At 54.4% G+C, this 115,343-nt stretch carries 89 protein-coding genes and 4 tRNA genes (2 of these 93 only partly in view); 25 read left to right on the top strand and 68 right to left on the bottom strand.

Translation table 11 applies throughout. From position 1 onward, the window contains the following. Positions 1-548: the 3' portion of an HDOD domain-containing protein gene (locus QOY30_RS07695; RefSeq protein WP_283744045.1), read on the top strand. Its footprint begins 421 nt before the window's first position; the window shows 548 of its 969 coding nt (coding positions 422-969); its start codon lies off the left edge, out of view; the stop codon is at positions 546-548. A gap of 8 nt (positions 549-556) precedes the next feature. On the opposite strand, the gene QOY30_RS07690 is transcribed toward QOY30_RS07695, so the two are convergent. Further along, on the bottom strand, positions 557-3,802 hold the full coding sequence (locus tag QOY30_RS07690; RefSeq protein WP_283744044.1) for an AsmA-like C-terminal region-containing protein: 3,246 nt from the start codon (positions 3,800-3,802) through the stop codon (positions 557-559). Between the two features lie 142 nt (positions 3,803-3,944). On the opposite strand from QOY30_RS07690, the gene QOY30_RS07685 reads away from it, so the two are divergent. The 3 genes from QOY30_RS07685 to QOY30_RS07675 all read left to right on the top strand — a co-directional run bounded on the left by QOY30_RS07685 (position 3,945) and on the right by QOY30_RS07675 (position 6,459). Further along, positions 3,945-4,020, top strand: a tRNA-Asn gene (locus tag QOY30_RS07685). Between the two features lie 223 nt (positions 4,021-4,243). Then, positions 4,244-4,822, top strand: coding sequence for a hypothetical protein (locus QOY30_RS07680; RefSeq protein WP_283744043.1), 579 nt, complete (start codon positions 4,244-4,246; stop codon positions 4,820-4,822). Between the two features lie 329 nt (positions 4,823-5,151). Beyond that, a complete protein-coding gene (locus tag QOY30_RS07675) occupies positions 5,152-6,459 on the top strand; it encodes a GGDEF domain-containing protein (RefSeq protein ID WP_283744042.1) in 1,308 nt (435 codons plus the stop codon). A 68-nt stretch (positions 6,460-6,527) separates the two neighbouring features. On the opposite strand, the gene QOY30_RS07670 is transcribed toward QOY30_RS07675, so the two are convergent. After that, complete coding sequence (locus QOY30_RS07670; RefSeq protein WP_283744041.1) at positions 6,528-7,241, bottom strand: c-type cytochrome; 714 nt, start codon at positions 7,239-7,241, stop codon at positions 6,528-6,530. A 3-nt stretch (positions 7,242-7,244) separates the two neighbouring features. Next, positions 7,245-7,901: a c-type cytochrome gene (locus QOY30_RS07665; RefSeq protein ID WP_283744040.1), complete on the bottom strand. Its 657-nt coding sequence runs from the start codon at positions 7,899-7,901 to the stop codon at positions 7,245-7,247. 323 nt (positions 7,902-8,224) lie between these two features. On the opposite strand from QOY30_RS07665, the gene fabI reads away from it, so the two are divergent. Further along, positions 8,225-9,010, top strand: coding sequence for an enoyl-ACP reductase FabI (gene fabI, locus QOY30_RS07660; RefSeq protein WP_283744039.1), 786 nt, complete (start codon positions 8,225-8,227; stop codon positions 9,008-9,010). A gap of 55 nt (positions 9,011-9,065) precedes the next feature. Here the strand turns inward: fabI and QOY30_RS07655 are convergent, their stop codons facing one another. The 14 genes from QOY30_RS07655 to glgB all read right to left on the bottom strand — a co-directional run bounded on the left by QOY30_RS07655 (position 9,066) and on the right by glgB (position 28,770). Next, positions 9,066-10,952 carry a SurA N-terminal domain-containing protein gene (locus tag QOY30_RS07655; protein ID WP_283744038.1) on the bottom strand — a complete coding sequence of 629 codons (1,887 nt, stop codon included), beginning with the start codon at positions 10,950-10,952 and terminating at the stop codon, positions 9,066-9,068. 76 nt (positions 10,953-11,028) lie between these two features. Further along, positions 11,029-11,105: transfer RNA gene (locus QOY30_RS07650), tRNA-Asp, on the bottom strand. A gap of 18 nt (positions 11,106-11,123) precedes the next feature. Continuing rightward, positions 11,124-11,199, bottom strand: a tRNA-Val gene (locus tag QOY30_RS07645). 11 nt (positions 11,200-11,210) lie between these two features. Then, positions 11,211-11,486 carry an HU family DNA-binding protein gene (locus QOY30_RS07640; protein WP_283744037.1) on the bottom strand — a complete coding sequence of 92 codons (276 nt, stop codon included), beginning with the start codon at positions 11,484-11,486 and terminating at the stop codon, positions 11,211-11,213. Positions 11,487-11,612: 126 nt separating this feature from the next. Continuing rightward, entirely contained in the window at positions 11,613-14,030 is a 2,418-nt protein-coding gene (gene lon / locus QOY30_RS07635; protein ID WP_283744036.1) for an endopeptidase La, read from the bottom strand. A gap of 83 nt (positions 14,031-14,113) precedes the next feature. Continuing rightward, a complete protein-coding gene (gene clpX / locus QOY30_RS07630; RefSeq protein ID WP_283744035.1) occupies positions 14,114-15,370 on the bottom strand; it encodes an ATP-dependent Clp protease ATP-binding subunit ClpX in 1,257 nt (418 codons plus the stop codon). 42 nt (positions 15,371-15,412) lie between these two features. Continuing rightward, positions 15,413-16,039: an ATP-dependent Clp endopeptidase proteolytic subunit ClpP gene (clpP, locus tag QOY30_RS07625; RefSeq protein ID WP_283744034.1), complete on the bottom strand. Its 627-nt coding sequence runs from the start codon at positions 16,037-16,039 to the stop codon at positions 15,413-15,415. Between the two features lie 2 nt (positions 16,040-16,041). Continuing rightward, positions 16,042-17,346 (bottom strand): trigger factor, encoded by a 1,305-nt coding sequence (gene tig, locus QOY30_RS07620; RefSeq protein ID WP_283744033.1) that lies wholly within the window; start codon positions 17,344-17,346, stop codon positions 16,042-16,044. A 92-nt stretch (positions 17,347-17,438) separates the two neighbouring features. Beyond that, complete coding sequence (locus QOY30_RS07615; RefSeq protein ID WP_283744032.1) at positions 17,439-19,943, bottom strand: glycogen/starch/alpha-glucan phosphorylase; 2,505 nt, start codon at positions 19,941-19,943, stop codon at positions 17,439-17,441. A gap of 442 nt (positions 19,944-20,385) precedes the next feature. Next, positions 20,386-22,134: a glycoside hydrolase family 57 protein gene (locus QOY30_RS07610; RefSeq protein WP_283744031.1), complete on the bottom strand. Its 1,749-nt coding sequence runs from the start codon at positions 22,132-22,134 to the stop codon at positions 20,386-20,388. 36 nt (positions 22,135-22,170) lie between these two features. Next, on the bottom strand, positions 22,171-23,454 hold the full coding sequence (gene glgC / locus QOY30_RS07605) for a glucose-1-phosphate adenylyltransferase (protein ID WP_283744030.1): 1,284 nt from the start codon (positions 23,452-23,454) through the stop codon (positions 22,171-22,173). A gap of 52 nt (positions 23,455-23,506) precedes the next feature. Further along, positions 23,507-24,937, bottom strand: coding sequence for a glycogen synthase GlgA (gene glgA, locus QOY30_RS07600; RefSeq protein ID WP_283744029.1), 1,431 nt, complete (start codon positions 24,935-24,937; stop codon positions 23,507-23,509). Further along, entirely contained in the window at positions 24,934-26,580 is a 1,647-nt protein-coding gene (gene pgi / locus QOY30_RS07595) for a glucose-6-phosphate isomerase (protein WP_283744028.1), read from the bottom strand. Before pgi ends, glgA begins: the two co-directional genes overlap by 4 nt. A gap of 18 nt (positions 26,581-26,598) precedes the next feature. Continuing rightward, positions 26,599-28,770 carry a 1,4-alpha-glucan branching protein GlgB gene (gene glgB, locus QOY30_RS07590; protein WP_283744027.1) on the bottom strand — a complete coding sequence of 724 codons (2,172 nt, stop codon included), beginning with the start codon at positions 28,768-28,770 and terminating at the stop codon, positions 26,599-26,601. Between the two features lie 416 nt (positions 28,771-29,186). Between glgB and QOY30_RS07585 the strand changes: the two genes are divergently transcribed. After that, positions 29,187-29,714 carry a lytic transglycosylase domain-containing protein gene (locus QOY30_RS07585; RefSeq protein ID WP_283744026.1) on the top strand — a complete coding sequence of 176 codons (528 nt, stop codon included), beginning with the start codon at positions 29,187-29,189 and terminating at the stop codon, positions 29,712-29,714. Between the two features lie 56 nt (positions 29,715-29,770). On the opposite strand, the gene QOY30_RS07580 is transcribed toward QOY30_RS07585, so the two are convergent. The 25 genes from QOY30_RS07580 to QOY30_RS07460 all read right to left on the bottom strand — a co-directional run bounded on the left by QOY30_RS07580 (position 29,771) and on the right by QOY30_RS07460 (position 62,698). Further along, positions 29,771-30,094 (bottom strand): hypothetical protein, encoded by a 324-nt coding sequence (locus tag QOY30_RS07580; RefSeq protein WP_283744025.1) that lies wholly within the window; start codon positions 30,092-30,094, stop codon positions 29,771-29,773. A gap of 94 nt (positions 30,095-30,188) precedes the next feature. Continuing rightward, the gene (locus QOY30_RS07575; protein WP_283744024.1) at positions 30,189-31,808 is read right to left on the bottom strand and encodes a cytochrome c/ABC transporter substrate-binding protein; all 1,620 of its coding nucleotides are present in this window, start codon (positions 31,806-31,808) and stop codon (positions 30,189-30,191) included. 76 nt (positions 31,809-31,884) lie between these two features. After that, positions 31,885-32,781: a LolA-like protein gene (locus QOY30_RS07570; protein WP_283744023.1), complete on the bottom strand. Its 897-nt coding sequence runs from the start codon at positions 32,779-32,781 to the stop codon at positions 31,885-31,887. 5 nt (positions 32,782-32,786) lie between these two features. Then, entirely contained in the window at positions 32,787-33,584 is a 798-nt protein-coding gene (locus QOY30_RS07565) for a LolA-like protein (RefSeq protein WP_283744022.1), read from the bottom strand. Positions 33,585-33,655: 71 nt separating this feature from the next. Then, positions 33,656-34,135, bottom strand: a complete 480-nt coding sequence (locus tag QOY30_RS07560) for a hypothetical protein (protein ID WP_283744021.1) — start codon at positions 34,133-34,135, stop codon at positions 33,656-33,658. 111 nt (positions 34,136-34,246) lie between these two features. Beyond that, the gene (locus QOY30_RS07555; protein ID WP_283744020.1) at positions 34,247-34,693 is read right to left on the bottom strand and encodes a hypothetical protein; all 447 of its coding nucleotides are present in this window, start codon (positions 34,691-34,693) and stop codon (positions 34,247-34,249) included. Positions 34,694-34,718: 25 nt separating this feature from the next. Next, positions 34,719-43,361 (bottom strand): hypothetical protein, encoded by an 8,643-nt coding sequence (locus QOY30_RS07550; protein ID WP_283744019.1) that lies wholly within the window; start codon positions 43,359-43,361, stop codon positions 34,719-34,721. 17 nt (positions 43,362-43,378) lie between these two features. Beyond that, positions 43,379-44,977, bottom strand: a complete 1,599-nt coding sequence (locus tag QOY30_RS07545; protein ID WP_283744018.1) for a multicopper oxidase domain-containing protein — start codon at positions 44,975-44,977, stop codon at positions 43,379-43,381. Between the two features lie 10 nt (positions 44,978-44,987). Then, positions 44,988-46,892, bottom strand: a complete 1,905-nt coding sequence (locus tag QOY30_RS07540) for a multicopper oxidase domain-containing protein (RefSeq protein WP_283744017.1) — start codon at positions 46,890-46,892, stop codon at positions 44,988-44,990. 568 nt (positions 46,893-47,460) lie between these two features. Further along, positions 47,461-48,108 carry an SCO family protein gene (locus tag QOY30_RS07535; RefSeq protein ID WP_283744016.1) on the bottom strand — a complete coding sequence of 216 codons (648 nt, stop codon included), beginning with the start codon at positions 48,106-48,108 and terminating at the stop codon, positions 47,461-47,463. Between the two features lie 59 nt (positions 48,109-48,167). After that, positions 48,168-48,827, bottom strand: coding sequence for a response regulator (locus QOY30_RS07530; protein WP_283744015.1), 660 nt, complete (start codon positions 48,825-48,827; stop codon positions 48,168-48,170). 28 nt (positions 48,828-48,855) lie between these two features. Next, positions 48,856-49,407 carry a type II secretion system protein gene (locus QOY30_RS07525; RefSeq protein WP_283744014.1) on the bottom strand — a complete coding sequence of 184 codons (552 nt, stop codon included), beginning with the start codon at positions 49,405-49,407 and terminating at the stop codon, positions 48,856-48,858. Between the two features lie 32 nt (positions 49,408-49,439). Beyond that, the gene (locus tag QOY30_RS07520; protein WP_283744012.1) at positions 49,440-49,820 is read right to left on the bottom strand and encodes a type IV pilin protein; all 381 of its coding nucleotides are present in this window, start codon (positions 49,818-49,820) and stop codon (positions 49,440-49,442) included. Between the two features lie 16 nt (positions 49,821-49,836). Further along, positions 49,837-50,328 carry a type II secretion system protein gene (locus QOY30_RS07515; RefSeq protein ID WP_502958685.1) on the bottom strand — a complete coding sequence of 164 codons (492 nt, stop codon included), beginning with the start codon at positions 50,326-50,328 and terminating at the stop codon, positions 49,837-49,839. Then, entirely contained in the window at positions 50,325-52,622 is a 2,298-nt protein-coding gene (locus tag QOY30_RS07510) for a secretin GspD/PilQ domain-containing protein (protein WP_283744011.1), read from the bottom strand. Before QOY30_RS07510 ends, QOY30_RS07515 begins: the two co-directional genes overlap by 4 nt. A 31-nt stretch (positions 52,623-52,653) precedes the next feature. Further along, on the bottom strand, positions 52,654-53,208 hold the full coding sequence (locus QOY30_RS07505) for a hypothetical protein (protein WP_283744010.1): 555 nt from the start codon (positions 53,206-53,208) through the stop codon (positions 52,654-52,656). Next, the gene (locus QOY30_RS07500; protein WP_283744009.1) at positions 53,205-53,633 is read right to left on the bottom strand and encodes a GspMb/PilO family protein; all 429 of its coding nucleotides are present in this window, start codon (positions 53,631-53,633) and stop codon (positions 53,205-53,207) included. Before QOY30_RS07500 ends, QOY30_RS07505 begins: the two co-directional genes overlap by 4 nt. A gap of 227 nt (positions 53,634-53,860) precedes the next feature. After that, positions 53,861-54,388, bottom strand: a complete 528-nt coding sequence (locus QOY30_RS07495) for a PilN domain-containing protein (protein WP_283744008.1) — start codon at positions 54,386-54,388, stop codon at positions 53,861-53,863. After that, the gene (locus QOY30_RS07490; RefSeq protein ID WP_283744007.1) at positions 54,389-55,078 is read right to left on the bottom strand and encodes a hypothetical protein; all 690 of its coding nucleotides are present in this window, start codon (positions 55,076-55,078) and stop codon (positions 54,389-54,391) included. Between the two features lie 130 nt (positions 55,079-55,208). After that, positions 55,209-56,912: a GspE/PulE family protein gene (locus QOY30_RS07485; RefSeq protein ID WP_283744006.1), complete on the bottom strand. Its 1,704-nt coding sequence runs from the start codon at positions 56,910-56,912 to the stop codon at positions 55,209-55,211. Continuing rightward, on the bottom strand, positions 56,909-58,099 hold the full coding sequence (locus QOY30_RS07480; protein ID WP_283744005.1) for a type II secretion system F family protein: 1,191 nt from the start codon (positions 58,097-58,099) through the stop codon (positions 56,909-56,911). Before QOY30_RS07480 ends, QOY30_RS07485 begins: the two co-directional genes overlap by 4 nt. 48 nt (positions 58,100-58,147) lie before the next feature. Further along, on the bottom strand, positions 58,148-58,594 hold the full coding sequence (gspG, locus tag QOY30_RS07475) for a type II secretion system major pseudopilin GspG (protein ID WP_283744004.1): 447 nt from the start codon (positions 58,592-58,594) through the stop codon (positions 58,148-58,150). Positions 58,595-58,616: 22 nt separating this feature from the next. After that, positions 58,617-59,594, bottom strand: a complete 978-nt coding sequence (locus QOY30_RS07470; protein WP_283744003.1) for a sensor histidine kinase — start codon at positions 59,592-59,594, stop codon at positions 58,617-58,619. A 530-nt stretch (positions 59,595-60,124) separates the two neighbouring features. Further along, a complete protein-coding gene (locus QOY30_RS07465) occupies positions 60,125-60,769 on the bottom strand; it encodes a response regulator (protein ID WP_283744002.1) in 645 nt (214 codons plus the stop codon). Positions 60,770-60,928: 159 nt separating this feature from the next. Further along, the gene (locus QOY30_RS07460) at positions 60,929-62,698 is read right to left on the bottom strand and encodes an ATP-binding protein (RefSeq protein WP_283744001.1); all 1,770 of its coding nucleotides are present in this window, start codon (positions 62,696-62,698) and stop codon (positions 60,929-60,931) included. A 415-nt stretch (positions 62,699-63,113) separates the two neighbouring features. Here QOY30_RS07460 and QOY30_RS07455 point away from each other — a divergent pair, with 415 nt between their 5' ends. Further along, positions 63,114-63,638, top strand: a complete 525-nt coding sequence (locus QOY30_RS07455) for a TIGR02281 family clan AA aspartic protease (protein WP_283744000.1) — start codon at positions 63,114-63,116, stop codon at positions 63,636-63,638. A 223-nt stretch (positions 63,639-63,861) separates the two neighbouring features. On the opposite strand, the gene QOY30_RS07450 is transcribed toward QOY30_RS07455, so the two are convergent. Continuing rightward, positions 63,862-63,955, bottom strand: a tRNA-Ser gene (locus QOY30_RS07450). A gap of 45 nt (positions 63,956-64,000) precedes the next feature. Further along, positions 64,001-65,233 (bottom strand): aspartate kinase, encoded by a 1,233-nt coding sequence (locus QOY30_RS07445; protein WP_283743999.1) that lies wholly within the window; start codon positions 65,231-65,233, stop codon positions 64,001-64,003. A 103-nt stretch (positions 65,234-65,336) separates the two neighbouring features. Between QOY30_RS07445 and recJ the strand changes: the two genes are divergently transcribed. The 11 genes from recJ (at position 65,337) to QOY30_RS07390 (ending at position 78,278) form a co-directional block, all read left to right on the top strand. Next, positions 65,337-67,067, top strand: coding sequence for a single-stranded-DNA-specific exonuclease RecJ (recJ, locus tag QOY30_RS07440; protein WP_283743998.1), 1,731 nt, complete (start codon positions 65,337-65,339; stop codon positions 67,065-67,067). Between the two features lie 2 nt (positions 67,068-67,069). Next, positions 67,070-68,332, top strand: coding sequence for an MgtC/SapB family protein (locus tag QOY30_RS07435; RefSeq protein ID WP_283743997.1), 1,263 nt, complete (start codon positions 67,070-67,072; stop codon positions 68,330-68,332). Positions 68,333-68,415: 83 nt separating this feature from the next. Continuing rightward, positions 68,416-69,520, top strand: a protein-coding gene (prfB, locus tag QOY30_RS07430) for a peptide chain release factor 2 (RefSeq protein ID WP_283743996.1) whose coding sequence is annotated in 2 segments (ribosomal slippage) — positions 68,416-68,496 and positions 68,498-69,520 — 1,104 coding nt in all. Because the reading frame shifts where the segments join, the coding sequence is not laid out codon by codon here. 3 nt (positions 69,521-69,523) lie between these two features. Then, positions 69,524-70,783, top strand: a complete 1,260-nt coding sequence (locus tag QOY30_RS07425) for a hypothetical protein (RefSeq protein ID WP_283743995.1) — start codon at positions 69,524-69,526, stop codon at positions 70,781-70,783. Positions 70,784-70,973: 190 nt separating this feature from the next. Then, positions 70,974-71,699, top strand: coding sequence for a hypothetical protein (locus tag QOY30_RS07420; RefSeq protein WP_283743994.1), 726 nt, complete (start codon positions 70,974-70,976; stop codon positions 71,697-71,699). A gap of 90 nt (positions 71,700-71,789) precedes the next feature. After that, positions 71,790-74,555, top strand: coding sequence for an AAA family ATPase (locus tag QOY30_RS07415; RefSeq protein WP_283743993.1), 2,766 nt, complete (start codon positions 71,790-71,792; stop codon positions 74,553-74,555). A gap of 188 nt (positions 74,556-74,743) precedes the next feature. Then, entirely contained in the window at positions 74,744-76,246 is a 1,503-nt protein-coding gene (gene lysS / locus QOY30_RS07410; RefSeq protein ID WP_283743992.1) for a lysine--tRNA ligase, read from the top strand. Beyond that, positions 76,247-76,912 (top strand): Crp/Fnr family transcriptional regulator, encoded by a 666-nt coding sequence (locus tag QOY30_RS07405; protein WP_283743991.1) that lies wholly within the window; start codon positions 76,247-76,249, stop codon positions 76,910-76,912. A gap of 84 nt (positions 76,913-76,996) precedes the next feature. Continuing rightward, complete coding sequence (locus QOY30_RS07400) at positions 76,997-77,191, top strand: YgaP family membrane protein (protein WP_283743990.1); 195 nt, start codon at positions 76,997-76,999, stop codon at positions 77,189-77,191. A 260-nt stretch (positions 77,192-77,451) separates the two neighbouring features. Further along, positions 77,452-77,646 carry a YgaP family membrane protein gene (locus QOY30_RS07395; protein WP_283743989.1) on the top strand — a complete coding sequence of 65 codons (195 nt, stop codon included), beginning with the start codon at positions 77,452-77,454 and terminating at the stop codon, positions 77,644-77,646. 59 nt (positions 77,647-77,705) lie between these two features. Then, the gene (locus QOY30_RS07390) at positions 77,706-78,278 is read left to right on the top strand and encodes a Tll0287-like domain-containing protein (protein WP_283743988.1); all 573 of its coding nucleotides are present in this window, start codon (positions 77,706-77,708) and stop codon (positions 78,276-78,278) included. A gap of 52 nt (positions 78,279-78,330) precedes the next feature. Here the strand turns inward: QOY30_RS07390 and QOY30_RS07385 are convergent, their stop codons facing one another. The 4 genes from QOY30_RS07385 to QOY30_RS07370 all read right to left on the bottom strand — a co-directional run bounded on the left by QOY30_RS07385 (position 78,331) and on the right by QOY30_RS07370 (position 83,017). Beyond that, positions 78,331-80,274, bottom strand: coding sequence for an ATP-binding response regulator (locus tag QOY30_RS07385; protein ID WP_283743987.1), 1,944 nt, complete (start codon positions 80,272-80,274; stop codon positions 78,331-78,333). After that, positions 80,271-81,125: an ABC transporter substrate-binding protein gene (locus QOY30_RS07380; RefSeq protein ID WP_283743986.1), complete on the bottom strand. Its 855-nt coding sequence runs from the start codon at positions 81,123-81,125 to the stop codon at positions 80,271-80,273. The genes QOY30_RS07385 and QOY30_RS07380 overlap by 4 nt, the downstream gene beginning before the upstream one ends. Before the next feature lie 500 nt (positions 81,126-81,625). After that, positions 81,626-82,459 carry a DODA-type extradiol aromatic ring-opening family dioxygenase gene (locus tag QOY30_RS07375; RefSeq protein ID WP_283743985.1) on the bottom strand — a complete coding sequence of 278 codons (834 nt, stop codon included), beginning with the start codon at positions 82,457-82,459 and terminating at the stop codon, positions 81,626-81,628. 21 nt (positions 82,460-82,480) lie between these two features. Continuing rightward, positions 82,481-83,017 carry an NAD(P)H-dependent oxidoreductase gene (locus tag QOY30_RS07370; RefSeq protein ID WP_283743984.1) on the bottom strand — a complete coding sequence of 179 codons (537 nt, stop codon included), beginning with the start codon at positions 83,015-83,017 and terminating at the stop codon, positions 82,481-82,483. 134 nt (positions 83,018-83,151) lie between these two features. On the opposite strand from QOY30_RS07370, the gene QOY30_RS07365 reads away from it, so the two are divergent. The 4 genes from QOY30_RS07365 (at position 83,152) to QOY30_RS07350 (ending at position 86,117) form a co-directional block, all read left to right on the top strand. Continuing rightward, on the top strand, positions 83,152-83,535 hold the full coding sequence (locus QOY30_RS07365; protein ID WP_283743983.1) for a winged helix-turn-helix transcriptional regulator: 384 nt from the start codon (positions 83,152-83,154) through the stop codon (positions 83,533-83,535). Positions 83,536-84,221: 686 nt separating this feature from the next. Then, entirely contained in the window at positions 84,222-84,584 is a 363-nt protein-coding gene (locus QOY30_RS07360) for a DMT family transporter (protein ID WP_283743981.1), read from the top strand. A gap of 42 nt (positions 84,585-84,626) precedes the next feature. Next, entirely contained in the window at positions 84,627-85,253 is a 627-nt protein-coding gene (locus QOY30_RS07355; protein WP_283743980.1) for an HAD-IB family hydrolase, read from the top strand. Continuing rightward, positions 85,254-86,117, top strand: coding sequence for a decaprenyl-phosphate phosphoribosyltransferase (locus QOY30_RS07350; RefSeq protein ID WP_283743979.1), 864 nt, complete (start codon positions 85,254-85,256; stop codon positions 86,115-86,117). Positions 86,118-86,144: 27 nt separating this feature from the next. Here the strand turns inward: QOY30_RS07350 and QOY30_RS07345 are convergent, their stop codons facing one another. Beyond that, complete coding sequence (locus tag QOY30_RS07345) at positions 86,145-86,852, bottom strand: class I SAM-dependent methyltransferase (RefSeq protein ID WP_283743978.1); 708 nt, start codon at positions 86,850-86,852, stop codon at positions 86,145-86,147. 29 nt (positions 86,853-86,881) lie between these two features. Here QOY30_RS07345 and QOY30_RS07340 point away from each other — a divergent pair, with 29 nt between their 5' ends. Then, positions 86,882-88,858, top strand: a complete 1,977-nt coding sequence (locus tag QOY30_RS07340; protein WP_283743977.1) for a hypothetical protein — start codon at positions 86,882-86,884, stop codon at positions 88,856-88,858. A 585-nt stretch (positions 88,859-89,443) separates the two neighbouring features. Here QOY30_RS07340 and QOY30_RS18120 read toward each other — a convergent pair. From QOY30_RS18120 to QOY30_RS07275, 14 genes are all read right to left on the bottom strand, one after another. Further along, entirely contained in the window at positions 89,444-89,668 is a 225-nt protein-coding gene (locus tag QOY30_RS18120) for a DUF1289 domain-containing protein (RefSeq protein WP_502958684.1), read from the bottom strand. Positions 89,669-89,853: 185 nt separating this feature from the next. Next, the gene (ccmI, locus tag QOY30_RS07335) at positions 89,854-91,107 is read right to left on the bottom strand and encodes a c-type cytochrome biogenesis protein CcmI (RefSeq protein WP_283743976.1); all 1,254 of its coding nucleotides are present in this window, start codon (positions 91,105-91,107) and stop codon (positions 89,854-89,856) included. Further along, positions 91,108-91,569 (bottom strand): cytochrome c-type biogenesis protein, encoded by a 462-nt coding sequence (locus tag QOY30_RS07330; protein ID WP_283743975.1) that lies wholly within the window; start codon positions 91,567-91,569, stop codon positions 91,108-91,110. Continuing rightward, on the bottom strand, positions 91,566-92,093 hold the full coding sequence (locus tag QOY30_RS07325) for a DsbE family thiol:disulfide interchange protein (protein ID WP_283743974.1): 528 nt from the start codon (positions 92,091-92,093) through the stop codon (positions 91,566-91,568). The genes QOY30_RS07330 and QOY30_RS07325 overlap by 4 nt, the downstream gene beginning before the upstream one ends. Then, the gene (locus QOY30_RS07320; RefSeq protein ID WP_283743973.1) at positions 92,090-94,075 is read right to left on the bottom strand and encodes a heme lyase CcmF/NrfE family subunit; all 1,986 of its coding nucleotides are present in this window, start codon (positions 94,073-94,075) and stop codon (positions 92,090-92,092) included. The genes QOY30_RS07325 and QOY30_RS07320 overlap by 4 nt, the downstream gene beginning before the upstream one ends. Before the next feature lie 17 nt (positions 94,076-94,092). Continuing rightward, positions 94,093-94,578, bottom strand: coding sequence for a cytochrome c maturation protein CcmE (gene ccmE, locus QOY30_RS07315; RefSeq protein ID WP_283743972.1), 486 nt, complete (start codon positions 94,576-94,578; stop codon positions 94,093-94,095). Beyond that, the gene (gene ccmD / locus QOY30_RS07310) at positions 94,575-94,760 is read right to left on the bottom strand and encodes a heme exporter protein CcmD (RefSeq protein WP_283743971.1); all 186 of its coding nucleotides are present in this window, start codon (positions 94,758-94,760) and stop codon (positions 94,575-94,577) included. The genes ccmE and ccmD overlap by 4 nt, the downstream gene beginning before the upstream one ends. Before the next feature lie 346 nt (positions 94,761-95,106). After that, positions 95,107-95,844 (bottom strand): heme ABC transporter permease CcmC, encoded by a 738-nt coding sequence (gene ccmC, locus QOY30_RS07305; RefSeq protein ID WP_283743970.1) that lies wholly within the window; start codon positions 95,842-95,844, stop codon positions 95,107-95,109. Between the two features lie 4 nt (positions 95,845-95,848). Then, positions 95,849-96,532, bottom strand: a complete 684-nt coding sequence (gene ccmB, locus QOY30_RS07300) for a heme exporter protein CcmB (RefSeq protein ID WP_283743969.1) — start codon at positions 96,530-96,532, stop codon at positions 95,849-95,851. 148 nt (positions 96,533-96,680) lie between these two features. Beyond that, positions 96,681-97,295, bottom strand: coding sequence for a cytochrome c biogenesis heme-transporting ATPase CcmA (gene ccmA / locus QOY30_RS07295; RefSeq protein WP_283743968.1), 615 nt, complete (start codon positions 97,293-97,295; stop codon positions 96,681-96,683). Between the two features lie 160 nt (positions 97,296-97,455). Next, positions 97,456-97,869 (bottom strand): hypothetical protein, encoded by a 414-nt coding sequence (locus tag QOY30_RS07290; RefSeq protein WP_283743967.1) that lies wholly within the window; start codon positions 97,867-97,869, stop codon positions 97,456-97,458. A 111-nt stretch (positions 97,870-97,980) separates the two neighbouring features. Continuing rightward, complete coding sequence (locus tag QOY30_RS07285; protein WP_283743966.1) at positions 97,981-100,884, bottom strand: MtrB/PioB family outer membrane beta-barrel protein; 2,904 nt, start codon at positions 100,882-100,884, stop codon at positions 97,981-97,983. Positions 100,885-100,961: 77 nt separating this feature from the next. Then, a complete protein-coding gene (locus QOY30_RS07280) occupies positions 100,962-102,041 on the bottom strand; it encodes a DmsE family decaheme c-type cytochrome (RefSeq protein WP_283743965.1) in 1,080 nt (359 codons plus the stop codon). Positions 102,042-102,377: 336 nt separating this feature from the next. Then, positions 102,378-103,064, bottom strand: coding sequence for a response regulator transcription factor (locus QOY30_RS07275; protein WP_283743964.1), 687 nt, complete (start codon positions 103,062-103,064; stop codon positions 102,378-102,380). Between the two features lie 32 nt (positions 103,065-103,096). Here QOY30_RS07275 and QOY30_RS07270 point away from each other — a divergent pair, with 32 nt between their 5' ends. Then, on the top strand, positions 103,097-105,109 hold the full coding sequence (locus QOY30_RS07270) for a HAMP domain-containing sensor histidine kinase (protein WP_283743963.1): 2,013 nt from the start codon (positions 103,097-103,099) through the stop codon (positions 105,107-105,109). 63 nt (positions 105,110-105,172) lie between these two features. Here QOY30_RS07270 and QOY30_RS07265 read toward each other — a convergent pair whose 3' ends face one another. From QOY30_RS07265 to QOY30_RS07245, 5 genes are all read right to left on the bottom strand, one after another. Next, positions 105,173-107,776 (bottom strand): hypothetical protein, encoded by a 2,604-nt coding sequence (locus QOY30_RS07265; protein ID WP_283743962.1) that lies wholly within the window; start codon positions 107,774-107,776, stop codon positions 105,173-105,175. Positions 107,777-107,946: 170 nt separating this feature from the next. Next, positions 107,947-110,922 carry a bifunctional diguanylate cyclase/phosphodiesterase gene (locus QOY30_RS07260; protein WP_283743961.1) on the bottom strand — a complete coding sequence of 992 codons (2,976 nt, stop codon included), beginning with the start codon at positions 110,920-110,922 and terminating at the stop codon, positions 107,947-107,949. Between the two features lie 43 nt (positions 110,923-110,965). Beyond that, a complete protein-coding gene (guaA, locus tag QOY30_RS07255) occupies positions 110,966-112,546 on the bottom strand; it encodes a glutamine-hydrolyzing GMP synthase (protein ID WP_283743960.1) in 1,581 nt (526 codons plus the stop codon). An 85-nt stretch (positions 112,547-112,631) separates the two neighbouring features. Next, positions 112,632-114,092, bottom strand: a complete 1,461-nt coding sequence (gene guaB / locus QOY30_RS07250; protein ID WP_283743959.1) for an IMP dehydrogenase — start codon at positions 114,090-114,092, stop codon at positions 112,632-112,634. A gap of 60 nt (positions 114,093-114,152) precedes the next feature. Continuing rightward, positions 114,153-114,824 (bottom strand): hypothetical protein, encoded by a 672-nt coding sequence (locus tag QOY30_RS07245; protein ID WP_283743958.1) that lies wholly within the window; start codon positions 114,822-114,824, stop codon positions 114,153-114,155. A 138-nt stretch (positions 114,825-114,962) separates the two neighbouring features. Between QOY30_RS07245 and QOY30_RS07240 the strand changes: the two genes are divergently transcribed. Continuing rightward, positions 114,963-115,343 carry the 5' portion of a DUF4124 domain-containing protein gene (locus QOY30_RS07240; RefSeq protein WP_283743957.1) on the top strand. 72 nt of this gene lie beyond the right edge of the window, so the window shows 381 of its 453 coding nt (coding positions 1-381); the start codon lies at positions 114,963-114,965; the stop codon falls past the right edge of the window.

Genomic DNA, 115,343 nt, shown 5'->3' with positions numbered 1-115,343 from the left:
AGCCGGATCAGGCAATGCTGGCAGGCCTCGTGCATGATATCGGGGCATTACCGCTTTGCATTTATGCAGATCGCCATCACCCTCGCCTCGACAAAGTGACACTGGAGGGATTGGTCCGCCAATTTCATACCGAGGTCGGAGCCAGCTTGTTGGCAAACTGGCACTTTCCGTCCGAGCTTGTCGAGATCGTGTCCCAACACGAGAACCTGCAACGCACGACTGCGGACGGCTTGGCGGATTACATAGATGTGGTCGCGGTAGCCAACCTGATGATGCCGACGACAGCGAAATTCGTCGCATGGGAGAACGTGCACGCAACTAAAAGACTGGGCTATAGCACCACCCAGTGCCAGAATTTCCTGTCCACCCATGCCGAGCAAATCTCAGTAGTGCGTGAGATGCTGGGTTTCAGTGTGTCGCAAGCTCCAGCTTCACCCAGGGCGGCTCAAGAATCCATCAACACCGGAAGAACAGCCATCGCCATGCCCGAGGACAATCCGGACGGCACATCGAATATGCTGGCCGGTCTTTTCAAGTTATTCAAGTAAATCAGTACTCAACGCCCGGCACGCAGCTTCTGCTCGGCCAAATTACCATACAGGGTCAATTGATTGTTGCCCGAACGCAACTTGATCTCGGCGTTCAAGGTTCCGGAAAGCTGGTTGCTCGGTGACACGTCGAAAGAACCGTTTGCGCTCAGCATCCCCGAGATGATCTTCAATTGGCGGACATGGACAGTGTGCTTATCCAACTGAACCTGACCGATCATGTCGTCAAAATGGGTGCGCCCGCCAACCAGATTATCGCGACTCAACAAGCGCGCAGTCTCCACAATATCGACGTTGAGAATCCCCTTCTTCACGGTAAAAGTGCCATCCAGTTGCGGATCATCATCCATCTGTGAAACCTTTGCACCGGACATCGAGTACGTGGCGTCACCGTTCATCTCGCCCTCGATATGATATTTCGGGAACATCTTGTCCAGGTCGAATGTCTTGGCTTCAAGGCTGCCTTGCATGTGCCAGCCCTTGTTCCAGCTGAGCTTCCCGCTCCCAAGCAGAATGCCGTTGTATATGTGTGCATCCATTTCGGTGAAATTCACCTCGCCATCGCCAAGATCACCCTTGGCACTGAGGTCACTGAAAACAACATCCGGGAACACCGGCAGACTGCGCTCTTTAAGATTCACGCCCAGTTGCCAACGTCCTTGATTGGACTGCAAATCAATACCAATTTTGTCGTCTGCGCTATGCAGTGAAATCCGGTCCAAAACCCCTTGCGTATCAATCTCCGCAATACCGTCAAAGGTTGGCAACGCAACATCGTCAGAGATGATCTTCATGCGCCGCAATGTGAGGTGCCGTATCGGATAGTTCACATCGCTACCCAGCAGCTTGAAGTTTGCAGCCAGTTTGTCGAGCAGTCGTCCGTCAATGCTGACGTCATCCAGTTCGGCGTTACTGATCACCTTTACCTCAGCAGGCAGGGAAAGCAGATCAAAATTCAGCTCAACGGTTCCAATTTTTACTTCTTGTGCACTACCCAAAGTAACGTTCTGCAATTGCAGCTTGGGCGGTAACGAACTGGCACTCAATCCGCCAATATGGACAGGTTGCTTCAACTGGGCTGACAGGCGTTGCTCCAGGGGGGCGATGTATTCATTGAGCGGATAGACGTAGGGCAACACAATGATCGTCACTATTGCCAGAGTAACCAAGCCCAAAACGATCTTGCCCCACGGCAGTGGTTTTCTATGCTTTCGGCCAACAGTCGGCTTGGTCGCCTTGGCTTGCAGCAGCGCAACTTGCTGTACGGACTGTTCCAGTTCGAGTGCGGCTTGTGCTTTGGCACGTTGCTCGGCTTCAGCCCAAATCTTGGCCTGCTCTTCAGCCAGTGCCAGCTCTTCCGCTTGCCTCCGCGCATCCTCCTCTACCTTGCGACGTGCCGCCTCGGCTTCCTCTTTGAGGCGCGCCATCTCGGCAGCGGCGTTCTTCAATGAATCTTTTTCTGCCGACTCCTTCGTCTCGGCGGCAGCACTCTGGCCCGCATCAAGTGCGGCTTTCGTTTCGCTCTCGGTACTTGTTGGTGTTTCACGATGGGTTGCCAGCTTGACAACCTGATTTACCGGTTCGGATTCGGCAAGAAAGCTATCCAGATTGATCTCGAAAGCGGGAGCAATTGTTGATGTTCCTTCAGAACTTTTTGCTGGCACATCCTGTTCTGCGCTTATCGCAGCATATTTTGCATTTTCTTCCGCTTCGCGTTTTGCGGCGGCCTCGGCTTCCTGCTTCCTTGCCAGAAGGTCCGCTGCCGCTTCTGCTGCTGCTTTGGCTTCTGCTGCCGCTTTGACTTCCGCCGCTGCCTTAGCTTTAGCTTCTGCTGCTGCACGAGCTTTGTTTATAGCTTCTTGTTCCGTCTTGATGCGCGCGGCTTCTTCAGCTTTCAGTCTTGCGGCTTCAGCCTCACGCTGGGCCTTCTCCTCAGCTTCCTGCTTGATGCGAGCTTCGGCCAAAGCCTTTGCTTCTGCTTCGGCACGCGTCTTGGCTTCTGCCTCTGCACGAGCTTTGCTTATAGCTTCTTGTTCCGCCTTGATGCGCGCGGCTTCTTCAGCTTTCAGTCTTGCAGCTTCACGCTGGGCCTTTTCCTCAGCTTCCCGTTTGATGCGAGCTTCGGCCAAAGCTTTAGCTTCCGCTTCGGCACGAGCTTTGGCTGCTGCCAACTCTGCCTTTACACGAGCCGCTTCAGCCTCTGCTTTTAATCTTGCTGCTTCAGCCTCACGCCTTGCTTTTTCCTCGACTTCCTGTCTGATGCGAGCTTCGGCCAATGCCTTTGCTTCCGCTTCGGCACGAGCTTTGGCTGCTGCCAATTCTGCCTTTACACGAACCGCCTCAGCTTCTGCTTTCAACCTTGCAGCTTCAGCCTCAGCCTTGGCTTTTGCAGCCGCATCAAGTTCTGCCTTGACGCGCGCAGCCTCCTCTTCAATCTTCAAACGTGCTATATCAGCTTCACGCCTGATTTTATCTTCGCGCTCTTGTTGGGCACGTGCAGCTGCTTCAATTTCCGCACGTACTCGCGCCTCTGTTTCAGCTTTTGCTCGCGCAGCAGCTTCTTGTGCTGCCTTTACACGCGCAGCTTCATGCATGGCTTGCAATCTTTGTGCAGCTTCCTGTTTGGCTTTTGCCTCGGCTTCCGCCCGGATCAAAGCCTCTTGTTTGGCCTTGGCTTCAGCCTCCGCCCTGGCTCGTGCAGCGATCTCGGCCTCCAGTTTGGCTTTGGCCTGGGCTTTGGCTGCTGCTTCCGTGTTGGCCCGTTCTTTGGCTGCTGCAACGCTGGCTTCCAGTTCGGCACGGGCTACTGCCTGCGCCTTCTGTTTGGCCGCCAAGTCGGTACGTGCTTTTTCGGCCGCCTCTGCTTCCTGCTTAGCCGCAATTGCATCGGCATCTGGTGAACGCGCCGCGTTCATTCCGCTAAAGTCCAGATCTTCTGTTGCAGGTTGTGCTGCCGGCTTGGGAATGAACATTCCGGCAGGCTTCGGGCTGAACATTTTCAGCGGGTTGAATTTAGGCTTTGCAATTTTCGACTCTATATTGGGCCGATCTTTGTCAACAATATACCCACCCGCTAACAGCTCGCCCAGAATCTCATTCCAGCTCTCGCGCAAACTCGGAGGAGCGCGCTTGGCCAATTCATCGGCTTTGGATTTATTGTCGATGAGAGACAAGATTCGCTTGAGATCGCTCGAGAGATTGGTTGCTTCGTTCTCGCCCTTGTCAGTTTTAATATAGATTGTTTTCTTATCCATAATCCACGTAGATTTTGTTTTTATCGATCACCCATCTTTAAAATGTGTGACCAGGCGTGAAAAAAACGTTGTATTTCTCTCTCAAGACGTTTCTCATGTTGACCAAAACGCTCGCAGTCATTAGTATAGCGCCCTCATCAATTCCCTGATAGCTCAGTCGGTAGAGCGACGGACTGTTAATCCGCAGGTCCCTGGTTCGAGTCCAGGTCGGGGAGCCAGATAAATAAAGGCCTGCAGCGATGCAGGTCTTTTTTATTCACATTTTTTTGACGCAGCCTTGTACGGTATTAGTAGCTCCGAAATTGCGATGACTCTCGCTGGCACCACGAAAGCCACCCAATTCATACGCTGATTGGACTATATAATGATCCTCAGTGCGGCGACCTTGATTGGTTTCTCAGTGCAAGTATGCTAGCTTAAAAAATCAGGCGAGGAGGACTCATGCGAAAGAAACGATCATCCGTAATGCGAAGCCTGCGTTTGCTCATTTGCCTGCTTGTAACTGTACCCGCCTTCGCTATGGCGTGGGATATGCAAGGTACAAAGACTATCACCGCCAACACACGTGACAATCAACACATCACACTGGGCACGGTTCGCTTTGAGCCGCAAAGCAATGGAACAGTGTCTTTTCTCATCACTATGGATCGGACACGTTTTTCGGACCACTTTCTTTCCATGAAAGAGTTCAAATGTATTGATGGTCCGCTAGAACTCGTCTGCTATGTGCCGTACCCTTACCCGCAGCCCGGTACCGTTACCACCAAAGACATGGCCTGGCTGGAGCACAGCTTGCTCTTTATGTACAAACTACCGAACGAATTTAGCGCCAAGCTTTGGAATGGGCTGTATTTTCACTTGGAGCATACTGAACATGGCCTGATAGGAAGGCCGCAGGCGATCGACCTCAACCTCATCAGTGCGCCCCCGGACAACCCCGAGGTGCCACCATTCAGCTCAGCACTCCGCGACGACATCGCGCCGGGGATGCGTTGGATCGAATCTCTCACGATCGAATAGCGCTGAAACCAAGCGAAAAGTTACTTCTCAAACCAAAAACATCGACCATTGCATGTGCAAACATGCGCCCATAAGTCTTGTTAGGTATCCGCGTGAATTTAGCTTTGTTGCAGGTCTTCTCTAGCCCTCTATCAGCGATGGCATCCATGAATCTCCGTGATGCAGTATGTTCGCTGACGTACAGAATCGCTCCCCGCGCTTTCGTAAAATCAAATCATGCGCTATACAAGGGATTCCGGTACGCACCAAATGGCCACTATCTCCATCTTTTGCTGCGCTACTACTGCTCCAGCGGGCAAGTGTCACGAACTTTCATCTCTTAACTGCATATGAGTGAAAACAGAAATCCATCCAATAACACTGACGCGGCGATCCTTCCCGCACACGATTCGCGCAAGCTTGCCCAGACGACGGCAATCGAGTTGTCTGAAGAACCCGAAAATAATGACCTGCTCGGTCAAATGCGCCTCCTATTGCGGCTGTTACTGGAGAGCGCTCTCGTCACTCAACCGGAACTGGAAGACGAGGTGCGACTGCTCCTGGCGCAAGTCCGCGACACCAGCGACATCGAATTCCAAAATAATCTGCTCAAACGGCTACACCAGTTTTGGCTCAAGCTAACCACGCGCGGTGGCGACCAAGTCAAGACACAGGAAGGTCTGGTGCGCTTGTTGCGCGCACTGGTGGATAATGTCAGCGAGATGGTGGAAGACGATAAATGGCTGCATGGACAGATTGCTGTGTTAAGAACAATCGTCTCCAACCCTCTGAACAAACATTCCATTGCCGATGCCGAGCGCACCTTGCGCAATACGGTTATCAAACAGCAAACACTCAAGCAAAGCCTGACCGAAGCCAAGACATTGTTGAAAAGCATGATGGCCACCTTTATCGAGCGAATGGGCGAGCTGACTACCAGCACAGGTGAATATCACGGCAAGATAGCGGATTACAGTGACAGGATCGGCAAGACCGACAATATGGCAGAGCTCAGTCATATTCTGAAAAATGTGATGCACGACACGAGTGCCATACAAGCCAGCACCTTGCATACTCACGATGAATTGCTCAGCCACAAGAAACAAGCTGACGATGCCGATGCCCGCGTGAAGAAACTCGAGGTCGAACTGGAGCAGGTCAGCGAACTGGTGCGGGAAGACCAGCTCACCGGCGCGCTCAACCGGCGCGGACTGGACGAAACCGTGGACCGCGAGATCAAACGTGCCGAGCGCAGTAAAACGGCTCTTAGCTTAGCGATGCTCGATATTGACAACTTCAAGCAATTGAACGATATGCTCGGGCACCAGGCAGGCGACCACGCACTTGTCCACCTGATTCAGATTGTCAAAGAAACGCTGCGGCCTTCCGATTCAGTGGGGCGCTATGGCGGCGAAGAATTCATCATCATTATGCCGAATACTTACAGGGACGACGGGGTCGGTGTAATGCAGCGACTGCAACGTAATCTGACCAAGAATCTGTTCATGCACAACAACGACCGGGTATTGGTGACCTTCAGCGCCGGAGTCGCGCTGCACGGAGCGAACGAAGATGTGGATGAGATCATCGGTCGTGCGGATAAAGCCATGTACAAAGCCAAGAAAGGCGGAAAAAATCGCGTGGAAGCTGCCGATTGAAACAAGACCGCGAAGTGGAATTACTTAGATCACTCAGTAGTCTATACAACAGCCAGCCCCCTTCTGATCTATTTTCTGTCGCCTTGTACCTGTGGCTGATGACGATCAGGCAACCTGGAGAGATAGTCGGCGACGGCTTCCATGTCGTTGGTAGAGATATCACGCAGCGTTACAACCATATCAGGGTGAGAGTTACCTCGCGCACCGGTTCTGATAAGTTCCATTTCTCTCAACAGGTAGCTGTAATGTTGAGCAGCCAACGCAGGATATAGCTTTTCGCCGCTGCCTTCGCCGCGACTGCCATGACACTTGACGCACCCTCTTTGGTTATAAATTGACTCGCCCAGACCCACCTGATCTCCCGGTCCCTTGCCGTTTTCCTTTACGGTGGTCAGCGTAGACAGATAAGTGGCAATATTTGCGATATCATCAACTGAGACAGCATCAGGCGAAATGAACGGTTCCATCTTCGGATTGAGTCGCGTGCCTGCACGGATGTCGGTCAACTGCTTGATAATTACCGAAGCGTATTGCCCGGTCAGCCTTGGGTAAGAACCATCAACGCGGCCGAATGCGTCCTGCTTGTGGCAACCGCGGCAACCGCGGAATGCTTCCTTCCCGCGTTCAGCGTCTCCTGTCTTGCTCAGTATTTCAGCCCGTTCCGGAGTCAACTTGTTCCAAACGTAGCCTTTGGAACCAATTGTAGCCGGGGCGGAAATATCTGCAGCAAAAGCCTGGTATGCCGGCAAAAATACTAATGCGATTATCCAAAATGTCCTCATTGGTTATTCTCCCTTCAAACTGGTGATATATTCAGCCGCGGCTTTCATATCCTGCTCGGTCATGCGCATGGTTATGGCACGCATCACTTTACGGGGATCATTGTTGCGAACTGCGTTCTTGAAATTGTTCATCTGGGTAATCAGATAGACTGTGTGCTGGCCTGCCAAGCGTGGAAACTTATCCGTACCTTCGCCCTTTTCACCATGACAACCGGAGCAGGCTGGCACCGCGCTGCTCACGATACCATCGTCATATATCTGCTGGCCTTGCGCAGCAAGTTGCTGATCTGTGACAATTCCCACCGAGCGCTTCTGCTTGCTGAAGTATGACGCCAGCAATCCAATATCTTTGTCCGGAATTTGATTCGCCATCGGCCCCATGATTTCGCTGACACGCTTGTCATTCTTGAAGTCCTTTATTTGCTTTGCAATGTATACCGCATCAAGTCCTGCGAGCTTCGGAAACTCCGGGGTTACGCTGTTGCCGTCCTCATTGTGGCACCCGGTACATAACGCATTGGGTTCTCCCTCCGCCTGTACCGCAAGCGGCAATATTATGGATACCATAAACACAAGCATCACAGAGAAAAACGATTGTTTCTGATGCTCTGGACGGCGGTATCTGAAACTGCCCGCTTTGTTTTGTCCGTATTGAGTCATTTATTGCTCCCTTTTGATTATCGACTAATCACCACAACGGTCCGACGCTCTTCCGATTCCTCAGTCATCTTTTAAAGACCGCACTTGAACTTATTCTATACAGTGCATCTGTTTGTTAACTGACTTACGCCTACGAATTCTGACAAATGCTGACATCCTGAATTGATAAACAGGGCTTATTGATTTTTTGGATTTTCAATCAACAATATGCATGCCATTCAACTGCCACATTGTTTTGAAGCCAGATCAGTCACCCGTTAAGCGTTGAACCATTTGCAGATATAATCAGAAATCTTCATACCAAGCATTTGCGGGGAATCAGCATGGGATTTTTGGCTAATAAGCGCATCCTTGTCACAGGAATGATCAGCAACCGTTCAATTGCCTACGGTGTAGCTCAAGCCATGTATCGGCAAGGTGCGCAGCTTGCCTTTACCTATCAGGGTGAACGCTTTAAAGACCGCGTAATGGGATTAGCCAAAGAATTTGGAAGTGAATTGGTATTTCCCTGCGACGTTTCTTCAGATGCCGAAATCGAACAACTCTTCATTAATCTTGCAGGACACTGGCCTAAATTCGATGGCTTCGTCCATGCCATCGCATACGCACCGCGCGAGGCGCTGGACGGAGAATTTCTCGACGGATTCAGCCGCGAAGCTTTCCGCATTGCTCACGATATCAGCGCCTACAGCTTTCCAGCCATGGCCAAAGCGGCATTGCCCAATTTGAGCGACAAGGCCGCGTTACTAACCATGAGCTATCTCGGCGCCGTACGAACAATGCCGCACTACAACGTGATGGGCATGGCCAAGGCTAGTCTCGAGGCCAGTGTGCGTTATCTGGCCATGGAACTGGGACGCAAAGGCATTCGCGCCAACGGCATCTCTGCCGGCCCGATCAAGACTCTGGCTGCAGCCGGCATCGGCGACTTCAACAAATTACTTGCTTATAACGCGAAGCATGCACCGCTCAAACGCAACATCACTGTTGAGGAAGTCGGCAATGTGGCAGCTTTCTTGTGCAGCGATCTGGCCAGCGGTATTACTGGCGAAATCACTTATGTTGACGGCGGTTTCAATACAACGTCACTTGGCTCAACAGAGGCTTGATCATTGGCGCATAAAAAACGCCGCTCATTGAGCGGCGTTTTTTAGATTGATTCGTTTACTTCTTGTCTTCCTGTGCAAAGCCCTTGATTGAGATATTTGCACGCTTCTTGACGTCTGCCACATAGGCCATCAGCAAAGCCTCACCTGTGAGTTGGCGGATCTGTTGTTCATAGCGTGTCAGCTTGTTTTCATCAATTGACGCATCATCTTTCACTGCATCTATACGCGCCAACACATAGCCATTCGCATTGTATACTCCCACATAAGCAGGCAATTTACTGACGTCTGCACGGAACACGGCTTGCAATAACGCGGGATCGATCCCCGAGCGTTGATTACGCATTGTCACTTCTGCTGTCTTCCAGGCCACATTTGCTTTCTCACCGTGCTGCAATTGCTCCAGCAGTTTTTGGCCTTGCTGTGTTGCCAATTCCGATGCCTGCAAACGCTGCAACTGCTGCTGGATGCTAGCCGAGACTTCGGCTAATGGACGTTCGCTTGCAGGCTTGTATTCAATCACGCGTGCAGCCAACAGCGTGTTTGGAGCAACTTCCAGTGCCGCGGTGTTGCGCTTATTTTTCAATGCATCTTCCGAGAAGACCGCCTGTAATGCTTTCTCCGTCCATATCCCTGCGGGAACCTGTCCCTTGCTCAGCCACACGCCCTGCTGCACCGAAGTTTTTGCGAGTTCTGCAGCCGGCTTCAGGCTATCGCTTTGCTCATATACGGTGTTGTTGAATTTTTCCGCCAGTTCGGCGAATTTATCGCTTGCATGTTGCAATTTCAAGCGCTGCGCAATCATGCCCTTCACTTCGTTCAATGCCTGCATCTTCGCCGGCTTTATCGCTAGCAACTTGATGATGTGATAGCCGAAATCTGTCTGCACCAAACCGCTTACTTCCCCCACTTTAAGGCTGAACACACTGTCTTCGAAGGGCTTGACCATCGCACCCCTTCCGAACATACCCAGATCGCCCCCGTTGGCTGCCGACCCGGGGTCTTGGGAATACTGTTTAGCTAATGCTGCAAACTGGGATGGGGACTGCCTGACCAGTTGCAATACCTTCTCGGCCTTCGCCTGTGCTGCCTGCTTCTCAGCGTCGGTAGCCTGCTTCGCGACAGTAATCAGAATATGCGCAGCCTGGCGTTGTTCCTGCGTTCCGAATTCAGCCTGGTGATCCGTGTAATATTGTTTGATCTCATCGTCATTGGCTGTCATTTGCGATGACAACGAGTCGGCAGAAAGCACCACATACTCGACTTTGGCGCGTTCGGGCAACTGAAATTCTTGCGCGTTTTTGCTGTAATAGTCACTAACGGCGCTGTCAGACACTTTCACTTGTTTGGTGAATGTAGCCGCATCAAGATTCGCCACGGCCACAATACGTTTCTGCTCATTCAAACGAATCAAATTCTCGGCCACAACTTTGGCTGCATAGCCGTTTTGGGTATAAGCTTCACTCAATTGTTGTACAAGCACCGCTTGGCGAATTTCCGCATCAAAACTTGCCGGGGTCTTACCTTTTTCCTTCAATACTGTTTCATATACTTGCCTGTCAAATTTTCCATCTTTCTGAAAGGCACCGATATTCACAATTATTTGCCCGATCTGCTCATTAGTGAGACTTAGACCTGCCTTGTTCGCCTCCATACCCATCAGATGCTGCGAAATCAAGCTATCCAGTATGGAGAATTTAATTTCCGGCTTATCAAAAAATGCGGGGTCAAAGTTTGATCCTGCCATTTCACGGAATCGTTGCTCCTGTTGATTCAGCGCATTATCGAATTCCTGCTGTCCGATCTTTTCTCCGTTCACGGTCGCCAGTGGAGCAGCTCCCCCGGATTTACGGTATGAGTCCACTCCCCAAAAAGCGAAGGGCAAAATGATCAGTGCCAATACAAACTGTACCAGCCGTTTCTTTTCCTGCACGAAATCGAACATAGCAACCTACCCGAAAGAACGGACGCCACTTCGGACATCCCATATGAAAAAAGGCGAACTTTCGTTCGCCTCTGTTTGGCGGAGTGGACGGGACTCGAACCCGCGACCCCCGGCGTGACAGGCCGGTATTCTAACCAACTGAACTACCACTCCAAAAACCTAAATAACAATTGGTGGGTGCTGACGGGATCGAACCGCCGACAATCGCCTTGTAAGGGCGGTGCTCTACCAGCTGAGCTAAGCACCCGACAAAGACGACTAGTTTACAGCATCCTTTAAACCTTTACCAGCGCGGAATTTCGGAACCTTAGCAGCCTTGATTTTAATTGTGGCGCCGGTGCGAGGATTGCGGCCATTTCGTGCGGCGCGTTTACCAACATAGAACGACCCAAAACCAACCAAACTTACGAGCTCCCCTTTTTTCAGGGATTTCTTGATGGATTCGATAGTCGCGTCCAATGCACGACCAGCAGCGGCCTTGGAAATGTCGGCGGATTTTGCAATTGCTTCGATCAGATCAGATTTATTACTCACGCGATTCCCCTTTGCTTGTTAGTTGAGAACACAGGAAAGCCCTGCAACGGCTTTATATCAAGGGTTTTTGAAAGGGTCAAGCAATTGCAAAACTTTTTTAATTTGCTGTCCCCTTGCCAGACCGCGTCAATGCTTGATCGCAGGCGATACCCCTGTTTCGTTGATGACCACCGGAGTTGCTTCAGTGCTTGTATTCGGCTCTGGTAGTGGCTCCGGCTTGCGTTCCAGAGCCATCTCCAATACCTGTTCTATCCACTTAACAGGATGAATATCCAGTTTGTTTTTAACGTTATCCGGAATCTCCACCAGATCCTTGGTGTTTTCTTCGGGAATCAACACTACCTTGATTCCACCGCGTTGAGCGGCCAACAGCTTTTCCTTCAAGCCGCCAATAGGCAACACCTCGCCACGCAGGGTAATCTCGCCTGTCATCGCCACATCAGCGCGCACCGGAATCCCGGTCAGCGCAGAGACCATCGCGGTACAGATTCCAATACCGGCACTCGGACCATCCTTGGGTGTCGCGCCTTCCGGCAGGTGGATATGCAGATCGCTCTTCTCGTAAAAGTTTGCGGCGATCCCCAAAGTCTTGGCACGGCTACGCACCACGCTCAGAGCTGCCTGAATAGATTCTTGCATCACCTCGCCCAACTTGCCGGTGGTGGTCGTCTTGCCTTTACCCGGCAGCACAGCCGTCTCTATGGTCAGCAATTCGCCGCCGACTTCCGTCCACGCCAAGCCGGTGACTTGCCCAACTTGATTTGTCTTTTCTGCGATGCCGTAGCTGTAACGACGCACACCAAGGTATTTATCCAGATTACGCGCATTGACTGTGACTTTATTTTCGCGGCCTTTCAGCAGCAGCGACTTCACCACCTTGCGGCAAATCTTTGACAATTCGCGTTCCAGACTGCGCACACCGGCTTCCCGTGTGTAGTAGCGCAGAATGTCACGGATCGCACTTTCAGAAACAGCGATCTCTTCTGGATTCAACCCGTTGTTCTTGATCGCCTTAGGCAACAAATAGCGCGTGGCGATATTGACCTTTTCATCTTCGGTGTAGCTGGACACATGGATCACCTCCATACGATCCAGCAATGGTGCCGGTATGTTCATGCTATTTGAGGTTGCGACGAACATCACATCGGACAAGTCGTATTCGACTTCGACGTAGTGATCGACGAAAGTGTGATTCTGTTCCGGATCCAGCACCTCGAGCAGAGCAGATGAGGGATCGCCGCGAAAATCCATGCCCATCTTGTCGACTTCATCCAGCAGGAACAATGGATTCTTCACTCCGACTTTGCTCATGTTCTGCAAAATCTTGCCCGGCATGGAGCCGATGTATGTGCGGCGATGACCGCGTATCTCGGACTCGTCACGTACACCGCCCAGCGACATGCGCACAAACTTGCGGTTGGTCGCACGCGCGATGGATTGTCCTAGCGAGGTCTTGCCCACGCCAGGAGGTCCAACCAGGCAAAGGATGGGCGCTTTCATCTTGGTCACGCGCTGCTGCACCGCGAGATACTCCACAATGCGTTCTTTCACTTTGTCCAGGCCGTAATGATCCGCTTCCAGCACGTCTTCAGCATGCTTCAGATCGGTATCGATCTTGGTCTTCTTCTTCCAGGGGAGAGCGACTAACACGTCAATATAGTTACGCACCACTGTCGCTTCGGCAGACATCGGTGACATCAGACGCAACTTCTTCAGTTCAGCCTCGGCCTTGGCGCGCGCATCCTTCGGCATGTGCGCAGCCTTGATCTTTTTCTCGACTTCTTCGATGTCAGCGCCGTCTTCACCTTCACCCAGTTCTTTCTGGATCGCCTTGACCTGTTCGTTCAGGTAATACTCACGCTGGCTTTTTTCCATCTGGCGCTTCACGCGACCGCGAATGCGCTTCTCCACCTGCATGATATCCAACTCTGCTTCAAGCAAGCCCAGCAAATGTTCGAGACGCAACCGCACATCGAATATTTCCAGCACTTCCTGTTTTTGTTCGAGTTTCAGCGGCAAATGTGCAGCAATAGTGTCCGCAAGTCGCCCTGCATCGTCGATACCAGCCAATGAAGTCAGTATCTCCGGAGGAATCTTCTTGTTGAGTTTTACATATTGATCGAATTGATTGATCAACGCGCGACGCATCGCCTCAGCCTCATGACCAATCTCTTCATCGATTGGAACTGCTTGTATCTCGGCATCCAAATGAGATTTGTCGTCGAATATACGCAATACCTTGGCACGCTGCGTACCTTCCACCAGCACTTTGACTGTGCCGTCTGGCAGTTTCAGCATTTGCAGGATGTTGGCGATACTACCGATGCGATAGATATCTTCGGTCGCAGGTTCGTCCTTGGCGGCGGATTTTTGTGCAACCAGCACGATGCTCTTGCCTGCCTCCATTGCCGCTTCCAGCGCTTTGATGGATTTTGCACGACCAACGAACAGCGGGATGACCATGTGCGGAAATACCACGACGTCGCGCAAGGGCAACAAAGGGAACAGGTCAGCGTTTGTAGCAATAGGATCGTTTTCGGCCATGATTCGGACTCTGCGTGATTAGGGAATAATGATGAAATGGGGGCAGGAGTCAGTAATTCAAGTCCTGCCCGTCAAGGCCGTCATTACGCGGCCTTGGGTGTATCCGCATACATCACAATAGGTTTGATTTCGCCAGCACTATTTTCATCCAACACCACTTTACTCACATTCTCAACCGAAGGCAGATCAAACATGGTGTCCAGCAGTGCCTGTTCAAGAATGGAACGCAGTCCGCGGGCGCCTGTCTTGCGCGCCAGTGCCTTCTTGGCGATCACATTCAGCACGCCTTCGCGAAACTCCAACTCCACGCCCTCCATCGAGAACAGCTTCTGATATTGCTTGGTCAGTGCATTTTTGGGTTCGGTCAGGATCTGGATCAATGCCGCCTCATCCAGTCCTTCCAGAGTTGCCACCACCGGCAGACGACCAACAAACTCAGGTATCAAGCCGAATTTGATCAAATCCTCCGGCTCCACACCACGCAACACAGTGCCGATGTCCTGGTTGTCCTCGCGCTTGGAAAGGTTGGCAGAGAAACCGATGCCCGCTTTCTCGGAACGATTGCGGATCACTTTCTCCAAACCGTCGAACGCTCCACCGCAGATAAATAATATGTTACTGGTATCCACTTGCAGGAATTCGGTATTGGGGTGCTTGCGTCCGCCTTGCGGAGGAATGGAAGCCTTGGTACCTTCGATGAGTTTGAGCAGGGCCTGCTGCACGCCTTCGCCGGACACATCACGCGTGATCGACGGATTGTCCGACTTGCGCGAGATTTTGTCGATCTCGTCGATATAGACAATTCCGCGCTGCGCGCGTTCCACATCGTAATCGCAAGCCTGCAGCAGCTTCTGGATGATGTTCTCGACATCCTCGCCAACATAACCCGCCTCGGTCAGTGTGGTCGCATCCGCCATCACGAACGGAACGTTGAGCAGACGCGCCAGAGTCTGCGCCAGCAAAGTCTTGCCGGAGCCGGTAGGACCCACCAGCAGGATGTTGCTCTTGGCGAGTTCAACACCATCGCTATCCGTACTCTTCAAGCGCTTGTAGTGGTTATACACCGCCACAGACAATATTTTTTTGGCCTGGCGCTGGCCGATGACATACTCATCCAGACGCTTGCAAATATCATGCGGAACCGGCAGCTCGTTCTTGTCTGTCTTGTCCCCTCCGATCGTGCTTTGCGTCTCTTCGCGGATGATGTCGTTGCACAGCGCGATACACTCATCGCACACGAACACCGACGGCCCCGCGATCAACTTGCGCACCTCATGCTGGCTCTTACCGCAGAACGAGCAGTACAGCAGCTTGTCACCCTTGTTCTTGTCCGACGTCATTTGCACCTCCGCTCCGATAATATCGGCAGCTTACCTTGTTACTTAAACGCGTTTATCCAGCACCTTGTCCACCAGGCCATATTCCACGGCTTCCTGCGCAGTGAGGAAATTGTCTCGTTCGCTGTCGCGAGCGATTTCTTCGACAGTACGCCCGGTATGCAGCGCCATCAAGCTATATAGACGTTCGCGCAAACTCAGGATGTACTTGGCATGAATCTCGATATCCGAGGCCTGCCCACGGAACCCTCCCAGCGGTTGGTGGATCATTACCGTGGAATTGGGCAAGGCAAAACGTTTATCCTTCGCTCCTGCTTGCAGCAGGAATGCGCCCATGGATGCTGCCATACCGATACACAACGTGGACACCTGGGGCTTGATAAACTGCATGGTGTCGTAGATTGCCATGCCCGCCGAGATGGACCCGCCCGGTGAATTGATATAGAAATGGATATCCTTGTCTGGATTTTCCGATTCAAGGAAAAGCATCTGCGCAACGATCAGGTTTGCAGTGTGGTCGTTGACCTCCCCTACCAAAAACACCACACGCTCCTTCAACAGGCGCGAGTAAATGTCGTAGGCGCGTTCACCGCGTCCGCTGGTCTCGACCACCATCGGGATCATGCCGATGTCTTGCGGCTCCATCTCTTTCGGAAAAACGCTGTGCAACATATTCAATTACTCCCCATCAGTTCATTCAGAGTGACTGCCTGATCGCTCACCTTGGCACCCGCCATCACCCAGGCAACGACGTTGTCTTCCAGCACCAGGTTTTCAACTTCGCGCATACGGCCCGGTTCAGCTGCATACCAGCGCACCACTTCTTCCGGATGCTCATAACTTTGGGCATATTCCTGCACCAGCGCCTTCATCTGTTCGGGTTTGGCTTTGAGATCGTGCTTTTTCACCAGTTCCGCAAGGATCAGCCCCAGTTTCACGCGCTTGGTGGCACGCTCGACAAACATGTCCGGCGGCAACTGCATGCCTTTCGGTATTTTCATGCCGCGCGCTTCCATATCCTGCAAGGTCTGCTGCATGAGGTTTTGCGCCTCGCTTTCAAGCAACGCCTTGGGCACTTCCAGTTGCGCGATCTTGAGCAACACTTCCATCGCGTTGTCCTTGTTGCGCACCTTCACGCGGCGTTCGGCTTCGCGCCCCACATTCTCGCGAATCTCTTGCTTGAGCTTTTCTACATCCCCATCATCCGCACCCAGCGATTTGGCAAACTCCGCATCCACTTCGGGCAAATGCGCCTCTTCCACGGCATGCACGGTGATCGTAAAGGTGACTTGCTTGCCTGCAACCTCCTTGCCGTGATAGTCAGCAGGGAAAGTCATGTCGAACGATTTGGTTTCGCCGGCCTTCATGCCGAGGATAGCCTTCTCAAAGTCCGGAAGCATGCGTCCCGCACCCAACACCAGCGCCAAATCCTTGCCTTCACCGCCTTCAAATACCACGTCATTCAACTTGCCCGAAAAGTCGATGCGTACCTGATCGCCGTTCTGTGCGGCGCGGTCGGTTTTTTTGAATTCCGCACGCTGCTTGCGCAAAGTGTTGATCGTCTCTTCCACATCGGCATCGCCCAACGTGAACACGACGCGATTCACGCTTTCGCCGGAGATCTCTCTGAGCACAACTTCCGGATAGACCTCAAAGGTCGCACTGAATTCGATTTGGGGCGCGTTCAAGTCTGCTGTCTTGATCTCGAACTGCGGATAACCCGCCACTTGCAGCTTGTTGGTGACTGCAGCATCGGCAAAAGTACGCTGCAGACTCTCGCCCAGCACTTCCTGTTGCACGGAGGGTCCGTATTGTTGCTCCAAAACCTTGTACGGTACTTTGCCCGGGCGGAAGCCGTGCACCTTGGCCGTGCGCCCGATGCGCTTCAATCGCGCTTCCATTTCGCCGCGCAATTGCTGTTGGGGGATGGATGCGTTCAAACGGCGTTGCAATCCACTCAGGGTCTCTACATTTGACATACTGACACTTCCTTTGAATTTAGGCTGGCTACAAAAACGAATACGAGGGTGGAATAATACATGAAACAGGACGGGAAGGCCCGCCCGTCCACTCACTCTACATGTGCCGGCACCTGCGGCAGGTGCCAGATGTCGCGGTTATAGTCCTGTATGGTGCGGTCGCTGGAGAACTTGCCGCTGGTGGCGCTATTGAGGATGCTCATGCGCGTCCAGCGTTCCCTGTCGCGGTATGCAGCTGCGACTTCCTGCTGCGCATCCACAAAACCGCGAAAATCAGCCGCCGTCAGCCAGGGGTCGTTCGGGTTCAGAATCGACTGCACGACCGGATCGAATAACCCCGATTCGAACAAGTTGAAATGCCCGCTTTGCAAAAGGTGTATTACCCGGGGAAAATCGGCGTCATTGGCGACGATAGCGGCAGGGTCATAATGTCCGCGCATTGCTTCCACCTGAACCGCAGTCAAGCCGAACAGGAAAAAGTTCTCAGCACCCACTTCTTCGCGGATCTCGATGTTCGCACCATCCAAAGTACCTATGGTGATCGCGCCGTTCATCATGAACTTCATGTTGCCTGTTCCCGAAGCTTCCTTGCCCGCGGTGGATATCTGCTCGGACAGATCTGCTGCCGGACAGATCACCTCCATCGCCGAAACACGATAATCGGGTAAAAAAGCCAACCTTAACAATCCCTTGGTGGCCGGATCGTGATTGACGACATCTGCCACCGCCGTCACCAGGCGAATGATGCGCTTTGCCATGATGTAACCGGGTGCGGCCTTGCCGCCGATCAACACGCAACGCGAAGTCCAGTTTGCGACGTCGCCGCGTTTGATGCGGTCATACAGGTGAATGACATGCAGCACATTGAGCAATTGGCGCTTGTATTCGTGAATACGCTTCACCTGCACATCGAACATCGCGGCAGGATCGAATTCGACTCCGCAATCGGACGCGACCATCTCTGCGAGGCGCTGCTTGTTGGACTGTTTTACCTTGTGCCACTCGGTGCGGAACTTTTTATCACCGGCAAACCCCTTCAACGCCGTCAACTTGGTCAGGTCAGTGCGCCATGCATCGCCGATACTGCGGTCAATCAGGCTGCTCAACAAAGGATTGCTTGATGCCATCCAGCGGCGCGGTGTCACACCGTTGGTCTTGTTGTTGAACTTACTCGGCCAAAGCTCGAAAAAATCATGGAACAGATGCTGTTGCAATAGCTGCGAATGCAGCGCCGCGACGCCATTAACCGAGTGGCACGCCACCACGGCCAGGTAAGCCATGCGTATCTGCGGTGTTCCAGTTTCATCGATGATGGACATGCGGCGCTCACGATCAATGTCGCCCGGCCAGCGCATCGAGACTTCCCGGGTAAAGCGCGCGTTGATTTCGCGAATAATATCCAGCAATCGCGGCAGCAAACGTCCGAACATGCTCACTGCCCAGCGCTCCAGCGCTTCCGGCAGCAAAGTATGGTTGGTATAGGCCATGGTATTCGACGTGATCTCCCATGCCTCATCCCAACCCAGGCCATGCTCATCCATCAGCAAGCGCATCAATTCCGGTACGGCACAGGTCGGATGGGTATCGTTCAGCTGGAAGCAATTTTTCGCGGCAAAGCCGGAAAAATTCTGACCATGTTTATGGACCCACTTCCGCAACACATCCTGCAGGCTCGCCGATGCCAGGAAGTACTGCTGGCGCAAGCGCAATTCCTTGCCGTTTTCGCTGGCATCGTTCGGGTATAGCACCATGGTGATATGCTCAGCCGCGTTCTTGGCCGCGACGGCCTCGGTGTAGCTGCCGGCATTGAACTCGTCCAGATCGAACTCTTCGGTCGCGGTTGCTTTCCACAAGCGCAAGGTATTCACCGTACCGTTGCCATATCCTGGTATCGGCATGTCGAAAGGCACAGCCAGCACGTCCTGGGTGTCGACCCAGCGCGCAAGCGTGTTTCCGGCCGCATCAATGTAGAAATCGCTGCGCCCGCCGAACTTGACCCTGACCGCATATTCCGGACGCTCGATCTCCCAGGGATTGCCATTGCGCAGCCAGTGATCCGGCTCCTCCAGCTGGTGCCCATGATCGATCTTTTGACGGAACATGCCATACTCGTAACGAATGCCGTATCCCGTCACCGGCAATTGCAGCGTCGCACAGCTATCCAGGAAGCACGCCGCCAATCGACCCAGGCCGCCATTACCCAAACCGGCATCGCTCTCCAGTTCCTGCACCTCTTCCATGTCCAGGCCCAGATTGCGCATCGCCTCCGCACCGGCCCCCTGCAGATCCATGTTCAACAGCGCGTTGCCCAAAGCCCGCCCCATCAGGAACTCCAGTGACAGGTAATACGCCTGTTTGCAATCGGACTCGTTGTAAGCGCGCTGGGTTCGCCGCCAACGCTCCACCAGCCGGTCTCTCAATACCAACGCGCAGGAGGAATACACATGGTGCGACGACACACTTGCACTATCCCAGCCGAGTGTGTGATTGAAGTAGCGGCAGAAATCTTCTTCCAGCCCGATTGCATTCATACCCAGGGGTGGTATTTTCAGCGTGTTCGGATGTTTGGCGAGAAACGGCTTGTTGACAGTATTCATTTCATTTCCAAATTTAAAATTTTAAAGATTAGTTGCTGGAAATCTGCAGCAACATTGATGCCAAGTTTCAGTCTGTCAGTCAAGAATTCCGAACGTACTTTCATGAAGGTCAACCATGCATAGGCAACAACCCGGACTCATCCTTTCCGGAACGGCTACGGCACCAACACGGTGCAGCTGGCACCGACCGGCACCAACTTGCCTCGTTACGCCATTTCCCTCCAAAAACTCAATCATGTCATAGCAAGCGATCCGCCACCCATATGCGGATATGGAAAGCGATTTAAAATGCTGGATGTAGATCGGGTAAACGCGGGGAAAAGCCATAACAGCATGAATAAATCACATGCGCCACATGGGTAAGTTTCCCCACAAACGTGAACGAATACCAACACTGCAACAACGAAATCGCTTTAGTCATGCTCAGCCACTTCAACTAATTTCAAACCACTTCGGAACGGCGCATGGTCCCGCCCATCGCAGGTGCGCCGCTGCCTACGCTGAGTACGTGTTGCAGTTCCTCCGGTGCCCTGAGCTTGAGCAAGTGGTACAAGTTGGAAAGGTTGCGCCTGAACAAGCTGTCGAACGACGCAACGCTCAGCGCCGAATTGTAATCACCGAACCACCAGAACCAATCCGAACCTTCGCAATCTGCAAGCTGTTCGGTGGCCAGGCGCATTTCCTCTTCATTTAGCCGTCCGCTCGCCATGACAATGTCGTAACTGCGTTTTGCATCGCACAGCAGATCCCAACCGCGATTTTTGTCGGGAGAACCGATCCAGGTGCTGAATGTGCCGTATACCCAGCTGCCCGCCACCAGCTGCTGCAATTTGCTCGGCGTCACACACGCATCCTGTCCGTCCAGACCCCGCACACATTCATGAAAAGTGGTGGTGCGGATATCCGGATGGTTTTCCAGTTTGGCATACAATTCGGACAGGAAGTAATAGGCGTTGTAAGGATAATATTCCCATGCGTTTTCGCCATCCAGGATCACCGTGACCACGGGATCATCCGCGCCGGGTGAGTTGCGCAATATCTCCTCCAGTTGATGGACGAAATCGGCGGCGGCATCGTCGCCCTTCCACTTCGCGTATTCGAAGCCGACCTTGTCAGACAGGTGGTCATCGCGGAAGAAACAATAGATAGGCTTGCCGCCGGTCTCAACCAGATAAGGTTTGTACAGATAGCCCGAACTGCCCGGCAAGGGATAGTCGTTCATTTCGCGCAGCAGGCTGTTGGCCAGCACCGCCTGTCCGGTCGCGGTCCATTCGCAACCGTGTTCCGCCAGCACCTTCAACGTCGCTCGCGACACACCGCCTTCGGACGGCCACATCCCGTGAGGTGCGGCACCAAAATTCTGTTTGTGGCTCGCCACGGCATTTGACAGATGAGAATGCAGCCGCGAAAGCCCGCCGGGATATTGCGCGGATTGGGGCAAAAGTGCGTTGGGTTCGCTCTCACGCGCCGCAGCAAAATCAAGCAACAACGGCATGATGGGATGATTGTACGGGGTGGAGGATATTTCGATCTGCCCGAGTTCGGCCAACTTCCGGTAGCGGGGCACAATGTTTGCAATGGTCGTGCCTATCAGATCAAACAACTCCTTGCGCTCGGCAAAAGTGAACTGGCTGCCCTTGGTCATCAACCGCGCCACCGTTTCACTGCTGCGCCGGATACTCTCACCCATCCACACCAGGTGGTACCAGACCAGCAAATCGGCCAGATACTGTCCGGACAGATAGGTCACGTTCTCGCGACCGTGCCCATCCATTAATGCCTGCAAATCGAACAGGTGTTGGTAAGCCCGGTATGGCTTCAACATTTTGGTATGGTTGCTCTTGAAACAACTGTCCAGAATGTGTTGCCGGGCTTCGTCCCCCAATTCATCCAGATGCTCGTGACACAGCATCCTGAGCAGCGCGTCGCGGATGTGGCCGCTCTTGAACTGCTGTTCGTAATCATGCAACTGTTCGACCAGAATGGGCACAAAGTTAACCACCGCCTTCGCCTTGGGATGCTGCTCAAGGTGATAAACCATATCGGTGTAATCCTTCATGGCATGCAGATACGTCCAGGGAAGGACATATCCGTGGTGCAGATATTCGCGGTAATCCGGCTGATGCATGTGCCAGCACAGAATGAGCTGAAGTTTCTTGTCTGTGTTCTGTGGCATGTTGCTTTGTGGCATGGCGCTTTCCATTGACTGCAATTTATTCCAAAAGTCTCATCGGATGTGGTGAATCGACTGCCCCAGCATGTCCGGGGTCACCAGTGTGACACCGCCGGGAGATACGTGGAAACGACGTGCATCTTCCTCATGGTCGAAACCGATCCTCATTCCGTCCGGTATTTTACAATTATTGTCGAGTACCACCCGATTCAGTTTAACGTCTTCCCCGATTCGTGCGCCGGACAGGATCACCGAATCGTCGATCTCGCTGCGCGCGCCAACCCGAATATCCGAGAACAACAAGGAATGGTGCACTCTGGCGCCGCTGATGATGCAACCGCCGGAAACCATGGAGTCGATCGCCACACCACGCCTGCCTTCGTCATTGAATACGAATTTGGCGGGCGGCAGCTGTTCCTGGTACGTCCAGATCGGCCAGTTCTTGTCATACAGATCCAGAGCGGGGGTCACATTGACCATTTCCATATTGGCATCCCAATAGGCATCTATGGTTCCCACATCGCGCCAGTAGGGTTCAACGCCGTCAGCCGTGCCGACGCAACTCTTCTCGAAACGGTGTGCATACACACGATAACGATCGATCAGGTAGGGGATGATATCGTGACCGAAATCGTGAGTGGACTTCTTGGTGTCCGCATCGCGAATCAGCTGTTCGTACAAAAACCGGGCGTTGAACACGTAGATGCCCATACTCGCCAGGATACGGCCCGGTTTTCCCGGAATCTCATCTCCTTTTGGAGGTTTCTCGGTAAACTTGATGACTCGGTCCTTTTCGCCAACGGTCATCACGCCGAACGACGACGATTCGGACGCTGGCATTTCAACGCAGCCCACCGTCATATCCGCATCGCTGCTCACGTGATACGCCAGCATCTCGCCGTAGTCCATCTTGTAAATATGGTCTCCCGCAAGAATCACGATGTACTCCGGATTATACCCGCGCAGGATGTCGATATTCTGGAACACCGCATCTGCGGTACCCCGATACCACTCCTCCTGGATGCGCTGTTGCGCGGGCAGCAAAGCCAGGAATTCGTTGAACTCGCCGCGCAGAAAACCCCAGCCCTTCTGGACATGCTCGATCAGCGTGTGCGCCTTGTATTGTGTCACCACGCCGATGCGCCTGATGCCGGAATTGATGCAATTTGACAGGGGAAAATCGATGATGCGGAACTTGCCGCCGAACTGCACTGCCGGCTTCGCGTTCCAGTCCGTCAGGTTGTGCAACCGGCTGCCTCGCCCTCCCGCCAACACCAGGGCTACGGTGTTCTTGGTCAATGCACTGATGAATCGTGGTGAACGCATTTCTTGTACCATGATGCTCCCTCCTCCCCTTTAGTCACTTCCCAAAAACATTACTTATGATTACTTATGTGATCGTCCGGTACAGGTCAATATATCGTTGGGCACTGTTGCCCCAGCCGACATCGCGGTGCATGCCGTTAAGTTGTATTCTTTTGAAATTATTTTCGTCGCGATAACATTCGATCGCCCGCACAATGGTGCGATACAAAACGGCTGAATCCGTCTCGTCGAACACAAAGCCGGTACCGTCTGCCTCTTTCGCGTCGATCACCGAATCCGCCAGACCGCCTGTCCGGCGCACCACCGGCGGCGTACCGTAGCGCATGCCATACATCTGGTTCAGGCCACAGGGTTCGAAACGGGACGGCATCAGGAAAATGTCTGCGCCCGCCATGACCTGATGCGACAAAGCCTCGTCGAAACGCACGGTGACCGAGACTCTACCCGGATAACGATGCGCCAATTGCTGGTAGCGCCGCTCCAGATCCACTTCGCCGCTGCCCAGCACCACCAGTTGCGCACCGCCATCCAGCAATTTGGGCAGACTTTCCAACAGCAAATCCAATCCCTTTTGATAGGTCAGGCGGCTCACAACACCAAGTACAGGCGCATTGGCATTGGTTTCAAGACCGAGGCGTTGCTGCAAGCCCAGTTTGACTGTTGCTTTGGGCGCCAGATCACCGCTGTCATAAGTGGCAGCAAGATATTTGTCGGTCGCCGGATTCCATTCCTGATCGTCGATACCATTGAGAATACCGCTGACATCGCCGTTGCGCGCCGTGAGCAATCCCTGCATGCCATAGCCCATCTCGGTTGTTTGAATTTCACGCGCATAGGTCGGACTGACCGTCACAATACGGTCGGCGTAATGCAAGCCCGCTTTGAGGAAGGACAAGTAACCGTTGAACTCCACGCCATGCATATCGAAGCAGGATTGGGGCAGATCGAGCGGCTCCAGCCAGTCGCGGTCAAAATTACCCTGAAACGCCATGTTGTGAACTGTCATCACCGTCTTCGCATGCGTGCTCTGGGTCATTTGCAGATAGGCCGGAGCGAGACCGCTCTGCCAGTCGTTGCAATGCACGATGTCGGCGCGCCAGGCGACAGGCGACAGAGCGCTGCCCAGCGTGGCAGCCACTTTGGACAACATGCCGAAACGCATTGCGTTATCCGGCCAGTCGCCGCCCAATTCGTATTGATAGGGTCCCGCCACGCGAGAATAGTATTGCGGCGCATCCAGCACATATACCGGCACTCCGGTCTCCGGCATCTTTGCGCCCAGCAGCCTCACCTCGGGCTGCCCCGGGAACACCGCAAAGGTTGCGACCGTGCGCTTGTTTTCCAGCTTGTCCAACACCGGGGTATACCCAGGTATCAACAACCGCACGTCTTCCCCCAGCGCTTGCAGGGCGGCAGGCAGCGCAGCGCTGACGTCGGCCAAACCGCCGGTCTTGATCAGCGGGTGGACTTCTGAAGTGGCGAAAAGTATCTTCATTTGAGAGCGTTGTAGTGATGGATCAATCCGTTGGTGGACGAGTCATGCGCCGAGATTTCTGCACCGCTGCGCAACTCGGCCTGGATATGGGTAGCCAACTGTTTCCCCAGTTCCACGCCCCATTGGTCGAAAGAATTGATGTTCCAGATGATGCCCTGTACGAAGATCTTGTGCTCATAGAGCGCAATCAGTCGGCCCAGCGTGCGCGGCGTCAACTTCTCGAACAGCATGGAATTGGTGGGCTTGTTGCCTGGGAACACCTTGTGCGGCAGCAGCGCCTCGATGGCTTTTGCTTCCAGGCCGGAATTTTTCAACTCGCCCAGCGCTTCCGCTTCGGTCTTGCCGCGCATCAGCGCTTCAGTCTGTGCAAAAAAATTCGACAGCAGTGTCGGATGATGCTCGCCCAGCGGATGAAAATCCTGCGCCGACGCGATGAAATCTGCCGGAACCATCTGCGTACCCTGGTGAATATTCTGGAAATACGCGTGTTGCCCGTTGGTGCCGATACCGCCCCACAGAATGGGACCGGTCGGGTAATCAACGGAAACACCATCGCGGTCAACGCATTTGCCGTTGCTCTCCATGTCGGCCTGCTGGAAATACGGCACGAAAAATTCCAGCGTCTGGTCATAAGGCAACAGCGCCTGAGTCGAGACACGGTGGAAATTGTTGTACCAGATGCCCAGCAAGGCCAGGATCACCGGCATGTTCTGTTCCAGTGGCGCGGTGCGGAAATGCGTATCCATCTCGTAGCCGCCGCGCAGCAGTTCCTCGAAATTATCCATGCCGACCGCCAATGCAATGGGCAGTCCGATCGCCGACCACAGGGAATATCTCCCGCCTACCCAGTCGGAGAATTCGAACATGTTCGCCACATCGATGCCGAATGCTGCGACCTCTTTGGAATTGGTCGAAAGCGCCACGAAATGTCTGGCGACGTGTCTGTTGTCGCCGGCGCTGCGCAGAAACCAGTCGCGTGCCGACCGCGCATTCATCAGCGTCTCTTGCGTGGTGAAAGTCTTGGAGGCAACGACGAACAACGTGGTCTCCGGGTCGAGAGTCGCCAGATTCTCCAGCAAGTCTGTACTGTCGACATTGGAAACGAAATGCACCTTCACCTTGCCGGCATAGGGATGCAAGGCCCGGCACACCATCAACGGCCCGAGGAATGATCCGCCGATTCCGATGTTCACGACATCGGTGATGGCCTTGCCGGAATAGCCGCGCCACGTCCCGTCGCGTACGCTTGCGCTGAAGACGCGCATCTTGTCCATTACCCGGCGCACGCCCGGCAGCACATCCTGTCCATCGACCACAATTGGCGCATGCTTGGTATCCAGCGCCGCACGCAGGGCCGTGTGCAACACCGCGCGCTGCTCGGTAGAGTTTATCTTCGCGCCGGAGAACATCTTGTCGCGCCAGCCTTCGACGTCGCACTGGCGTGCCAGTGCGAACAGCAACGCCATCGTCTCTTGGGTGACAAGGTTCTTTGAATAATCCAGCAACAGATCGTCCAGACGCAGGGAAAAACGCCCGAAGCGATTTGGGTCGTCGTCAAACAAACGACGCATCGAAAGCTGTCTATTTGCAGCGTAATGGGCAAGCAAAGCTTGCCAGGCTGTTGATTGTGTCAATGCAGACATACTCTCCCCCTGATGCCGTCAAAGCACTCGCTGCAACACGACCCCGGCCAGCGGCGGCAATGTCAGTGTCAACGATTGCGGTTCGCCGTTCCAACTGATGTCCGAGGTATCCATCCCCAGCCCGTTGCCCATATTGGAACCGCCGTAAAAATGCGAATCGCTATTGAATATTTCGCGGTAACGACCCTTGTGCCGCACGCCGACGCGATAATTTTCCCGCGGCACCGGCGTGAAATTAAGAATCACCACCACACATGAACCGTCGCGTGCGAAACGGCGAAAGCTCAACACCGACTGATCCGCATTGTTGCAATCCAGCCACTCGAAGCCTTCCGGCGAGAAATCCTGCTCATGCAGCGCCGGAACATTTGCGTACAGGCGATTGAGGTCGCGCAGGGCAGACTGCACCCCGCTGTGCTCGCCGCGCCCGAGAAGGTACCAATCCAGCTCCGAACCCACCTTCCACTCGTGTCCCTGTGCAAATTCATTGCCCATGAAATTGAGTTTCTTGCCCGGATAAGTCATCTGGTAGGTAAACAGCAGGCGCAAATTGGCGAATTTCTGCCAAGTGTCGCCAGGCATCTTGTCGAGGAGGGATTTTTTTCCATGCACCACTTCATCATGCGAGAACGGCAGCATGAAGTTCTCGGTGTAATTGTAGAGTTGGCCGAAAGTGAGGCTGTTGTGGTGGTAACGGCGATGCACCGGTTCGTGCTCGATATAATCGAGTGTGTCGTTCATCCAGCCCATGTTCCACTTCATGGAAAATCCCAATCCGCCCAGATATGTAGGGCGCGATACCATGGGCCAGGAAGTCGATTCCTCGGCAAGGGTCAGCGTGCCGGGAAAGCGCTCGTGCGTCATCACGTTCAGCTCGCGGAAGAAATCCACCGCTTCAATGTTCTCGCGCCCGCCGTATTTGTTCGGCAGCCATTGGCCAGCCTGACGCGAATAATCGAGGTATAGCATGGAGGCGACCGCATCCACGCGCAAGCCGTCGATATGGAATTCGCTCAACCAGAAGTGCGCGTTGGCCAGCAGGAAATTGCGCACTTCGTTGCGACCGTAATTGAAGATCAGCGTACCCCAATCCTGGTGTTCGCCCAGCCTGGGATCTTCGTGCTCATATAGCGCAGTGCCGTCAAATCGTGCCAAGGCAAAAGCGTCCTTCGGAAAATGAGCGGGCACCCAGTCGAGGATCACGCCGATGCCGGCGACGTGGCAGGCATCGACGAAATACCGGAAATCATCCGGCGTACCGAAACGGCTGGTCACGCCGTAATAACCGGTGGTCTGATAGCCCCAGGATTCGTCCAATGGATGCTCGCTGATCGGCATCAACTCGATATGTGTAAATCCCATGTCCTGCACATAGGGCACAAGGCTGTCGGCCAATTCGCGGAAATTGTAGAAACGCCCGTCCCAGTGACGTTTCCACGAGCCGGCATGCACTTCGTATACGTTCAATGGCTGGTGCATCCAGTCGCGGTTCGCACGACGATCCTGCCAAGCGGCATCGCGCCACTCATAGCCATCCAGCACCGCAACTCTGGAAGCAGTGCCGGGACGCCTTTCAAAGCTCAAACCGTAAGGATCGGTCTTGACGAAAACTTCTCCGGAGTTGCGGTTGCGTATCTCGAATTTGTAGAACTCACCCAGCCCTATATCCGGCATGAAGAGTTCCCAAACACCGGTACTGCCCAGCGCCCGCATCGGACACACACGCCCGTCCCAGCCGTTGAAATCTCCCACCACACTGACTCGTTCGGCATTCGGTGCCCACACGGCGAAACGCACTCCCCACACCCCGTCGCACTCCATGTGGTGCGAGCCGAGCATGCGGTAAGCCTGTTCCAGCCGGCCTTGTGAGAAAAGATAGAGATCATGCTCGCTGATGCTGCTGCCGAAACAGTAAGCATCATGCACTTCGATGGCGTGATTAAAAAAATTCAGCTTCAGGCGGCAGCGTGCAGGCAACGCCTTTTTGCCCTGCCAGTGGTAGAAACCATTGGAACTGTCGCGCACAAGCGGTTGCCAAGTATCTCCGTCGTGAACGGAAATCTCCGTGGCATGGGGTTGAAAAACCCTCAGAACCCAACCGGACCTGTTCTGATGCAACCCCAGATATGAAAAGGGGTCATGATGGCGCGCTTCTAGAATGGAGCGCTTGTTTTGGGTATCACTAGGCATCTTTTCGCTCCTCAGCCGCAATATAGCCTTTTAGCACGAGTGGGGCAATTCAAAAGCGAAAGTGTAGTTAAACTGTAACCAATAATTGAGGCGTATAGCGGGCAGATATGATTTCATTGCGGTGAGACATACGCCAGTCCGATCGCGCTTTTCCAGTACACCGGCGCGTATACGAACTACCCATTTGCAACATTTAAACGAATATTCCCTGTTTTTTCAAATATACAGTTTTCGCTGTATTGAATGGGACATCCATATCGAGTACCTTAGTTCAAGTCAACTTTAAAGAATCTCTTGATTCCTGCAGGAAGGAGATACTTCCAATGAGATTGCCATGGCGTATGTTATTTTGGGTCGGGTTCTGCTGTTCATTGCCAGCCAAGGCGGACATATATGAATACACAGGCAATGACGGCATGGTTTACCTAAGCAATGTTCAAAAGAATGACCAATACAAGGTGCTGATTTCGGCACCGCTGGAACCAACGACAGAGACAGAACCACCGGCTCAAGCCGACAAGCCTTCTATCAACCTTGCAGGCAAATCCGGTTATAACCAACTCATTAGAGGAGTTGCCAGACAGTATGGCCTGGATAGCGCTTTGCTCCACGCGATAATCACGGTAGAGTCCAAATATAATCCCAAGGCCGTTTCACATAAAGGCGCGGTCGGCTTGATGCAACTCATGCCGAACATCGCCAATCAATACGGAATTGACAACTTGTACGACCCGGCACAAAACGTCCAGGGCGGGGCGCAGTATCTACGTGACTTGCTGAACAGATTCAACGGAGATGTAAGTCTGGCGCTTGCCGCATACAACGCAGGCGAAATTGCGGTAGCACGGAATGGCAACCGAATCCCTCCCTATCGCGAAACCAGGGACTATGTGCCAAAGGTATTGCACTTCTACAGAAAGTACCAGGCAAGCCAGTCGTATTGAGCTGGATGAATGCAGGTCGTGCATGACGTTAAGTCAGCAGATCGCCTTAACAGGCCCTAATTTGTTGTCGCCAGGTAATTTGTACAAGCTCGTGCCATCTCGTCCCGGTTCATGCTTCCAAGCTCCTCGGTGACGTCGTGATACGCCTGCTTGTATTCCTCCGCACCGGCAACCTGATCTACCGTTTCTTTTGTGGCATCGCCGATCACCGTCTTAATCTCCAGAAGATATTTCGATGCTTCCCGTGGATTGACGCTACTACAGGCAGTCAAAATGCCCCTCATGCGTCCCAATTGCCCGGGATCGACTGAAGAGGACGCAAAATCAATTGCTGGATATGCCAGCGCCGCAACAAAAACAAGAATTTGTATTCTCTTCATGATCAACCTCTCTGTCTTGTTAGCATTCCTTGGCATGCATCCAGCGCATTGCTCTGCAAATATGGAAAACGGTTGCCATAACAACTGCTCCGGATCACGGCACCAGCCAATTGGAGTCCGCAATCAAACGGCCATCCCTGGAATCGGCGAAATGAACGACATATCCACCTTTGGATGCAAAACGCTGGCCTGGTGCAAGCGACAGGTGCGGGTAATATCCGGTAATGATTCGGTGGGCAAGCATGTCCTGGACACGCTCGACGAGATAATCGGGCACAAAATTATCGGCCATATCACTGAGTGTCTCGGCAAGCAGACCGCACGCAAGGAACGTATCTGCCTGTACCTGCTCGTCCACGACCGGAATGTGCCGGATTGCGAACCAGCCGAGCGCGTAATCGACGGGTACGATCCGCTTTTCCGGCAAATCGAACGGGTATGCAAGATGCGTGCGGCTGCGCCAACTCGGCGGTAGCGGCGAATACTCGAGCCCCCCCATTAATCCAGACATGAACACCACACCAGGCGAGGCGGGAGCACGGCCGAGCGCAGCAACATCGGGTGGACGCAACCATAGGACAAGCACATTTGCGCTTGAAGCCTTGCGCAAGGCCTTGGCGACACCCCGGCCTGACGCACCCAGCGCAAGGACATGAGTATGCACGGCAATGCCATGGGATTTAAGCGCTGCGCCGAGTGCCTCGGCGGCTGGCTCGCCACTCTCGCCGGCGCGGTATATCTGGCTCACTACCTTGCCGCGGCCTGATTCCAGTATCCTGTTCGCTATCAGCTGTGCTTCCAGCAGCACTCCCCTTGAAAAATACAGGGAATAGAAATCCCGGTCGGCATTGATTGGGGGTACCTCGACGTTCGGAAACAGGCAAGGCAGGACCTCATGCTCGCAGAAGGCGTGAACCGGCTCCCAGTTCTTGCCACCCAGTCCAGACACAACCGCAAGTACCGGTTCTCTGGCGAGATCCTGCTTCAGCTGTTCCTCCCATGTGTTCGCCGGACCGGTCAGCTCCCACACATGCAGCTGCCAGCGGCGATTAACCATGAACATCGTGTTCGCCCACGCTGTCTTGTTGGACGTGCGCAGGCGCGGTGACGGAGCAAATTGAACCGCGTTTCTGTCGGCAAAATAGCGCTCGATCACATCGAGCATTCCGCGACGTTTAACGGGATCGGCATCCGGCGTGATGATGGTGGCAAAGTGCAGTACCGTGTCCGTGACGCCGGGCGTCTTCCGCTGGTCCAGACTTTTCAGATAGCTGATGAGCGCCGCCATATCTGCGTCGTTCAGCTCGAATTGCGGCATCAGATAGCTAAGCGGCTTTCCTGCAGCATCAACACCTTCGCGGATCGCTCTTGCGAGGGTCGCATCGGTATATAAAGGATCATGACCAACATGCATCGTTTCGACATACGGCAGGGATTGATCTCCGGTACCGTGGTCACCACGACGCAATAGATACATGCCAGTGATCGGCGGTATGGGGATACTGCCCTCTCTGACGCCGAAACCACTGCGCCTGTGGCAGTTGACGCAGGCCGCATCCGCTCCCTCCATGCGAATGCCGCCCTCGCGATACGCCACGAGCGGTACGCCCGATTCCAAAGTGCCGCGTCTGTAGATTGCCTCACCTGCACTCGTCATCGAATCGGCACGTGCGTAGCCCATCGGGTAGACCAGTGCGACGATCAGGAGAATCACGGCGCCTGCACAAATTGATGCGGCTACGCGCAAGAACCTGAACATGCGACAAATATTCATGACCAGGGGGCGCGCATTAGTGAGTCGCCCCCGAACCGGGCACGGATTGGGGGCTGAACCTCGGCATCTCTGCGGGCATGGATAACGCCGATCCGTCCATTTGACGGCCCGCCCTGGGCGAGTTGATGCCGGCGGGAGCCATGCTACGCCTACCCGGTACACCGGGTTGGGCGAACATCCGATCTTCCAGTGGCAGATTCAGTGAGACTTTATCTATCACCAGTTTTTCCGTCACCTTGCCAGTGTCCGCACCGCTTTCGATCATGAGCGGTATCTGAAGCCCCTCAATCGTCTGGTAGTTGCGATAGAACACCGCCACCGAGCCAGGCTGGCCAAATTTGTTGCGGAAAATGCGATCGTATTTGATGTCCAGGAATGTCTTGGCGTCGACCCACACATGATGGCTGTTGCCTGATGGCAACTTGACGCTCAAGCGATAAGCCTTGTGCCCCTCGACATCATCAATGCCTTCCAGCGCAACCGCAATTCCCTTGGCTTGATAATCCATGAGCGGCCCGTCGATGACCTGCCCATCACGCGCGAATCTCAACTCATCGGACGAGTATGGCTGCACATCAGGCCTGCCGTTGCCCGACGGACGCACCTTCCAGCCGTGAGCCCCGTCATACATGCGCACAGATGTTTGGCCTTGCGCTTTGACCTCAAAGCGCGTTTTATTGGGACGCTTCATTTCAAGGGCAAACGGCAACCTCGGTTCTGGAACATTTGCTCCTTCGATGTGCCCTATCCACACCATGGACTGAACCTTCCGCCATGCATCCAGGCCTCCTCTTGCGGCAACATTCTTCTCGACAATCTGGATCGCTGACAGTCCCTGCTCATTTGCAGGCTCAATGGCCACCGCAAGACCTGAAAAGCTCAACGCCAATGCCCAAGTTGCAATCATTCTCATGGCATTCACCTGTTCTGCTGCATGGATGCGTTGGCCACTGCCAACTGGGGTTTCGCAAATAAGGCATTCTCCATCGCCTGATTGATCGCCACATGCTCAATGTGCATCTTGTACGGTTGTTTGCCCCCATCGACCACGGTTTCCAGAATGTGAGGCATGGTCAGTCCGTTCTCTTTTTTGTACTCGCGGTAAAAAATGGCGACATTACGGAGTTTGCCGTCCAGCATTCTGGGTTCGCCGTCAATTTTTCGTTCCAGGAATGTTTTCGCGTCGACCCACACATGCCGCTCTACGCCGTTATTCATGGTCAGCTTGAGTTTGTAAGCGCGCTGTCCTTCCACGGATTCCGTACCCTGCAACTTTACCTTGATTCCTTTTTTGGCATAATCAATCAGCGGACCATCCAGTTCCTGCCAGTCCACCGCCGCGTTTCTCTCATCAGCGGTAAACGGCTCGACTTCACTGCGCCCCAGGAATGGTCGTACCTTCCAGCCTTGCACACCGTCGTAGACCTGCACCGCTGTTTGATTCTGGAAGAGAATCTCCAAGCGGCTCATGTGCGCTCTCTTCATTTTGAGTACGAACGGCAGCTCCGGATTTTTTTCACTGCCAGCCTCCAATTTGCCGGTCATCGTCAATGTTTTGGCGGCCCGCCAAGCCTCAAGTCCTCCGCGGGCATCCACATTTCTGGCAACGATTTGGGCCGCGGTCAGCTTGCCCGCAGGTGCGTTGTGGCTCTTGGAAACAGCAGCCGACGCCGTGAGTGAAACCAGACAACATGCCAGGCAGAGAAATCGTCTCATGTTTGCATCCCCCATTTAAATACGCACCAAAATTTGCGCTCAAACCAGCGACGATCCGGCGGAAGGTAAACCTACTCCACCACCAGTCCGTCAGCCCGAAATTGGCCAATCAACACGCTAACGCGATCTCCGCGTTTCACCAACCTGCCTTGGTTCGAAAATGCCATCCAGTAGGATTTGCCCGCCTCGGGCGGGGCGCTCTGGCGCAATTGCCCGACCTGTTCCAGCGACGGGACCACGAGACTTACCCGTGCCTGCGGGTCGATCAAAGCAGGCTCGGCCTTCTTGTCGTTGAGTTCTTTGGCCTTGTCCGCATCCAACACGCGCCAGCTGAAGCGAATGATTTCGCCCGATTCCACCCTCTTGATGCGCAACGAGTCAACTCCCCAAATGCCTCCGAAATACATACGGGCTCGTTTTGGCAACCGATTCGGCAGATAGCGGGTTGGAGTTGCGACGACGGGCACCATTTTGACCGGCGCGGAAGATTTTTCTGCCTGAGCCGGCTGCGCATGGGCGGTGGAAACGAAGACGCCAATAGCGAGAACCATCCCGATAATCAATGTGCTTGATACAGAGCATTTGAACATAACCGCGCAAACCTCCGAATTAGACGGGTTTTGACCAGGCAGGGGCGAATCCGGTATCCGTCCCGGATTCGCCTACCTGACACTGATTATCGTTTCCTGGGTGGCGGTTTTTCCCCCGGTATCCGCCAGCGTCACGCGTGCAGTCGACATCTCCGTATCCAATGGCGTGTAGCGCACACCAATCGTGCACGTTCCCCCTTTACCGGCGACCACCAGCGTTTTTGCACAGGGGGTTCCGTTGGACGGCGCCACGATCGCGAAGCTACCGGAGCCCGAGATTCTGGTGACTTCAGGATCCGCTGTAATCGTGAGAGACCCGTAGCCACGATTGGTCACCGTGATCACGCCCGTTTTCACGGCCAACTTCGACCCAACATTGTCTGGCTCGGAACGATCGGAACGATTCGTAGCCTGATGTTCCTTATCGTGCTCTTCTTCGGCCCTGGCGCTTCCCATTAATATGACGGCAAAAGCGAAAAGCAAAGAGAGAAGCATCAGTTCGCGGTAGTGTTTCAACATGATTACCTCCTTAATTTTCCAGTTGCTACTGTGCCTGATTGGGCAGAGCCTGATTGAATTGAGGCGGTACGGTGAAAACCACACTCGCCTGTACAAACTCGACCGCGCCGACGTCAAATGCGCTCAGGTTGGAGGGATCCGGCCGCGGATTACCGAAGAAGTCCGTCGACGGATGCGATTGCCCAACAGGCACGTAATCGATGGCCGGGGAAGTCGACACCAGCGCGTAGTCGCCAAGAGGCAAGCCGCCGCCATAATTTCCATCCGCCCCCTTGACTGTCGGGTTGTTCGTCGTCAGCGGCCCCCACCGCAGATTGACCCAGTTGTTGCCTTCGTCCACTGTTGCTACCGGAGTCAAGTTGAAGATCGGATTGGGCACGCTCGCATCCGAAATGCCCGGAGGCACAGCCCAGCCCGACACTCCGGATTCTGGAGGAATGCGTCCACCGTCGCAGTACTGGCTGACAAAGCCCGGAGGCGATGCCATGTTGTGCTGCGAAGCTCCGCTATAACCTGCAGTGCTCGTCAGCACCGAATAAGTCGGGTTGAGGGTAAAGCCTGAACCCGAATTCGGTGTCGCACTGGTGTCGCCGCGCACGCCAATGTCCCAATAGCTGGCTGGAACGCAGGCACCCGTTGTCGTCTGGGTCCCGGGCTTTGTTCCGGTAAACGCGTTGAACAGCGTGACCACGGCCTGCTGGTATTGCGTACTGAATGAGTCCACGCCTACATAGTAGGCACTGTTCTGCCAGAACACGTTATTGGCCAGCACCGGATACGAGATACTCTTGCATGTCCCGTTCTTGGCTGCCGTACCGGGCGCATAGTAGCCGTCCGGGCATATGATCGGTGTCGCCGCGGGCAGCTGTTTCATGTTCGCCACCAGAATCGCGCTGTTCTGGATGCTCACCAAGCCGGAAGGCTCAGGCAGCGAAGTATTTCCGCAGCCAGTGGCCGAGTTGACGCAATTGTTGGTGGTATTCTGGGTACTGGCCAGCGGCGCCCCCAGGGTGTTGAACAGCGTTCCCGATGTCGCCGTGGTCGAGTTGGAAGCGATCGTATTGTTGGTGATGTTCGCCTTCAACGCATCCAGCAGCGAGATGCCTGCTCCGTCCCAGCCCGCGACGTTATTGGCGATGATGTTGTTGGTGACGCTCACCCCGTACCACTGCGCAGGTTTGTTCGGGAAAGCGAGCACTTCAGCACCGTTGACGTTTTGCAAGGCGATGCCGCCGCCGCTTCCGCTTTCCGCAGCGTTACCCATGATCAGGTTGCCATTGATCTTCAATCCGGGGCCTATGCCGTCGCTCGGCCCGATTGAGCCGAGAGCGGACACGCAATCCTGGTCGGTCGTTGCACCGCAAGTGGGATCCACGTCGGGGGCACCCATGACGACGATACCACCACCGTTGGTCGGAATCGTCGGGTTGGTGCTCTGATTGAACACGATCACGTTGTGCTCGATTTCACCGTTCTTGCTGAATCCGACGTGAGCCACGCCGCCGCCGTCCCCGCTACTCAGGTTACCGCAGATCCAGTTGTAGTTGAACTTGTAATAGTCGGCGCCGGTGCAGAAAGTGACACCGCCTGCCCCCGCCGGCGTCGCAGAAAACAATTCGTCGCCGGTGGAGGAATTCAGCGTGACCGCATTGTGGTGCACGTTCACGTTCAGGTTATGGCAATACGGCAGCTGAACACCCGCAATTTCACTGCTCTCGCAGGAACCCGGCGCCAGGTTCGCGGCGCCCGCGGTGTACGAAGGCGGATATTCGCCCTGACCGATGTTGATGCCACCCGAAAGCGTTCCGGAATTGGCGGTAATCCGGTTGTTCGCAATTTGAATGTTATGTGCCCAGGCGTGCAAGAAGACCGCACCGCCACCCTGTGAACTTTCGGTGATGCCCAAGCCGTCAATAGCCGATGGGTTGCACTGGAAGTTGCTTGGATTCGGATTGCTTCCGCCTGAACCAGTTGTACAGTCGGCACTTGTCAGCAGCGTGGTGCCAGTCGGGAAGGCCGCTTCTCCGGCGTTGAGCTGGAATGGATCTTGTCCGGCCGGGAAATTCACGCCCTTGGCCAGGACTGTGATGCCAGCTCCTTCAAGAGCGCCCATCAGCGAAGGCTCTTGTAGCATCTCGGCAAGATTGCCGTTCAGTGTGGCATCCCAGCCAATGGTCGCCTCGGTCGGTATCCGGTCCACCTGGAACTGCATGGCCGCCGAGCACGTGTATGTTCCGGAAGGATCGTAAGGATTCGTGCCCGAGATAGGCCAGCCGGCGAGCGTCAGTCCGAACAGACAATTGACTTGCCGGCGCCATGGATCCAGTTTGCCTCCAGGCTGCGTGGTCGCGTTGATGACGCTAGAGGCGGCCCCGACACCTTGCAACCGGACCGGCTTCCACATCAGCAACATCTCGCTGTACGTACCGGCAGGAACAATGATCAGGTCGCCCGGAGCGGCAGCGTCAATCGCCTGCTGAATCGAACCCGGGCCATTTTGCGTCAACGGATTATCGGTTGCCAAGCGCGTCGGGGCCTTGCCGCCGATCGTCACGGTCACGGTGTCGATCGACTCCTTGCCGTTTGCCGCCGTGATGACCAGTTGGCCGCACCTCGCGGTCTTGCCGCCGTATTGTGCCTGTTGCTGGATGGCACATTCCGCCACCTCATCAGGCACTTGACCGGTAATGGTCGAATCGCTCCAGCTCACACTCGTGAGCGGATGAGAAACACCATGCTTATCTACCAGGGCGACGGTACCTGGGGTATTGCCGAAGCCGAAGTGCCGGTTGACGGTCTTCTGGTTGTAGGGCGCAGTCGTCGCCGACGGGCCGTTGTAGGCGTTGTTGGGCACTTGCTGATCTCCGAGCGCGGTGATCGTCAGTGTCTTGCCCGGTGCGCTCACCCAGGGACCGATGCCATCGCCGTCGACTTCCTTGACTGCGGGTGTGGCATCCGGATAGGCGCAGTCCGCATTGTTATACCCTGCGCCTGCGAAGGCGGATGTCGGTACGACGGGCGTATCCAGGTATTGGGTTGTCCCGGGCATGAACGGCAGTTCATAACAGAATTGGCTGTAACCCTGAGTGAACAACGGATCCGTGCCTATCTTCCCGAAGTTCGGATTGGGGCCTACCGTCCCGGCGGAATTAATGATCGTCGATCGTATGTCGGCCGTCGGCCCCAGATCGTTCATGCAGAACACCATCATCGTCGGTGCATATCCGGTCGGGTTGGGCGGATTGACTTCCCAAGTCGAGTACGTCATCCCGTTGTACGCGCCCCAGTGGTCCGCATACACGCGGTTGGTTTCGTTCCCTGCCCAGTCCCGGACGGATACCGGCAGATCGGGCGGAGCGAACTTCTCGCCGAATTGCGGAGAGAACGGATCGAATTCCGACGTGTAGTCGTCCGTGATGCCGCCGGTGAACTTGGAGGCGATGTGGATCGAGGTATAGACATAGAACTTCGCGATCGCGCCCATCTGGTCGTTCAGCGTCACTTCCTTGCGATCACAAAGGCGACGGGTCGCTCCGGCGAACGGCGCCACTTCTTTGGAACCGGGGAACAGGCTGATATAGTCCGGTACGATCCGCGCTTCGCCGACGCATGGCCAAGTAGGCTCAGGCACGAATCCCGGGACGATCTGGTTATTCGGCTTGGTGCCCAGACCTTGTGTCGGATTCAGGGCGTTGTTCGCGTTGTAGGCTGCGCCCACCGAAGCCTGGTCGGGCAGGATGAATATGTTGCCCAGACCGCCGAACTGCTGCGTCACCGGCGCGATATAGTTGTCACCGATCAGGATGTTCTTGTCCTCTTCCTTCACTAGTTCGAAGCCGGGGGGCACCACCACTTCCACCACGTACTTGCCGGGCGGCAGTTGCGGGAGACCGTAGTACAAATCGCTCGTCGGCAGGGTCGTAGCGCTAAGGTTATTGGCCTGGCAGATCGTGCAATTCGTACCATTGGGCTTGCCCGTCGCCGGATCCATCGAGGTCACGCTGGGGAACTGGTACATGCCGTCGTAGGGTGCCGGCTGGAGTTGATTCCAGTTGTGCATGCCGTCATAGCACTTGAACTGCGAGTTGTACGGCAGCGAAGTTGGAGCCGCCCCGCCGTGCTGCGAGTTGTAAAAGTCAAGGTACTCCGGCTGGTTGTACAGCGAGAAGAAGAACAGATCTGCGAGCGCGGTTCCCCCAGGCGTGCCCGGCGCCCCGCCCTGGCCCGGGCAGTTCATATTCGGTACGGTTTTCCCGCTGGCATCCGTATGGAAGCCCTGCGCCCAATCGTCGAAACTGCTGGTCTGCGTATGGTCCACCAGCGTTAACGTCGGGGTGATTCCATCCGTTCCAACCCCCTCCTGGTACAGGTTGATCGTGACATGCGGGACCAGTGGTTCCCACTGCGTCTGGACCAGCATCTGCGGATCATCGAACGGGCGCGTCGAAGCGTAGACGACGTGGCCCTTGATGCCGCCATTCTCACCGGCAACATAGGGCTCCTTGCCGAATTCGAGGAAATTGTTCTGGCCCGGGAAGCCCTGCCAGCCCTCGACGCCACCAACCCACGGCGGATCGATACGGCCCGAGGAGAGCTGGGTACTGCAGGTCGTCGCACCATTAGTGGTGGTGCATACGCTGGGCGGATCGCTGGCCGGAGCCTGAATTGTCTTGCCGGTGCAGTCCGCACCGGCGCAATAGACGGCGCCCGGCAGGCGGAGATTGACCGGCAGCGAGACCTGCTCGGCGGTATTGGCCAGGTTCTTGCCGATCGTTGACGTTCCGCATGGAGGGTATCCGGCACCAGGCGCGGAACCGCCGCAGGTAGTCAATGTCTGGTCGGCCGGCCCACCAACGTCGTAAACCACGTGGGTACCGGTGTTCTTGTAACGGGTCACGTCAGTTTCAACGGTGTACCAGCTAAACAGCGGGAATGTCTCGTTGAAATTCGCAGTACCTGTGAAATCCGTGACGAGCAGGTTCTCGAGGCTGCCGTCGCGCAGCCGGACCGCGACGTTTGCAAACGGTATTCCCGCCTCGGAGGACTGGGAGAGTCCATCCTTGTTGTCGTCGATAAAGGTTCGCGTGTAAAGGTTGGTCTGCCATTGGGTCGACGCGATGTTTCCCATGTTGCAATTGTGCTGCGAGGATCCTGAACCCGGGCAAAAACTAGTTGTCGAGCCCAGCCTGACAGGTGTCGAAAGACCGTCCACCAGTTGATCGTTCCATTGGTCGAAAGTCGTGATTCGCCAGTCGCCGTCGGGAAGGCCGGTGAGGGTGAAATTGCCTTTGGCGTCGCACTTGGCAAAGGCGAAATCTTCGCCGTCGGGATCGCCGACGCTGACGTAGCACTGGGTCCAATAGTAGGTATCGCGCGAACCGCTTTCGTACAGTCTTTCATCCGGCGTCCGGCTCAGACGCTGGCCGGTGATCGTGCCCTTCAGTGTGTTGCCGCAACTCGCAGCTGCCGGATACTGTGGCGCGCTGGGATCGGTGCCCGCGCAGAGTTCCTTCAGGCGGCTGCTGATAATCTTCGGGTTCGCAAAGCCGATCATGACGTGGTAGCCCGCAGGCCCGAACTCCTGGAAGTAACTCGGCTCGCCGATCCTGACGAAGGCATCGTGTGCCTTCTGGCCATCCAGTGTATTGGTCTGCAGCCATTCTTCACCCCGTGCGATGCGGTCCGCCCCCGGCGTTGCAACCACGCCGAACCGTCCCGGCATCAGGTTGTTGACCACCGCCTGGCCGGCCAACGGGGAAAGGGTCTTGCCGTCACCTTCGTACTTCGGGCAGGTCACGATCATGCCGGTGACACCTTGTCCCAGTTTTGTAATCGGGCAGGCATTGAGTCCTGTATTCGGATCTATCGTTCCGTCCAGGCTGTTGGTCAGCGGCTGGTTGAACATGTCGTAGGTCATCTGGCCGGTGAAATCACCGTTCTGAGCCATCGCGTCCCACAGGTGGATCTGGAAACTTCCCAGACCCGGTTCCTGCGGAGACAGGACGTCGACCCCGCCTCCACCATCCTGTTCACCGTTCAGCGGAAAGTCGTCCTCGAACACGAGCACGGAAAGTTTTCCCGGCTGGTAGGGCGCGGGCTGCGCCAACACTGTGACCGGTGGAATACAGGTCGTTGCACCCGCTACCGGCGTGCAAGTGGCTCCGGTGAGCGGCGCTACGCAGGTCGTCGTGGTGCCGGTCGTCTGGCATGTCGCTCCGATCGGAGCGCCGCCCATGCCGTGACCACAATGACCAGCGGCCATTCCCGTCTTTGAGCAATCCGGTGTCCCCGTATACCCGGCACCAAACGGATTGGCCGCGTCACCCGGCAGGATTGAGATGTAATAGCGCTTGGTCGGATCCAGAGCGACCTGGCTGGGAAAGACCGGCGTCATTCCGTTCCCTGTCAGATCAGGCCTGCAAACGCCATTGCTGATGTCGCAGACCGTTTTCACGTGAGATCCTGTTTTCGGATCGATAACGGTCTGGCCTGCTTCGCAGGAAAGCGGGCCGGTGCAGCCCTGCGCCACGTAGGGCATGTAGCTGGTGTGGAAGTTGACTCCCAAGGTTGGAACGATGCCGAGCCCCGCACTCGGGCATCCTGTAGGCGGGTTGGTCGTACACGACGGATCGATGTAGAACGTCCGGTCTTCCTCGATTACCCAGCGATAGTCGGTGATTGGAGTCTTCTTGTCGCCACCGTCCAGAACTGTGACGCCCAAGCCGCTCCCCGCGGGGAATACGACCGTCATGGTTGTGCCCGTACTAAGCGTTCCCTGGGAGTTCTGCGCCTGATACGTGAACGTATAGGTGCCCGGCCCCGGGGCGATGGCTGTGAACCCGCCGTTCGCATCCGAATGAACCGTCATCCCGGCAGCTGTAACCGTCGACGTATTAACGGTAAGAGGATAGCCCGCGGCGTCTTTACAACCTGCCAGGACACCTGGTGTCTTGACAGCCAGGTACGTGGCCATGCTCGCATTGTACGTGGTCGCAGTACAAGTGATGCCGGAGGCACCCTCGATCGTCGCCGCAGCCAGAGTCACCGTCGCGCACACTGTAGTCGTGCCGTTAGCACAATACCCAAAGGAATCTGAGGTGGCGGTCCCTGTGGGAACATAAGTAAACGTGCCGTTGGCGCTGAGAGTGACCGTGCCATTGCTCGGCGGTGTGGATATTTTAACGCCATAGACATTGGTATCGTTAGCGATCAAACCCCTGGACGGATCCGACACGCTGAAAGCCTGACCTGCAACCAGGGAGTTGTAGGTATCCGGTCTGGCAACCGCTGTGCCGAGCGAACTCGCAGCCGGAAGGCCGGCACCATTAACACTAATGTAAGCCAGCATGCCTGCATCGCGCTCGATCGCATTGCCTGAGAGACTCAATTCGCGGTCATACACCGGAAGCGCTGTCCCGCCAGCGGCAGGGACATTCACCATCACGTCGTAAGTCTTGCCCGCAGCCATAAATACATCACTCTGCACCTTGGGAATGCCGGGCAGCCTGTTGCCGTCCTCCGCGATCAGTGCAAACCCTGAGGACGGTGACGCTGCCGGAGTGCTGCCTACTGCCGGAGTGCCGCCAGTCAGAGAGCCTACGATCGACGGCACATGCATACGCAAGCCGGCATTCACCATGCGCACCAAAACGTTCCCTGTGATCGGGGCCGTTGCCGAGCCTGGCGATGCCGGGAACAACGAAATCCCGGCATGAGTCTTGTTAAACGCGACGCCGTTGATCATGTAATAGAGCGGCGTATAGTTCACCGCTGGGGGATAGCAGGTGTTCACGATCCCGACGCCTGAGTTGGGATTGCCGCAACCACCGGGCTGACCGGACCACACCTTGGTCTCGCTGAAACCCGCAGTGCTGACTGCGGTCTGGACGGCGCCATTCTGGACTGGATCGATTTCGCTGAAAAGCAGCGGGACTTCAGCGTTGTAGGTTACGGCGGGGGTAGTCCCTACTGCCGGATATGCCGTGCCTGAGGAACTCGTGCTGGGCGCCGTGGTGACCACCAGGATTCCATACAGGCCCATGGGACCCTGTATAGACGGGTGTGTACCGGACTCAATCAGGTAGGTGCCCGGCCGCAGGTTGCTCCAGGTGAGTGGACATCCGGAGGCGCACTCTCCGGTCGTCGGGGTCGCACCGGTCGCGGCTACTTCCGTGCCGAACGATTGCACACGTGGCCCTTGCGGCGGAGGTGTAAAGCTCGCGGTACCACCCGCGATCGGCCAAGTCGTACCGACTTGCGCGGCGTGGGGCGTAACTGACCCATATTGCGGCGCTCCGAGACCTCCGCCCAACTGACCCACAATCACCAGTGAAGTGGGCACGGTGTTGGGAGTCGTGCCGCCAGTCGGCGTGAACGAGAGATTATTCGTCAGGTTGATCGACAGGGGCCCCGGCGGAACGGTAATCACGACAGGGGACCAACCGCCGGCACCCGCGCTAGTATTCAACGCAGCGCAGGTCGCGGTCTCGCCGGACACGACCGTGCCGCAGCTGTAGCCCCACATCGGTATCGTTGCACCATCAGGCAGGGTTGCGGTGGCCGGCCCCGCAGTCAGATTGAGCGCGAATGACGCTCCACTCGCCAATAGGAAAGCGGACAGTGCTGTAGCCGCTGCTAGCTTATTCAGCTTGAGTATGTTGTCTCTCATTGCAGTTCTCCTCTTTCCTAATTAGACTCGTCGATCACGAATTCACGGGAATCAATCAGCATCATCATCAGCATTCCACCGGGGAATACATTGTTGGTAGTGATCTCGCGCTCGTTGTGCGAGTGCCACATAAACGCATAGCCGCGCTCGTTGGATGGATTGGCCTGAATGTTGGAGGGCTGAAAAACACTGGTGGGACCAGTCGCGCGGGTGGTCGCATCCGGCCCTAGATAGGGACTGCCGCTGTACCAGGCGCCATTGGTCAGGATGTTCGGATCTGGAAGAGTGGCGGGGCCACCGCTCGCGACATCCCCGAATGGAGCGACTTGCAGCGGCTTGTTGTGATCCTGGCACCACTCGAAATAGTTGACTGCGGTCGGATCTCCAGTGTTGTAGCCGTTGGCATCCGGAGTACAGGTGAGCAAAGCGAGCGGATCAGCGGAAACCGGATTGTGACCGTACATATCCCAGTTCAAGCCCCTCCCCGTGTAGTAAAAAATCCCATCGAACGCCTGGCCCGGTGTGGTGTCAGTGGTGAACATCAGCATCCCGGCAAGCTCGGTGGCACCAGTCGAGTCGGGCGGAGTCTGTATGAGGTTCCCGTCACGCCCGAGGATGCGCACATGATTCGCATGCTCGTGGAACGGATGTTGCCACCGGCCTTGGCCGATGACGCGGATCAGCGTTTGTTCCCCCGGATGCATGTGAGGATTCCCGTTATAGGGCTGATGCGGATATTCGATTGCGTAGTTGGCGTCCATGTCATCCGGCATGGAACGTCCGTTGATCAGGAAGTAGGCTGGGTGGTAAGGCTCGGTCGGAACCTCAAGACTGCATGCCGGAGCCCCGGCAATGCAGCCAGCCAAAGCCGTGACCTGCGCCAATGCCTGGTTGTGAATGTTGGGATCCATCTCAGCGAACTGGAACAGGTACTCCCTGTCGTAGCAGGTTTTGGGATGGTCGTAGGCGGACTTTGACAGCCGGAAGTCAGATTCATGATGAGCCGCTTCCGCCGAAAGGTTCTTTGCAGCGTAGCCTGTCGTACAAGCAGTGGGGACGGTGGCCGGCAGCACGATGATTGCGCCGTACAGGCCCATCTCAATCTGCAGGTCGCCTTGCGTCCCGCTGTAGTAGGCGTGTGTCCCCGGCGAAGTCGCAGTGAACGTATAGCTCACCGTACCGCCGGGCGCCGCCTCTTGTGTCAGGAGGCCGGCCACGCCACCCGTCGATGCAGCCTGAAAGCCGGGAAACAGGATTGATGTGTTGCCAGCCGCTGTGGGGAGATTATTCGTCAGATTCACCGTAACCGTCTGTCCTTCCGTGACGATCAGCGTGGGCCCTGGAACCTGCATCGTTGGGCAATTAGCGCCCGGCATCAGGGATACTGGCGGATTGAAACCGCTCGGCGTATGCGCCGTGTCACAGCCGTAGCCCCAAGCGTAAACAGCCGCCCCATCGGGCTGATTGAGGTTAGCCGTTTGTGCCGTCAGATAAAAGGTCGGGCCAGTTATGCCGGGAGCCGCCGCTTGCGCAGTACCGGCAAGCAATGTGGTTAAGCCCGTCATAGCAACCACCAGGAGGCGCCCGAGTAAGTTCTTTGCGTATAGTTGGCTCATGGCTGTTCTCCTAGTTGATGTGTACCTCGGTCATCAGCCCGCCAAAGTTCTCGGCGTCGTTTGACAGGTGATCGAGGTTGGAGGTGTATAGGTAGTACGTGCCCGCGGGAATGCCGGTACTGTCCAGAATCACGTCGAGGGATTCGCCTCCCCCCAGGGTGATCGAATTGGTTGTGTAGTACATGTTGTTGCCGGCCTGATCGCGCAACAGCTTGGCGTTGAAGCCGATGACCTTCATCGGAATACCCATTGAAGCCAGCGTCTGATACTCCGAGACGTCCAGATCTGAAATGCGCAGAAGCGCCTTCCCGCCTGCAGGTATGTTGATGATGGCAGGCAGCGGCTGCGAGTAATGCATTTTGCCATCTGCCGACTGTGTCGCCAGCGGGCCGGGCGTGACTGTATCGGGATAGCTGCGCCCGTTGAGCAGGAAATACTTGTCCTTCATGTCGACAAACGCTTCCGGGTTGAAGGTCATGCCAACAAAGTGGAAATTCGGGTCGAAACCGTGAATCTGGATCGGGTACTCAACATCGTATGCAGTTGAGCCGTCTCCGTCGTTATAGGCATACTTCTGTGGGTTACCCAATTTATCGTTGCCCTGGACGACACCTGTATTGATGACCGGCATGTTGGTACTGCACAGAATATCGACGGATGGATTGCAAACCGTGCGCAGATCTTTCGGAGAGAAGGGCGTCGGGCCGATCCCATTTTGTTGCCGCAATGCAGCATAAAGGCTGCTACCGGCCGGTACCCGATTCTGCCGCGGACGCACATAGATTTGCCCGACCATACCCATCTGCAAGTGTTCGGGCGGTGTGATGTGGCAGTGCCAGAAGTAGGTGCCGGCGTCAGGCGCAAGGTAGTAATAGGTGAAGCTGCCGCCGATATTGATGGCGACCGAGGCGTCAGGCACGCCATCGTAGAACGCGGAGGCGTTGGGATAACCGTGGAAGTGGACCGTATGCTGCTCGAACAGGTCTGGGCGCATGATCATCCCGACGTTGGAAAGCGTGAGAAAGAATTCGTCATCCTCGTCGATCGCCATCAAGGGTGCCGGAATATTACCGTTCATCACGCCGACGTCCATGATCTGGCGCGGATCCACGTGACCATCGATTCTCGGTGGGGTTGATGCGGTGCCGACGGTCAATGCAGTCGCCGCAGCCAGCCCGGTGGCCGAATTATTGGTATACGTGAAGGAATAGCTGGGCGGAAAGCCGGTTCCCTGAACACCACCGACGCTAGTGACCGTGAAGGTCCCGTTGTAGCCTGCTGGAATGATGTTTGCGATGACAACCTGATCGCCGACATTTACGCCCAACGGCGCGTTCGGAGTCACGGTCACCGTGCTCCCGGCTTCACTGATGCTGTAGATGTTGACGGTGTTCGCAATATCGAGAGCCAGCCCGACGGCGCCGTTATACGTGAATCCTGCAGTCGAGAGGGGAAACCCGAGCCACGTGGGCCACGTGTTGGCTGCAATTCCGTCGCTCGCTGCCGGATCGCCAGGCTGGAACGTGCCTGTGTACATCGTGTTGAACGCGCTAGGGAAGTCAGTACCAGGTTGCCCGTTCGCAATTGCCCCGAGTCCGGAGAGCGGCCCGAACGAGAACATGAACGTTTGCGTGCCGTCGGCCATCGTCGCGTAACCGTCGCCGCCGGAGATTTGTTGACACTTGATCGCGCCGTTTACGTTCGCAGATGGCACCTGATACCCATTGCTACCGAGCGCAAATGTCGTCGGACTGATGTAGGCAGGTTCGGCATCGTTATTGTTGAGTGTCGACGGATGCGTAATCGTGTTGCTTGGACATTGAACCCGGAACGAAGTGGCGCCAGCCGCTCCCGCAAAGACGCTCAATATTAATGCCAGCAGTAGCCGTTCTTCAAAGCAGGAAAAGTTCAGCATGATGTCTCCTCCTTCCCATTTGCGGACGCTCGGCGCCCTGCCGGGAATAAATTGCAGTTTTTCCTGGTTACGTGCGCACCAGATCTGAAGTTATTTGATAAAAGTGCGCCGCAATTGCGCAATGCGAAAAAATAAAAATTATTATTTAGGGGCGTCCAGGAACCTGACGCCGGATGCAACCAGAACGGATTCCGGCTTTGAATTCTCATTGCAAATGAGTACAGCATGACAAGGACCCCAAGCACCTCGGTTACCCTGCTGAATAACATATGATCAGTGAACATATGACCTCCTGCTACGGCATTGGGTTGGCCAAGTCAGTTTGAGCGCCGTATGGTCTAATTCTAGTAACTGCTTGAGAAAATCCTATCAGGTGAACACTGTATTTCGATGGGCATAAATTACTACTGTTGAACTGCGTCAAAATTACGTCGGTACAGATACACCGCCATGACAAATTCAGCGGCGAGCAATCAACTCTCCATCCGAATTAGCCAGGGTTCCATCTATCTTTAACGATAGAAATATCTTCAATAAAACTGTTGGATGCAGGAGCAAAACCCACTTCTTAATAAGCGATTCCCGGATGCTGCTCATCCTTGAAGACATCCATATCTCGCAAGCTGCTTAACAGTTCATCAGACTTGGCGAAACCGTCGATCCTCAGCCAGGGTTTTCCCGGAGCAGCGCGAATGAAAGTCACAGGATTGTGTTCCATCTTGTCCCCACGATAGACTTCAAAGGATCGCTGCGCTGCAATGCTCGCTTCGGTTGTGCCTGTATAGAATTGCCACTGCGTGCCTGCTCCAAACTTATGGGCGTATTTGGCAAGAACTTCTGGCGTATCCTGCTCCGGGTCAATCGAGATCGAAACCATGTGCACCCGATCACGATCATTCCCGAGCTTATTCTGCAATTCGGCGAAAGTTTTACTCGTTAAAGGGCAGATTTCGGTGCAGGTGGTGTACATGAAATTCAAAACCAATGGACGACCATCATTCAATTCTTCGATTAAAGAGACATTTTTCCCATCCTCGCGTACTAGCTGTATCTGCGGTAATTTGTAATCCGCAATTTGATGTTTCGTTTGTTCCATCATCATGTGATGATGAGCGTGCATACTGCCAGCATCTTCAAGCTCTGCCCCGGGAATTGAGGGGCTGGAACCTAATATAACAAGCGCAATTAGCGCAAAGGGATAGGTAGCAGTTTTCATTTTTCGTAATCTCCTTATTCAAGTATGAAGTCTGGCAAAACGTGAATCATTCAGGGAGGTCAGCATATCGTCACCAGCCCTTTTTCTATTGCGTACGCTGTCAGGGTCGATGCGTTGTGCAGATTCAGCTTCTTCATCAGGTTGGAACGGTGCTTTTCTACAGTCTTGACGCTCAGGCAAAGGTAATCAGCGATGTGCTTGTTGGCATGTCCTTCCGCAACAAGCTTGAGAATCTCTCTCTCCCGGAAGGTCAACGTATCCCACGCGCTGGGGAGGCTCGCTGTATTGCCTGGATTCAGGTAACCGTTGATGACTCTTTCCGAGATATCCGGGCTCAGGTAAGTCTTGCCATTCAAAATACTATGTATCGCGACACTCAACTCACTATGCGTAGCTTCCTTTAGCATATAACCATCAGCGCCGGCCTTAAGACTTTCGTGAATATACTCATCGGTTTTATGGGCGGTTAGTACCAGTATTTTGGTTTCGGGCAATAGCATTTTGATGGCCCGGGTCGCCTCGATGCCGTTCATCCCGGGCATATTCAAATCCGTAAGTATCAGATGCGGCACCAACTTCAGGACTAACTTGATCGCTTCACGACCGTTATCCGCTTCACCGACAACTTCAAGTTCGTCATCCTGCGACAACAGCATTCGCAACCCTGCCCTGAGCAAGGTATGGTTTTCGACGATCATAATGCGGTGTTTCCCGTTCATGACTGCTCCACTCTTTCGCTAACCGAATTTATGGTTTGAGAGGATTTACCGACGTACCTGAAGGATTCGCCACTGCAGGTGCCGGGACAAATCTTGCGGAAATCATGAATGCCCAATCCGAATATTTCATTTGTCCCTCGAAACCTTGATCGGCAAAACTGAAATTGCTTTTCTTCACCGGCTCATCTTCCGACGCGCTATGCACACCTAAAATCTCTCCGTTCGGTCCTTTGACCAATTCCCAATTGGTGCTATTGGTTATCGGATCAAGATAAATCTTCCTCAAATATCGCTTTGTAGCCGGATAACGCGGGTCTTTCAGCAAATCTTCCAGACTCATCGGGTAACGTCCCGACTGACCGGGGGTACGGTAGTAGTACATAGTGATGGCGTTGCGGAACTGATTGCCGACAAAGAGAAGTTCCTCTTCCTTTTCCCGCTTTATCGTCATATTCCATACCTCGCCTGTCGCAGCGAGTCCTGCACCCATGATGGCGATGAAAATGAGCAGCGCAATATAGGTGAAACCCTGCTCATCACCCGTTTTCTTCCGCGCCATGCATATCGAACTGACGTTCATCCTGCTTCCCTTTCCAATACCGACAACATTTATTACCAATCCTTGTATGCAGAGCCATCCACACCTTTGTCGGGCGAACCACTTTTGATGTCGAATACACCGCCTTTATCGGGTCCATCCGGAGCAATAACTGTCCATGTGGAAGTGCTGCCCGTTAAAGGATCCATGGGAAGACTGCGCAAGTATTTTTTGGTAACAAGATCATCCAGGGCATCGGGGTACTTGCCGTTGTCACCAAAGAATTTATCTATTGCCTGTCTTGTCATGGCAAGGTTTTCACGCAACACTGCTTCCTTCGATTTGTCCACGCTGCCGAAATAGCGCGGCGCAGCAAGACTCAGCAGAATGGCGATGATCGCCATGACCACCAACAGTTCGACCAGAGTGAATCCATTGCATTTGAATCGGGACATTATTCGCAATCGCTCCTTACCAGTCTTTGTATGGAACACCGTTTATTCCGACATCCGTTGCCTGCGAGTAAACATCAAATACATCATCGCCTTCCTCGGGCGCATCCGGGCTGCTTTCATAGCTTCGCTTGCCCCAGGTTTCCTCATCAGACTTGCTTGAATCGGGATTCATCGGATCCCGAGGAATACGCCGCAGAAAATAGATTTTGCTATTGTGGTCCGGACTCTTTTCGTCGGTTACTCCATCCACCAGAACCTTTAATTGGGGTGGATAGCCGGATTTGCCTATCTCGGAAATAACTCGACCTTCATTTACCGCCTTTTTATACGCATCCAATGCAGTACGAATTTCTCGAAGCGCCAGGCGCAGTTCGTGTTCATGATCACGCTTCACGACCAACTCGGTCATTGGCAATACCAGAGTCGCCAACAAAGCCACGATTGCAACCGTGATCGCGAGTTCGATGAACGTAAATCCGCTTTGTCGCCCGGCGTTTCGCATGGTCATTTGCTCACCGCGATCAGGTACGGCACCGGAGCGCTATACGACAGTCCATGTCCACCGGCCCGATTTGGCTCAATCTGGGTCAACGTGATCTTCGATTGCGGAGCTTCGCCCGTTACTTCGAACGTTAGCGTGACAATACTGCCCTCTCCCATGGCACCATTCGCACCGTGGCCCGCCAAACCAACCACGACCTGGCCATTGGCCTGGTTTATGGAAGTGGTCAATTTTGACTGTATGTTGCTCTGTTTAAGAATATTTCCTTCGACCACATCGACCACCTTAAGTACGGCAGGATCGAAATTCACCTGCAGGCCAAGATTGTTCATACCTTGCGCAGACTGTGTATTGAGGATGAGGCTGATCTTGTCTCCTACCTTCGCCTGGGTAGGGCCTTGCCATGAAAACGTCATCGGTGAAGGAGTTGCCGGAGCAGGCGTTTCTACTGGCGCAGGCAATGGCGTTGCTGCTGGCGCAGGCAATGGCGGGTGGATAACCGCCATCGCTACCGCTGAACTGGCGCCAATGGGTTTCATTATCAGCTGGCTGTCCCGTAGAGTAGCCTCTGTACCGGACCAGTATTCCGTTTTCCGGGCATCAGGGATACGCGATTTGCCAACGACATGGGGTGTAATGGAAAGAACGATTTCCGTTTTGGTGTTTTTATCTCCGTTGTCGGAGAAAAGATGCCCTAATATCGGCAATTGGCCGAGTCCGGGTACTTTGGCTGCGCTGGCGCGATCCTCGTTATCAATCAGGCCAGCCAGGATCTGTGTTTCCCCATCCTTCAATTGCAACAGAGTCTGGGCATTGCGCGTGCTGACTTGGTAGGCGACCGAACCGGAGACATTTTGCACCTGGGCACCAAGTGTGCTTACTTCCATATTGATCTTGATGGCAACCTCATTATCGAGGTGAATATCGGGTTCGACCTCCAGTTTCAGACCGACGTCCAGGTACTGAATGCTACCGGTCACGACCGGCGTGCCGGTCGAAATAGGTGTCACCGCGTTTGTTATGATCGGGACGCGGTCGCCGATCATGATCTTGGCCTTCTCGTGATTGCGCGCCCGGATGCGCGGGCTGGCCAGAATATTGGTGCTTGAATCCTGAAGCATGAGATCAAGCGTTGCTCCCAGAGTGGATGCAGTAATGGTAGCTGCATCCTGGTGCTTCAAATCATTGAGAGTTGTTCCCGTTGTGGCGACTGAAAACGTGCTGGGCCAATTGATCCCCAGTTGATCTGTGAGGGACCGGTTGACCTCAAGCACCTCGACTTCCAGCATCACCTCAGGCTCTGAAATATCCTGGTCTTCAACCATTTTCTCTGCCAAGCGGATTGCCTCCGGCGTATCCCGCATGACCATGGAGTTGGTTTTTTCATTGACGTATATATCCCTGGTTTTCAGAAGCGCTTTGAGCATCGCCACCATTTGCTTGGGGTCGGCGTTGGTCAAATGGAAACTCCTGACCTTGAGTTCCTGGTAATCCTTGTTTTTTTCGGGCGTATTCGGATAGACAAATACGGTGTTGTCATTAAGGACCTTTTTCTCCAGCATGTTTTGCAGCAAGATCAAATCAATTGCGTCCTCCACCGAGGCATCTTTGACGAATATCGAGGTTTTGAGATCCGGTTTCACGTCTTTGTCCAGCAATACATTGATGCCACTGGTGCGCGACAGTGCTTCGAACACCATCTTCACATTGGCATCACGGAATTCCAGGGTGACGGGTTTCTTGAACTTTGCGGTAAGCGAAGGACCTGCCGACCTTTCTTTTTCCGTTAATTCGTCAATCTTGCGCTGGATCTCCAGCGCTTCAGCTTGCACAGGATTTTCGAGGAACACAGGTCTCAGGGCATCGCGCGTCGCATCCAGATCACCCTTTTTCAAAAGCTCTCTTGCTTCGGCGATGATCTTGCTGTGACGATTATCCATTTCCAATGCAGCAAGTCCCTCTTTGGCACGGGCGTTATTCGCATTGATCTTCAATACCTCCATATACGCCGTTTGTGCTGCATCGGGATGTCCGGCAATGCGCGCGTTATTCCCGACAGCCAGCAGCCGGTTGATGGCCAGATCGCGATTTCTTGCCAGGGACGCGCGATAGCCCGCATTATCCGGCTCTTCTTTTATGGATGCCTGCAGCTTCGCCAGGCCCTCCATGGTTTTGCCTTCATCCAGTAGCGCCAACCCTTCATCGTGCAGCCTTTGCGCGGAAGCGCATGCTGCCAGCAAGACCACGATGAATAGCAACGCTGTTCTCCCCCGCTTGAGCGATATAGCTAACTGGTTCATTTCGTGGCCTCCTGTTAAGCACTTCAGCACCTTAGCGGTGTTGAGCATTTTCCGGCACCCCGATCGTGCTGATCGATTGACTGATATTCAGAGGCAGATATACAAGCTCCACTGCACTGTCGGTAATCCGATCAACGCGATATTTCTCGTCGATCATCTCTCCTGCTGAAACGGTATACATTTTGTTGCCTATAGCCAAAATAACGAGCAGCTTCGGCGGATCCTCATAGCGCCCCATATAGGTAAACGGCAACGGCGGTGCAGTCGGTATTGGCGGAGGCTGCGGAGACGGATCCTGTTGACGCGGCGGTGCGACATACCAGGAAGTCGGACTAAAGGCATTGGCAACAGTCTTGCGGCTCACAGCATTATTTTTTTGCTGGCTCAGCCGCTCGAGTTCAATTCGCTCTTGCTGGGCAGGTTGCAGCTTGGTAGCCGGTTCGGACGAAGCCGATCCGGATTGTTGCAAGTCATTATTGACCTTTGCAGCAGCTTTGCCCTGCTCTCCTGTTGGAGGGAAGGCAATGACGACAGCTATGGCTGTCAAGCCGATAAATGGCCAAGTCTTGCGTGTCGGCCATTTCATGGCTCATGCCCCAGATACAGCGCCAGCTTGATTTTGGCCTCTACCACCGGGTCATCGACTTTCTGGCGCTCGAACTGCAAATGTTCCATTGATACGATTGGAATTTCCGCTCGCAGGCTATTGAGATATTTCCTGATTTGCGGATACTCGCTCTTGATGGGCAGAGTCATCTGAAATCGCATCAGTCTTCCTACCCTGTCGTGCGTCACTTTGTACTCGCCCTGATCCAGACTGATTCCCTGGCGCTGTGCCAAAGTAAAAATTTTCTCCAGCCAGGGCAAAAGGGTTTTTTCGTTGGGAAATATCTGATAGAACTCGGCAAGTTGCTCAGCCTGCGTGAGTTCACTTCGATTGAGTCCTTTTGCAGCGCGTTTCACCCGTTCCTGGATTGAATCGGCATTCTCATGCGCCTCATTCAGTCTCATTTGTGCCGGCTGAATGGTAGATAAATACAAGGCCATGCACATGGCCATCAATCCGGCCCCTGCCGCGCCCGGCCAGCCAAAAAATTGCAACCAGCGCCGTCTCGCCCACAGCGGACTTTCCGACAACAAATCTAAGGAACGTCTAAATTTGCCACCACCCGCCTTCGGAAGGATGCCGCTTGTCGGAGATTTCCGGATCACATTCCGCAATCTGGCGAAAATATTTTTCACAACGTATCCTTCCATGTGGCGATCAGTGCAAAACGTACCGGTCTTTCCGGGTTCTGCTCCTGTACCTGATGGCTCTGCAGGTACACACTGTTAAAGATTTCCTGGTCCGACAGGTGTCCAACGTAGTTCAAGACCGCTTCGATATTTTTTGCTTCGCCGCTGATTTTCACGACATGCTTTTCCGCATCGGGCTCTATGGTCAGCAAAGCAACGTCCTTGCCCGATGACCATTCGACTGCCTGAAACAACTTGTCCCACGGCAGGGTGATCTGGTTCAACACATCGTTCGCGTGTTTGATTTCCAGCGCCATATCATTGATCTCGCGCGGACTGTTTCCCGTTTTTCGTCCTGTAGCCTTTTGGGACTGACCGGACTTCAATTCCCAATAGGAAATTCTTTCTGTCAGATTCTGGTAGTAGATATCAGCAAGGGCCAGCAAGCCCAAAGACAACAACAGCAGAATCATTCCTGCCCAGGGAAATAGCTTGTTGCTGCGCTGATAATCCAGAAATAGCTGCGTCATTCAATGCTCCACTGCCAATGTTTTGAGGAAGCCATATGCCAATTTTTGACCGGGGTTTTCACCTGGCTTGAAACGCTCGGACTTCCAGCGCCCCACTGTCTGGATATCCAATGCATCAAAATGTGGAGCCCACAAGAAGACCTCGTCCATATCCACTCCGGTATCTGCCAGATAGGCTTCCCGCTGCAAAATCGTTGATAGTTCCTCGTTCCATGCAACACCGATGCGCAGTGTTCTTATCCAGCTCAATTGCCCTTTCTGTAACGCGGCAAGACAAAGACTGCCCGGCTCCAGAAGTGCGAGCCATGCACTATGCCCTTCCAGACTGGGCCGGCAACTGTTGAATGCAGCCATCAGATGGGGCTGGATAGACTTGATATTCAAACCCAGGCGTTCCACGGAATCACGCAACTCCTCGAGAAGCCTTGAATCTACCGCACTGGCAAGTGTTGCGACTCCGGCTCGCCCCGGGCTGATGCGTACACTCCATGAATCGGCTGCGTTACCGTATGTTTCCTTGAAGCAATGCCGGGCAAAGGCCATTTCTTCCTCATCGCTCATCTTGTCGAGCCATGGAACCAGCAGATACCGCATGAAATGATTGGAAAGAGTCACGCTTACAGCAGGCCTGCCCTGGATAATCGTTGGCAACGCCGCCTCAAGCGTCCTGATTGCGTTTTGCCAAGGCATTTCGCTTTCCACTGCAGTTCCACAAGGAACAGTTTTATCGTTATAGGTCTCAGTCCTGTGTCCGCGCAATGTCATCCTGCGCCCGGTATGAAGAAACGCAACCCGTTCCGGATAAAGAACAACATCCAATTCATTTCGTGACAAGAGTGACACGATTGATCTCCTGTAATGTAGTTTCACCGCTTCTCACCAAGGCTATTGCGGACTCGCGCAGAAACAGCGTGCCATTGTTCCTGGCAGCCTCACGGAGAAAGCGCATGGGTTGGCGGGTAATGATAAGTTCACGTATCTGATCATTCAGAAACAGTATTTCGGCAATCGCCTTGCGTCCTTTGAAACCGGTACCGCGGCATTGCCCGCAGCCTGTTCCGGCGCGAAATTTCATGGTTTCGATGTCTTCGGGCTTGAGACATGAATCGGCAATCAGTTGTTCGTCCGGATAGGCTTCAGTGGCACAGTGGGAACAGCTCACCCGTATCAGGCGCTGAGCCACGATGCCGTTCATGGCGGAAACAAAACTGTAGGGGTCGACTCCCATATGGGTAAAACGGCCAATGACATCGAAAACGTTGTTGGCATGAACTGTGGTGAATACCTGATGGCCGGTCAGGGCAGACTGGACCGCGATCTGTGCTGTCTCCTCGTCGCGGATCTCACCGACCATGATCTTGTCCGGATCATGACGCAGGATGGAACGTAGCCCGCGTGCGAAGGTGAGCCCCTTTTTTTCGTTGACCGGGATTTGCAACACCCCCGGCAGCTGGTACTCGACGGGATCCTCAATAGTGATGATCTTGTCCTGCCCATTGTTTATTTCCGAGATGGCCGCATAAAGCGTCGTAGTCTTCCCGCTACCGGTTGGTCCGGTGACCAGCAACATGCCATAAGGCTCATTGGATAGCAGGCGCAAGCTTTTAATGGATTTTTCGTCGAACCCCAGATTGCTAAGGCTCAGTCCCTTGATGTTGTCGGTGAGGGTTTGTTTGTCGAGGATACGCAGCACGGCATCCTCTCCGAAAATACTCGGCATGATCGAAACGCGAAAGTCGACTTCATGTCCCTGCACCGACACTTTGAAACGGCCATCCTGAGGTACACGCCGCTCGGCAATGTCGAGTTCCGACATGACCTTGACCCGCGAGATCACCTGCTCCGCATTCTCCAGTCCGGCGATAGACCCAACCTGCGTCAACACACCGTCAATACGGTACTTGATAAGCAATCCCGACGGAATTGTTTCCAGGTGGATATCACTCGCCAAGACCTTCAGTGCATCATAAATTGTCGAATGCACGAGCTTGACGACCGGACTGCTGTCTTCGCTGATGGCCTTGAACGACAGATGCTCGACACCGGGTGTGGATGCCTTCGACTCAACTCCAGCCGAAAGAAGACTATCCATGGCGCGCAATGTTTCCTCATATCGTGCCAGGTAAGCCAACACGTCGGCACGACTCGACAGGCCCCAGCCAAATGAAGCGAAAGGAATACGCTGCTCTGCCCACGCCTGCAAGCTGACATCGAAAGGATCGCACATCACCAGGATCAGTTTTTCGTCATCCTTCAGCGGCAAACACTCGCGTTCGACTGCTTCAGAAAAGGGAAGTGCATCGAATGCCGGTGTTAACTGATACAACTCACTCATGGAATAGGTTGGATAGTTCAGCGTGCAGCCCAATACCGAGATGAACTCCGACGTTCCCAGACCGGCTCGCTCCTCCATCTCCTCTACTATGCGGCGTTTGCTTTGCATAGCGGCCGCACGGGCCTCGCGAACCTGATCCGGTGAAAACGCGATCTCTGTTTCAATCCCGATGTCCCGCGGCTGGTTCATTGGATGCTCCCTGCGAGTTCGAAGATAGGGAAATACATCAGCACAACGATGACGCCGATGGCCACCCCGACAAAGGTCATCAACAGCGGTTCAAACACCTTGATAAAACGTTCCAGCCAGCGCGCAGTCTCTTCTTCATAGAAGGCTGCGATACGCTCCATCATTTCTCCCATCTGCCCGGTGCGCTCACCGACGCGGAGCATGCGCAATGCCACTGGCGTGGTCAGTCCGTGCACCTCCATGGCTTGGGAAATAGAGCGGCCCTCGCGTACGTAAGCTGTTGCCTGCGCCAATTGGTCACGCAATGACAGCTGCAACAGTCCGGATACCATCCGCAATGCCGGAACCACCGGCATCCCGCCTCGCAACAACATACCGAGTGAACGGTAAAACCTGGCCAGCTGGTAAAGACGAAGACGAGCACCTATCGTTGGCGTCAGCCATAGCTTGCGCATCATCCACTGTTTCGATACCGGACGAACCGATGCATACGCCAGCACCCCAACCAGGAGTATCGTGTCGGCCAATACCTGCCAGCCGTGATTCGCCAGGAAGAGTCCCCAGCTCATCAACATCCTCGACATGAATGGAATGTTGGTACCGATCTCGAGATAGATTTTGCTGAAGCGCGGCACCACATAAAGCATCAGAAACAACATCACCAGCCCGCCAACCAAGGTTACCAGCAGCGGGTAAATCATGGCGCTTACCAGCTGGTTTCTGACGCTATCGATTTTGTTTTGATATGCGATGTACCGCATCATGACCTCGGACAATGCACCTGTCTTTTCGCTGGCCCGAACGGTTTCAATGTACAGCAGCGGAAAATTTGCCTCCGATTTTTCCAGGGCATAGGACAAGGTATGTCCTTCGTAAAGAGTGGCTATGATTTGCGTCAACGTCTTTTTGATTTCTGGCCGAAGCTCTTTTTCCGACAATGTTTCCAGGGCTTCGATCAGGGAAAGCCCGGCATCCAGCAACGACAACAACTCCTGGCTAAACAGCACAACAGGAAAGTTTGACTTCCTGTGCTTTAGCCATGGTATCAAGGATGATTTAGGTTTTATCCCGATGACTGTATAGCCTTGAGACTTGGCCTGAAGATTGGCGTCGCTCATATCGGTGGCGTCCAAAGCAAAGGTGGTCAGCCCTTCATTCGCTCGCAGCGCCTTGATTTCAAATTGCATCGCGTTCCCCCGCTCCGTTACTTTGCATCTGCTGATTTTTTCCGAGGTCTACCAATTGGTGATGTCAGCCGCTTCTCCTTCACCGCCCGGCTGTCCATCTTTGCCATACGACAAAAGGTCGTACTCGCCATGATCCCCGGGAATTTTGAAAACGTAGGGATTGCCCCAGGGATCGGCGGGAACGTTCTTTGTCAGGTAAGGGCCGTCCCATTTTGGTTCGCTGGATGAACGCGTAACCAGCCCTCCCAAGCCCTCTTCCATGGTTGGATAGTGCCCGGTATCCAGCCTGAACTGATCCAGCGCTTTACCCAAGGCATCGATCTGCGCACGTGCCACTTTGACTTCAGATTTGCCGATTTGGGAAAAATATCTTGGGCCGACATAACCTGCGAGCAATCCGATGATGACCATGACCACCAGCAGTTCCAGCAAAGTGAACCCGCAACTTGCACAAGGATCCATGCTGGAAAAAACCAAGGCTCTATGTCTCGGCATTTTTAGCTCCTTTATACGAGTTTCAAGCGTTGGATAAATCACGTGCTCGGTCATATCCACCCGAGTCTTCACCATCTGTGTGATTTGCGAACCGCCATAAAACGAGAATCCTGGTTCCCGACTCAAGTGCAGAGTGCATCTCGAACGAGCCCCCCGAAGATCTGGCACGTTCTTTCATCGTAAACAGGCCAAATCCATGGTCCGATCCACGCCGGGCAGATGCTTCGCGAAGATCGAATCCTCGCCCGTTATCCGTGATCGAAAGTTGAAGAATATCGCCTGTTCTTTTCAGGCTTACATGGACATTATCGGCTCTGGCATGCTTGACGATATTGTTCATCGCCTCTTGCAGAATGCGGAAAATGGGCGCCTTGAGAGGGACAGGCACATCGCTTTCCGCGATGCTGACATCCTTCTCGACTTTCCTGTCGTGCCAAGCCGATTCAAACTCCCGGAAGAACCATGACAAGGTAGGGATAATGCCCAAATCATCAAGCATCGCCGGGCGCATATCCATGGTTGTGCGGTGCAGTTCAGCCATCGTTTCTTTTACTTTATGACTCAACTGTTGCAACGACTCCACTGCTTCCCGGCGTTCTCCGGTTTCTACCTGTTGCATCACCGATTCCAGTGACAGTTTGATCAAGCTCAATGACTGGCCTATCCCGTCATGCAAATCCGCAGCGATGCGCTGCCGTTCGTTTTCCTGAATGGTCAACAACTGCATCGATATCTGCCGCAATTCTTCCCGGGATCTGAGCAATGCTTCTTCCAACTTCATCGCGCCCAGTAATTTTTGGGCTTCGCCCCCATACAAATCCGGCAAGGCCGAACTGCGATTTTTTGTGGCCGATACTTCGTTTCTTAATTGCTTCCGTATCGATTTGGTCAAGCCAAAATCCGAGGGAAACGGTGTAATGGAAAAATTTACAGCTTCCGTTTGCTGTTGTAATCCATTCACGGAAGGCTGAATATCAGACTGTTGGATTAGCTGTTCCATGGCAATTCGGCAACTAAAATATCGACTGTTGCAAACGTGCCGGGATAAATACAACATTACACATCGAACAGATTTCTTTTGCGTTGTGCATATTGCCCCCCGAATTTCTGTGTGTGCACGAAAACATTTATCAAACGCGGCGGAGTCAATCTAATCAATTTGGCAAAATCTCCTCAATACCCGAACTTGGGTATTCTCCTAAGTAAAATACGGTAATCAGGTAGATAAGTCAGAGTAGTGTCTACAGTGTATTCGGTATGTTTCGATCAAAACCATGCAAGGTTCATGGTAGTAATAGAACGACGCAACTACTCAATTCCACTAATGAAAGGCATAACCATTGCGCAGGGGTGCGTACTTTTGGTGAGAAGGTATGGCGATACCACTTAAACGGGCAGGATTCAGGGGCAAGTTTGACCATGAATTAAGTAGGCTGATTCTGGGATGAATATTTAAACGTTGGACAGAACAAGCAGTGCGCGGTGAAACCGCGCAGGTTCCAGCGCAGACTCATCAAAGCTTACTGAAGATCAACCACTAGTGATGCCGTTGCGAATGGCATACTTGGTCAAGTCGGCAATGCTATGCAGGTTAAGCTTGTGCATAATGTTTCGACGGTGTACCTCCACCGTTGATGACGACAATTGTAGCTGTTGTGCAATGCTGGATGAGGAGCAACCCTCGGCGACCAGATGCAGTACTTGTTGCTCCCGATGACTGAGCTTTGCGACAGTTGTTTCTTGAGTTGCCGGTTTGAATACTGCGTCCACGACATGTGCCGCAATGTCCGGACATAGATATTTTTTCTGGCTGTGATGCACGGTATTGATGGCGCGCATGATTTCATCCACGGATTCGGCCTTGGTAATATATCCGGCCGCACCCGCGTTCATCATTTCCATCACATAATACTGATCTGCGTACGCAGACAGGCCTATGATTCTGATCGATGAGTTGATAGCAAGAAGGCGCCGTGTCGCATCGATGCCATCCATATGCGGCATGGAAATATCCATGCAAACCACGTCGGGTACAATTTTGCGCGCCAGGGCGAGCATCTCCTGTCCGTCCCCCGCCTCACCCACAATTTCGATATGTGGTTCTTTTTCAAGAATGAGCCTGAGCGCATAACGGAACATCTTGTGATCATCTACGAGAAGTACACGCACTTTCATGAGGTAGTCTCCAGGAAGAAGAATGCTGGCCTGAGATGTTTTATAGCATAAATTCGGAGATCTCCAATATTTTCACATTGGCCTGAATCACCGCGCACTGAAATCGTTTGGATTTTACCTGCCGATTCGCCTTCAAGTAATCATTAACCCATTGTGGGATCATTTCGCAAGTGATTCTGCTGTTAGCGGTAAAGTGCGAATTGCCACCCTGAGCCGGGCCAGCTCGGCCTCACATGCGCCTTCCATTTCCACAATATCAACATTATCCGAACCGGAACGCAGCGCTTGCACCATCTCATCGGCCAAAGACTCGACTCGCTTGGCCCCGATCAGGCCTGCAATCCCTTTAAGGTTGTGTGCAATCGCATGCGCGGCATAAAGTTCGCCGACTGCCAGATGTTCTCTCAGTAGAGATATATCCTGGCCGTGCAGCTTCACAAACTTGTTCAGCAGGGCGCAATAATCTGCCAACCGTTCCGGAGAACGCCACCAGGATACAGCCACATCCAACCCGGAAATTTTCGTGAGCGCATCGCTCAATTCACACTCGCAGTACACATTCTCGTCGCATGGAACGACCAGATCGGGAAGCCATTTGCTTAGGGCGTAGGCAAGTTTGGCTGGCGTAACGGGCTTGCTAATGTGGTCATTCATCCCGGCATCCTGACAGCGCTGACGATCCTCGACAAAGGCATTTGCAGTCAGGGCGATAATGGGCTTGTCTCGATGTCCTGGCAAAGTACGAATGATGCGGGTTGCCGCCAATCCGTCCATCTTCGGCATCTGCATATCCATCAGAATCAGGTCAAAGTCATGAGCCAAGGCGCATTCGATCGCCTCCACTCCGTCTGTAGCGATTACAGCAATGCAACCCAGGTCTTCCAGCATCTCGAGAATGATTTCCTGGCTCAGAGGATGATCTTCTGCAACCAGCACCCGCAGGCCTGAAAGATCCGGGACATTTGGCATAATGCTTGTGGCTTCAAGAACACTATATTCACGCGGCATCGTAATTTCAAAGCTGAAAGTGCTTCCCACCCCAGGCTGACTATCAACCCATATCCTGCCGCCCATCAATGAAACAAGCCGCTGACAGATAGCCAGTCCCAAACCTGTGCCGCCGTATTCGCGAGTGATAGAACCGTCAATTTGCTCGAAAGGAAGAAAGATACGCGCCTGATCCTCCTGAGCGATACCGATTCCGCTGTCCAGCACGCTGAAAAGCAATCTCAGGCTGGATGCAGTCTCTGCGATAATTGAGACGCTAATATGTATTGTTCCCTGATCGCTGAATTTTACGGCGTTACCACCGAGATTAATCAGAATCTGCGACAAGCGAAGTGAATCGCCACGCAGAGTCGCATTGGAACACGACGGCGAAATATCGATTTTTAACGTCAGGTTTTTGCCGAAAGCCAACTGCCCGATGACTTCCTCCACCTGGTCCATGACTGTTCCGAGGCGGAAGATACTATTATCGAAAACGAATCGACCCGACTCAATTTTGGACAAATCAAGAAAGTCATTGACGAGGGCGAGCAAATGGTCCGAAGTGGCACATAGCTGTTCGAGCCGTTGCAATTGCACGGGATGAGCAGGATCGCGGCGCAATAGCTGGCCCAAGCCAATAAGGACGTGCAGTGGAGTACGTATCTCGTGACTGATATTGGCCATAAAGGCACTTTTGGCACGATTGGCCGATTCGGCATCTTTAGTCCTTGCCTCCAATTCTGCATTAAGCCTTTTTAAGGGCATGAATACCCGAAAATAGAGAATTGGGAAAACCAGGACAACCAGCAGGAAAGCATCCAGAGAGTTTTCAAACCATTGAGGGATGGGTTCAAGCAGGCTCAACGCACTCATGATCAATAACTCAGCAGCAAAGACTGAAATGATCAATGTAGCCAGCAATTTTTTAGGGCTGTACATTCAGAATGCTCCCCCCGTCTCTTCAGCGGTACTTCGTGCCTTTAATTAAGTTAGACCAAATGCTTGCGGTTAGCAAGAGGAGGGGAATTACCTACTGAATACTATGGATATAGAAAATCCCGGCTTACACGCCAAGGAAAATCGGCAGAATACCGGCGGAAAATACAGACACCTCTGAAGGCTAACTTGATTGCATTTGCCGATCCAGACACAGCATATAGTCCGTTGATAATGGGTATCCGATGCAGGGCGACAGCATATCGACCTGCTGGCTGCTTTGCCAATATCGGAGTAAATTTTGCCTATCCTGAAGGTTCATTAAATTTGACATTGCACATGATCGGATATTGCCATGCATGTACCTGTATTGATTAAAACGCCACAGCGCAATTCTGTTTTATCCTTCAAACTATCGATGCTCAGACTCATCCTGGCCGGGCTGGTTTGCATATTATTGCCCTCCGAATTGATGGCAGCAGTATACAAATGCGACGACCACGGAAAAGTGACTTATAGCGGCACGAAATGCGCAGAGAATGCGCAGGTGTTGTCAAGCGCGAACGACCAGCCCATCAACGAACATGGCAACCTGACATTGTATTTGAATGCCCATCACAGCTTTACCACGCAAGGCTCGATTAACGACTTGCCGGTCACTTTTGTCGTGGATACAGGCGCTTCAGTCACGACGATTTCGGAGCGTGTTGCAAGAAATGCCGGAATCAAGAGCTGCACCGGAGCTGGCCTTGTCGCAACTGGCAATGGTGTGGTTCGGACCTGTTCGGTGACCATCCCGAGACTGTCATTCGGAACCTTTCACCTTAATGATGTGACTGTAAACATATTGCCGTCTCTGACCGTTGATGCTTTGCTCGGCATGAACGTGCTGAGACGCATGAAAATCAATCAACAGGAAGATGTGATGTTCATTTCCAATTAGGATTTGGAGTGACTTGGGAGGTCATCATTTCCGGAAATCAAAACAGGCAGCCAGCATTGTTCTGGAACTCCCACTAGCAAGCAGCTTTCAGAGAAAGTGCCAGCAAGAAACGATAAATTTCCAGCCAACTGTTACGCAATGGATGCAGGCATAGTGCAGCAGACGATGTGCTGTGGGCTTCCACCATAGAAAAAGCCCTTCACAGGGAAGGGCTCAGACTACTTGGCGGAGAAGGAGGGATTCGAACCCTCGATACAAGTTTAAGCTCGTATGCGCCCTTAGCAGGGGCGTGCCTTCGACCACTCGGCCACCTCTCCGAAGGCCGCGAATAATACTGATTAGAGGCTAGGCGGTCAAACGATTTATGTATTTTCCTGATCCAGATCGAAAGCTTTGTGCAGTACTCGCACTGCCAGTTCCAGATATTTCTCGTCGATGACCACGGAAATCTTGATTTCGGAGGTGGAAATCATCTGAATATTGATCCCTTCCTCCGCCAGGGTACGAAACATCTTGCTGGCAATACCCACATGCGAACGCATACCGACACCTACCACCGAGACTTTAGCCGTCTTGTTGTCACCGATGACGTCGCGTGCCCCGATGTGCGGCTGCACCTTGCCCTTCAGGATTTCCATCGCCTTGTTGAACTCGTTGCGATGCACGGTGAAGGAAAAGTCAGTCAAACCGTCCACGCCGACGTTCTGGATGATCATATCCACATCGATATTGGATTCGCTGACCGGGCCGAGGATCTGGTAAGCGATACCGGGCTTGTCCGGCACACCGCGTACGGTGATCTTCGCTTCATCGCGATTGAACGCGATCCCTGAAATGATTGCCTGTTCCATTTTATTGCCTTCCTCGAAAGTGATCAGCGTACCTTCGCCCTCTTCGGTAAAACTGGAGAGCACACGCAATTTGACTTTATATTTGCCGGCGAACTCGACCGAGCGTATCTGCAGCACCTTGGAACCCAGGCTCGCCATCTCCAGCATCTCTTCGAAGGTGATGCTTTTCAGGCGGCGCGCTTCCGGCACCATGCGCGGATCAGTGGTGTAGACGCCATCCACGTCGGTGTAGATCTGGCATTCGTCGGCACGTAGCGCGGCAGCAATGGCCACGCCCGTGGTATCGGATCCGCCGCGTCCCAGCGTGGTGATGTTACCTGCCTCGTCCATCCCCTGGAACCCCGCCACCACGACCACGTTGCCATTGGCCAGATCCGTGCGGATGTTCTGTTCATCGATACTCAGGATGCGTGCTTTGGTAAAGGCACTGTCGGTCAATATCTTGACCTGCGCACCCGTGTAACTCCTGGCTTCCAGGCCGACTTCCTTGAGTGCCATCGAGAGCAGCCCGATAGTCACTTGCTCACCGGTAGAGATGATCACATCGAGTTCGCGCGGATCGGGGTGTTTCTGGATTTCCTTGGCCAGTGCGATCAGGCGATTGGTCTCCCCGCTCATGGCGGAAACCACGACCACGACCTGATGCCCCTGAGCCTTGTATTTTGCTACGCGCTGCGCAACATTCTTGATGCGCTCCGGACTGCCGACGGAAGTGCCGCCGTATTTCTGAACTATCAATGCCACGATATGCCTGCGTCGATTTAAAAGTGGGCGGCATTCTAACTGAACTGGCGCAAAAAGACGATTACCCCTCTGCTACACTGTAAAAAACCAGCAACCACTACCCATGAGCAAAATCACCCAACGTTCCTACCCAGCCGATACCGCCCAGTTCCTGGTTCAATCCGGGCTGACACCTTTGCTGGCACGCATCTACGCGGCGCGCGGCATCCTGAATCCGGCACAGCTGGACACCGACATCAAACATCTGCTGCCTTTTTCCCTGCTGAAAAATGCGGAAGCAATGGCTAGCTTGCTGGCCGACGCAATCGCCGACAAAAAGAAATTGCTGATCGTGGCCGATTACGATGCCGATGGTGCGACAGCCTGCACGGTAGGCATGCGTGGGCTAAGTGCACTCGGCGCAAGGGTCGAGTTCATCGTCCCCAATCGCTTCGAGTATGGGTACGGATTGACGCCGGAGATCGTGCGTCTGGCCAAACAATCCGAACCGGATATTCTGCTCACGGTAGACAACGGTATCGCCAGCGTGGAAGGCGTGGCAGAAGCCACACGCCTGGGCATGCAAGTACTGGTGACCGACCATCATTTACCTGGAGAAGCCCTGCCGGATGCCCTGTGCATCGTCAACCCCAACCAGCCCGGCTGCAATTTTCCCAGCAAAAACCTGGCAGGTGTGGGCGTGATGTTCTATGTGCTGATGGCTTTGCGGGCGGAAATGCGGGCAAGAGGAGCATTTACGAATAACGGTGTTTCCCCCACCCCCAGCCCCTCCCCCGGAGGGAGAGGGGAGCCCAACCTCGGCAACCTGCTCGACCTGGTCGCCCTCGGCACGGTCGCGGATGTGGTCAGGCTGGACGACAACAACCGCATTCTCGTGCAGCAAGGCTTGCAGCGTATCCGCCACGGTCGGAGTTGCGCCGGCATTCAGGCTTTGTTGCGCGTGGCGCGCAGACCAGCAGCACAGGTTACGTCCTACGAGCTGGGTTTCATCGTCGGCCCGCGACTGAATGCGGCAGGACGGCTGGAAGACATGGCGCTCGGCATCCGTTGCCTGCTGACCGACGATGCCGCGGAAGCCGACGACATCGCGGCCAAACTGGACGCCTTGAATCATGAGCGGCGCGGCATCGAGGCCGACATGCAGGACAGTGCGCTGGCCACCCTCAATGCCTTCGACCCGGAAGATGGCTTTTCACTTTCGCTATTCAATGAAGATTGGCATCAGGGCGTGATCGGCATCCTCGCCTCACGCCTGAAGGATAAATTTCATCGTCCGGTGATCGCGTTTGCCCGTTCGCAAACGGGGGAACTCAAGGGTTCTGGACGCAGCATCGCCGGGCTGCACCTGCGCGATGCGCTAGATCTGGTATCCAAACGCCATCCGCACCTGATCCTGAAGTTCGGCGGGCACGCCATGGCGGCGGGTTTGAGCATTCGCGAAGAACATTTGCATGATTTCCGCGTTGCTTTTGAATCCGTTGCGCAGGAGCTGCTTGATGCAGATGCGCTGGTGAAGACAATTTCCACGGACGGGGTACTTGAAGCTAACGAATTTTCGCTGAACATTGCACGGGACCTGCAGCACCAAGTGTGGGGACAGGGTTTTTCCGAACCGTTGTTTGAGGGTGATTTCCGCGTACAGACTCAGCGTATCGTTGGCGAGAAGCATCTCAAACTGAAACTGTCTTCGCCCGCCGGCAATTTCGACGCCATCCGCTTCTTTTCAGCCGAGCCCGCCCCGGACAATATCCACGCGGTATACAGCCTGAGCGTCAATGAATACAATGGCAACGCAAGCTTGCAGCTCATCGTGCGTCACTGGTCGGGAGATTGAACGTGGAGTCGATTCTATTGCAGGGCAACGGTATCGAATCCCTGCCCCAGTTTCTGACCAGCCTCGCCATCGGCCTGCTCATCGGCCTCGAACGCGAGCGCAATCCTTCGGCCAAAGCCGGGTTGCGCACGTTCGCGCTGGTCTCCCTGTTCGGCACGCTCGTCGCGCTGCTGGCTGACAAGGGCCACACACCCTGGTTAATCGCTGCCGGATTGCTGGCTGTGGCAGGAATGATCATCGCTGCCTATATCAACACGCCCACCGAGAACAACGACCCCGGCACCACCACTGTTACCGCCTTGCTCATCAGCTTTGCACTCGGCGTGCTGGTTTGGTTCGGCTACTCCAAGCTGGCTGTCATGCTCGCCATCACTACCACCGTCCTGCTCTACTTCAAGCCCGAATTGCAGGGCATGAGCCAGCGGCTCACGCGTCGCGACCTGGTCTCCATTCTGCAGTTTTCAGTGCTTACCTTTGTCATTCTGCCCATCCTGCCCGACCAGAACTACGGGCCTTATGAGGCTTTCAATCCGTATCAGGCGTGGATGATGGTCGTGTTGATCTCCGGCTTGAGTCTCGCGGGTTACGTCGCTTTGCGTATCACGGGGCGGCGTTATGGCGCGCCGTTGCTGGGATTCCTGGGCGGACTGGTTTCCAGCACGGCCACAACGCTGGTCTATGCCAAACACAGCAAACTCAACGATGGCATGTTGCGCCTGTCGGCAGTAGTCATCCTGATCGCCAGTCAGGTCGTGTTGATCCGGCTCGTTGTCGTCAGCGGCTTCGTCTCTCCATCCATACTCAGACAACTCGCCCCCGTCATGGGGCTGGGACTGCTGTTCGGCTTGAGCGCCACCTTTTTCAACTGGAAACGATTGAAGAATACCGGTGAATTGCCCATGCCAGAGACCTCGAACCCGACCGAAATCCATGCCGCGCTGACTTTCGGGCTGCTCTTCGTGATCGTGCTGCTTTGCGCCGCGTGGCTTTCCGATGTGGCCGGCAACAGCGGTCTCTACATGGTGGCCGTCATCTCAGGCCTGACCGACATGGATGCGATCACCTTATCCAGCTTGCGACTGTTCAATCTGCAGAAGATCAGCAGCAACCAGGCGATCATCTCCATCGCGCTCGCTTATCTTTCCAACATGGTGTTCAAGTTCGGGATGGCCGCCTCCATTGGAGGCGTGGCACTGGTCAAACACATTGCCTTCGGCTTCCTCGCCATGGCCGGCGGAGTCTTGCTCGGCCTGCTATTCCTGTGACACGGCGCACGGCTTCGACTCCTTTGCGACGCTGAGGACGTGTATAATCGCCGACTTTCCAAGCAGCGATAGAACACACACAAATGGAAGCCGAACAACTCAACGCCCTGACGAATAAAATCCAAGACTTGCGTACCCGCAACGTCGAACTTCGGAGGTATCTTTGACTACGACGGCAAACAGGAACGTTTAGCTGAAGTCGCCGTACTCGCAGAAGACCCCGCCATCTGGAACGACGCGAAACGCGCTCAGGAATTGGGCCGCGAACGCAAGTCGCTGGAAGACGTGGTGTTCGGCCTGACCCAGATCGGCCAGAACCTCGAGGATGCGGCCGAACTGTTCGAAATGGCACAGGCCGAGAATGACGATGACAGCCTGTTGAGCATTGCCACCGATGTGGCAGATGTCGAGAAGCGCGTTGCCGCGCTCGAATTCCGCCGCATGTTTTCCAACCCGGCAGACCCGAACAACTGCTTCATCGACATCCAGGCCGGAGCCGGCGGCACCGAAGCCTGCGACTGGGCCTCGATGCTGTTGCGCCAATACCTCAGATATTGCGAACGCAAGGGTTTCAAGACCGAGATATTGGAACAGACCGACGGCGATGTCGCCGGTATCCGCAGCGCCTCGCTCAAAGTCGAGGGGGAATACGCTTATGGCCACCTGCGCACCGAAACCGGCGTGCACCGCCTGGTACGCAAGTCGCCTTTCGATTCCTCGGGCGGCCGCCACACCTCCTTCGCCAGCCTGTTTGTTTCCCCCGAAGTGGATGATTCCATCGAAGTGGACATCAACCCTGCCGATTTGCGCATCGACACCTTCCGCGCGTCCGGCGCGGGTGGTCAGCACATCAACAAGACCGACTCAGCCATCCGCATCACCCACATCCCGACCAACACCGTTGTGCAATGTCAAAGCGACCGTTCGCAGCACCGCAACAAGGCCGAGGCGATGTCCATGCTGAAGTCGCGCCTGTACGAACTTGAGTTGCGCAAGCGCCAGGCCGAATCCGACAAGCTGGAAGCAACCAAGACCGACGTGGGCTGGGGCCACCAGATCCGCTCCTACGTGCTCGACCAGTCCCGCATCAAGGACCTGCGCACCAACGTCGAAATCTCCAACACGCAAAAGGTGCTCGACGGCGATCTCGATCCCTTCATCGAGGCCAGCCTGAAGCAAGGCGTTTAATTCATGTCCGTGCAGCAAGACAACGGACTCGCCGAGTTTTTTGTCGACGGGGTTGAACCCGCCGACGTGCCGCAGTTCTTTCCCCTGTTTGAAGCCAAGCCGCTGATTGGTGCGATGATCGCGCTGTTCCGCGGCGGCGACGACGAAGTGATGGTGCGACTGATGGTGCTGCGCGAAATCGGCTTGCGCGCCAGTGCGCCGGAATGGACGCCGCGCGATCTGCAAAGTCACTTCGCCTTCATCAACCAGTCCAAGCTCAACACCGTGCTCGGCCGCCTGCGCGATCACGAGTTGCTGTTGTGGGACAACGAGCGCCACGTTTACCAGATCTCCTCCGCCGGACGCATGGTGCTGTCCTCGCTTTCCAGCCTGCTGTCGTTCAGCACCGAACAGGACGGCGAATTCTTTGCCGCCCAGATCGCAGCCGGCGCTGCCGTGGGCAAGCTGTCGCCGGAAGCATTGGCGCACCTGCTCGCGCGGCTGGCCGAACTGGAAGAAGAATTCTCGCAAGCCGTCGCCTCAGGCTCCGAGTTTCGCCTGCGTGCCGCACAGAGCAAACTGGCCTCGGTGTGGCAGTGGATGGAAAAAGCCAACGAAGTGTTGCGCAATCTCTCCGCCGATGGCTTTGCCGACGATGCCAGCTGGCGACTCGCGCAGGAGATCGGTTCGCGCCAGTCACGCATCATGCGCATGTCGTCGGTATTTCAGCGCGAGCTGGCCGAAATCTCGCGCCAGCAGGTGCACCTGTCGCACGGCGGCCTCAGTTCCTCCGAACTCGCGGCATGGCTCAAGGAGCGCAATGTGGACGAACTGGCTGGTCTCGCCGCCGAACAACTTTCGATTACGCCCGAATGCACTTTCATCCTGCCCGACGTGATGCTGGACAACACCGAGGAATTCGTCGCACGCGAACAGCCCAACCGCCGCGTCTCCGCCATGCCAGCCCCCGCCGAAGTTGAATACGTGGACGACATCCAGCATGAACCGCCCTATCAACTGGCTGCGCTGACGCGCCTGCTGGCCGGGTTGGACGCGCCGATGAATCTGGCCGACGGCATCGTCGGCGGCAATTTCAGCGATGCCTCGTATCGCCTGTCGCTGCTGTCTTTCCTCGGTGAACAAAACGTCGATCCCGAACTGGCTCCTTTGGCGCACCTGCCATTGAGCCTGCGCTGGAATGAAAGTTTGGAACTGAAAACCATAGGACGCGATGAAGTTGCCGCCATGAGCGACGGCTACATCGAACCGGAAAGTAGGGCATGAACCTGGCGCCCGAATCATTTTCCGAATATTTGGAAATATCCGTTCGCCCTGAGCTTGTCGAAGGGCATCTATGCGAGCCGCAGATGTCTGCCGTCCTCCGATCATGGTTCGACAGGCTCACCACGAACGGAGGACTGGTGCCGCATTTTTCAACTTCACCATCTCCATCTGATTTACTGAGGAATTCAACATGAACCAGGATCACGCCGCCCGCCTGATCGCACGCCTCCTGGCGTTGCGCTACCTGCCGCGCGAAGACAAGGAAGTGCGCCGCCTGCTGGTCGATGCCAGCTTCCGCGACGAAGTGGAACAACGCCTCGCCGCCAGCGGCCTGCGCCTGCTGGCGCACCCCTTCTCTGCCCATGTCGGCATCGCCCTCACGCGTGAATGCGAAAGCGCTGTGTTCGAGCAGAACGACACCTGGCAATCCAGCAACCTCGGCCTGCCCAAGGATGCCGTGGCGCTGCTGGTGATTCTGTGGGCGCTGATCATCCTGCCCAAGCGCGAACGTCAACTGTCCGGTGAAGCCACGCAGAAGGAAGAACAAGGCGAGATGTTCGAGACCGTAAAACTCACCCCCCTCGCGCACGAGGCCTCGCGCGGCATCGCCGAAAACCTGCTGCTGGAAGACTACGGCAAGCTGCTGGGCGGCAAGGCACGCCTGCAACAGTTCGCGCTGCCGCAACTGTCGCGCCTCGGCTTCATCGAGCGCAAGAACAAGGTGATCCACGAAGGGCCGCTGCTCGATCTCGCTTTCGACTACGCCGAGATGGCGCCGCGCATTCTGCAAGGCGCGCTATCCGATCTGCTGAAACAGCGCGGCATCCTGCGCGATGTCACGCTTGAAGAGTTGCATAACGAGGACTCGTCCAGGAATTCACTTTTGCGGGATGAAGCGCAAGGAGCCGCGCAGTGAGCAACGAGACATATCTGATGGATAGGCGAGGCGCGAACGAGCACGCGACGCCGCGATTCGCCCGCAAAATGAATTCATGGAGGGATCCTAATGTTTAGGTTGATGGAGCTGGAAACAGTCCACTGGGACTACTGGCGCAATTTCAAGCTGCCGCTGGATGCACCCATCATCACAATCTCGGGACCGAACGGCTCCGGCAAGACCACGCTGCTCGACGCTATGCGTACGCTGCTGGCGCTGGAATGCTCGAAGAAGCGCGATTACAAACGCTACGTGCGCCGCAACGGCGAAGACTTCTGCTGGCTGCGCGGCGTGGTGGACAACCGGTGCCCGCCCGGTGCGAGCTATCGCCCGTTCCGCCTGCCCTACCAGCAGGACAAGATCACGCTGGCCTGCCGCATCGACAAGAAAGGCGGCGACTGGTCGCGCAAATACTGGATCGCCGACGGCGAAGTGAGCCTGCAAGAGATCGAACAGAAAGGGGAAGAGTTCGGCGTGCGCGACTACCAGCGCATCCTGCACAGCGCCGGATTGTCCCCCGCTATCGCCCGCGTGCTGTCGCTGGAACAGGGCCAGACCGACAAGCTGTGCGAACTGTCGCACAAGGACTTGCTCGACCTGGTGTTCCAGGTGTTCGGCGACAAGGAAGTGCTGGAACGCTACCAGGAAGCGCGCCACCATCAGGAACACACTTCACGCGAACTGGATGCGGCACAAAACCAACTGGAAGCGCTGGGCAACAATCTGGAAAAGCACGAGCAGAAGGTGAACCGCTATCTGGAGTGGCACCGCCTCAACCAGGAGCGCACCGACCTGTTCTCCGAGACGCGCCCGCGCCTTGAGCACTACCTGCTGCAACGAGAAACCGACAATGCGCGGCGCACCCTGCAATCCATGCGCAAAGAGTGGCGCGCCAAGCGCGTCGAACGCAAGGAATTGCAGCTGGAATTGCAGATGCAGCAACAGGCGCTGGAAGCCGCGCAACTGCGCCGCCAGGCCGCCACCGACAGCGAACAGAACCAGCAACGCGCGCTGAACGAACTGAACCGCGAACTCGGGCGCTGGGAAACCATCGTTGAACAGCAGAAGCGTCTGGAACAACAGGCCCAAGCCAAAGAAAGCGGCAAGCTCGCCGACGCGCGCGAAATCGAACACATGGAAAGCGAACGCGCCAACCTGCTGGTGCGCATAGCGGAGCAGGAACAAAAGTTGCGTCAGCTCGACGAGATGCTGGAGAACCTTGCTGCGGGACGCCGTGCCGATCCGGTGGATGTCGCTGCCTTCCGCCAGGCTTTGACCCAGGCCGGTATCGCGCATGACCTGCTCGCCGACGTGGTGGAGATTGCCGATCCCTCCTGGCAAGCCGCCGTGGAGGCCGTGCTCGCGCCTTCCGCGCACATTGTGCTGCTCGCAAAAGAGAAGGATACGGAAGCAGCGATGGCGCTGGGCGAAAAGCTGCGCTACCGCCACTTCATCGTGCCGGATTGTATGCCTGCAGGTCTTCCACCAAAAGGCTCGTTGCTGGAAGTGGTGCGTTTCACCAAGCCCGTTCCGGAATGGCTGTTGCACACGCTGGAACGCACACGCCGCGTGGAAGATGCCGTGGCCGGTGCCAAGCTGCCGCGCGGCGAAGACTGGATCACGCGCCAGGGCTATCTGCGCGAACGCCGTGGCGGGCGTTACGCCGCACAGGAACAGGCACGCTTCGGCAAGGCGCGGCTGGAAGCCTTGCGCGAACAACGCAGCAGCATCGAGAAAAGCATCGCCCCGTTGCGCGGACAGCGCGACGACCTCACGGCCCGCATCCGCAACCAGCAGGCACAACTGGCCGGGGTCAGCGCCAGTGCGCAGCTCGCCGCCCGTGCGGCGGAGTTTGCCGAGGCACGCAAGCACTACGATGCGCTGGTACTGCGCCGCCGCGACAACTCCGTGTTGCAGGCGCAGCAGGAGCGCGAACAGGCCGACAAGGCCGTCACTGCGGCCTACACCAGCTCGCAGAAAATCCAGTTCGCGCTGCAAACTCTGGAAAAAGAAATCTCCGGCAAAGAAAACCGTGCGGCACGCGAGGAGCAAATCCGCCGCCTGCAAACATTGCGCCACAACCGCAAGCAGTTCCCGGCAGGCTGGTGCGATGAGTCAGCCAACCAGCAGATCGCCGAGAAGTTCCGCGACACCACCAACATAGACCGCCGCATCGAAGAGATCGAATACCGCTTCAAGGAAGAGTCGTGGGAGACCGACGACACCGTGGTCGCCCTGCGCGACAAGATACGCGACGATTACCGGCGCATGGAAGGCGACCTCACCACACGCCGCCGCGACAACGAAATGGCGCGCACCCAGACCGAGACGGCACGCGAGCAGTACATCGCGGTGCTGCGCCACACCGTCGGGCGTTACGTGAAAAACATCAAGCTGCTGGGCGAACTGGCGGGCATCAAGGTCGATCACGAGCAGGTGCTGCTCGAAAACAACGACCTGTCGCTCGCGCAGGCCGGTCTCGCGGTACGTTTCAACTTCGACGACAAGGGCTACATGGGCATGAACGACGGCGATGCGTCCGGCGGACAGCAGGTAATGAAGTCGCTGATCCTGCTGGTGGCGCTGATGATGGAGGAATCCCGTCCCGGCGGCTTCGTGTTCATCGACGAACCTTTCGCCCACCTCGACATCGTCAACATCGAACGTGTGGCGAAGTTCCTCAAGGCCACCCGCGCCCAATACCTGCTGACCACGCCGGTTACCCACAACGTCGGCGTGTATGACCCGTCCATGCTCACGCTGGTGACTTTCAAGAAGAAGCCGACAGACGCCTGGGCACCGAGCGTGAAGGTGCTGGTGCGCGAGCGGTCTTGAGATGCACATCAAGGCTCAACAGCCCTCCCACCATCGACCATGCCTTGCCAACACTCCTGCCGGGCTGCAACCAAAGGGACGGAGCGGAGTCAAAAACGGAGGTCGGCAGGGGTATCTGTAGTCCTGAAAACCCCGCCCCTGTGCTATATTTCACGCCGCAAAAAAATTAACCCACTATCCATATCACCATGAGCAACGAACCCATTATCCCAGTCCAGGACGAGAACCAGATCATTGCGGAACGCCGCGCCAAGTTGAAGGCGATCCGTGAGAAAGGCGTAGCCTTCCCCAACGATTTCGACCGCCAGAACCTGGCAGGCGATCTGCATGCCGATTTCGGCGAGAAGACACACGACGAACTGGAAGCTGCGCAGATACCGGTTGCCGTTGCCGGACGCATGATGCTGAAGCGCGTGATGGGCAAGGCCAGCTTCGCCACTATCCAGGACATGAGTGGACGCATCCAGCTGTTCATCAGCAATAACGAGGTCGGCGAAGAGGCGCATGCCGAGTTCAAACATTACGATCTTGGCGACATACTCGGCGCGGTCGGCGTGCTGTTCAAAACCAAGACCGGCGAGCTTTCTGTGCGTGTAACACAAGTACGTCTTCTGACCAAGGCGCTGCGTCCGCTACCGGAAAAATTTCACGGCCTGTCCGATCAGGAACAGAAATACCGCCAGCGCTACCTCGATCTCATCACCAACGAGGATTCGCGCAAAGTCTTCGTCGCCCGCACCCGGATCATCCAGGCCATCCGCGATTTCTTCGTGCGGCACGGCTATCTGGAAGTGGAAACGCCGATGATGCATCCCATTCCCGGCGGGGCATCGGCCAAGCCCTTCGAAACACATCACAATGCCCTGGATATGAAGATGTATCTGCGCATTGCGCCTGAACTGTACCTGAAACGCCTGGTCGTGGGCGGCTTCGAGAAAGTATTCGAGATCAACCGCAACTTCCGCAACGAGGGGGTTTCCACCCGTCACAACCCCGAGTTCACCATGATCGAGTTCTACGAGGCCTATCGCGATTACAAGTACCTGATGGGTTTCACCGAAAAGCTGTTCGCCGAAGTGGCGCTCAAAGTGCTGGGCACCACCGTCATCACGTATCAGGGCAAGGAACTGGACCTGGGAAAACCTTTCCACCGTCTGACCATGGTGCAGGCCGTCCAGAAATATCATCCGCAGTTCACCGATGCGCAGTTGAACAACCGAGAGTTCCTCATCAACGAACTGCAGGACCTGAAAGCGAAATACAAACCCGAAGACGGTATCGGCGGCTTGCAGCTTTCCCTGTTCGAGGAACTGGCTGAGTCACACTTGTTCGAGCCTACCTTCATCATCGATTATCCGATCGAAGTTTCGCCGCTGGCGCGCAGCAGCGACGCCCATCCCGAGATCACCGAACGTTTCGAGCTGTTCATCGTCGGGCGCGAGATCGCCAACGGCTTCTCCGAATTGAACGATGCGGAAGATCAGGAAGCCCGCTTCGATGCGCAGGTGGCTGCAAAAGATGCGGGGGATGAAGAAGCAATGTTCAAGGACAGCGATTTTGTCCGCGCTTTGGAATACGGCCTGCCGCCAACGGCCGGACAAGGCATCGGCATCGACCGCCTGGTGATGCTGCTCACCGACAGCGCCAATATCCGGGATGTGATTTTGTTCCCGCACATGCGGCCGGAATAAATGCTGACCCCGGATCTTCGCACTCGTGTATTGCAGCTCTACCCGACGCTGGCCGAGCTGCCGGCAGCGGAATTGGATGCGTTGTTGGCTGCTGCGATGGTCATGCCGCTGGTGGCGGGAACAGTAGTATTCGACGAGAACCAACCTTGCCAGGGCTTTCCTATGCTGCTTTCCGGCAGCATTCGTGTCATCAAAACTGCCCCGAACGGGCGTGAATTGCAACTCTACCGTATCGCACCCGGTGAAAGTTGCATCCTCACCAGCAGTTGTCTGCTTGGACATACGCGCTATCAGGCGCGAGGAATCGTCGAACAGTCGCTGGAAATGGTGGTGTTGCCCGCTCCTTCATTTCACGCGTTGCTGGCAAAAAATGACGCGTTCCGCAATTATGTGTTTCACCTCTTCTCCGACCGCCTGACTGACCTGATGCAGCTGGTTTCCGCGGTCGCCTTCCAGAAACTGGATCAACGTCTCGCCGCCCTGCTTGTTGCGAAACCCAACCCGCTACATACGACACATCAAGCCCTGGCCGACGAACTCGGCAGCGCACGCGAGATCGTCAGTCGCTTGCTGAAGGGATTTGCCGATCAGGGCTGGGTGATGCTGTCACGAGAACTTATCGAAGTCACTGATAAGTCCGCTCTTCAGCACTTCGCTGAACTTTAATCCGCGGGGCGGTATCTTTTAGCAGACAACCGGCCTTTTTGAGCCTATCCTGTGTCTTCCTGCTATCACATCAAGGGAGAAAACATGAGATTCAACGTTTGCGGTATCGATCGTTTCCTGCGCGTTGTAATAGGTCTGGCTCTTGTCGGGCTGACACTCTCCGGCATGATCGGAGTGTGGGGCTGGATAGGTGTTGTTCCCTTGCTGACCGGCATCTTCAGGTTCTGCCCGGCTTATGCCATTTTCGGTTTGCAAACCTGCCCGCTGGAAAAAAAATAATCCGTTTCAAACCCGAAATTGCCCAGAACGAGCAAGCCATGCGTTAAGCATTGGATATTTCCATCGAGGTTCTGCTGCAGAAAAAACCGGTGAGCGGAGACAACCGCGCTTGCCGGTTTGCGCATCACATGAAACTGCGTTCGACTCCAGCGTGCAGTGCTGCTGAACTCCAGCTTTCAGATGTGTGATCTATGTCACAGACACACCTGTACTTTCCGCCTATTCTGACAACTCCTCTAACCTCATCCAAGGAGAAAACAATGAAACTCAACGTTGGTGGTATCGACCGTATCCTGCGTATCGTCGTTGGTCTGGCTCTGATCGGCGCCACACTGGCTGGCATGATCGGCGTATGGGGCTGGATAGGCGTTGTTCCCTTGCTGACCGGCGTCTTCAAGTTCTGCCCGGCCTATGCAATATTCGGCATGAATACTTGCCCGATGGAAAACAAATAATTGCTCGAACGTACACCACGCCCGCGCTAATGCCGGGCGTTTTTTATTGGGGAAAATTCATGCGCAACAAATTTGTCCTGTACACGCTGCTTGTACTTTCCGCGGCACCGGCGCTGGCAGACGACCTTGGAAAATACGAGGATGAAAGCCGGGCAATCGTCGCATCTTTCATGCAGAAACTCATGGCCGAAAACAAAAAAGCCCTCATGGAAGGCGGTCCGGAATCTGCCATCAAAGTCTGTAAAGAAATAGCTCCCGGAACGGCAAACGATCTGTCGCGTCAGCACGGCATCAAAATCACCCGCGTCAGCCTCAAGGTACGCAATCCGCTGCTCGGCACAGCAGATGAGTGGGAGCAAAAAACTTTGAAGCAATTTGAAGCCCGTTTGGCTCAGGGAGAAAAACCCGAAATGCTCGAGTCTGCGGAGATCGTGAACGAGCCGAACAGAAAGTATTTCCGTTACATGAAAGGGATCGTCCTGCAGCAAGGTTGCGTTGTCTGCCATGGAACCGGGGAACAGCTTTCTGACGGCGTCAAGGCGCGTCTGGCCGAAGATTATCCTTATGACCAGGCAACCGGCTATACGCCCGGCGAGGTTCGAGGCGGTGTAAGCATCAAACGCCCTCTGTAACTGCCCCTCCCTGCGCCCCGGTCGCAGGGAACTCACGCTCAAACATACTGATTCAGACCGATTCTCCGGCCTTTCTCAACAGAAAGAGCATCAGCGAGCGCAGCTTGGCAGGGCGCACCGGTTTGTATATCAAGTGCACCCCGCATTGCTTCGCAGCCTGCAGGATTTCAGGAGCAGTGTCGCCGCTGACAAGAATGAATGCAGGTTGTATCTCGCATTGTTCTTTAATCAGTTCAACAAACATCAAACCGTCCCCGTCCGGGAGACGATAGTCGCAGATCACCAGATCGAAGCATGCATCCCCATATTTTTCCATCACATCTTGCAGGTTCTCGGCAACCGAAACGTGACACCCCCATGATTCAAGAATGCCTGCAGTGCTAAAGCGTACCAGCGTATCGTCGTCCACCACCAACACCCGGAGGTTTTCCAGCCTGTCATGTTTGTACAACGCTGCAACAGGCGCTTGCGGCTCTGCAAGCAAGTCATCTATACCAAATACGCGAGGGACGGTAATGGAAAACGTTGAACCCTGACCCGGCGCCGAGCGCAGAGTCAGAGGATGATGCAACAGCCTGGAAAGCCTATCCACAATCGCAAGTCCAAGCCCGATTCCCTTGCTGCGGTCGCGCGCACTGTTTTCGAGTTGCACGAATTCGTGAAAAACGTTCTGTTGCTCTTCCGGCGGAATGCCGATTCCGTTGTCGCGAATTTCGATGCGAACATTATCGCTGCGCAGTCGGCACGCAAGCAGAACCGTGCCGTTCTGCGGCGTGTAGCGAATCGCATTGCTCAGCAGGTTGAGCAGGATCCGTTCCAGCAGCACCGGATCACTCATTACCATGGCGCTAATGCTGTGGAAGCGCAAAGTGATATTTTTGCGTTGCGCTACTGTCACAAAATCCTGTGCCAGACGCTTGGTCATTGCATCGATATCGACACTTTGTATCTGTGGAATGACTATGCCGGCATCCAGCTTGGAAATATCCAGCAACGAATCAAGCAGGCTGGATAGTGCCTCAACCGATTCCTCGACCTTGTTCGCGATCTTGTGCTGTTCCTGGGTATCCAGCCTGCTGTGCAATTCACCGATGAACAGTCCAAGCGCATGCATGGGTTGTCTCAGATCGTGGCTCGCTGCCGCAAGAAAACGGCTCTTGTCGAAGTTGGCCCTCTCCGCCTCTTCCTTTTTTCGGCGCAGTTCTTGTGTGGCGTCATCGATACGCTGCTGCAAAGTATTCCGATCATGCTGCAACTGGCGCGCCATTTCGTTAATGCCCGAAGCGAGCGCATCGAGTTCCTGTATTTTGCTTCCGGTGATCTGCGTATCCAGATGCCCATCCCCGATGCGACGCACACCTTTGCCCATCTCCATCACCGGGAAAATGATGCGTCGGGACATGCGCATGGCGATCAGCACGGTAACCATCAACACGAGAAACAATATGAACAGATTGAAACTCAACATCTCGAATTTTTCGCTATTCAATCTGTCTTTGCCAATTTCGACGAATACGCTACCCAATAACTTGTTGGGCAGATTCCCTGCATTGCCGCCACCCATGTCATCAAGTTTGATCTGCGTGGCCACGATGGACTGATAAAGCCAGATGGCATTGTTGTCTTCATGAAAAACCACGAGATCACTATCCCTGGATGACAATTTTTCCAAAAACTCAAATTCGTTGATATTGGAAATATCCCCTGCACCTGCCAGATATTTCGAATTGGCATCCATCACGGAGATGGAACGAATATCCCTTTGTTTGAATGCCAAATCCACTTGTTGCTGCAACAACGACTGATTGCCGGAAAAAACCGGGTATTCAGCGGTCAAAGCGAGCTGGCGAACGATCAGTCTGGCGCGTCCCAGAAGGGCACGATCACGATCTGCAAATCGTGCGTAGGTGAAATAGCCTTCCAGCAACAAGGCCAGGATCAGAATCGGAATGACCGTCACGGCCACCATTTGCCTTTCAATTCCATGCCGCTTCATTGAGCTCTCCTGATTTCATCGCGCAGTTGATCTGCATCCTTGATATGTATTTCAAGCGAACGCGCCACTTGCTTGTTGACTGAAACATCGAATGTGGCCGGATATTGAGCTTCCGGCAGTTTTCCCGATTCGGCATATTTCTCAATCAGGCCCGCCGTTTGCTCAGCGAATTGTTCCGGCGTGGTGAAAACCGCACACAAGGCACCGGCTTTGACATAGGACTGCGAGATTCCCATCAGCGGAACCTGTTTGCGGTATGCCGTCAACAGGATATTGCGCATCGTTCCAGCGTTATAAATCCCGGAATCAGGCAGTACGAAGAGAACTTCACTGACATTCAATACGCTCTCCAGCGCATCGTTCAGCGATTGCGACTTGTCGACTATTTGCTCATGCAAACGTATGCTTCTACCCGCCAACAGATGACGCAAATTTTGAAGTTCAGGTTGCGGGGCAGCGTAAAGCACTCCAACATTTAGCGTGGCGGGCAGCGCCGCCAATAACAATGCCACTTGCCTGTCCATCGGTTGATCAAGAAAAATGGCGGAGTGCGCTTTGCCATGCTGCACTGAGGTGTGCTTCAATTGTTCGTACCCGGCCCTGGAAACGAGCACGCTGAGGCTGGGAACATCTCTGGAAGCCAGTATTGCGGCAGCCTTCATGCCGACAGCAATGTAAAGATCGGACGTGCCCAATGACTCGTTGGCTCGTTGTATGTTCAACGCGATCCTGTCAGTTTGCAATTGGCTACGCAATGAATCACTGAATGCCTGGTACGCGCCGCCCTCCTCGCTCAACATCACCGTGACATGTAGCGGTGCAGCTTGCGCCGGAAGAAAACAGAAAGACACACTCACCAGCAGTGCGGAGATTATCCGGCTGGTAAAGCGAGGGATCGGATGCTTAAAAGCTGCCCGGCTATTGTTTGAAAGTCGCTGAAAGATAATTCCGCCGATTGAACAAGAGATTCATTCGCTGGTATGCGCTCCGTGTCCCATATAGTTATCCTGGAATGCGTTTTGAAGTACCACGGCCATCTCTCCTCCTTCTGGTTTCTATTGCCCAGTGTGCGATTCCGGCAACAAGCCGGACGATACATCAGTGATGCTTACCTGATTTTTAAATGATAACCGATGCCGTACCGGAATGTTTTAAGGAAATGCCAATTATTTCCGTTCGAAGGATCACCACGAACGGAGGACTTAATCCGTATTTCCTTAAATAGCAACTGGCTCATGACATGCTGCCGTTATCGATGTGTACAGAGTTATAGCTGAACAGTTGCAACATGCGAAACGCCCTGCATACCCGTTAGAACGGGCAAGTACACGGGCTTGCTTAAGGGATGACGCTATGGAGCCGGGGCGCTGCCGAACTGAAATCCGGACACACTCTTGCCCAGCACCTGGTCGTTGTAAGCGATATGTCCGGCATCGTTCGCCGCCGCGCCGGCCGCCACCATCAGCGGGATCAGGTGTTCGCTGCGCGGGTGGCAATCGAGGGCGTTGGGCGCCTGTTGCCAGTTGATCAGCAACTGTTCGCGCTTCGAAGGTTCTGCAGTGACAGCGTCACCCAGCCAGGTGTCGAAGTTGTCCGACGCGGCCCTTGAAGTTGCATCCGTCCTGAAGAAATAGCGCAAGTTGTGATAGCTCAATCCGCTGCCAACGATAAGCACGCCTTCGTCGCGCAAAGGTGCGAGGGCTTTGCCGATGGCGAAATGCGCGGCGGGGTCGAGACAGTGCAGCAGCGAGAGCTGCACAATGGGGATGTCTGCATCGGGGTAGATCAGCTTGAATGGAATGAACACGCCGTGATCAAGACCGCGTTCATATTGTTCGTCCGTATCGATACCGGATTGCCCGAGCAATTCGCGAACACGCGCCGCCACGGGTGCAGAGCCATGCGCCGGATAGGTTAGGCTGTACGTGTGCTCTGGAAAACCATAGTAGTCGTACAACAGTTCATAGTTGTCCGTGTTGAGCACAGTGGCCTGTTCGGCTTCCCAATGGCCGGAGATGATAAGCAACGCCTTGGGGCGCTGCCCCAGCGCTTTGGGAATGCCGCGCAGATACGCGGCCATCCTGTCCCAGGTATCCGGCGGCATGCCCGGCATCGGCTCCATGAAAAAACAGGGGCCGCCGCCGTGCGGAATGAACAGGGTGGGCATGCGCGCCGGGTTGCTCATGATCAAGTTACCTTTCTGTAGTTAAGCTGCGCTCAATACATGCTGCACATAAGCTTGTGCATTGCTTTGAACTTCTGCTTCCGTCGGATTATAGAGCGCGCCTTGCATTGAGAATACAGGCAGGTATTTGGCGCGCGTGTATTGCGCCGTCATTTGCAGCGGGCGCAGCAATTCGCTCAGCGTGTACTGGTTTTGCGCACCCGCCTGGTAGGCGTGTGCCGGGCCGCCGGTGGAAACAGCAACACCGATTTCCTTGCCTTCGAGCTTGTCGCCGCCGGGGCCGAATGCCCAGCCATAGGACAACACATCGTCCAGCCATTGCTTCAGTAGCGAGGGCGTGCTGAACCAGAACATCGGGAATTGCAAAATGATGCGGTCATGCGCTTCCAGCAGTTTTTGCTCGGCGGCCACATCGATCTTGCCGTCCGGATAGGCCTTGTATAACTCATGCACGGTAGCCTTGCCTGCGTGAGGGCGCAGGTGATCGATCCATGTGCGGTTGATGCGGGACTTGCTCAAATCAGGGTGCGCAACGACAACCAGGGTCTTCTTGCTCATATTTTTTCCTTTAAAATTAGATTGAATTCAAAACGGGAATCTGGTTACTATATTGCACCAAGGCGCAAACCCTACACAAGTAGGGAGCCGAAAGTTACCTGGTTACTGCCAGGTAACCATGAAAGGAGATAGCCATGACACTGCATAAACCCAAAGACCCCAAGGCCTGCCTGTGCCCGATACGGGATGTGCTGGATCGCTTGGGCGACCGCTGGTCGTTATTGGTGATCCACGAACTGGAAGCTGGCACCCTGCGCTTCAGCGAACTCAGGAACCGCATCGGCGACGTTTCGCAACGCATGCTGGCGCAGACACTGCGCCGTCTGGAACAGGACGGCCTAGTATCAAGACAGGTATTCGCCACCGTACCATTGCGGGTGGAATACTCCCTGACACCGTTGGGACACTCCTTGCTAAAACCACTGCAAAGCATGATCGAATGGGCATTGGAAAATCATGACGCAGTGCGCGCCGCCCGTGCGGCTTATGTTGCGCCGATGGCAATCGCGGCGAATTGATATCTTTGCTTGGTTTCTAATTTCGCTCGCTTAATCGAACGAATCTGGGCGCTGGTTTTTTTATGCCACTATCTCAAGCGGTCACTCAGTCAAAGCAACTCGAAGAACTGGTTCTCGGCCGAAGCAGATTGTTTTATGGTAGCTTTCCAAGCAGATAAAGGACTGCTATGTGGTACTTTTACTCAGCGCGTGCTTTCGGCCACAGTGTTCATTCGTGAAAGTCGGCTTTAAGGCAACCAATTTTGAGGTAATTATTGTCGCGATGTGCCAAAAGCTACCATCCCCACATTTGATTTTTAAGGACCGCTTCGCAGATAAAAAGGAGACATTGGAAATATGTGCAATCTAACTGACACAATACTGGCAATCAAGAAAGTACTCAGGCAGCCGCCCACCATTTTATATTTTCAAAGCTGATTGTTATCGATACCGCGATGGCAAGATTGAACAACCGTCCCAGAATGAAACTTAGATTTCAGACAATAGAAAACATGGTCATTCCGCTCCGGAAATAGGCTTTCTGCCGAATCACATTTTGACGGTCATTACATGCTGTTCTTGAAGAATGGCAGATGTCGCCAGCCTGCGAAAGCTACTGATGGGCGATTATCTTGTGTTGTCCGTCCATGTTAAGTAGCATGCGCCACCGTTGTTGCCGTAAAAACGTACGAGAGTATCGGAAGAGCATGAAAAATATAGAGGGTTGGACGTATATGTTATTGGGGGCGCTGCTCAATGGCGGCGCAAGCATATTGCTTAAATATGCGGCTATGCAGGAAGTATCGATGCTTTCTGAGCGAAACAAGGCTTCAATCATGTTTTTGTTGCTTGCAGTGACCTGCTATATCGGGGCATTCGGGCTATATTACTTTGCGCTCAAGCGGGTTGAGGTCGGTGTGGCTTACCTTGTGATGACAGCCGTCGCAGCGATTGTTGTTAATATGTATGGACATTTTATGTTTGGGAACGTATTTGGTTTCCAAAATTGGTTGGGTGCCGCCTTGATAACGCTTGGGCTGATACTTATGATTCAAGTAAAGCCCTTGTAGGAAGTGCAAAAATATCCATCACAACGCGCTCAAGGGGACAGCTTGACTTTTCAGCAAAAACAGCGGCCCATAGTTGCGGCTTTTGATTTTGATGGGACGCTTACCCGCGGCGACAGCCTGCTTCCTTTTTTACAATTTTCTTCGGGTGTTAGCAAGTTCACAAGATACTTGTTGCAGTTGACTCCAGTGCTGGTTCAATTATTTCTCGGAAAGATCGGCAACCAGGCAGCCAAAGAGGCGATGTTGACGCGTTTCTTTGCAGGGGTTGATAAGGCCAAAATCACAGAGTTGGGCGCGCGCTTCGCCGACCAAAAGGTACCACGGCTCTTACGCCAAAAGGCATTGGCGCGCCTGCACTGGCATCAACAAAAGGGGCATTATTGCGTGTTAGTCAGCGCTTCACTGGATGTGTACTTAGAGCCATGGGGAACAGTCATGGGTTTTGATGCTGTTATTTGTTCGCAGTTGGAATTCAATAGCGAGAACCGCATCACAGGCAGACTTGTCGGCGCCAACTGTTATGGTGAAGAAAAAGTTCGGCGTTTACGTAAGTTGGTAGGTAATCCAACTGTGCTTTATGTTTATGGAGATAGCCGAGGCGACCACGAATTGCTCAAGATTGCTGACCATGCTTATTACCGATATATGCCTGATTCCGAGGAATTGTAGATGTATGCATTGATAAAACTGATGCGCCCGCACCAGTGGGTGAAGAATGCCTTCGTTTTTACGGGGCTGTTATTTTCCCATTCTTGGCATAACGTGGACACACTTAAATCCGCCCTCTTGGCAGCAGCAGGTTTTTCCTTGGTGGCAAGTGCGACTTATATCATCAATGATTACTTTGACCGAGAGCGAGATGCGCAACACCCCTTGAAAAAATCCAGACCGCTTGCTTCTGGTGTAGTTAGCGTGCAGCTCGCACTGTCGCTGGCGGTATGCTTAGGCATTACAGGAGTGGTATTGTCTGCGGCGGCGGGACAATATGCTGCTTGGTTCTTACTGGGCTACATAGTGCTCACACTGAGTTATACACTTCGACTTAAGCATGTAGTAATACTTGATGTGTTTGTTATTGCGGGCGGATTCATGTTGCGAATATTGGCGGGCACGATTGGAATCGGCATTCCTCCATCGAATTGGTTGTTGTTGTGCGGATTCATGCTGACGTTATTTCTTGGATTTGCCAAACGGAGATCTGAGTTGTTGGTGCTGGAGGGGGGCGGTAAACTCCACCGGAAAGTGTTGGGGGATTACAATAGCGCGCTACTGGATAAAATGCTTGGCGTTACCGCCGCCTGCACCATGATGAGTTACGGCCTATACACGGTCAGCGCGGACACTTATCAAATACACCATTCCAACAACCTGATTTACACGCTCCCTTTGGTTTCTTATGGGATTTTCCGCTACCTCTATTTATTGCACCAGCACCGCGTTGGTAGCGATCCGGCGCGGGAAATGAGAGGAGATGCACATCTGCTGGTGATTGTGGTGTTATGGATGGCATCTGTGATTTTGCTTACGGCATGATGCAGTTTCAAGCGGGTAAAGATGTGGTCAAAATATTTTGTGGAACACAAGCAATTCGTGACCGTAAAATAATCTTGCATAGCACTCTTCATGTTGCAGCGCCAAGCCAGCTTCTCCCGCCCAGCGTTTCACTTGCGACAACGGAACATAATGTATCCATTGCCTTGCCAACAACAAGTCGTGCAATCGGTTGCCCCAAGCTCGCCACCAAGGCCGGGCAGCCATATCCTTATATAATAAAATTCCACCGGGTTTGATCCGTGCAACGGCCTGAATAAATATGTCGCGTTGTTTTACCGTAGGAATGTGGTGCATGACATCTATCATGCTGACCAAATCAAACCGACCATCCGGCAACGCAGTTCGACAGTCGGCGAATTGCAACAAATCTTTGCCGCTGGCCGCACGATAGGCTTGTGCCATACTCTTGGCGCCTTCAAGTGCCTGAAGACTGACATCGCACCCCAAGCCCATAAAAATCTTATTGTTCAGCGCCAACCACGCCAGCAACAATCCATTTCCGCATCCTATGTCCAACACACTTGATCCATCTGGCACGGCGTTCAGCAACGGCTGCATCGGGCATATGGCCGGGCGAGCCGAAATGAGAAATCGGGAAAATGGAGATGCATCGCGATATAGCGCAACCACATCGGATGGGGAAAATTTATGGCCCATGTCGGTCACTTCAACCTTTGTTGGTACAATCGCACGATAGATAGTTTTTCCACACAATGTGTCACAGTTTCCGGTGCATAAAAAAAATGTACATAATAAATTATAAGTACCTATTCAAAGCGTTGTTGTCGCTATCAGTTGTGGCAGTTATTGGCCTGCCTATCAATACCTTTTGGCATTTTACCCTACTGGTTGCTTCGCTAGTATCGATTGTCGCGCTACCAGTCGCAAATGTTACCTCCCGAAAAGCATTGATTTCCATTGCTATCCTGGCTACCGCAATGATCCTGAATTACAGCCTGCCGCGAGCAGCTATAGAAGAGGGGCATAATCTTTTTCTGGCAGATGAAGTACGCAGCAACATATTACCGGACAACCTGCCCCTCCCCGTCTATGCCCGAATGAAGCAGCAGTTTGACCAGGCTTATCCACTAAACAAGCGTTGCGACCCGCACAAAGCTGGATGCTGGCGGTCGCCAATTTGGGCAGAATCAAATTGGGGGAAAAAGGAGTCGATCAAAACTGCCTATGCTCAATCGCTGGATAGTATATTTCGTAAAGCCAAATATAGTCGCGTGGTTGACCAGATAGAATTTTCTGATCTTGACGACTTGCGAGCAGGCTTCGTCAATGAGTTATCCAATAGCTGGTGGGGGGATGATTCTGACATAAAGCGTGCATCCATGCCTTACTTCGTCATGTATGAATTAAATGAAAGAATAGTAGATAGTTTGATGTGCTGGACAGGGGAAGTCATGTGGGAAAATGCTCAAGGAAGTTTTGATACTTTCTACAATGAACGCCTTGCTTGCAGGGCAATTACATCAGCCGACATAGGAAAACGTATTTACGGATTAAGAGTTAATCCAGAGCATCCTCTTGCCATGCAATTGAAGCCCAACACCAAGCTTAAGTTTTCCAATTTGGCTAGAGAAAGTTGCACGCTGATCGCAGTTATTGTTTCATTGATACTGATGTTGCGATGGAGTGCATGGCGCACTATTTTATTCCCCGCCTTATGCATCGCAACGACGGCAGCATTCATTCTTTTGTTTGTTCCAGGCTTAACCCATGGGTATACAATTTTTGTTGGTGGGGATGATGGCCTTACACACGAAGGCTTAGGACGAGAGGTTTTGCGCCATTTGATGACCGGCGACATTTCAAATGCGCTTCGTGGTGAGGAAGATGTATTTTACATGATGCCGGGGATGCGCTACTTTCGAGCGCTTGGATTTGTGGTTTTCGGTGAAACCAACTTTGGCTATATGGCCATGATGTTGATTTTGCCGCTGGTCGTCTTTAGCGTAGCGCGATTATTGCTGCCGCGATCTTGGAGCTTCGCAGTTCTGGCCTTGACCAGCAGCTTAATTTTTCAATTCATAACATCCGCCAACTATGGTTATGCCGATCCGATGGGATATGTGTTTTTTTTGATTGCAATATGGCTGACACTTAGCCCGTCGTCCAATCTAATTACCCGTTGGTTAGGATTCATCTTTTTGGCGTTGTCTGTATTTGTGCGGCCGAATTTAGCGATTGCGGCTGTGCTGTTAATACTCGTTCACTTTTGGCAATCTACCCGCAACATATCACTGCGAGACGCTTTACTTTCTTCCAGCGGCTTTGGACTAATTTTGCTGGTGCCAATACATAATTACGTATTTGGACACCGATTCGTCCCTCTCACGTCGGCTGCAAGCATACCGGAAAATTTGAAAGCAGCACCTTTGACATATATCCACGCAATAACGGAAGTGGTTACAGGCCATTGGTCAGGTGCGAATATGGATGTAATCAAGGAACACCTGCTTAAATATAGATCCTCATGGGAAATTTTATGTATTGTGATGGTGCTGGCCGCATGGACATATCGGAAACGAGTGCATGCACCCATGACTAATGGAATGCTGCTAGTCACTGTGGGTATGTTTCTCCCATTCTTGTTTTATAGTGCATCTGGCCGCTATCATCTGCTAGCTTGGTTATTTGCCATCATTGTCGGGGTCGGTTATATTTTCTTAATACGTACAAGTCTCCACAACACTGCTGAGTCTCGATGATGAAAATAGGTCAAACATCAAGATTGCAAATGGTGAATAAGACGGGATGTGACAACCTTCCAATTTTTCTTTTTCGATTGGATGTCTCGCACTGGCTTGTCTAGACTCTTCTGATCTTCCATTTTTCACAATGCTGGCTGCCCGAAAATGGTGTCAAAAAGAGTCACTCAAACTGGCTGATTCACACCCGTTTGTATGACTGCTTTGTAGTCGTAATGCAGACACCAATTAGTCCAGATTTCTATAACTGCTTTGTGTCGTTATTTGTGTTCGCCAATGTCCGTTTCGCGGCAACTAATTCGTTAAGCGCTATAACCGGGGTGGGTTAATAGTGTGAGTTCGAAGAAGTCAGGAGCGGACGCTCCCGCAGACTAAAACGAAATCATTTTCAGTAAACCACGAGGGGTCGGTATGGCCGAAAAAGCGATGTCATTTCTACCAGGACTCTAAAGCTTTCCTTGGCAGATTTATTTGCTTACTCAACAACTCTACCAAACTTTCGAAGCCTTCCAGATATCTTGCCTGGCTATCTCCAGTCTTCCGAAGTCGTAATGGCAAATATTTTTCACCTTTCGCAATTGACAATCAGCACAACTTTGAGGGACTTCGATTTGCCGATTCTCTTCTTTGCCTTGCATTTTGCAGAATGATTATTCGCTTCTGATTATCGGACTGCGACCATACGCAGATTTCCTGCAATGACCGAAAACAGCCCAGGCAAATATCATCGTCATTCAAGCAGCAATTGCGTATGCAGGGGGACTGCTCAATGCGTTCACTTTCATTCAACTGCGTCTCCTTCACCGGCATTGCTTGATTTCGCCCATACACTGCATGGCACAAATTCCTGAATGTTGCTTATTTTCAATCTCGCGCAAAGCGGGCGGTCATCGGGTAGAGGGCTTCCACCTCCCGGTAACTGCACCCTGCCGGGCGCTCAAATAAAAAGGGCTGGCACGTCCAGCGCCAGCCCGGATATTTTGCAGCTGCGCCGATCAGCGAACTTGCTGGTCTATGCTTATTTTGATTCCACTGCTACCCAATGCAAGCGGTTTGCTCATACCCATCAGATCGCCGGGCTGAGGCATCGCATTGCCTGATTTCGAGACGCGCGCCACGACCACCACCTGATCGAAGTTGGACATTTTCATTGCCGGCGACATGGCCATGCTATCGTCCAAGCTGAACTTGACCGGCAGGTCTTTGACCTGCTTGCGCAGAATCGCCAGCGGCATCTTCGGTCCCTCTGCTGCGCGTGCCAATACGAACACGGTGTCCTCCGGGCTCACCTGGCTCTTCAATGCGTCTGTCAGATTCACGGTTCCGGTGATCCGCTCCTTGCCTGCAGCCGCCTGTGCAGTAGCGGGTGGTTCATTGATCTGTTCAAGTGCGGGAGCAACCTTGCCACCCTTGCTCTGGGCAAGCATCTGGCGTGCCTGTTGCAAGCCTTCTTCAATCATTTTTGCATCATCGCTTCCTGGCTGGATCTGCTTCAATAGCTTCCCCCAATACCCGATGGCGGCAGCATAATCTCCACGTTCCATTGCAGCGGTTCCAGCTAGCGCCAGCGCTTTGGGAAAATTCGGATCGATCTCCAGTGCACGATCCAGCAGTTTGGTTGGTGCCCCGACAAGAGTACTGTGCGTCATCGCCAGCGCATCGGCGTAATCGGCCCACAACCCGGCCTCGTTCGGGACAAGTCTGGTCAGGCTGTCGTACTTCTTGGCACCATCTACATAGCGGCCGAGTTCGACATAGGAACGTGCCAGGATGAACAGCATTTCCGGGTCGTTAGGATTCTGGGCAGACTTTTCTTCCAGCGCCTTGAGACTGGCCTCGTCACGCACGATACCGCCACCGCCGCTAAACGCTGCCTGCGGCAGCAGGGCATTCGGATTCCCTATTTTCAGATACAACCCGACCGAGGCAAGCGGCAACAGCACTGCCAGGACGACAGCCGTGATCTTGAGGGGATGCGGTTTATTGGACACTTCTTCGCTTTTGGAACCTCCCACTTCATCCAACAGCCGTGCCTGCAGTTCGCGCTTGCCCTGCTCGTGCAATTCGGGGGTGAGCAGACCATTTTTCAGGTCGCTATCCATTTCCGTAATCTGGTCGCGCAATATCTCCAGATTCGCGGCATCGCGCTCTACAGAATTGCTTTTGGAAATGCCGCGCCACAGCGGTATTGCGACAAACAGAATGGCGACGATCGATAAGACCGCGCAGATGAACCAGAATAAAGTCATTTATTTGTTACCTTCTTCGTTAAGTAAGGAGGCGGCACGTTGTTGCGCTTCGGGAGTGAGCACGGTTTCCTGAACGGTCCGGCGACGTTTGCGCACTTGGAACACCAGCACGCCGACGCCAAGCAGCAACATCGCGAACGGGCCGAACCAGAGCAGCAAGGTATAACGTTTCATCGGCGGATCGTACAACACGAAATCGCCGTAACGAGCGACGAGATAGTCGATGATCTCCTGGTCGCTTTTACCCTTCAGCATCATCTCGCGCACTTCCTGGCGCAGGTCTTCCGCCAGTTCGGCATGAGAGCTCGCCAGGGATTCGTTCTGGCAAACCAGGCAACGCAGCCTCTCCGCCAGTCCGATCATGCGTTTTTCCAGCACGGGATTGGCTGCGAGGTCCTTAGCTTCACCCGCATAGGAGAAGACCGGCAGCAAACAGAACAACAGAATTAGCAGTTTTCTCATTTGCGCTCCAGCTCCGCAACCATGGGCAATATCTTTTCGTTCAGGCTCTGGCTTGTGACGGGTCCGATCTGTTTGTAGCGGATGATTCCCTGCTTGTCGATCACGTAAGTCTCGGGCACGCCGTAAACTCCATAGTTGATACCGACACGCCCGTCCCTGTCCATCACGTTCAGTGTGTAGGGATTGCCAGCCTGGTTAAGCCACATCTCAGCGTCTTCCTTCTTGTCCTTGTAATCCAGGCCATAGATCGGAACGACATTTTGCTGCGACAAAGACAACAGCAGCGGATGCTCTTCCTTGCACGAGACGCACCAGGACGACCAGACATTAAGCAGCCAGACCTTGCCCTTCATTTCTTCCGGACCGAAATTCTTCGCGTTGTCGTGCAACTGAGGCAGGTTGAATGCGGGCGCAGGCTTGTCAATCAGCGGCGACGGGACTTCATGCGGATCAAGCCCCAACCCGACGTACAGAAAACCCGCCAATACCAAAAAAATCACCAACGGCAAAATGAAACGCATCATGCTGTCTTCTCCCTCAATTGCTCTCCGCCCACGCTGGCGGCCTGCGTTTTGCGAGCGTGAATTCGATAGCGACGGTCGCTGATCGCCAATACACCACCCATAGCCATCATCAGGCAACCGAACCAGATCCAGTCCACGAAAGGCTTGATATAAACACGCACGGCCCAGGCAGTGGTGCCGGGAATCGGCTCGCCCAGCGATACATACAGGTCGCGCGTGAGTCCCGGTTGAATGGATGCTTCGGTCATCGGCATGCCGGAAACGTTGTACGCACGCTTTTCAGGATGCAACTCGGTCACCAGATTGCCACCCTTGCTGACGGTCACCCGGCCTTGCGATGCCACATAATTGGGGCCGGGCACGTCGATCACGCCGTCGAAGCGGAACTCATATCCACCGGCCTCGACCGTGTCGCCGACATCCATGCGCACGTCGCGTTCGGTCTCGTAACCTTTGACCATCGTCACGCCGATAATGAACACGGCAATGCCAAGGTGAGCCAGCAACATGCCGTAGTAGCTGCGGGAAGGTGTTTTTAAACGTAGCAACAAATCGCCGGAACCGGCGATGCGCTTGCGCAGATCGAGCAGCGATGTGGTGACGACCCAGGCGGCCAGCAACAATCCGAGTGCGATTAGCGGTGTCCATTTACCCATGACCAAGGGCAACAGCAAGGCGATGACCATGCTGGCGCCCAGCGCCCAGCGCACGCGCTGCCAGATATCCGGCACAGTCGCATGTTTCCAGCGTGCGATCGGACCCATGCCCATCATCATCACCAATGGAACCATCAGGGGAACGAACACGGCATTGAAGTACGGAGGACCAACGGAAAGCTTGCCGAAACCCAGCGCATCCATGAACAGCGGATACAGCGTCCCCAAGAACACGGAAGCGGACGCCACGGACAACAGCACATTGTTGGCGAGCAGCATCGACTCGCGCGAGATGAGGTCGAATTTGCCGCCCAACCCGATCTTGGGTGCCCGCCATGCGAACAGCAGCAAGGATGCGCCGATGACCACCACCAGGAAGGTAAGAATGAAAATGCCGCGCTTGGGATCGGTTGCGAACGCGTGCACAGAAGTCAGCACGCCCGACCGAACGAGGAACGTCCCCAACAGACTGAGCGAGAATGCGGCAATGGCCAGCAAGACCGTCCAGCTCTTGAACGCCCCGCGCTTTTCCGTCACCGCCAAGGAATGGATCAGAGCCGTGCCAGCCAGCCAGGGCATGAACGAGGCATTCTCCACCGGATCCCAGAACCACCAGCCACCCCAGCCCAATTCGTAATATGCCCAAACGCTACCCAACATGATGCCGATGGTGAGGAACACCCACGCCACGGTAGTCCACGGACGCGACCAGCGCGCCCAGGTTGAATCGAGTTTCCCCCCTAACAAGGCCGACAGCGCAAACGAAAATGCCACCGAAAATCCGACATACCCCATGTACAGCATCGGCGGATGGATCACCAATCCCGGATCTTGCAGCAACGGATTCAGATCGTTTCCGTCCATCGCCGCAGGCAACAGGCGATCAAACGGATTGGATGTCAGCAGCATGAACAGCAGGAAACCGGTGGAAATAAGCCCCATCACACCGATCACGCGCGCCACCATTTCTTGCGGCAGATGGCGGCTGAATGTGGCGACAGAAACCGTCCACACGGTCAGGATGAACGTCCACAGCAACAGCGACCCCTCGTGGCCGCCCCAAAGCGCTGCCACGCGGTACTGAATCGGCAATTGCGAGTTGGAATGCTGGGCAACGTACAGCACGGAAAAATCGTTGTTCACGAAGGAATACACCAGACAGCCGATGGCGACCGTGACGATGACAAACTGGCCAACCGCCAATGTGCGTGCCGTGCCCATCATCACCGTATTGTTGCGTGCCGCTCCGATGATGGGCATCACACCTTGAATGATGGAAAGAAACAAGGCGACGATGAGTGCGAAATTACCGATCTCTGGAATCATACTGAGGCTCTCAAAAATTATTTGGTTACGGGATAGGCGGCGGACGGAGCGTTGCCCGGCTGAGCTGCTGCGGTTTTTGCTGCTTCCGCCTTCTTCAATGCATCGGCGGCTTCAGGCGGCATATAGTTTTCATCATGTTTGGCCAGCACTTCTTCGGCGCGGAACACGTTGCCATCCTCCAGCTTGCCCTGGGCGACAACGCCTTTGCCTTCCTTGAACAGGTCGGGAAGGATGCCGACGTAGACCACGGGCATGGTTTTGGTCGTGTCCGTGATCATGAAATGCACAGTCAAGCCGTCCTTCTCTCTCTGCAGGCTGCCCTTTTCAACCAGTCCGCCGATACGGAAGCTTCGTCCCTGCGGCGCTTCCTTGTTATAGACCTGGGTCGGCGTGAAATACAGGCTGACGTTATTCTTCAGCGCAAACAGCACCAAACCTACCGCCGCGCCAACCAGCGCGAGGCCTGCCACAATGAACATCAATCTCTTCTTCCTGGGCGTCATGCCGCTTCTCCTGTCTTGTCGTCACCCATTTCATCGCGCATCAGCCGCAACTCGCGCAGAGCATTTTTCCTGCGGTTGCGTACCAACACGATCTCGACACCCAACACGAACAAAGCCACGCCGTATGATCCCCATACGTAGAAGGCATAACCGTTCATGGCAAAAAATTCAGACCAATTCATGACCGCACCTCCGACAGAGCGAATGGGTCGCTGCGCAGCAGCGGGGATCCCATCGGCCTACCCCTTGCGGGTACCTTACTGGTAAAACTACTAGCCAATCCACTAAGCCAGCAAGCTGCCAAGTGGCTGGTTATGGCGAAGCCAGCAGATTGCGGGATAACCAGCGACTTGGCTGCGACTCTTTGCAGCCTAGTCGAATGGCTAGTTGATTTATCCAGGAGGTGCGATGCGGTCATTCCCGCACTCGTCGCCCCCCCTCTCCTCAATCCTCTCCCGCTTGCGGGAGAGGAGGCGATTGCTCTTTCCCCCCTTGGGGGAAAGTTGGATAGAGGGCTGGCGCACCGTGTCATGACCGCACCTCCGGCAGGCTGTTCACCCAGGTGGTATTGGCTTCGCGTTCCAAGATGATGCTTCTCACCCTGGCCAGGCTCATGGCAATGACATACAGCCAGCATGCGGCCAATAACGCAAATATGGCCTCTTGCATGGCAATGTGCATGCTGGTTCCGCTGAACTTGATGGTGGAGCCCTGGTGCAACGTGTTCCACCACTTCACCGAGAAATAGATGATCGGCACGTTCACGGAGCCGACGATGGCAAGCAAGGCACTGGCTTTGTCCGCACGGCGAATATCGTCGATGGAGGCATGCAGGGAAATGAAGCCCAGATACAAGAACAGCAGAATCAATTCGGAAGTCAGGCGCGCATCCCACACCCACCACGCGCCCCACATCGGCTTGCCCCACAGGGCACCTGTCCATAGCGAAATGAAGGCGAACAGCGCGCCGGTCGGCGCCAGGGCTTGCGCCATCATGGCAGAGAGCCGTGTCTTGAAGATCAGCCCCAGTGCCGCATAACCCGCCATGATGAGGTAGATGAACATGGACAGGATGGAAGCCGGAACATGTATGAACATGATGCGATAGGCTTCACTCTGCACTGCGTCGGTGGGTGCAACGAAGAAACCGATATAGAGGCCGATGACGAACAAGATCGCAGAGGGCCACGCAAAAAATGGAATCAGCTTGCCTGCCAGACCGTAAAAGGTGGTGGGTGCCGAGTATTTAAACCAGTTGATTGCCAAATCTCTACTCCATAGAAATACGTAACGCCTGCGCCGCCACGAACGGTGTAAACACCAGAGCGAACAACATGAACGCCCCCAGCAACGACAAGTTGGAAACAGCACTCATCCCGCTGTTTACCGCATCCACTGCGCCCGCGCCGAAGATCAGCACCGGAATGCACAGCGGCAACACCAGCAACGACACCAGCACACCGCCGCCGCGCAGTCCCAGCGTGAGCGCCGCACCGATAGCCCCGATCATGCTCAGTATGGGCGTTCCCAGCAACAGCGCGACCACCAGCATCCACAACGCCTGCGGCGACATATCGAACTGCAATCCCAGCACCGGCGCAATCAGCACCAAGGGGAGGCCGGACAGCATCCAGTGCGCTACGATCTTGCCCAGCACCAAGGCGGTGAGCGATTGCGGAGCCAGCAGCATCTGCTCCAGCGTTCCATCCAGATAGTCCGCCGAAAACATGCGTGGCAGAGACAACATGGAAGACAGCAGTGCCGCAACCCACACCACGCCGGAGGCCATCTTGCGCAACATCTCCGGTTCCGGCCCGACGCCCAGAGGGAACAGACTCACCACCATCACAAAAAAGATCAGTGTAGTCAGCACATCGGCACGGCGACGCATCGCCAGCAACAAATCGCGCCGGATTACCAATCCCAGCAACCCGAACAGCGAGAGCTTGTTCATGACAGCACCTTCGACACGTTACTGGTGAAACTACTAGCCAATCCACTAAGCCAGCAAGCTGGCAAGTGGCTGGTTATGGTAAAGCCAGCCGTTTGCGGGAGAAGGTGCTGCACTGTCATTCCCGCACCCATCGCATTCGCGCACCGTGTCATGACAGTGCCAACTGCCGCATCTGCACGCCCGCCACTTGCAACGGCTGGTGCGTGGTGAAAATCGTCATGCCCCCGTTCGACAGATGTTCGCCGATTAGTTCCTGCATCAGCCCCACAGCCCCCACATCGAGTGCGGTCAATGGTTCATCCAGTATCCACAAATGCGCATCGCTAGTCAGCAAACGCGCCAATGCCACCCTGCGCCGCTGCCCTTGCGACAACACCCGCACCGGCAGATGTTCACGACGCTGCAAGCCCATACGGCGCAATACGGCAATGGCCTGCTGCTCGCTCACCGTATAGCCCGCCAACCCAGCGCTCATTTGAAGATTTTCCAGCGCGCTCAACTCGTCTTTAATGGCATTCAAGTGCCCCAGGTACAACAGCTCTGCGAAATAATCTTCGCCCAGTTCTCGAACACGCTTGCCGCGCCAGAGAATCTGGCCCTCGTCCGGCTGGATGAAACCGCACAAGGTACGCAGCAAACTGGTCTTGCCGCTACCGTTCGCCCCTTGCACCTGCATGATTTGTCCGGGATGCAGCGTAAAACTCAATCCGGAAAACAACCGATGGTCGCCGCGACTGCACGCGAGATTGCCGACTTCCAGCATGTAGGGAAAACCCCGAAATGAACAGCGGGGAATTATATACGATTAAACGGGGGGCTTCACTCATCCAACTGAAACAGCGCGGCCAAAGCTTCACAGGGAATAACCACTCTGCAAACTTGCACAAGACCAGACTTTTTGAGCGAGGTTGACTGCGGACGTATCACTTCATTTGCTCAATAGTATCCACAAAAACAATCACATCAAATTTACGATTCAGCGACTTGCTATAGAATCCGGACATCGCCACTCCGTTGGAATACTTGACTGTTACCCCCTTGGCGACTTTCGTCTTATAAACCGCAAGCCACAGCGGGCCCTTTTCTGTAGTCACCTGAAGGTAGGTATACGTGTCCGTGTCGATCACTTCCAGCACCGTGCCGTTATTCACCAGTTGGGTATCGGCAGGAATTTCCCTGGTATGACCGGGCGGCATACCCGTCCCAGTCGTGGTCAACATGCCACCATGCGGCAAGTAAACGGCTTCACTTGGCTGAATAGCATTCTTACCCTCCGTTTGTGCGGCAGCAATGCCCGATATCGAAACGAAAGCTGCCAACAAAAGTAATTTGCTCAAAGAAAATTCTCCTTAACTATCAATCAAGTCATACGAATTTGAAGCTTGCCCTGAGTCGAATTCAAAAAAATGGGGCCAAGCTATGGCCCCAATGAGTCGCTCAAGAAACATTTACAACTTGTAGTTCAGCATCACACCAAAGGTGCTGACGTGGTAGTTCATCGGACCGGAATCCAGCAGCAATGTATTGGCATCGTACGCGGCCATTACGTTGTGCATTACACCGTCATAGTGCCAATCCGCGATTCGCATACTCTCGAAACGATACGTCGCACGAATAGTGGTTTTCTTATTGATATTCCTGACCAGGTTCAGAGCCAGGGTGTTTTGCAGCGTAGTCATGTCAGGCAAAGCACTGCCCGCAAGCGCGGCCATTGCCGAGTTATTGGCGGCAATGGCGCTGAATGCGGTGGAGCCGAAGTCGTAAGAAATATGAGTGTTGCTCTTTGAAAACGTATAGTCGATTCCGAGTCTGGCGAAACCCAAATCTTCCTGCAAACCCAGCCCGATTACATCGTTGCGATCGGTAGTATTCGAAGTCCATGTATCGGTGTATGGGCGCGCTCCGTTCAGTCCGGTCGTCGTATCGGAACATGCGGAATACCCGTAAGCAGCCAGATTGGCCATCGTGCAGGATGCGGCCCCTGCCACTCCGGAGTTCATCGTCATTGACTTGCTGCCCTGCTGATAATTGTAGAAAGCGGTAATGATGCTGCTGATCGAAGGCTGGAAGTTGAGATCGAACCCAATCGAATCCTGATTGTCTTTTTTCAAGCCATAAAAAGAATCCGTATAGTTGGCTCTTTTGACCTGCATATTCACACCCACGTCCATGTCTTCCGTTGCCATGACGTTAACGCGAGTGTTCAGGATGTTCTGGTTGCGGTCTGCCTGATCGTATTTGCGGAAGAAGGACGAATAACGACTGAACAGGTTTGCATTGAGCGTTGGATATGTCGAACCGTTGACCAGCAAGCCTGCACCTGTCGTTGGATTCATATTGGCAAGCTGGGTCACCACATCCAACCCGGGCAAGCCGGTACCCAAATCCGCGAATGTCCGGTATTTGTATGCGCTTCCGCGCTTGGTGTCGTTCTCGAAAGAGATGCGCAGGGTCGTGTCCCACAAATCGCGATTGACGAATCCGAGCTTGATTTTGTTTTCCCAGGTCTTGTCACGCTCTCTGAAGTTGCGATAGAAGTCCTCACGCTCAAGAGCCCCGTTCACGCTGCTTGTCCGGGTCAGATCGTAATCGGCGGAGAGACCGTAATTTGCCTGTCTGGTAGACCGCGCCTGACCGAAGACAGGAATGTTGGAACCGTTGGCAAGGATGGCCGACGAACATCCGGGAACAACCGGATAGCCGGGTAGCGCATAGCAGCTGCCTGCCACAGCCCCGGGTGCTATCACCAAATCAGCAGCGCCGGTACCGTTGCCGGTGCTGGGGCCGCGACCGAACTGGCCGGTGAGCGGGTTATAAGCAACATATCCGCCCTTGTTGGCCGTATCGTAGAAACGGTAACTTCCCTTCACGTTAAGATCCTCGATCGGGTTCAGGGACAAACCAAGATTGATCATCTTGTTGTCGATGCGCTGATTCGCAGTCTTCTGGCTCAATGCGTTGGTGGTGTTCCAATTGCTGACCAATAATGAATTGGCTGCATAACCAGGATTTGCGCCGGTGAAACCCGTCACGCCGGCAGCTGCCAGATCGGCATTCTGGGCGTCCGAAATAGGGGCTAACAAGGTATCGTTCTGGCGATTCGATCCATAAGAAACAGCTGCGGTAAACCGGCCCTTCCAGAGATCAGGCAAGCTGCGGGCAAACTCGCCCTTGAGGTTGAACGCATCATTGTCCGGGGGCAGGTCGAAAGTTGCGTGCTGTATGGCCCCTTGCGGTGCCGCAGAGCCCAGCAGCGCATACTGGACATTCAGCGTGTTGATGTTATTGCGGAATATGGAAGCAGATGCGCGCAGATTGGCCTGAGTCAGCTCATCCGAATAAGTGAGGCCTGCCAGCATGTCATGCGTCTTGTAATCGATCGGTTCCGCGATCTCGGTCGAGACATTGCCGTCGTTCATTGCAAAAGGCCGCGCACCCACGCGTTTTTCCAGCGTGTAGCTGACATAAGCTTTCACGCTGTCGGTCAGTTTGATATCGGCACGTGTGCCGCCTTTTTTCCGCACCAGACTCAATTCGCTGTAGGGAGTTGCGGCCAATTTGGCTGCAATGGCGGCAGCCATGTTGGATTGCACCGCGCCTGTCGCGCCAGCACCGGTAGCAACAGGAATGACCCCGGCTGCAGTCATCGTTCCTGTTGTTCCGTTAATCCCGGCCAAAGCGGAAGCATTGGCATACGTTTTGCCACCATAACTCCAGCACGGTGCCGTCGGTGTACAAGCAGCGGTACCCACGGTAGGGGAACCCGTCGTGACCATGGTTGGCATGGGTAGCCCGGTAGTCAGATTGCCCGTACCTTCGCCGCTGTAGAGCGATTTCCATGTGTCGGTAAAAACGTGCATCGTTTCGTTGTAAAAAGTCTTCACCTTCCAGCTGCCATATTTGCCGGTCGTAAAGTCGTAAAACTGGTCCTTGCGGCCCACACCGCCGCCGTTGATGGTGAAGTAACGCGCTCCTTCGGAATCCTCCGACAAATTGAAGTTATTGAAATAGATTCCGTTCCGCTGATCCGAATATTCGGTTCGTTTCGCATACGGCGTGGAGTCACTTTGTTGCATAACGCCGATATCTATTCCACCCGCAAGCTGGCCTTTGGGCGCCTCCGGTTTGTCTACCATGGGAATGCTGTACATCTGGCCAGAAGGCGAACGCTGGACGGCCGACATATCTTCATCCATCTGCGTGGGGCCGGAAAGATAACCCGGGTTGGAAGCATTGCCGTTAACCGTATCCACACCTACTGCGGTATCTGCCAATGCAGACAGGCTTGCCATCTGTGCGAGTGCGGCACCGATGCAAAGCGTAATCAATTTCATACGCGGGCTGTTATTCATTAAAAACCTCCGGTCGCAATTTGTTTCGACTTTTTCAAAATGTTTGATTGCTTTCATCTCGTCGTTTCCTTTTCGGATCAGCGCTGGAATCGCGCGCCACCCGGATCGTTGCTACCGTGGATCATGCTGTGGCAGTTCTGGCAGGAACGGCCGGTCATACGTTTGGAGGCAAGAATCGTTGCTCCGCTGTTGGCCTGCAGACCTGCATTGGTTTGGCCCAATGAAGTTGGATCACCATTCACGACGTTGCCCGTCGTGTTGTTACCCCAAACCAGGTGACCCATTGAGCCAGTCGTGCTGTGGCAACCGGAACACAGGAAGGGACGCGTCTGGACGAGCAATTTGTCGTTGTTCGAGCCGTGCGGAACGTGGCAATTCATGCAGTTTTCCCGGACGGGAGCGTGTTCCCACAGGTAGGGACCGCGCTTCTCGGCATGGCAGGTGTAGCAGAGCTCATTGACGCTATCCGCCTTGAGCAGGCGCTTATTGGAAGTGCCATGCGGGTTGTGGCAGTCCTCGCAGGTCATCTTTCCTTCAGGCACCGGCATATGCGACTTCTTCTTGAATTCGGCGCGCTGCTGCTGGTGACAGGTCTGGCAGGTCTCGGTAATGCTCGGCTTCTTCAGCAAGCCGCCGGAGGAGAATTTGGCCATCGGATTGTGGCAGTCGCTGCAGGCCAGCTTATTGGTCTGGTGGATGGATCCTTCCCAGAATATGCGCTGCCCGCCCTTGTGGCAGTTCAGGCATTGCCTGTTCATCTTATCGACCGGAGTCCCCCACCCTTTGGAGAATCCGATCAGCAGGCTGCGATCTTTGGTATTTTTTGCATGAAGCGAACCGGGACCGTGGCATGCCTCGCAGACCGTCTTTTCGGTTTCGTTGCTTGGATTTTCGCGGAAAGTTTTAGCGTGAAGCGTGTGCCCGAAACTTTTGTTCTCTGCATCGTGGCAACCGGTGCATACCTTCTCACCGACATAAGTTGCAGGTTGCTTTGTCGTCGAAGCCAATACCGGTACCGGCACATCTATCGCTGCCGGTTCGGCCATCGTAACTCCCGATGCAGCGGGCTCAGCGGCAATCGCTGCCCCCGCCACCAGCCACAATACGGCTATCACAGCCACGATTGCGTTATTGCAAATGAATCGCTCCCTGATCATCTTGCTACCCCTAATTTGAATTAATGACTCTGAGCACGGGCTCAAATATTTCCGGAAACTCGGTGATGACAACCCAATCACGTGGAAATATCGGAAGACCGCACTCGAATTAATTCTATAGAGCGCATCTGTTTTTTAACTGACTTATGCCGACGAATACTGACAAATGCTGACATGTGCGCGAGGCACACAAGGAACGCTGGAGAGACAACTCAACACGGAAATTATCAGGCACTTTTCCTGTTCAGAGGCTGACAAAAATTGACCGGAACTGACGCAGACTGACGTTGAAGCGGGAGATTTACAGCGGGATGCAAGGGCAACCCTTGCGAAGAATCAGTTCACGACTGTGAGCGGACGAATGAATTGGTAACCCATGCCGCGCATCGCCTGCAAAGGGTTGCGACCGTCTTCCAGCAGCGGAAGCTTGCGCCGCAGTCGGCTGATGTTCGCTTCGAGCGCGCGCGGGTCGTAAGCAATCGGGTTCTTGCCCAGCGCACGAATCAAAGTATCACGGTCCGCCTGGCCGTTCTGCGTATTCGCCAGGGCCTGCAACAGGAGCAGCTCCAGGCCGGATAGCGGAATGGCAGGAGCATCGGGTGGCACCAGCTCTGAACGGGCCACCTGGATGCGCCACGTTTCTGCGCTGGGCACAGCTGGCTTAAGGCGAAGAGACAGATTATCGATTAGCGCCAGCAATTCGGCGAAGTTGATCGGCTTGATCAGGTAATCGTCCGCTCCGGCACGTCTGCATTCCACCCGGTCAACGCCCAGGCTGCGCGCGGTCACCATGACCAGGCCAATGCCGGTCCCGAACTTCTTGCGCAGGCGCAAGGCAAGCTCGACGCCCGTTTCACCGGGGAGGTTGTAGTCCAGCAGTGCAATGTCAGGAACAAATTGCAGATGCTTATCGAGCTCTACGCCGCTGCCGACCGCTAGAACCTCATGTCCCGCGTACATCAAAAACGAATGCAGCTCTTCCTGCTGTCCAATATCGTCTTCAACTATGATAATGCGCGCCATATTCTCACTTCGTATCCGGAGACCAACAACCGATGCCCAATTTAAACAATCGCAGCGCCGCCGCGCAAGCATTTTCTCGCTCACGGCAATATCTGGTCGGCTTAAGCCTGCAAAGCCGATTTCTGCTGATCATGGGTGCCTCATCGGTATTTATATCACTGCTCTTCTTCGCGATGTTCAACAATTTTACCGAACGCTTGCTGGCACGTATCGGATCGCGCTTTGCCATCGAACAATCGCTCTTCGACAAGGAGCGCAGCTTGAAGCCGCTGAGAAGTGAAATGGCAGCGGCAATCCAATCGGCCGGCAACCCGGCTATCAGGGAATGGGCAGCCAACGAGGATAGTCCCGAATTCCAGCGCAGAGCCATGGACGCGCTACACAATCGTTTTCAAAGCGAGAATTATTTTGTTGCGATTTTGAAATCGGGCAGGTTCTATTATATTGATGAGGCAAAGTCAGGCAGGCGGAAGCAAATGCACTACACCCTTGACCCGGCAGCCCAGGACGACGCGTGGATATTCGAATTTATCAAGAGCGGCGAAGACCGTGGAATCAAAGTTTCGTCCAACCGCAAACTTGGCGTAATCAAGTTATGGGTCATGGCCTCCATACGGAAAGAAAATAAAATAGTCGGCATACTCGGCACGGGCATCAATCTGTACGAGTTCACCAGCAATGCCTCCACTGTTCACCTGCCCGGCGTAACCAACATGTTCATCGATAGCAACGCCAACGTGCAGGTGTACAACGATGTCACCCACTTTGACTTCCCGAGCGTGCCCAATTTTTCCGAACCCGAGCATGTACACCTGCAGATACTGGGAAAGTCGGCGGGCAAGGAGTGGCTGCATCAAACCATCCATAAACTCCAGGATGGCAAACACGGCGTGGAAACGGAATTTGTGGAAATCAATGGAAAGCGCTATCTGGCGGGTTTGAATGCACTGCCTGAAATCGGCTGGTACGACCTTACCTTGCTTGACCTGTCAGTTCTGTTACCGCAAACAGAATTTATCAAAATGTTGCTGGCCATTATCGCCGGCACCTTGGGGCTCTTGTTGATTCTGGCCCTTTCTCTGCATAAACTCGTTCTTAAACCGATCGCAATGCTGACCGATATGGTTTCCCGCATCCGCCGCGGCGATTTCAGTTCCAGACCTATCAAGAAAAGTCGCGGTGAAGTATATGAGTTGATCCGGCAGTTTCACGAAATGGCTGGCGCAATTCAAAATACACAACAGTGGCTCGAAGACGAGATCGAAAAGCGGACCCGCCAGCTCAGCGATGCACAAAAGGTACTTGAGATTTCGCTCCGTCATGAACGGGATGGGCGCGAAACTCAAGCCAATCTCATGGCCTTGATGGCACATGAAATGCGCAGCCCCGTCGCGGTCATCAGCAATACCGCACAGATGCTGAACATGCTGGCCCGATCCGAACACCCCGACTTGCTGCCGCGCATAGAAAAGATCATGAGTTCGGTCAGGCAGCTCTCGGGGCTGATGGATAATTTCCTTACCGAAAAATGGCTGGATATGGACAAACGCGGGCTTAACCGGGAGATGGGCGATCTCAATCAGCTCTGCGCTGAAGTCACTGAACGTTTTGTTGAAAATTATGCGCGCTTCGTTCATTTTGGGCCATTGGACGGCGATGCCCGCATTTGCGCAGACTGGCAACTGATTCAGATCGCTGTGCTCAATTTATTGGATAACGCCCACAAGTATTCATCCCGCAATGATGAGATTTGCCTGAATGTTCATTCCGAAAAACCGGGTATGCTGTGTATCGAGGTGAGTGATCACGGAGCGGGTATATCTCCCGACCTTCAACAACACGTTTTTGAGAAATATGCGCGCGGGCGGCATGAAGCCGACATTATAGGAAGTGGTCTCGGACTCTATCTGGTCAACTGGATCGCCAGATTTCACGGTGGACTAATCGAGGTTTCGTCGATCGAAGGGCAAGGCAGCACTTTTCTCATGTGTTTGCCGCTGTGCAAACCTGATTCGGCAGATGATCAGAAAACCCGTTCTGACTGATATCACAAAAATCTACCGGGATTGAAATCGGGGCACTCTGTCCCGATTCCCCCCGGTCCAACCCTAAAATTCCTTTTCAACTGCCCCCTGAATTCCCTGCACCGATGGTGAGGTGCCCAAATTGGCGGATAGTTTCAGGTTACCCAGGTCGGCCGGTTCACCCGCCTGCTTTTCAGGCGCGGATTGCGCAACGACTATTTTGCCGTTGTTTGCAGAGTTCTCCGTCCTTGCATTCGAACCCACACCCCCGAACCACATACCCGCCACAAGCAACAACATGGCGGACAAGGCGACTTGAGAGAAACGATTGATCCGGTGCGTCTTGCTCAGCCGTTGCAGCAACTTTCCAGTTTCCAGCTGAATCTTGGCCTGATGCAATTCTTCTTTCACTTTTTCGGTCAGGCCACGTTCCAGCTCCTCACTTTGGCGCAACGCAGCGATGGCCTGCTCCTGCATTGCCATCCTTTCGTTGACGGCCTGGTGCGCCAGCAATTCCGCAAAATCGCGCCTGCGCGTCAGTTCGGCGGCCTGTTGTTCGGCGGCGATACGGCCTTCTGTCGCTTCAATTGCCAAACGTTCTGCTTCGATACGCACATTGCATGCGGCAACCAGACGTTCTTCGGCTTCCCGATTCTGCTGTACCGATAGAAGATACTGTTGTTCCAGGGCCTGGTTCTGCTGCTCCAGCTCCAACCTGGTCGTCTCCTCCCGTTCGCGTTCTGCAATGAGCCGCTTGTTTTCTTCGGCAACCGCGATGCGCTGGCGCACCAGTGCAGCCACACGCTCGGCCGCAGCCCGCTCTTCCGCATCCCTGTTCTGCTGATCCAATAACAGCTGTGCAGTCTCCTTGCTTTCGCGCTCTTCAATGCGACGCCTGGTCTCCTCTGCTACAGCGGTGCGTTGGCGTGCCTGCATCACTGCGCGCGCCTCGGCTTGCATGGCCTCTTCTTCGGATTTGATAGCCAGCGCCAGTGATTCAGCCTTCAACTTTGCCATGTTGAGTGCACGAATCTCCAGATCTTCCTTTTCTTTCGCTGTTGCGATCATTTTTTCCGACATTGCCTGTTTGGCTACAGCCGCTTCCTGTGCGCGCACTTCGGCGGCGATGCGCTCATTGTCTGCTTCAATGGCGCGCAGCTCGGCATCCATGCGCAAGGTGATCTGTTCGATGGCAGCGTTCTCGACGGACAATTTGGCCTCGGCAATCCGCGCTGCTTCCTCGTCCAATGCCTGCCTTTGCCTGACCGCTTCGGCAGCGAGACGCTCGGCGTCGGCACGTTTCTGCAAAGCCTCTACGCCAGCCTTTTCCGCAGCGAGCCTTTCTTCTTCTGCCTGGCAGGATTCGACCATCAGATGTGCGCGTTGTTCGGCCAAAGGCAAGGCTGCATTGATGGCTTCCAATTTCTTTTGAAGCTCGCGAGCAGTCAATTCATCTGCCTGGGCTTGCGCTTGTGCCTGCATAAAGAGTCCGGCTTCCAGTTCAGCCTTGCCTTCGGCAATACTTCTGGCGCATTCAGCCATCTCATAGCGCTGGTTGGCCTGCTCCGTCGCTTCCGCTTCGGCATGTACCTGCAATTCGATGGCATGCGAAGCGCGCATGTCGGCTTCGGCCCGCAGCTGTGCCATCGCGATCAATTCGCGTTCCGCCTGCAACTTGACCTCGGCAGCGCGCTTGGCTTGCGCTTCGGCAGCCAGCAAATCGCGGGCTTCCAGTTCGATCTGTTGCAGGAGCGCATTTGCCGCTTCGCGTTCCTTGATGGCCTGTTGCTCTGCTTCCACACGCGATTCCAGCAGCTTCAACATCTCTTGTTCGGCTTGCAGCTTGCGCTCCGCGACCAGACGCTCTTCCTGCTCTGCTTCTGCAGCCCTTTTTGCGATCTCGGTTGCTTTCAGTTCAGCGGCCACGCGTGCAGATGCTTCTGCCTGCGCCTGCCGCTCGATCTGAATACGCAGTTCGACTTCCTTGGTAGCTTTATGCTCTTCGTCCGCACGCGCCATGGCGGCACGTTCGGCATTCAGCTCGGCAGCAACGCGTGCTTGTTTTTCGGCCAGAGCCAGCATCTCGGCGCGTACGCGGGCATTCATTGCTTCCTGTGCAGATTCTTCGGCAGCCAGCTTGGCGTTGACCATCGCCATTGCCTCTTTCTCGGATTTGAGCCTGTTCTGCACTGCCTGCGTCAGCAATTGTTCCGTGTGGGCTTTTTCCTGCGCCAGCAATGCCGCTTCACGATCCGTTTCGGCCTGTTGTTCCAGTTCCTTGCGCGCACGCTGTTCGGCGGCCATGCGCTGTTCCATTTCAGCCTGCGCCTGTCTTTCCGCTTCCAGTTTCTCGCGCACCGCCTCGGTCAGGCGTTCCTCGGTTTTCTTCTTGGCGTAGGCCGCAGCTGCCAGTTCGCGTTCCAATTCGAGACGCGCCGTTACTTCCCCGGTCACTTCGGATTCAACGCGTGTACGCGCTTCTATCTGCTCGGTAAGCTCGCTCTCCTGCCGCACCTTGCCCTGCAAAACGGCTCGTGCATGGGCTTCGGCGCGGGTACGTGCCTGTACCGCCAGCTGCGCTTCTATCTCCGCTTCGACGCGTCCCCGCGATTCAAGTATCGCTTCCGATTCGATGGGACTTTCTTCGCCACGGGAAGAAACCAACCGGATATTTTTCAGTGCAGACATATTCCACCTCTTTCGCTTATGGATACCAAGGGCATCGGCTCGACGCTAAAGTAACAGTTCGGTCTCGCACTAAAGCGTGGAATAAAAGCAGAAATACAGTCTATTTCATGAATCGAAGGATTGTCGGCACGGAAATCCGCATGGATTCCGGAGTTAAAGATGAATGTGAATCACCAGACTTTGTTATTCAGCAATAAAACTTCGAGTTCTTGTGCCGGAATTGCCTTTGAAAACAGGAATCCTTGAGCATAATCGCAACCGGCATGCTGCAGCATGTCGCGTTGCTGTTCGGTCTCCACACCCTCGGCAATGACTTTCAACCCGAGCTTGTGTGCCATGACGATGATCGCCTCACATAACGCCATATCGTCCGTCTGGCTGGCCAGATTTTTCACGAAGGATTGGTCAATCTTCAGGTAATCGATGTTGAATTTCTTGAGGTAGGCCAGGGAAGAATAGCCTGTGCCGAAGTCGTCTATCGCGATCTGGATACCGGCATCGCGCGAGGCCAGCAGGCTGTCCTTGATATGCCCGGCATCGTCCAGCAACACACCTTCGGTGATTTCCACGATCAGACTGCTCGCGTGCAAGCCGTTCTGTTCCAGTTCGCTTAACCATTCGGCGGCCTTCTGCGGATTGTCGTTGTGGAACTGCACCGGAGATTTGTTTACGCTGATCTGAAATCCTTTATGGTGGCTCGCCTGAAGACGCTTCACCTGGTTCATCGCTTGGCGCAAAACCCAATCGCCGATCTCGACGATCATGCCGATCTCTTCCGCCAGCGGAATGAATTCGGACGGGCTCACCATGCCGCGGTTGGGATGCACCCAACGGATCAGCGCTTCGGCCTTGTGGATGTCACCCGTCGCCAGTTCGACGATAGGCTGGTAATACACGTGGAACTGGCCGGACGTCAGGGCGTCGCGCAGGTCGTTGACCATGCGCATGCGCTTTTGCGCATTCTCCTGCAATACCGGGGTGAAATAGCTGAAACGGTTGCGCCCCAAATTCTTGGCGACATACATCGCCTGGTCTGCGTTCTTAAGCAGTGTTTCCATGCTCCCCGCATCGTTGGGATAGAGCGTGATGCCGATGCTGGCCGAGATGAACGCTTTCTCTTCGCCCAACAGGAAAGGGGCTGCCAATTTTTCGATGATCGCCTGAGCGATGCGTTCTATGCTGGCCGTATCGTCGATGTCAGGCAGGATCACGACGAACTCATCTCCGCCCATGCGTGCCACGGTATCGGAATCGCGCATGCAGTGCTGGATGCGCTGTGCTGCATCCACCAGCAAAAAGTCACCGGCATCATGCCCCATGGTGTCGTTGACCTCCTTGAAATGATCGAGATCGATCAGCATGAGCACAAACGGGGAGTGGTCACGCTTGGATGATCTGATGGTCTGCTCCAGACGATCCCGGAACAGGCGCCGGTTGGGCAACTGCGTGAGCGCATCGTAGTTTGCCTGGCGCTGGATGGTCTCTTCCGCCTGCTTGCGTTCGGTCAGATCGGTGTGAGTGCCGATCATGCGCACCACCGTACCGTCGTCAGAGCGATGCGCCACCATGCCGCGCGTCAATATCCATTTCCAGTTGCCATCCTTGCAGCGAACGCGATATTCGGCAGCGAACCTGTCCTGCTTTTCGCGAAAGAAATCCCCGATATGGACGAGCAAGCGGGCGATGTCTTCCGGATGTACGCGTGCATTCCATTCCGGCATGGTGTTGCCGATTTCATCCTCGGCGAAGCCGAACATGCCCTTGCCCCCCTTGGAAAGTAAGACTTCGTTGGTATGCAAGTTCCAGTCCCACACGCAATCGCCACCGCCCTCCAGCGCAAAACTCCAGAGCGCCTCGCTTTCACGGAGTGCTTCTTCGGTTTGCTTGCGTTCGGTGACATCCACGGAAATACCGATGATTCCGATCACTTCGCCTTTGGTATCGCGCAATTTGGATTTGGTGATTTCCAATTGATGCAATTTCCCGTCCACCAGCGTAAGCGTTTCGATCGTAATGCAGGGGCCATCCCGGGACAGGCAGGCATGATCGGAAGCCAGGCAATTCGCCGCAACCTTTTCACCCAGAAGATCAGGCAGGTGTTTGGTCGCCAGAAATGCGCTTTCCGGAATGCCCATGGAAGCGCAAAACCGCCTGTTCACGAACCGGTACTTTCCGTCCGTACCTACCAGCCAGACACCGACTGGCGCATGGTCGAGTATGGCGTGCAGCTTGGATTCGCTTTCACGCAAGGCATCCGCATCGCGCCGGTGTTGCAGTATCGTGGTTGAGAGTACGATACCGACGACAGTCATGCTCATCATGAACAGCCAGAAATTCGCCAACCCGGTATTGATATCCGTGGCAAAGAACCCGACACCATCCAGAGATCCCAAAATTCCTTGTATCGCCGACAACAACAATATCAGCGTAACGCCATGCCGTCCAAAACGTAGCGCTCCCCAGCTGACAAACAGGAACATCAGATACCCCAAAGGGAAGCCGGATACGGATTGCGGCGTCCAGCCATGGAAAGCTACCAGGCTTGTCAGGAATGCAAGCATGATGAACATCAACGCCTCAAAGCCCCTGCCGGTACCTCTTATCCAGCCTGCCGGCCAATTGCGCCAGACCAGCAAGGCCGGTGTGAGTATTGCGATACCGAACAGGTTCCCGCGCCACCAGGATGTCCATTCCAGAACAATGACTTCATGGCGCAGAATGCCTGCCATCGTCAAGCCAACAGCACCGATGAATGCGGCCAGCGCCGCAACGAGGGCTCCGACGAAAATCAGCCAGAGATAATCTCCAGAAAATTGCAGTTTCGGATTGAAACGCCTGATGCGGGAAAGCAGCCACACCGCGAGCACAGGCTCGATGGTATTGCTCGATGCGATGCAGAATGCGACCGGAAGAGAACGCCCGACGGCCAGATAGGTTGCAATTGCGCCAACAAGAATGGCGGGCCAATATTTTTTTCCGCCTATCAACAGTGCGGCAAGCCCCAATCCGCTGGGGAGCCATACCGGCGAAATATTTCCGTCGGTGGTGAGATAGGTGAGATTGAGTTTGATGAGCAGCGCATACACCGACCCTAACCCAAGCAACCAGGGTACATCTGTCCAACGATAGATTGCGGAAGGATGCATGCCGGGTCTTAAGTGCTTATCTGCGCTGCTGCAATACCACGCATTACTCCCACTCGATGGTGGCAGGCGGTTTGCCCGAGATGTCGTAGACCACACGGTTGATGCCGCGCACTTCGTTGATGATACGGTTCGACACCTTGCCCAGCAGTTCGTAAGGCAAATGCGCCCAGTGCGCCGTCATGAAGTCCTGTGTCTGCACGGCACGCAACGACACCACCCATTCGTAGGTGCGCCCGTCACCCATTACGCCGACCGATTTCACCGGCAGGAACACCGTGAAAGCCTGGCTGGTGAGGTCATACCAGCTTTTGCCGCTGGCATCCCGAGTATTGCGCAGCTCTTCGATGAAAATTGCGTCTGCCCTGCGCAACAGCTCGGCGTATTCCCGTTTTACTTCGCCCAGGATACGCACACCCAGACCCGGTCCCGGGAAAGGATGGCGGTACACCATGTCTGCCGGCAAGCCCAACGCCACCCCCAGTTCGCGTACTTCATCCTTGAACAGTTCGCGCAACGGTTCCAGCAATTTGAGGTGCATGGATTCCGGCAAACCGCCGACGTTGTGGTGCGACTTGATGGTGTGGGCCTTTTTTGTTTTCCCTCCGGCGGATTCGATCACGTCCGGGTAGATGGTGCCTTGGGCCAGCCACTTTGCCTGTTTGAGTTTGGCCGATTCGCGCTGGAATACTTCGACGAATTCGCGTCCGATGATCTTGCGTTTCTGTTCCGGGTCGGTCACGCCGGCAAGGTGCTTCATGAATTCGCCGCTGGCATCCACATGGATGACTTTCATGTTCAGGTTCCTGCCGAAGGTCTCCATCACCTGTTCGCCTTCGTGCAGGCGCAGCAGGCCGTTGTCCACGAACACACAAGTCAGTTTGTCTCCGATGGCGCGATGGATCAGCGCCGCCGCCACGGAAGAATCGACGCCGCCGGACAGACCGAGAATGACTTCTTCGTCGCCCACTTGCGCGCGTATTTTCTCCACCGCCTCGACAATGTAGTCCGGCATGTTCCAGTCCTGCCCGCAACCGCAGATGTCATGTACAAAACGGGCCAGGATGGCTTTGCCCTGATAGGTATGGGTGACTTCCGGATGGAACTGCACAGCATAGAAACGGCGCGCTTCGTCTGCCATCGCGGCATAGGGGGTCGCAGCATTGGAAGCGATGGCCGAGAAACCCGGCGGCAACGCCGTCACCTTGTCACCGTGGCTCATCCATACGTCGAGCAAGCCGTGGCCTGCCGCATTGGTTTTATCCTGGACACCGTCGAACAATTTTGAATGTCCGTGAGCGCGAATCTCGGCATAACCGAACTCGCGTACTTTGCCGCTCTCGACCTTGCCGCCCAGTTGTGCCGCCATGGTCTGCATGCCGTAGCAAATACCCAGCACCGGTACACCCAACTCAAACACGACAGGCGGCGCTTTGGGCGTCTCATCCTCATAAACCGAATTCGGGCCGCCGGAAAGAATGATTCCAGCCGGATCGAAGGCTTTGATGTCCGCCTCGCTCATGTCCCACGGATGCAACTCGCAATAAACATGCGTCTCACGCACGCGACGGGCGATGAGCTGGGTGTATTGGGAACCGAAATCGAGTATTAGGATTTTTTTGTGCATGTCTTTATGTGGGATACAGGATATGGGATTTAGGATACAGGACTCAAAACTGCGCTCCTGAATCCTGAATCCCGTATCCTGATTCCTAGTCTATGTGGTAGTTCGGCGCTTCTTTGGTGATTTGCACGTCGTGCACATGCGATTCGCGAATACCGGCGGAGGTAATTTCGACGAACTCCGCTTTTGCATGAACAGTTGCGATATCCGGGCAGCCAAGATAACCCATGCTCGCGCGCAAGCCGCCGAGCAATTGGTGTATCACTGCCAGTACGCTGCCTTTGTAGGGCACGCGTCCTTCGACGCCTTCGGGCACCAGCTTCTCCTGATTGCCTTCGTTTTCCTGGAAGTAGCGGTCACTGGAACCTTGTTGCATCGCACCCAAGCTACCCATGCCGCGATAGGATTTGTAGGAACGCCCCTGATACAACTCGATGTCGCCCGGCGCTTCTTCAGTACCCGCGAACAGGCCGCCCAGCATGACGGCATGCGCACCGGCTGCGATCGCCTTGGATATGTCGCCGGAAAAACGCACGCCGCCATCGGCGATGAGCGGCACATCGGAATCGGCCAGTGCATCAGCCACATTCTGGATGGCTGATATTTGTGGTACGCCGACACCGGCCACCATGCGCGTGGTGCAGATCGATCCGGGGCCGATACCGACCTTGACGCCGTCCGCACCGTGGTCCACCAGCGCTTTGGCTGCTGCAGCAGTGGCGATATTGCCGCCGATCACATCGACCTTGGGATAGTTTTTCTTGACCCATTGCACGCGGCTAAGCACGCCTTGCGAATGGCCGTGGGCGGTGTCGACCACCAGCACGTCCACGCCGGCCTCAACCAGCAACGCCACGCGCTCTTCGGTTCCTTCTCCCACCCCGACTGCTGCGCCAACACGCAAGCGGCCAAAATGATCCTTGCAAGCCAGAGGGTGTTCGCTGGATTTCAGAATGTCTTTCACCGTGATGAGCCCGCACAGTTCGAACGCATCGTTCACGACCAGCACTCGTTCAATGCGGTGCTTGTGCATCAGGTTGCGCGCTTCGTCACGGTTGGCGTTTTCCTTGACGACGATGAGCCTTTCACGCGGCGTCATGATATTGGTGATGGATTGGTCAAGATTGCTCTCGAAACGCAGGTCGCGATTGGTCACGATACCCACGACTTGCTTGCCTTGCAGCACCGGCAGGCCGGATATCTTGTGCAGCCGGGTCAGATTGAGCACGTCGCGCACGGTCATATTCGGTGCGATGGTAATGGGATCCTTCACCACGCCGCTTTCGAAACGCTTGACCTTGGAGACTTGTGCCGCTTGCTCTTTGGCAGTCATGTTTTTGTGTACGATGCCGATGCCGCCTTCCTGCGCCAGGGCGATTGCCAGGCGCGCCTCGGTGACGGTGTCCATCGCCGCAGACAACAACGGTATGTTCAGGGTGATATTGCGGGTTAGCTGTGTACGCAGGCTGACGTCGCGCGGCAAGACGTTGGAATGTGCCGGAAGCAGCAGTACATCGTCGAAGGTGAGGGCTTTTTGGGTAATACGCATGGGAACCTTCCTCTGCAAAGAGCGCATTATATCAAAACTTGCGCAGCGGTCTCACAGCGATTAGCCGCCCTTGCCCTTCCTGCCCATGACATAGATCAGATACTCGAAAAAGACTTCGCACCAGCTCTGGTCGTTATCTTTCAGTGTCATCAACAGCTTGTTCACTTCGCTGATCGGCCAGTTCGCATTGAACTGGACCAGCATTTCCTGCGGATAAATCTGCAACAATGCCCCAAGGCTGGCGCCTTGCTTATTGATTTCTTTCAACATCAGGGCCAGATCTTTGTCGGAATCGATCTCGGCGGTGATATCCCCGTAGACTCTGGGATGCCGTTTTGTATATTCGATGAAATTGCTTAGTACATAGAAAAATTCGTTCTTGTTGTTCTCCGATACCGGGTCACCCAAAACGAAAGGAAGCACAGCCAATTCCAGCCAATAATAATTCAGCTTGGGATTTTTTCGCTTGCTCACACCTACATAACCCCGGCGCTCCTGTGCCCGATTGACGCAGTCGTCGATAATCAGTTTGTCGGAAGCACGCGTCGTCAAGTCCGCATCTTTAAGATCAATCGGCTTGACCAGGAAAAAGTTCGGGAGGTCATCAAACAGTTTCCCGGAGTTCTGGTGCGCCCGGTAATAGGAGCGAAACAATCGAAGAACCAGTTCCTGATTCTTTTCTATCTGGAAATAATCCTGATTAAAGTCTGCCTGCGATTGTGTACGGGACATTTCGGCTTGCAACTCCGCTTGTAGTCGTTCCTGGACTTCTGAGATTAGTAGCCAGGTTAAAACCCGGGCGCTATCATAAATTGACGCGGGGCAAATTAACAGCTAGTTTCGCAACCATCAATATTGGAGGATAACTTCATGAAGCGCTCTTTTGCCATTATCGCACTGTCGATACTGACCCTGAATGCCCACGCCGCACTAAACAAATGGGTGGATGCCGAAGGCAAAGTCCATTACTCGGACACCCCGCCCCCCGATGTGGCGACTGAAACCGTGCGCAACATCGCGGGTAAAGCGAAAACCGACGCCCCTGCCGACCACGCTCCCAAGAGCGTTGCCGAACGCGAGGCTGAAATGAGGAAAGCCAAACAGGCAAAAGATGAGGCCGCACAGAAGCAGGCTCAAAAGGATGCGGAGGCCGAAGCAAAGAAGAAAAACTGTGCTGCCGCACGCGAAAACGCCCAGGCCCTTGAACAAAGCCCGCGTATCGTTACTTACGATGCCAACGGCGATCGCTCT

The organism is Sideroxydans sp. CL21 (genome assembly GCF_902459525.1).
Classification (GTDB): Bacteria; Pseudomonadota; Gammaproteobacteria; order Burkholderiales; family Gallionellaceae; genus Sideroxyarcus.
This window is presented reverse-complemented; position numbering and strand designations above follow the sequence as displayed.

What these genes read in the sequence shown, in the direction of transcription:
- QOY30_RS07690 (WP_283744044.1), bottom strand. Translation starts at nt 3,802, where the DNA reads ATGGATAAGAAAACAATCTATATTAAAACTGACAAGGGCGAGAACGAA.
- QOY30_RS07680 (WP_283744043.1), top strand. Translation starts at nt 4,244, where the DNA reads ATGCGAAAGAAACGATCATCCGTAATGCGAAGCCTGCGTTTGCTCATT.
- QOY30_RS07675 (WP_283744042.1), top strand. Translation starts at nt 5,152, where the DNA reads ATGAGTGAAAACAGAAATCCATCCAATAACACTGACGCGGCGATCCTT.
- QOY30_RS07670 (WP_283744041.1), bottom strand. Translation starts at nt 7,241, where the DNA reads ATGAGGACATTTTGGATAATCGCATTAGTATTTTTGCCGGCATACCAG.
- QOY30_RS07665 (WP_283744040.1), bottom strand. Translation starts at nt 7,901, where the DNA reads ATGACTCAATACGGACAAAACAAAGCGGGCAGTTTCAGATACCGCCGT.
- fabI (WP_283744039.1), top strand. Translation starts at nt 8,225, where the DNA reads ATGGGATTTTTGGCTAATAAGCGCATCCTTGTCACAGGAATGATCAGC.
- QOY30_RS07655 (WP_283744038.1), bottom strand. Translation starts at nt 10,952, where the DNA reads ATGTTCGATTTCGTGCAGGAAAAGAAACGGCTGGTACAGTTTGTATTG.
- lon (WP_283744036.1), bottom strand. Translation starts at nt 14,030, where the DNA reads ATGGCCGAAAACGATCCTATTGCTACAAACGCTGACCTGTTCCCTTTG.
- clpX (WP_283744035.1), bottom strand. Translation starts at nt 15,370, where the DNA reads ATGACGTCGGACAAGAACAAGGGTGACAAGCTGCTGTACTGCTCGTTC.
- clpP (WP_283744034.1), bottom strand. Translation starts at nt 16,039, where the DNA reads ATGTTGCACAGCGTTTTTCCGAAAGAGATGGAGCCGCAAGACATCGGC.
- tig (WP_283744033.1), bottom strand. Translation starts at nt 17,346, where the DNA reads ATGTCAAATGTAGAGACCCTGAGTGGATTGCAACGCCGTTTGAACGCA.
- QOY30_RS07615 (WP_283744032.1), bottom strand. Translation starts at nt 19,943, where the DNA reads ATGAATACTGTCAACAAGCCGTTTCTCGCCAAACATCCGAACACGCTG.
- QOY30_RS07610 (WP_283744031.1), bottom strand. Translation starts at nt 22,134, where the DNA reads ATGCCACAAAGCAACATGCCACAGAACACAGACAAGAAACTTCAGCTC.
- glgC (WP_283744030.1), bottom strand. Translation starts at nt 23,454, where the DNA reads ATGGTACAAGAAATGCGTTCACCACGATTCATCAGTGCATTGACCAAG.
- glgA (WP_283744029.1), bottom strand. Translation starts at nt 24,937, where the DNA reads ATGAAGATACTTTTCGCCACTTCAGAAGTCCACCCGCTGATCAAGACC.
- pgi (WP_283744028.1), bottom strand. Translation starts at nt 26,580, where the DNA reads ATGTCTGCATTGACACAATCAACAGCCTGGCAAGCTTTGCTTGCCCAT.
- glgB (WP_283744027.1), bottom strand. Translation starts at nt 28,770, where the DNA reads ATGCCTAGTGATACCCAAAACAAGCGCTCCATTCTAGAAGCGCGCCAT.
- QOY30_RS07585 (WP_283744026.1), top strand. Translation starts at nt 29,187, where the DNA reads ATGGTTTACCTAAGCAATGTTCAAAAGAATGACCAATACAAGGTGCTG.
- QOY30_RS07580 (WP_283744025.1), bottom strand. Translation starts at nt 30,094, where the DNA reads ATGAAGAGAATACAAATTCTTGTTTTTGTTGCGGCGCTGGCATATCCA.
- QOY30_RS07570 (WP_283744023.1), bottom strand. Translation starts at nt 32,781, where the DNA reads ATGAGAATGATTGCAACTTGGGCATTGGCGTTGAGCTTTTCAGGTCTT.
- QOY30_RS07565 (WP_283744022.1), bottom strand. Translation starts at nt 33,584, where the DNA reads ATGAGACGATTTCTCTGCCTGGCATGTTGTCTGGTTTCACTCACGGCG.
- QOY30_RS07560 (WP_283744021.1), bottom strand. Translation starts at nt 34,135, where the DNA reads ATGGTTCTCGCTATTGGCGTCTTCGTTTCCACCGCCCATGCGCAGCCG.
- QOY30_RS07555 (WP_283744020.1), bottom strand. Translation starts at nt 34,693, where the DNA reads ATGTTGAAACACTACCGCGAACTGATGCTTCTCTCTTTGCTTTTCGCT.
- QOY30_RS07550 (WP_283744019.1), bottom strand. Translation starts at nt 43,361, where the DNA reads ATGAGAGACAACATACTCAAGCTGAATAAGCTAGCAGCGGCTACAGCA.
- QOY30_RS07545 (WP_283744018.1), bottom strand. Translation starts at nt 44,977, where the DNA reads ATGAGCCAACTATACGCAAAGAACTTACTCGGGCGCCTCCTGGTGGTT.
- QOY30_RS07540 (WP_283744017.1), bottom strand. Translation starts at nt 46,892, where the DNA reads ATGCTGAACTTTTCCTGCTTTGAAGAACGGCTACTGCTGGCATTAATA.
- QOY30_RS07535 (WP_283744016.1), bottom strand. Translation starts at nt 48,108, where the DNA reads ATGAAAACTGCTACCTATCCCTTTGCGCTAATTGCGCTTGTTATATTA.
- QOY30_RS07530 (WP_283744015.1), bottom strand. Translation starts at nt 48,827, where the DNA reads ATGAACGGGAAACACCGCATTATGATCGTCGAAAACCATACCTTGCTC.
- QOY30_RS07525 (WP_283744014.1), bottom strand. Translation starts at nt 49,407, where the DNA reads ATGAACGTCAGTTCGATATGCATGGCGCGGAAGAAAACGGGTGATGAG.
- QOY30_RS07520 (WP_283744012.1), bottom strand. Translation starts at nt 49,820, where the DNA reads ATGTCCCGATTCAAATGCAATGGATTCACTCTGGTCGAACTGTTGGTG.
- QOY30_RS07515 (WP_502958685.1), bottom strand. Translation starts at nt 50,328, where the DNA reads ATGACCATGCGAAACGCCGGGCGACAAAGCGGATTTACGTTCATCGAA.
- QOY30_RS07510 (WP_283744011.1), bottom strand. Translation starts at nt 52,622, where the DNA reads ATGAACCAGTTAGCTATATCGCTCAAGCGGGGGAGAACAGCGTTGCTA.
- QOY30_RS07505 (WP_283744010.1), bottom strand. Translation starts at nt 53,208, where the DNA reads ATGAAATGGCCGACACGCAAGACTTGGCCATTTATCGGCTTGACAGCC.
- QOY30_RS07500 (WP_283744009.1), bottom strand. Translation starts at nt 53,633, where the DNA reads ATGAGACTGAATGAGGCGCATGAGAATGCCGATTCAATCCAGGAACGG.
- QOY30_RS07495 (WP_283744008.1), bottom strand. Translation starts at nt 54,388, where the DNA reads ATGACGCAGCTATTTCTGGATTATCAGCGCAGCAACAAGCTATTTCCC.
- QOY30_RS07490 (WP_283744007.1), bottom strand. Translation starts at nt 55,078, where the DNA reads ATGCCTTGGCAAAACGCAATCAGGACGCTTGAGGCGGCGTTGCCAACG.
- QOY30_RS07485 (WP_283744006.1), bottom strand. Translation starts at nt 56,912, where the DNA reads ATGAACCAGCCGCGGGACATCGGGATTGAAACAGAGATCGCGTTTTCA.
- QOY30_RS07480 (WP_283744005.1), bottom strand. Translation starts at nt 58,099, where the DNA reads ATGCAATTTGAAATCAAGGCGCTGCGAGCGAATGAAGGGCTGACCACC.
- gspG (WP_283744004.1), bottom strand. Translation starts at nt 58,594, where the DNA reads ATGCCGAGACATAGAGCCTTGGTTTTTTCCAGCATGGATCCTTGTGCA.
- QOY30_RS07470 (WP_283744003.1), bottom strand. Translation starts at nt 59,594, where the DNA reads ATGGAACAGCTAATCCAACAGTCTGATATTCAGCCTTCCGTGAATGGA.
- QOY30_RS07465 (WP_283744002.1), bottom strand. Translation starts at nt 60,769, where the DNA reads ATGAAAGTGCGTGTACTTCTCGTAGATGATCACAAGATGTTCCGTTAT.
- QOY30_RS07460 (WP_283744001.1), bottom strand. Translation starts at nt 62,698, where the DNA reads ATGTACAGCCCTAAAAAATTGCTGGCTACATTGATCATTTCAGTCTTT.
- QOY30_RS07455 (WP_283744000.1), top strand. Translation starts at nt 63,114, where the DNA reads ATGCTCAGACTCATCCTGGCCGGGCTGGTTTGCATATTATTGCCCTCC.
- recJ (WP_283743998.1), top strand. Translation starts at nt 65,337, where the DNA reads ATGAGCAAAATCACCCAACGTTCCTACCCAGCCGATACCGCCCAGTTC.
- QOY30_RS07425 (WP_283743995.1), top strand. Translation starts at nt 69,524, where the DNA reads ATGTCCGTGCAGCAAGACAACGGACTCGCCGAGTTTTTTGTCGACGGG.
- QOY30_RS07420 (WP_283743994.1), top strand. Translation starts at nt 70,974, where the DNA reads ATGAACCAGGATCACGCCGCCCGCCTGATCGCACGCCTCCTGGCGTTG.
- QOY30_RS07415 (WP_283743993.1), top strand. Translation starts at nt 71,790, where the DNA reads ATGTTTAGGTTGATGGAGCTGGAAACAGTCCACTGGGACTACTGGCGC.
- lysS (WP_283743992.1), top strand. Translation starts at nt 74,744, where the DNA reads ATGAGCAACGAACCCATTATCCCAGTCCAGGACGAGAACCAGATCATT.
- QOY30_RS07405 (WP_283743991.1), top strand. Translation starts at nt 76,247, where the DNA reads ATGCTGACCCCGGATCTTCGCACTCGTGTATTGCAGCTCTACCCGACG.
- QOY30_RS07400 (WP_283743990.1), top strand. Translation starts at nt 76,997, where the DNA reads ATGAGATTCAACGTTTGCGGTATCGATCGTTTCCTGCGCGTTGTAATA.
- QOY30_RS07395 (WP_283743989.1), top strand. Translation starts at nt 77,452, where the DNA reads ATGAAACTCAACGTTGGTGGTATCGACCGTATCCTGCGTATCGTCGTT.
- QOY30_RS07390 (WP_283743988.1), top strand. Translation starts at nt 77,706, where the DNA reads ATGCGCAACAAATTTGTCCTGTACACGCTGCTTGTACTTTCCGCGGCA.
- QOY30_RS07385 (WP_283743987.1), bottom strand. Translation starts at nt 80,274, where the DNA reads ATGAAGCGGCATGGAATTGAAAGGCAAATGGTGGCCGTGACGGTCATT.
- QOY30_RS07375 (WP_283743985.1), bottom strand. Translation starts at nt 82,459, where the DNA reads ATGAGCAACCCGGCGCGCATGCCCACCCTGTTCATTCCGCACGGCGGC.
- QOY30_RS07370 (WP_283743984.1), bottom strand. Translation starts at nt 83,017, where the DNA reads ATGAGCAAGAAGACCCTGGTTGTCGTTGCGCACCCTGATTTGAGCAAG.
- QOY30_RS07365 (WP_283743983.1), top strand. Translation starts at nt 83,152, where the DNA reads ATGACACTGCATAAACCCAAAGACCCCAAGGCCTGCCTGTGCCCGATA.
- QOY30_RS07360 (WP_283743981.1), top strand. Translation starts at nt 84,222, where the DNA reads ATGAAAAATATAGAGGGTTGGACGTATATGTTATTGGGGGCGCTGCTC.
- QOY30_RS07350 (WP_283743979.1), top strand. Translation starts at nt 85,254, where the DNA reads ATGTATGCATTGATAAAACTGATGCGCCCGCACCAGTGGGTGAAGAAT.
- QOY30_RS07340 (WP_283743977.1), top strand. Translation starts at nt 86,882, where the DNA reads ATGTACATAATAAATTATAAGTACCTATTCAAAGCGTTGTTGTCGCTA.
- QOY30_RS18120 (WP_502958684.1), bottom strand. Translation starts at nt 89,668, where the DNA reads ATGCCGGTGAAGGAGACGCAGTTGAATGAAAGTGAACGCATTGAGCAG.
- ccmI (WP_283743976.1), bottom strand. Translation starts at nt 91,107, where the DNA reads ATGACTTTATTCTGGTTCATCTGCGCGGTCTTATCGATCGTCGCCATT.
- QOY30_RS07330 (WP_283743975.1), bottom strand. Translation starts at nt 91,569, where the DNA reads ATGAGAAAACTGCTAATTCTGTTGTTCTGTTTGCTGCCGGTCTTCTCC.
- QOY30_RS07325 (WP_283743974.1), bottom strand. Translation starts at nt 92,093, where the DNA reads ATGATGCGTTTCATTTTGCCGTTGGTGATTTTTTTGGTATTGGCGGGT.
- QOY30_RS07320 (WP_283743973.1), bottom strand. Translation starts at nt 94,075, where the DNA reads ATGATTCCAGAGATCGGTAATTTCGCACTCATCGTCGCCTTGTTTCTT.
- ccmE (WP_283743972.1), bottom strand. Translation starts at nt 94,578, where the DNA reads ATGACGCCCAGGAAGAAGAGATTGATGTTCATTGTGGCAGGCCTCGCG.
- ccmD (WP_283743971.1), bottom strand. Translation starts at nt 94,760, where the DNA reads ATGAATTGGTCTGAATTTTTTGCCATGAACGGTTATGCCTTCTACGTA.
- ccmB (WP_283743969.1), bottom strand. Translation starts at nt 96,532, where the DNA reads ATGAACAAGCTCTCGCTGTTCGGGTTGCTGGGATTGGTAATCCGGCGC.
- ccmA (WP_283743968.1), bottom strand. Translation starts at nt 97,295, where the DNA reads ATGCTGGAAGTCGGCAATCTCGCGTGCAGTCGCGGCGACCATCGGTTG.
- QOY30_RS07285 (WP_283743966.1), bottom strand. Translation starts at nt 100,884, where the DNA reads ATGAATAACAGCCCGCGTATGAAATTGATTACGCTTTGCATCGGTGCC.
- QOY30_RS07280 (WP_283743965.1), bottom strand. Translation starts at nt 102,041, where the DNA reads ATGATCAGGGAGCGATTCATTTGCAATAACGCAATCGTGGCTGTGATA.
- QOY30_RS07275 (WP_283743964.1), bottom strand. Translation starts at nt 103,064, where the DNA reads ATGGCGCGCATTATCATAGTTGAAGACGATATTGGACAGCAGGAAGAG.
- QOY30_RS07270 (WP_283743963.1), top strand. Translation starts at nt 103,097, where the DNA reads ATGCCCAATTTAAACAATCGCAGCGCCGCCGCGCAAGCATTTTCTCGC.
- QOY30_RS07265 (WP_283743962.1), bottom strand. Translation starts at nt 107,776, where the DNA reads ATGTCTGCACTGAAAAATATCCGGTTGGTTTCTTCCCGTGGCGAAGAA.
- QOY30_RS07260 (WP_283743961.1), bottom strand. Translation starts at nt 110,922, where the DNA reads ATGCATCCTTCCGCAATCTATCGTTGGACAGATGTACCCTGGTTGCTT.
- guaA (WP_283743960.1), bottom strand. Translation starts at nt 112,546, where the DNA reads ATGCACAAAAAAATCCTAATACTCGATTTCGGTTCCCAATACACCCAG.
- guaB (WP_283743959.1), bottom strand. Translation starts at nt 114,092, where the DNA reads ATGCGTATTACCCAAAAAGCCCTCACCTTCGACGATGTACTGCTGCTT.
- QOY30_RS07245 (WP_283743958.1), bottom strand. Translation starts at nt 114,824, where the DNA reads ATGTCCCGTACACAATCGCAGGCAGACTTTAATCAGGATTATTTCCAG.